General features: G+C 72.0%; 74 protein-coding genes (1 of these 74 cut by a window edge). 38 read left to right on the top strand and 36 right to left on the bottom strand.

Going from position 1 to position 84,470, the window contains the following annotated elements; all coding sequences use genetic code 11:
* Positions 1 to 42: 42 nt before the first annotated feature.
* The 5 genes from murJ (at position 43) to BIV23_RS40675 (ending at position 5,506) form a co-directional block, all read left to right on the top strand.
* Complete coding sequence (gene murJ / locus BIV23_RS40695; protein WP_425443577.1) at positions 43 to 1,725, top strand: murein biosynthesis integral membrane protein MurJ; 1,683 nt, start codon at positions 43 to 45, stop codon at positions 1,723 to 1,725.
* Positions 1,709 to 2,470, top strand: coding sequence for a polysaccharide deacetylase family protein (locus tag BIV23_RS40690; RefSeq protein ID WP_177240216.1), 762 nt, complete (start codon positions 1,709 to 1,711; stop codon positions 2,468 to 2,470). The genes murJ and BIV23_RS40690 overlap by 17 nt, the downstream gene beginning before the upstream one ends.
* Entirely contained in the window at positions 2,467 to 3,684 is a 1,218-nt protein-coding gene (locus BIV23_RS40685) for a glycosyltransferase (protein WP_071386033.1), read from the top strand. The genes BIV23_RS40690 and BIV23_RS40685 overlap by 4 nt, the downstream gene beginning before the upstream one ends.
* Positions 3,681 to 4,334, top strand: coding sequence for a YveK family protein (locus BIV23_RS40680; protein WP_071386032.1), 654 nt, complete (start codon positions 3,681 to 3,683; stop codon positions 4,332 to 4,334). Before BIV23_RS40685 ends, BIV23_RS40680 begins: the two co-directional genes overlap by 4 nt.
* Positions 4,335 to 4,465: 131 nt before the next feature.
* Complete coding sequence (locus BIV23_RS40675; RefSeq protein ID WP_071386044.1) at positions 4,466 to 5,506, top strand: GNAT family N-acetyltransferase; 1,041 nt, start codon at positions 4,466 to 4,468, stop codon at positions 5,504 to 5,506.
* Here BIV23_RS40675 and BIV23_RS40670 read toward each other — a convergent pair.
* Positions 5,503 to 6,831 carry a glycoside hydrolase family 26 protein gene (locus tag BIV23_RS40670; protein WP_071386031.1) on the bottom strand — a complete coding sequence of 443 codons (1,329 nt, stop codon included), beginning with the start codon at positions 6,829 to 6,831 and terminating at the stop codon, positions 5,503 to 5,505. The two genes, BIV23_RS40675 and BIV23_RS40670, sit on opposite strands and share 4 nt — an antisense overlap.
* A gap of 154 nt (positions 6,832 to 6,985) precedes the next feature.
* Between BIV23_RS40670 and BIV23_RS40665 the strand changes: the two genes are divergently transcribed.
* The 3 genes from BIV23_RS40665 (at position 6,986) to BIV23_RS40655 (ending at position 10,512) form a co-directional block, all read left to right on the top strand.
* Entirely contained in the window at positions 6,986 to 8,335 is a 1,350-nt protein-coding gene (locus tag BIV23_RS40665) for a carboxylate--amine ligase (RefSeq protein WP_071386030.1), read from the top strand.
* A complete protein-coding gene (locus BIV23_RS40660; protein ID WP_071386029.1) occupies positions 8,335 to 9,588 on the top strand; it encodes an NAD(P)-binding domain-containing protein in 1,254 nt (417 codons plus the stop codon). The genes BIV23_RS40665 and BIV23_RS40660 overlap by 1 nt, the downstream gene beginning before the upstream one ends.
* Before the next feature lie 387 nt (positions 9,589 to 9,975).
* Positions 9,976 to 10,512 carry a hypothetical protein gene (locus tag BIV23_RS40655; protein WP_143079222.1) on the top strand — a complete coding sequence of 179 codons (537 nt, stop codon included), beginning with the start codon at positions 9,976 to 9,978 and terminating at the stop codon, positions 10,510 to 10,512.
* Between the two features lie 52 nt (positions 10,513 to 10,564).
* Here the strand turns inward: BIV23_RS40655 and BIV23_RS40650 are convergent, their stop codons facing one another.
* Positions 10,565 to 11,437 carry a beta-1,6-N-acetylglucosaminyltransferase gene (locus tag BIV23_RS40650; protein ID WP_079173723.1) on the bottom strand — a complete coding sequence of 291 codons (873 nt, stop codon included), beginning with the start codon at positions 11,435 to 11,437 and terminating at the stop codon, positions 10,565 to 10,567.
* Positions 11,438 to 11,659: 222 nt separating this feature from the next.
* Between BIV23_RS40650 and BIV23_RS40645 the strand changes: the two genes are divergently transcribed.
* The 3 genes from BIV23_RS40645 to BIV23_RS40635 are packed head-to-tail and all read left to right on the top strand — an operon-like array spanning position 11,660 to position 14,894.
* Positions 11,660 to 13,135 (top strand): sugar transferase, encoded by a 1,476-nt coding sequence (locus BIV23_RS40645; RefSeq protein WP_342746411.1) that lies wholly within the window; start codon positions 11,660 to 11,662, stop codon positions 13,133 to 13,135.
* Between the two features lie 50 nt (positions 13,136 to 13,185).
* Complete coding sequence (locus tag BIV23_RS40640) at positions 13,186 to 13,770, top strand: LbetaH domain-containing protein (protein WP_071386026.1); 585 nt, start codon at positions 13,186 to 13,188, stop codon at positions 13,768 to 13,770.
* Positions 13,767 to 14,894, top strand: a complete 1,128-nt coding sequence (locus tag BIV23_RS40635; RefSeq protein ID WP_071386025.1) for a glycosyltransferase — start codon at positions 13,767 to 13,769, stop codon at positions 14,892 to 14,894. The genes BIV23_RS40640 and BIV23_RS40635 overlap by 4 nt, the downstream gene beginning before the upstream one ends.
* A gap of 53 nt (positions 14,895 to 14,947) precedes the next feature.
* Here BIV23_RS40635 and BIV23_RS40630 read toward each other — a convergent pair whose 3' ends face one another.
* Together BIV23_RS40630 and BIV23_RS40625 are read right to left on the bottom strand one after the other, a co-directional pair.
* A complete protein-coding gene (locus BIV23_RS40630; RefSeq protein WP_071386024.1) occupies positions 14,948 to 16,147 on the bottom strand; it encodes a glycosyltransferase family 4 protein in 1,200 nt (399 codons plus the stop codon).
* A 28-nt stretch (positions 16,148 to 16,175) separates the two neighbouring features.
* Positions 16,176 to 17,156: an NAD-dependent epimerase/dehydratase family protein gene (locus BIV23_RS40625; protein ID WP_071386023.1), complete on the bottom strand. Its 981-nt coding sequence runs from the start codon at positions 17,154 to 17,156 to the stop codon at positions 16,176 to 16,178.
* A 188-nt stretch (positions 17,157 to 17,344) separates the two neighbouring features.
* Here BIV23_RS40625 and BIV23_RS40620 point away from each other — a divergent pair, with 188 nt between their 5' ends.
* The 5 genes from BIV23_RS40620 (at position 17,345) to BIV23_RS47760 (ending at position 24,033) form a co-directional block, all read left to right on the top strand.
* The gene (locus BIV23_RS40620) at positions 17,345 to 18,823 is read left to right on the top strand and encodes a hypothetical protein (protein ID WP_107471414.1); all 1,479 of its coding nucleotides are present in this window, start codon (positions 17,345 to 17,347) and stop codon (positions 18,821 to 18,823) included.
* Positions 18,820 to 20,382: a hypothetical protein gene (locus BIV23_RS40615; protein WP_071386021.1), complete on the top strand. Its 1,563-nt coding sequence runs from the start codon at positions 18,820 to 18,822 to the stop codon at positions 20,380 to 20,382. The genes BIV23_RS40620 and BIV23_RS40615 overlap by 4 nt, the downstream gene beginning before the upstream one ends.
* Entirely contained in the window at positions 20,379 to 21,920 is a 1,542-nt protein-coding gene (locus tag BIV23_RS40610; RefSeq protein ID WP_071386020.1) for a lipopolysaccharide biosynthesis protein, read from the top strand. Before BIV23_RS40615 ends, BIV23_RS40610 begins: the two co-directional genes overlap by 4 nt.
* A gap of 61 nt (positions 21,921 to 21,981) precedes the next feature.
* Positions 21,982 to 23,535, top strand: coding sequence for a hypothetical protein (locus tag BIV23_RS40605; protein WP_071386019.1), 1,554 nt, complete (start codon positions 21,982 to 21,984; stop codon positions 23,533 to 23,535).
* A gap of 3 nt (positions 23,536 to 23,538) precedes the next feature.
* Complete coding sequence (locus tag BIV23_RS47760) at positions 23,539 to 24,033, top strand: FAD synthase family protein (protein ID WP_245790887.1); 495 nt, start codon at positions 23,539 to 23,541, stop codon at positions 24,031 to 24,033.
* Here BIV23_RS47760 and BIV23_RS40600 read toward each other — a convergent pair.
* Positions 23,929 to 24,654 carry a CDP-alcohol phosphatidyltransferase family protein gene (locus tag BIV23_RS40600; protein ID WP_071386018.1) on the bottom strand — a complete coding sequence of 242 codons (726 nt, stop codon included), beginning with the start codon at positions 24,652 to 24,654 and terminating at the stop codon, positions 23,929 to 23,931. The genes BIV23_RS47760 and BIV23_RS40600 overlap by 105 nt on opposite strands.
* 43 nt (positions 24,655 to 24,697) lie before the next feature.
* On the opposite strand from BIV23_RS40600, the gene BIV23_RS40595 reads away from it, so the two are divergent.
* Positions 24,698 to 26,044 (top strand): glycosyl hydrolase family 28-related protein, encoded by a 1,347-nt coding sequence (locus BIV23_RS40595; protein WP_245790886.1) that lies wholly within the window; start codon positions 24,698 to 24,700, stop codon positions 26,042 to 26,044.
* Between the two features lie 42 nt (positions 26,045 to 26,086).
* Here BIV23_RS40595 and BIV23_RS40590 read toward each other — a convergent pair whose 3' ends face one another.
* Positions 26,087 to 26,392, bottom strand: a complete 306-nt coding sequence (locus BIV23_RS40590) for a hypothetical protein (RefSeq protein WP_143079221.1) — start codon at positions 26,390 to 26,392, stop codon at positions 26,087 to 26,089.
* Between the two features lie 648 nt (positions 26,393 to 27,040).
* On the opposite strand from BIV23_RS40590, the gene BIV23_RS40585 reads away from it, so the two are divergent.
* Both BIV23_RS40585 and BIV23_RS40580 read left to right on the top strand, forming a co-directional pair.
* Positions 27,041 to 28,417 carry a fibronectin type III domain-containing protein gene (locus tag BIV23_RS40585; protein WP_245790885.1) on the top strand — a complete coding sequence of 459 codons (1,377 nt, stop codon included), beginning with the start codon at positions 27,041 to 27,043 and terminating at the stop codon, positions 28,415 to 28,417.
* 179 nt (positions 28,418 to 28,596) lie between these two features.
* Complete coding sequence (locus tag BIV23_RS40580) at positions 28,597 to 28,902, top strand: hypothetical protein (protein WP_071386015.1); 306 nt, start codon at positions 28,597 to 28,599, stop codon at positions 28,900 to 28,902.
* Between the two features lie 176 nt (positions 28,903 to 29,078).
* Here BIV23_RS40580 and BIV23_RS40575 read toward each other — a convergent pair whose 3' ends face one another.
* The 12 genes from BIV23_RS40575 to iolC all read right to left on the bottom strand — a co-directional run bounded on the left by BIV23_RS40575 (position 29,079) and on the right by iolC (position 42,905).
* The gene (locus BIV23_RS40575) at positions 29,079 to 29,396 is read right to left on the bottom strand and encodes a hypothetical protein (protein ID WP_071386014.1); all 318 of its coding nucleotides are present in this window, start codon (positions 29,394 to 29,396) and stop codon (positions 29,079 to 29,081) included.
* 92 nt (positions 29,397 to 29,488) lie between these two features.
* Positions 29,489 to 29,806, bottom strand: coding sequence for a hypothetical protein (locus tag BIV23_RS40570; protein WP_071372080.1), 318 nt, complete (start codon positions 29,804 to 29,806; stop codon positions 29,489 to 29,491).
* Between the two features lie 65 nt (positions 29,807 to 29,871).
* The gene (locus BIV23_RS40565) at positions 29,872 to 30,189 is read right to left on the bottom strand and encodes a hypothetical protein (RefSeq protein ID WP_071372081.1); all 318 of its coding nucleotides are present in this window, start codon (positions 30,187 to 30,189) and stop codon (positions 29,872 to 29,874) included.
* Between the two features lie 444 nt (positions 30,190 to 30,633).
* Positions 30,634 to 31,053, bottom strand: a complete 420-nt coding sequence (locus BIV23_RS40560; protein WP_245790884.1) for a hypothetical protein — start codon at positions 31,051 to 31,053, stop codon at positions 30,634 to 30,636.
* 231 nt (positions 31,054 to 31,284) lie between these two features.
* Positions 31,285 to 32,136, bottom strand: a complete 852-nt coding sequence (locus BIV23_RS40555; protein ID WP_071386013.1) for an ABC transporter permease — start codon at positions 32,134 to 32,136, stop codon at positions 31,285 to 31,287.
* Positions 32,133 to 34,781 (bottom strand): alpha/beta fold hydrolase, encoded by a 2,649-nt coding sequence (locus tag BIV23_RS40550; RefSeq protein ID WP_071386012.1) that lies wholly within the window; start codon positions 34,779 to 34,781, stop codon positions 32,133 to 32,135. The genes BIV23_RS40555 and BIV23_RS40550 overlap by 4 nt, the downstream gene beginning before the upstream one ends.
* Positions 34,782 to 34,975: 194 nt before the next feature.
* Positions 34,976 to 36,373 carry an APC family permease gene (locus tag BIV23_RS40545; RefSeq protein ID WP_071386011.1) on the bottom strand — a complete coding sequence of 466 codons (1,398 nt, stop codon included), beginning with the start codon at positions 36,371 to 36,373 and terminating at the stop codon, positions 34,976 to 34,978.
* A gap of 290 nt (positions 36,374 to 36,663) precedes the next feature.
* Positions 36,664 to 38,166, bottom strand: coding sequence for a CoA-acylating methylmalonate-semialdehyde dehydrogenase (mmsA, locus tag BIV23_RS40540; protein ID WP_071386010.1), 1,503 nt, complete (start codon positions 38,164 to 38,166; stop codon positions 36,664 to 36,666).
* A 15-nt stretch (positions 38,167 to 38,181) separates the two neighbouring features.
* Positions 38,182 to 40,062, bottom strand: coding sequence for a 3D-(3,5/4)-trihydroxycyclohexane-1,2-dione acylhydrolase (decyclizing) (gene iolD, locus BIV23_RS40535; RefSeq protein ID WP_071386009.1), 1,881 nt, complete (start codon positions 40,060 to 40,062; stop codon positions 38,182 to 38,184).
* Positions 40,059 to 40,898 (bottom strand): 5-deoxy-glucuronate isomerase, encoded by an 840-nt coding sequence (gene iolB / locus BIV23_RS40530; protein ID WP_071386008.1) that lies wholly within the window; start codon positions 40,896 to 40,898, stop codon positions 40,059 to 40,061. Before iolB ends, iolD begins: the two co-directional genes overlap by 4 nt.
* Positions 40,899 to 40,905: 7 nt before the next feature.
* Positions 40,906 to 41,766, bottom strand: a complete 861-nt coding sequence (locus BIV23_RS40525; protein ID WP_071386041.1) for a Cgl0159 family (beta/alpha)8-fold protein — start codon at positions 41,764 to 41,766, stop codon at positions 40,906 to 40,908.
* A 188-nt stretch (positions 41,767 to 41,954) separates the two neighbouring features.
* On the bottom strand, positions 41,955 to 42,905 hold the full coding sequence (gene iolC / locus BIV23_RS40520) for a 5-dehydro-2-deoxygluconokinase (protein ID WP_071386007.1): 951 nt from the start codon (positions 42,903 to 42,905) through the stop codon (positions 41,955 to 41,957).
* Between the two features lie 519 nt (positions 42,906 to 43,424).
* Between iolC and BIV23_RS40515 the strand changes: the two genes are divergently transcribed.
* The gene (locus tag BIV23_RS40515; RefSeq protein WP_071372090.1) at positions 43,425 to 43,625 is read left to right on the top strand and encodes a helix-turn-helix transcriptional regulator; all 201 of its coding nucleotides are present in this window, start codon (positions 43,425 to 43,427) and stop codon (positions 43,623 to 43,625) included.
* Positions 43,626 to 43,742: 117 nt separating this feature from the next.
* Here the strand turns inward: BIV23_RS40515 and BIV23_RS40510 are convergent, their stop codons facing one another.
* Positions 43,743 to 44,786 (bottom strand): zinc-dependent alcohol dehydrogenase family protein, encoded by a 1,044-nt coding sequence (locus tag BIV23_RS40510; protein WP_071386006.1) that lies wholly within the window; start codon positions 44,784 to 44,786, stop codon positions 43,743 to 43,745.
* 48 nt (positions 44,787 to 44,834) lie between these two features.
* Complete coding sequence (locus BIV23_RS40505; protein WP_071386005.1) at positions 44,835 to 47,078, bottom strand: MMPL family transporter; 2,244 nt, start codon at positions 47,076 to 47,078, stop codon at positions 44,835 to 44,837.
* Between the two features lie 161 nt (positions 47,079 to 47,239).
* Here BIV23_RS40505 and BIV23_RS40500 point away from each other — a divergent pair, with 161 nt between their 5' ends.
* From BIV23_RS40500 to BIV23_RS40485, 4 genes are all read left to right on the top strand, one after another.
* On the top strand, positions 47,240 to 47,950 hold the full coding sequence (locus tag BIV23_RS40500; RefSeq protein ID WP_071386004.1) for a TetR/AcrR family transcriptional regulator: 711 nt from the start codon (positions 47,240 to 47,242) through the stop codon (positions 47,948 to 47,950).
* 40 nt (positions 47,951 to 47,990) lie between these two features.
* Positions 47,991 to 48,941, top strand: a complete 951-nt coding sequence (locus BIV23_RS40495) for a PrsW family glutamic-type intramembrane protease (protein ID WP_071386003.1) — start codon at positions 47,991 to 47,993, stop codon at positions 48,939 to 48,941.
* Between the two features lie 93 nt (positions 48,942 to 49,034).
* Complete coding sequence (locus tag BIV23_RS40490) at positions 49,035 to 49,274, top strand: heavy-metal-associated domain-containing protein (RefSeq protein WP_071386002.1); 240 nt, start codon at positions 49,035 to 49,037, stop codon at positions 49,272 to 49,274.
* A gap of 85 nt (positions 49,275 to 49,359) precedes the next feature.
* Positions 49,360 to 51,681, top strand: a complete 2,322-nt coding sequence (locus tag BIV23_RS40485) for a heavy metal translocating P-type ATPase (protein WP_071386001.1) — start codon at positions 49,360 to 49,362, stop codon at positions 51,679 to 51,681.
* 675 nt (positions 51,682 to 52,356) lie between these two features.
* On the opposite strand, the gene BIV23_RS40480 is transcribed toward BIV23_RS40485, so the two are convergent.
* Both BIV23_RS40480 and recD2 read right to left on the bottom strand, forming a co-directional pair.
* Complete coding sequence (locus BIV23_RS40480; protein WP_071386000.1) at positions 52,357 to 53,646, bottom strand: citrate synthase; 1,290 nt, start codon at positions 53,644 to 53,646, stop codon at positions 52,357 to 52,359.
* A gap of 197 nt (positions 53,647 to 53,843) precedes the next feature.
* A complete protein-coding gene (gene recD2, locus BIV23_RS40475; RefSeq protein ID WP_071385999.1) occupies positions 53,844 to 56,114 on the bottom strand; it encodes an SF1B family DNA helicase RecD2 in 2,271 nt (756 codons plus the stop codon).
* A 539-nt stretch (positions 56,115 to 56,653) separates the two neighbouring features.
* Here recD2 and BIV23_RS40470 point away from each other — a divergent pair.
* The 5 genes from BIV23_RS40470 to rbsD are packed head-to-tail and all read left to right on the top strand — an operon-like array spanning position 56,654 to position 62,468.
* Positions 56,654 to 57,682, top strand: coding sequence for a LacI family DNA-binding transcriptional regulator (locus tag BIV23_RS40470; RefSeq protein WP_071385998.1), 1,029 nt, complete (start codon positions 56,654 to 56,656; stop codon positions 57,680 to 57,682).
* Entirely contained in the window at positions 57,679 to 59,211 is a 1,533-nt protein-coding gene (locus BIV23_RS40465; RefSeq protein ID WP_071385997.1) for a sugar ABC transporter ATP-binding protein, read from the top strand. The genes BIV23_RS40470 and BIV23_RS40465 overlap by 4 nt, the downstream gene beginning before the upstream one ends.
* Complete coding sequence (locus BIV23_RS40460) at positions 59,201 to 61,150, top strand: ABC transporter permease/substrate-binding protein (RefSeq protein ID WP_071385996.1); 1,950 nt, start codon at positions 59,201 to 59,203, stop codon at positions 61,148 to 61,150. The genes BIV23_RS40465 and BIV23_RS40460 overlap by 11 nt, the downstream gene beginning before the upstream one ends.
* A 38-nt stretch (positions 61,151 to 61,188) precedes the next feature.
* Positions 61,189 to 62,091 (top strand): ribokinase, encoded by a 903-nt coding sequence (locus tag BIV23_RS40455; protein ID WP_071385995.1) that lies wholly within the window; start codon positions 61,189 to 61,191, stop codon positions 62,089 to 62,091.
* Complete coding sequence (rbsD, locus tag BIV23_RS40450; RefSeq protein ID WP_071385994.1) at positions 62,088 to 62,468, top strand: D-ribose pyranase; 381 nt, start codon at positions 62,088 to 62,090, stop codon at positions 62,466 to 62,468. Before BIV23_RS40455 ends, rbsD begins: the two co-directional genes overlap by 4 nt.
* A 16-nt stretch (positions 62,469 to 62,484) precedes the next feature.
* On the opposite strand, the gene BIV23_RS40445 is transcribed toward rbsD, so the two are convergent.
* From BIV23_RS40445 to BIV23_RS40435, 3 genes are all read right to left on the bottom strand, one after another.
* Positions 62,485 to 62,910, bottom strand: a complete 426-nt coding sequence (locus tag BIV23_RS40445; protein WP_071385993.1) for a nuclear transport factor 2 family protein — start codon at positions 62,908 to 62,910, stop codon at positions 62,485 to 62,487.
* A gap of 52 nt (positions 62,911 to 62,962) precedes the next feature.
* Positions 62,963 to 63,145, bottom strand: coding sequence for a 4-oxalocrotonate tautomerase DmpI (gene dmpI, locus BIV23_RS40440; protein ID WP_071385992.1), 183 nt, complete (start codon positions 63,143 to 63,145; stop codon positions 62,963 to 62,965).
* A gap of 95 nt (positions 63,146 to 63,240) precedes the next feature.
* Positions 63,241 to 64,140, bottom strand: a complete 900-nt coding sequence (locus BIV23_RS40435; protein ID WP_071385991.1) for a LysR family transcriptional regulator — start codon at positions 64,138 to 64,140, stop codon at positions 63,241 to 63,243.
* Between the two features lie 224 nt (positions 64,141 to 64,364).
* Between BIV23_RS40435 and BIV23_RS40430 the strand changes: the two genes are divergently transcribed.
* Positions 64,365 to 64,805, top strand: coding sequence for a GNAT family N-acetyltransferase (locus BIV23_RS40430; RefSeq protein ID WP_071385990.1), 441 nt, complete (start codon positions 64,365 to 64,367; stop codon positions 64,803 to 64,805).
* Between the two features lie 18 nt (positions 64,806 to 64,823).
* On the opposite strand, the gene BIV23_RS40425 is transcribed toward BIV23_RS40430, so the two are convergent.
* From BIV23_RS40425 to BIV23_RS40415, 3 genes are read right to left on the bottom strand one after another with little or no spacing between them, the layout of a single operon-like run.
* Positions 64,824 to 65,621, bottom strand: a complete 798-nt coding sequence (locus tag BIV23_RS40425; protein ID WP_245790883.1) for a sugar phosphate isomerase/epimerase family protein — start codon at positions 65,619 to 65,621, stop codon at positions 64,824 to 64,826.
* A gap of 29 nt (positions 65,622 to 65,650) precedes the next feature.
* Positions 65,651 to 66,802: a dihydrodipicolinate synthase family protein gene (locus BIV23_RS40420; protein WP_071385988.1), complete on the bottom strand. Its 1,152-nt coding sequence runs from the start codon at positions 66,800 to 66,802 to the stop codon at positions 65,651 to 65,653.
* Positions 66,799 to 67,950 carry a Gfo/Idh/MocA family protein gene (locus tag BIV23_RS40415; RefSeq protein WP_071385987.1) on the bottom strand — a complete coding sequence of 384 codons (1,152 nt, stop codon included), beginning with the start codon at positions 67,948 to 67,950 and terminating at the stop codon, positions 66,799 to 66,801. Before BIV23_RS40415 ends, BIV23_RS40420 begins: the two co-directional genes overlap by 4 nt.
* A gap of 223 nt (positions 67,951 to 68,173) precedes the next feature.
* Between BIV23_RS40415 and BIV23_RS40410 the strand changes: the two genes are divergently transcribed.
* A complete protein-coding gene (locus BIV23_RS40410) occupies positions 68,174 to 69,223 on the top strand; it encodes a LacI family DNA-binding transcriptional regulator (protein WP_071385986.1) in 1,050 nt (349 codons plus the stop codon).
* 91 nt (positions 69,224 to 69,314) lie between these two features.
* Here the strand turns inward: BIV23_RS40410 and BIV23_RS40405 are convergent, their stop codons facing one another.
* Positions 69,315 to 70,580, bottom strand: a complete 1,266-nt coding sequence (locus BIV23_RS40405; protein ID WP_071386040.1) for an FAD-dependent monooxygenase — start codon at positions 70,578 to 70,580, stop codon at positions 69,315 to 69,317.
* A gap of 129 nt (positions 70,581 to 70,709) precedes the next feature.
* On the bottom strand, positions 70,710 to 70,991 hold the full coding sequence (locus BIV23_RS40400; protein WP_071385985.1) for a hypothetical protein: 282 nt from the start codon (positions 70,989 to 70,991) through the stop codon (positions 70,710 to 70,712).
* Between the two features lie 300 nt (positions 70,992 to 71,291).
* Here BIV23_RS40400 and BIV23_RS40395 point away from each other — a divergent pair, with 300 nt between their 5' ends.
* Together BIV23_RS40395 and BIV23_RS40390 are read left to right on the top strand one after the other, a co-directional pair.
* On the top strand, positions 71,292 to 72,059 hold the full coding sequence (locus BIV23_RS40395) for a helix-turn-helix domain-containing GNAT family N-acetyltransferase (RefSeq protein WP_071385984.1): 768 nt from the start codon (positions 71,292 to 71,294) through the stop codon (positions 72,057 to 72,059).
* Positions 72,060 to 72,077: 18 nt separating this feature from the next.
* Entirely contained in the window at positions 72,078 to 72,878 is an 801-nt protein-coding gene (locus BIV23_RS40390; RefSeq protein WP_071386039.1) for a sugar phosphate isomerase/epimerase family protein, read from the top strand.
* Positions 72,879 to 72,897: 19 nt separating this feature from the next.
* Here BIV23_RS40390 and aroA read toward each other — a convergent pair whose 3' ends face one another.
* Positions 72,898 to 74,130, bottom strand: coding sequence for a 3-phosphoshikimate 1-carboxyvinyltransferase (gene aroA / locus BIV23_RS40385; protein WP_071386038.1), 1,233 nt, complete (start codon positions 74,128 to 74,130; stop codon positions 72,898 to 72,900).
* Between the two features lie 234 nt (positions 74,131 to 74,364).
* On the opposite strand from aroA, the gene BIV23_RS40380 reads away from it, so the two are divergent.
* Positions 74,365 to 76,188 (top strand): glycoside hydrolase family 3 protein, encoded by a 1,824-nt coding sequence (locus BIV23_RS40380; protein WP_071385983.1) that lies wholly within the window; start codon positions 74,365 to 74,367, stop codon positions 76,186 to 76,188.
* Positions 76,189 to 76,302: 114 nt separating this feature from the next.
* Positions 76,303 to 76,863 carry a hypothetical protein gene (locus BIV23_RS40375; protein WP_071386037.1) on the top strand — a complete coding sequence of 187 codons (561 nt, stop codon included), beginning with the start codon at positions 76,303 to 76,305 and terminating at the stop codon, positions 76,861 to 76,863.
* A gap of 31 nt (positions 76,864 to 76,894) precedes the next feature.
* On the opposite strand, the gene BIV23_RS40370 is transcribed toward BIV23_RS40375, so the two are convergent.
* The 3 genes from BIV23_RS40370 to BIV23_RS40360 all read right to left on the bottom strand — a co-directional run bounded on the left by BIV23_RS40370 (position 76,895) and on the right by BIV23_RS40360 (position 82,228).
* Positions 76,895 to 77,281: a hypothetical protein gene (locus tag BIV23_RS40370; RefSeq protein ID WP_107471413.1), complete on the bottom strand. Its 387-nt coding sequence runs from the start codon at positions 77,279 to 77,281 to the stop codon at positions 76,895 to 76,897.
* Between the two features lie 127 nt (positions 77,282 to 77,408).
* Complete coding sequence (locus BIV23_RS40365) at positions 77,409 to 81,176, bottom strand: ABC transporter ATP-binding protein (RefSeq protein ID WP_071385981.1); 3,768 nt, start codon at positions 81,174 to 81,176, stop codon at positions 77,409 to 77,411.
* Positions 81,177 to 81,304: 128 nt separating this feature from the next.
* Positions 81,305 to 82,228, bottom strand: a complete 924-nt coding sequence (locus BIV23_RS40360) for a serine hydrolase (protein ID WP_071385980.1) — start codon at positions 82,226 to 82,228, stop codon at positions 81,305 to 81,307.
* Positions 82,229 to 82,320: 92 nt separating this feature from the next.
* Between BIV23_RS40360 and BIV23_RS40355 the strand changes: the two genes are divergently transcribed.
* Positions 82,321 to 82,692 (top strand): hypothetical protein, encoded by a 372-nt coding sequence (locus tag BIV23_RS40355; protein WP_071385979.1) that lies wholly within the window; start codon positions 82,321 to 82,323, stop codon positions 82,690 to 82,692.
* A gap of 12 nt (positions 82,693 to 82,704) precedes the next feature.
* On the opposite strand, the gene BIV23_RS40350 is transcribed toward BIV23_RS40355, so the two are convergent.
* The gene (locus tag BIV23_RS40350) at positions 82,705 to 82,992 is read right to left on the bottom strand and encodes a hypothetical protein (RefSeq protein WP_071385978.1); all 288 of its coding nucleotides are present in this window, start codon (positions 82,990 to 82,992) and stop codon (positions 82,705 to 82,707) included.
* The gene (locus tag BIV23_RS49970; RefSeq protein WP_143079220.1) at positions 82,989 to 83,174 is read right to left on the bottom strand and encodes a hypothetical protein; all 186 of its coding nucleotides are present in this window, start codon (positions 83,172 to 83,174) and stop codon (positions 82,989 to 82,991) included. Before BIV23_RS49970 ends, BIV23_RS40350 begins: the two co-directional genes overlap by 4 nt.
* 378 nt (positions 83,175 to 83,552) lie before the next feature.
* Here BIV23_RS49970 and BIV23_RS40340 point away from each other — a divergent pair, with 378 nt between their 5' ends.
* On the top strand, positions 83,553 to 84,365 hold the full coding sequence (locus BIV23_RS40340; RefSeq protein ID WP_245790882.1) for a helix-turn-helix domain-containing protein: 813 nt from the start codon (positions 83,553 to 83,555) through the stop codon (positions 84,363 to 84,365).
* Positions 84,362 to 84,470, top strand: partial view of a DUF397 domain-containing protein gene (locus BIV23_RS40335; RefSeq protein WP_071385975.1) — the 5' portion only. 92 nt of this gene lie beyond the right edge of the window; 109 of the gene's 201 nt are visible here — the first part of the coding sequence; its start codon is at positions 84,362 to 84,364; the stop codon falls past the right edge of the window. Before BIV23_RS40340 ends, BIV23_RS40335 begins: the two co-directional genes overlap by 4 nt.

Below are 84,470 nucleotides of genomic sequence, written 5' to 3'. Positions count from 1 at the left end.
GCGGCGTCCGTCGACTGCGTGACGGCCGCTCCGCCCGACGCCCTGCCACACGAAACCACCGACTGCGCCCCCACGCCCACCACCCCGCCCCCGTCCGCCGCACCCCCCGTGCCCCCGGCCGACGAGGCTCAGCAGGGACCCGGTGACGATCGCACCCCGCCCACCCGGCGGTTTCTCGCGCGGGCCGCGTTGGTCACCGCGTTTCTCTCCGTCGCGGCGGCGTTGCTCGGGCTGGTGCGGGATCAGTCGCTGGCGCGGTTGTTCGGGGCCGGGCAGGACACCGACGCGTTTCTGGTGGCCTGGACCGTGCCGGAGTTCGCGGCCACGCTGCTCATCGAGGACGGGCTGGCGTTCGCGCTGATCCCGGCGTTCAGCAGGGCGCTGGCCCGGCGGGCGCAGGGGGTGCCCGGGGATCCGGTGCGCTCGCTGGTCGCCGGGACGCTGCCGCGGCTGGCGCTGGCGTTCGCGGCGGCCGGCGGTCTGCTCGCGCTGGGCGCCCCGCAGTTCGTGGCGGTGCTCGCGCCGGGCCTGCCCGATCCGGGGATCGCCGTGGACTGCACCCGGCTCACCGCGACCTGCGTGCTCAGCTTCGGCCTCGCCGGGTACGCCAGCGCGGCCCTGCGCGCCCACCGCCGCTTCCTCGCCCCGGCCGCGATCTACATCGCCTACAACCTCGGCATCGTCACGTCGATGTACGCGCTCGGCGGCCACTGGGGTGTGCGCTCGGCCGCGTTCGGGGTCGCGGCGGGCGGCCTGCTGATGGTGCTCCTGCAGCTTCCGTTCCTCGTGAGGGAGTTGCGTCGAAGGACGACCGTGGAGGACGCGGCCGCGCAGGCGGCGGACGGGCCCGGTGTGCTCGCCGCGCCCCTGATGGCGACCGTCCTGCTGTTCGCGCTGTGCCGGCAGTCGCAGGTGCTGATCGAGCGGTACTTCGCCTCCAGCCTGCCCGCCGGAGCGATCTCGCACCTCAACTACGCGCAGAAGGTCGCCCAGATCCCGATGTCGCTGTCGCTGATGCTGTGCACGGTCACCTTCCCGGTGGTCGCGCGGGCGCTGGCCGAGGGCGACACCGAGCGGGCCCGGGCCCGGGTGGAGCGGGATCTCGCGGTGGCCGCGACCCTGGTGCTGCTCGGCGCCGCCACGGTGACCGCCTGCGCGCCGCAGCTGATCCAGCTCCTCTTCCAGCGCGGCGCGTTCACCGCCCAGGACACCACCGCGACCGCGGAGGTGATGCGGGTCTACGCGCTCGGGCTGCTCGGCCAGACGCTCACCGGCGTCCTGGTCCGCTCGTACTTCTCGGCGGGCCGCGCCACCTGGTACCCGCTCGCCGCGATGGGCGCCGGGATCGTCATGACGTCCTGGATCGCCGCCCTGACGGTCGGCACCTGGGGCGTCACCGGGATCGCCGCCGCCAACGCCACCGGCATCACCATCACCGCCGCCCTGCTGCTCGCCGGGATGCGCACCCGTAGCGTGCCCGTCCGGACCCCGGACGTGCTGTGCGAGCTGAGCCGGCCGCTGCGGGCAGCCGGGGTCGCCGCCCTGGCCGGGGCCTTCGTCGCCCGGCTGCCGGGGTCGCCGCTCGCCGGGCTCGCCGCCGGCGGCACCACCGCGACCGTCGTGTTCGTCCTGCTCGGCCGGGCCCTGGACGACCGGGCCTGCGCCACCGCGCTCCGTACCGTACGCACCCAGACCCGGAGGCTCGCCCATGCCCTCCTGCATTGAGACGGCGCCGCCGCTCCACCGCCCCGGACCCGGCCCGGTCCCCTGGATCGCCATGTACCACTCGGTCGGCGACTGCTCCGACGACCCGTACCGCATCACGGTCAGCCCCGCCCGGCTGGAGCGGCAGCTGCGCTGGCTGCGCCGGCAGGGGCTGCGGGGGGTGTCCGTCAGCGAGCTGCTCGCCGCCCGGTCGCGCGGTGAGGGCCGGTATCTGGTGGCCCTCACCTTCGACGACGGGTACGCCGACTTCCTCGACAACGCCCTTCCGGTGCTGGCTCGTTGGGGATGCTCGGCCACCCTTTTCGTGCTGCCCGGCCGGCTCGGCGGCGTCAACACCTGGGACCCGCTCGGCCCGCGCAAGCACCTGCTGACCGCCGCCGGCGTCCGGCGGGCCGCCGACGCGGGTGTGGAGATCGGCTCGCACGGCCTGACCCACCGGGACCTCACCCGTGCCGACGACGCACAGCTGCGGGACGAGACCGCCGAGAGCCGCGCCCTGCTGGCGGACCTGACCGGCACCGAGGTCACCGGCTTCTGCTATCCGTACGGCACGGTCGACCGGCGCGCCGTCGAGGCCGTCCGCGCGGCCGGGTACGGCTACGCCTGCGCCATCGACCCCGGCGGGCTGAGCGGCCCGCACGTCCTGCCGCGCGTGCACGTCGGACAGAACGACAGCGCCGTACGCCTGCTCCTGAAGTACCGGCTGCACCGGCTGCGCCGCCGTCCCGTGGCGGGGCTGCGATGAGGGCCCTGCACATCATCACGGGGCTCGGCGTCGGCGGTGCCGAGCAGCAACTGCGGCTGCTGCTGCGGCATCTGCCGGTCGACTGCGACGTGGTGACGCTGACCAACCCCGGTCCGGTGGCCGCCGGGCTCGCGGCCGACGGGGTGCGGGTGACCCACCTCGGCATGACCGGCAACCGCGATCTGGCCGCGCTGCCGCGGCTGGCCCGGGTCATCCGGCGCGGCCGCTACGACCTCGTGCACACCCACCTCTACCGGGCCTGCCTGTACGGCCGGATCGCCGCCCGGGCCGCCGGGGTCCGCGCGGTCGTCGCCACCGAGCACTCCCTCGGCGACTCCCAGATGGAGGGCAGGCCGCTCACCGCGGCGGTGCGCGGGCTGTATCTGCTGGGCGAGCGGCTCGGCCGGGCCACGGTCGCCGTCTCCCCCACGGTGGCCGAGCGGCTGACCCGCTGGGGCGTGCCCGCGCCGCGCGTCACGATCGTGCCCAACGGCGTCGACCTGGCGCGGTTCGCCTACGACCCGGCGGCCCGGCGGCGCACCCGTGAACGGCTCGGGCTGCCCGCCGACGCGTTCGTCGTCGGCGCCGTCGGCCGTCTCGCCCCCGGCAAACGCTTCGACGTCCTGATCCGGGCGCTGGGCCGACTGCCGGACGACTGCAGGCTGTTGCTCGTCGGCGGCGGTCCGCAGGAGGGTGCGCTGCGACGGGCGGCGCGGGAGGCGGGGGTCGCCGGGCGCGTGCTGTTCGCGGGCGAGCGGCCGTACACGGACGACCTCCTCTCCGGCACGTGCGGCGGCCCGGACCTGCCCGCGCTGGCCTCGGCGATGGACGTGCTCGCCGCGCCGTCGGCCGAGGAGGCGTTCGGGCTCGCGGTCGTGGAGGCGCTCGCGGCCGGGCTGCCGGTGCGCTACACCTCCTGCCCGGCCCTTCAGGACCTGCCGCTCGACGCCGCCCCGGGCGCGCGGCGCGTCCCGTGCGACGCCGGCGCGTACGCCCGGGCCCTCGCCGAGGTCCGCGCGGCCGGTCCCGGCCCGCGCACCGCCCCCGAGGCAGCCCGCCACTACTGCATCACCCGCAGCGCCGCCCGGCTCATGGACGTCTACGCCGCGGCGCTCGCGGCCCCGCACATCCCCCTCCAGGCGCCCCTCCGCAGCCCGGACACCCCCGTCACCCCCGTTCACGTTTCTGTCCAGCAGGGAGCAGACCCCTCATGACCGACACCCAACAACCCGCCCGTCCCTCCCGCCTCCGCAGGCTGCCGTCCTGGTCGCTGGTGGCGGCCGGGATCCTCGCGGGCGGGCTGCTCGGCGGCGCGTACGGCGAGCTGAAGACCCCGACGTACACGGCGACCAGCTATGTCATCGCCGTCCCCACCGACAGGTCCGACACCGCCTCCGCCCTCGGTTTCGCGCAGGCCTACGGCCGGGTCGCCACCCAGGTCGCGGTGCTCGCCGACGCGCAGGTGTGGGCCCGGGTGCCGGTGCGGACCCTGCGCGACAGCGTGCGCACCGAGACCTCGCCGGACGCCCCGATGGTCTCGATCTCGGCGACCTCCGCCCACCCGGCCGTCGCCGCCGACATGGCCAACGCGGTGGCCCGCGCGCTCACGAAACACGCCGACGAGGCCAAGGACGACACGCATGTCGGCCTCCTCCAGTTCTCCCGCGCGATCAAGCCGACCTCGCGGTCCTCGGCCTCGGCCACGGTGACCGGGCTGGTCGGGGCGAGCGCGGGCGGGCTGCTCGGCGCCCTCGCGCTGCTGGTCCGGCCCCGGCGCCGGCCCGAGGAGTCCGAGGAGGAGGCCGCCCGCCCGGCCGCGGTGCCCGGCCCGGCCGTCGCCGCCGACGCGCACGGCGCCCGGTGACGGCCACGGAGCCGGGGCGCACCACCGCACACACCACCGTCGGCGCCGGCGAACCCGCCACCGGGCTCACCACCGGCCTCGTACCCGGCCTCGTCACCGAACTCGTCACCGACCAGGCCGGATTCGCCGCGCTGGCGCCGGCCTGGGAGCGGCTGTACGGGCGGTGCGCCGCCGCGACCCCGTTCCAGAGCCACGCCTGGCTGCACTCGTGGTGGCTGTCGTACGGCCGCCCCGGGCGCCTGCGGCTGCTGCTGGTGCGCTCCGGCGGCGAACTGCTGGCCGCCGCGCCGCTGATGCTGGTCCGCCGGCCGCTGCCCGCGCTGGTGCCGCTCGGCGGGGCGATCTCCGACTACGCGGACGTCCTGCTCGACGACGCCGACGACGGACCCGCGGCGCTCGCGCTCACCAGGGCCCTCGCGGGCGCGGCCCGTACGGCGCTGGTCGACTTCCGCGAGGTGCGCCCGGGCGCGGCGCTGGAGCGGATCCACGACCGCTGGCCCGGACCGCGCCGCACGGTGCCCGACTCCCTGTGCCTGGAGCTGCCCGCCGTACCCATGGAGAGCCTGGTGACCCGGCTGCCGTCGAACAAGGCCCAGCAGCGGGTGCGGGCCAAGCTGCGCAAGCTGGACGCGCTGGGCGTGGAGCGGCGGGTGGTCGGCCCGCAGGAGGTGGCCGCGGCCCTCGGCCGCCTGCTGGAGTTGCACCGGCTCCAGTGGCAGGGGCGCAAGGTGACGTCCGAGCACCTCCAGCCGCGCTTCCGCGCCCATCTGGAGCGTGCGGTCGGCCCGATGGTCCGCTCGGGCAGCGCGGCGGTCACCGAGTTCCGGATCGACGGCGAGGTCCTGGCCGTCGATCTGACCCTGCTCTCGCGCAGCCTCGCCGGCGGCTATCTCTACGGCGCCCATCCGGGCCTGCGCGCCCGCAAGGCGGACCTGGCGGTGATGCTGCTGGACGCCTGCACGGGACAGGCCGCCGGGCGCGGCGCGCTGAGCCTGCTGCGCGGCGACGAGCCGTACAAGCACCACTGGCGGCCCGAACCGGTCGCCAACCGCCGCTTCCTGCTGGCCCGCCGCACCACCGCCCCGCTGCTGACGGCCGCCCTGGGCGAGGCGGCGGCCCGGCAGCGGGGCAAAGAGGTGCTGCACTGGTGGAGGGAACGCCGTCGGTGCTAACGGTCCCCCGACCACCAGTCGAAGCGGACGCAGAGCCTGCCGCCGAGCCAGTGCTCGACCCACTCGCCGAGATCCACCGGCGAGCAGCCGTCCGGGGGCTCGGTGGCGGCGACCGGCTTCGCGCCCAGGGGCACGGTGGCAGCCGGAGTCGCAGTGGCCGCGGGAGTCGTCGCGGGCGTGGCTGTCGCGGGTGCCGGGACCTGCTGGACGGGGAGGTCGTACAGGGCGCTGCGGTAGATCCGCGACGACAGGGGGTTGGTCGAGCACTGCCACACGCCGTGCGGGCAGTAGTCGGTCAGTGTGTTGTAGAGCGGCTTGTGCTCGTCGATCCAGGCGAGCATGCGTTTCATGTACGCGGCGTCGTCGCCGTTGCGGAAGAGTCCCCATTCCGGGTAGGAAATGGGTTTGCCGTGGGATTTCGCGAAATCCACGTGCTGTTGCAGGCCGTACGGCTCTTTCACCTGTTCGTCGAAGGATTCGCCGGTCGGCTGGTCGTAGGAGTCCATCCCGATGATGTCGACCGTCCGGTCCCCCGGGTAGCACTCGGTCCAGGGCACCGCGTCCCGGCCCCGGCTCGGCGTGAAATCGAACCGGAACCTCTGCCCCGGCACGGCCCGCATGGTGGTGACGATCCTGTTCCAGTACGCCTTCCAGCTCGCCGGGTCCGGTCCGCAGCGGTGGGTGTAGGTGGTGCCGTTCATCTCCCAGCCGAGCACGATCACCGTGTCCGGCACCTTCAGCTCCACCAGCCGCTCGGCCAGGGCCCGGAAGTGCTGGTCGAACGCGCCGGCCGCGCCCTGCCGCAGCAGCCAGCCCACTCCGGCGTCGGAGACGTGGTCCTCGTTGTGCTGCTGCATGGGCACGTTGAGGACGAGCGTGCGGTCGGCCTTGGCGCGCCGCCAGTGCGCCCACACGTCCAGGAATCCGGGCGCCCCCTCGATGTCGCTCCAGCGGTCGCCGGGGAGATACGTGTGGGCGACCTTCAGCTCGGTCCCGCCCAGCCAGTGACTCAGCAGGGCCATCCGCGCGACCCCGAGCGGCCCCGAGTCGAGGAACGCCCCGAACGGCGGCACGGCGGCCTTGGTGGGCGTGGGAGACGGCGTGGCCGGTGTCGCCGGTACCGCCGGTGTCGTCGGTACAGCCGGTGTCGTCGGTACAGCCGGTGTCGTCGGTACAGCCGGTGTCGTCGGCGCCGGGGGGTCCGGGGGCGGTGCGGCCGGAGTCACGGCGAAACCGGGGCCGACCGCCAGGGCGACCGACGCGACGGCCGCCACCGCGATCACTGCCGACCGCCGGGTCCTGGCACCGCTGCGCTGTGCGCCCATACCCGCTCCTTTCCCCACTCGGTTGCTTTCCCGTCCGGCTGCATTCCCTGTTACTGACACACAGTCATATCGGTACGAGTTCCGCCAGTGCGGTTACGGCTTTCAGGTTGCCCGGGCCCCCGCACGGGCGAATCGAGGAGAAGGAACAGAACCCGTGTCACTCCTGGACGTCCAGGTCCCCGCGGTACTGCTGCGGATCGACCGGAATCCCTTTCATCACGGCACCCTGGGCGCCGTGCGCTCGCTCGGCAGGGCCGGCGTGGAGGTGCATGTCGTCGCCGATGCCACCCGGAGCCCCGTCCGCGCCTCGCGTTTCGTACGCCGGCTGCATCCCCCGCCGCGGCCCGGCGCCTCCCCCGGCGACATCGCCGCCGCCCTGCTCCGGGTCTCGGCCCGCGTGGGGCGCCCGGCGGTGCTGATCCCGCTGGACGACGCGAGCGCCATCGCGGCCGGCCGGCTGCGCGAGGAGCTGGCGCCCGCCTATCTGCTGCCGCAGCAGCCCGGCGCACTGCCCGAACGCGTCGCCGACAAGGCGGAGCTGGCCGGACTGTGCGCCGCCGCGGACGTCCCGCACCCGGTGACCCTGGTCCCGGACAGCGCCGAGGACGCGGCGGCGGCAGCGTGGCGGCTGGGGCTGCCGCTGGTGGCCAAGTGGAGCCGGCCCTGGCTGGTGCCGGCCGGCAGCGGGCTGCGCTCGACCGTGCTGGTGCGCTCGGCGCGCGAGGCCCGGGAGCTCTTCCTGCGCAGCGCCGAGGCGGGCAGCACGCTGCTGCTCCAGACGTTCCTGCCGCCGGGCCCGGACCGCGACTGGTTCTGCCACGGGTACGCCGACCGCACCGGCGCCGTCCGGGCGGGCGGCCCCGGCCGCAAGCACCTGGCCTGGCCGCGCGGCGCGGGTCTGACCGCGGTCGGCCAGTGGACGCCCAACCCGCAGATCACGGCGCTGGCCGAGCGGCTCACCCGCGAACTGGGCTACCGGGGCATCTTCGACCTGGACTTCCGCCGCTGCGGCAGCACCGGCCGCTACCACCTGCTGGACTTCAACCCGCGCCCCGGCGCCCAGTTCCGGCTGTTCACCGACAGCGCCGGCCTGGACGTCGTACGCGCCCTGCACCTGGACCTGACCCACCGTCCGCTGCCGGCGGGCATGCCGCTCGCCGGGCGGCGCTTCGTGGTGGAGAACTACGCCCCGCTGACCGCGCTGCGGCCCGCGCCGGCGGGCCGGGAGCTGGCCTGGCACGCGGCGGACGACCCGGCGCCGGGCCGGGCGATGTGGACGCTGTGGAGCCGGCGCGCCGCCGGCCGCCTCGCGAGCCCGGTCACCGACCGCCTGCGCCACCTCACACCCTCCCCGCGGGCAGGCGCACCGGCGACCGCATCGACCACCGCACCGCGCCTCGTGTACCAGGCGGGTGCCCCTGGCATCACCGACCTCACCGGCATCACCCGGATCACCGACCTCACCGACGACGTCCGTGAGGACGAGAAAGCGAGCAGTTGCTGATGTACGACCTGCTGGTGGTGGGCGCCGGCCCGTACGGGCTGTCCATCGCCTCCCACGCCGCGGCGGCCGGGCTGAACGTCCGTGTGCTCGGCCGGCCCATGGCGTCCTGGCGCGACCACATGCCCCGCGGCATGTTCCTCAAGTCGGAGCCCTGGGCCTCCAACCTCTCCGATCCGGAAGGGCGTTGGCGGCTCGACGTCTTCTGCGCCTTCCGGGGCCTCGCCGCCCGGCACGCCGAGCCGCTCCCGCTGGACGTGTTCGCCGAGTACGGACTGTGGTTCGCGCGCAACGCCGTACCCCCCGTCGACGAGCGGACCGTGACCCGGCTGGCGCCGTGCGCGGGCGGCTTCGAGGCCGGCACCGAGGACGGCGGGACGCTCACCGCGCGGACCGTCGCGCTGGCCGTGGGCGTGCTGCCGTTCACCGAGATCCCGGAGCCGCTGCGCCACCTGCCCCCGGCGCTGGTCTCGCACAGCAGCCACCACGCCGGCCTCGACGGCTTCCGCGGCCGGGACGTCACCGTCGTCGGCGGCGGCCAGGCCGCCCTGGAGACCGCCGCGCTCCTCGCCGAACAGGGCACCCGGGTACGGGTCCTGGCCCGCGCGGACCGGCTGTGCTGGAACGACGTACCGCCGCCCTGGGAGCGCCCCTGGTGGCGCTCGGCGCGCGCCCCGCACAGCGGCCTCGGCCCCGGCTGGCGCAACTGGTTCTACGCCGAGCGGCCCGGCCTGTACCGGCGGCTGCCGGAGCGGACCCGGACCCGGATCGCCGCGGACGCGCTCGGCCCGGCGGGCGCCTGGTGGGTGCGCGAGCGGGTGGAGCGCCGGGTGGAGGTGCTGCTCGGCCGGGAGATCGTGACGGCCCGTGAGGTGCCGGACGGGCTGCGTCTGGAACTCGCGGGCCCCGGCGCCGGGGCACAGTCCCTGCACACCGGGCATGTGATCGCGGCGACCGGGTTCCGGGCCACCCGGGACCGGCTGAAGCTGCTCACCCCCGAGCTGCGCGCGCTGCTGGTGACGGGCGCGGACGGGGCGCCGGAGGTGGGGCCGGAGTTCGAGTCGTCGTACCCAGGGCTGTTCCTGGCCGGTCTGATCACGGCCGCGGGCTTCGGCCCGTCGATGCGCTTCGTGCACGGCGCGACCTTCACGGCGGGCACGCTGGTACGCGGGGTACGACGCCGACTGCGGGGCGCTGCGCCGCGGGTGCCGTCGCCGGCGGCGCCCGCACTGCCGCTGGAGGCGCCGTTGCCGTGACGGGCAATCGGGTGAATTCCCCGGCGTTTCACGCATCCGAGTTTCTTCTCCCTCCGTATTTCGTTCACAGTCTGCACGTCGTGGCACGTGTGAACGGGCGGCATATCCGATTGACATACGCCCCCGCGACGACCGCGCGGAAATCCTTCCGAGAGAAAAGACAAAAGAGTGCGACAGACCCTGAGCAAGGGATTGATCGTGGCGGCCGCCGCGACAAGCACCCTGACTCTGTGCGGCTCATGGGCATTCGCGGACTCCGGTCCGTCGGTGCCAGGGGCCGACTCGTTCGCTTCGGCCGGAAACACGAATGCGTGGGACTTCCCGGGTGGGGCGAGCGCCATGCGGGCCATCGAGCGCGCGGAAGGCGCGACACAGATGGCGCGCAGGATGACGGGGGAGCTTTCGGCTCCGGCCCACACCACCGACGATTCCCCCAGCCGCGTCTCCGCCACCCACAAGGCGGAGTCGAGTCACCGGTTCTCCTCCGGAGGCCACGGCGACGACGACCCGGGCAACGCGCCTGCCCGCGGAGGCCACGGCGACGACGACCCGGGCAACGGGCCTTCCCGCGGAGGCCACGGCGACGACGACCCGGGCAACGCGCCTGCCCAGGGAAGCTACGGCGACGACGACCCGAACCAGCAGCCCTCCCAGGGAAGCTACGGCGAGGACGAACCGACCCCCGAGCCCTCCCACGGAAGCTACGGCGACGACGAGCCCACGCCGACGCCGCCCGAGCCACCGCAGCCCCAGCCCACCCAGCCGGTGCATCACGACGACACCCCGCCGCCGGCGCACGAACCTCCCGAGATGGCTCACACCGGAACGGACGGGACCCTCGCAGCCCTGGCCGCCAGCGGGACCCTGCTGGCCGCCGGAACCGCCCTGTACCGGCGGGGCCGCCGGGCCGCTTCCCAGAAGTAGTCAACCGGGTGCCGGACGCCTCGCGTCCGGCACCCGCCGCTTCCCCTTCGGGTCACGTCCGCCCGTCGAGAGCGTCGAGCAGTTCCGCCGACCGCGGTGAGGCGACCTTGCGGACGAAGTACATCCGGGAGGCTTCGATCGCCGGGAGATCGGCAAGTGTCCTGGTGCCCCTGAGCATGCGGTCCACGTAGTGGAAGTTGGTGAGGTCGGAGGTGATACGGCCGGCCCTCGGCCGGAGTACCGGATCCTCCACCTCGGCCCGCCAGCCGCTGTTCCACAGAAGCGTGTGAAAGAACATCTCGTCCGGTGCGAGCGTCGTACGGAACAGGCCCTCCCAGCGGGGGTCCTCGGCCTTGCCGAGAAGGTCCGCGACACAGTCGGCGGTCAGCGCCGTCCACTGGCTCCCCGACACCGGCTCGATGTCACCGAACACCGAGGGGCTGCGCCTGGGGGTCAACTCCGAGATCCCCCTCCGCAGCATGGCGCGGGCAAGGTAGGCCGGGCCCGGTCCGATGGGAAGAGCGTCGAAGTACCACCGCTTGAGGACCCGGCCCTCGGCAGCGGCACCGTCGAGCAGCGGTGCCGTCCGGCAGTGCTGCCGGAACGGGGCCGTAGCGAGATAGTCGGCGAATTCGGCCACCGGCCGGGCGGGATAGCACTGCCCGGACAGCAGCACGATGTGATCGGACGGTTGCGCGAACTCCAGCGCCGTGCGGTACAGAGCCAGCATCGCGCGGACGACCGAGAAACCTCCCCACCGGACAGCGACCCGCTCGTGGACGCACGTGGTGCGAGGCGCCCCCGCGAAGTCGTCACCTCGCGACCGGGCGTCCACATGGACGACCACGGGGTGGGGCGCCAGCCTCTCGACCAGCCGGGCGAACAGCCCGGGCTCGGTGTGGGCGAGCACGGCAAATACCGGCATCCTTCTCTCCTCCCGGGTTTCGCTGCGATCGCCAGCGCACTGTTCCCGACCGTGCCCGCACTATACGCATTCCATCTGTTCATTACGCTTTTGCGACCTATGCCCGCTACGTGTCATCGCAGGCGGCCACAAAGCGGATCAGTGTACGGAAAGACATAGTTTTATGTAGTTTGACTGATATAAGTAGTGGCCGATGAGCGACTGAGGCTGCTAAGGAGAGCCATGGGGCGGTCCACCAACGCGATGTCCGGGCAGGCGTCCTTCTCCCCGCCCCGCAGAACTGTTCACCGCGAGCGCACGCGGGCCGGCTGGTACCGCCCGCTCTCCGTCTGCGTGGATCTGGCCGGCGCGGCACTGCCGTTGGCGGCGGCGATCGCCCACGTCAGGGAGCCGCACCCGCTGCGTCTGGCGGCTGCCGCCGCGGTGTTGTGGCCGCTGATCGGGCTGGCGGGAAAGCGCTACGCGTCCGGGGTGTGGACCGACGGGGTCGGTCTGCGGGACGTTCTGAGGGACTGGCTGGTGCTGGTCGGCGCCCTGGCCACGCTCCGCGTGCTGTGCGGACTGGACAGCGTCCCCGTCGAGGCCTTCACCGCACTCCTGCCCGCACTGGTCCTCACCGCGTCCTGTCAGGCGGTGATCCGCCGTCATCTGCGGTCCGCCTGGCGGGACGCCCGCGCACTGCGCCGTGTCCTCGTCGTCGGTGAGGGCCCTCTGGTCGACGCCGTGGTCGCGCAGCTCGCCCAGCGCACCGACCACGGTTACGTCGTCGTCGGCGCCTGCGCGGTGGGCGAGGACCCGGTCTCCTCGGGCGTCGCCGTATGCGTACGGCTGGCCGGTGCAGCGCCCGGGACACCGGAGACGGACGCGGCGGCCGTACTGGGCGCCGTGGACGAACTGGCCGCCGATCTGACCTTCGTGGCGGTGAGCCGTCCCATGTCCGGCGAGCGACTGCGCCGGCTGTCCTGGGCGCTGCACGACCGGGGCTGCCCGCTCGTCGTGCTGCCCGGCATCGTCGACGTCGCCCGACGTCGTCTCCGGGCCACCTCCGCCGCCGGGCTGACGATGCTGCAGATCGGGGCGCCGCCCTTGCGCCACGACGTTCCGGCGCTGTTCAAGGCCGTCGTGGACCGTGTGGGTGCGCTGCTGCTGATCGTCCTTCTCTCCCCCCTGCTTCTCCTCGTGGGGCTGTCGGTGCGGCTCGGCTCACCCGGCCCCGCCCTCTACCGGCAGACCCGTGTGGGCCGGCACAACCGGCACTTCTCCATGGTGAAGTTCCGCACGATGGTGGTGGGTGCCGACCGGCTCAGGAGCCAGCTGGAAGAGGCGAACGAGAACGACGGGCACATGTTCAAGATGCGCCGTGACCCACGGGTCACGCCCGTCGGGCGGTTCCTGCGCCGCTACTCGCTCGACGAGCTGCCCCAGCTGCTCAACGTCCTGCTCGGCCACATGTCACTGGTCGGACCGCGTCCCCCGCTGCCCGAAGAGGTCGACAAGTACAACCTGGTGGAGAGGCGCCGGCTCACCGTCAAACCGGGTCTGACGGGACTGTGGCAGGTGAGCGGACGAGCGAACCTCTCCTGGAACGAGACGGTCGCGCTCGATCTGCGCTACATCGACAACTGGTCCCTGGCAGGAGACGTCACCGTGATGGCCCGCACCGTGCGCGCGGTGCTGAACGGCCAGGGCGCCTACTGATCACACCGCTCGCTCCGGCCGTCGTGGCCCTCCGGGAAAGGCACAGCGTCATGCCGCAACGCACAGTCCGAGCCACGTGGTCGCTGCGCGGCTTCACCGGCGCCGGATACGACAAGGGGCGGCCCCTGCTCGTCCAGGCCGCCTGGTTCGCGGTCCTCCACCTCGTCTTCGTCAAGTGGTGGTTCCCGGCCCGCTGGCGTCCGGTGCTGCTGCGCGCCTTCGGCGCCCGCATCGGGAAGCGGGTGCTCATCCGGCACGGAGTGCGGGTGCACTGGCCGTGGAAGCTGGACGTCGGCGACGACGTGTGGATCGGCGAGTGCGCCTGGATCCTCAACCTCGAACCCGTCACGATCGGCAGCGACTGCTGCGTCTCGCAGAGCGCGCTGCTGTGCACGGGCAGCCATCTCCGCCGTTCCGCCACGTTCGAGTTCGACAACGGCCCCGTCCGTCTGGAGCCGGGCAGTTGGGTCGCGGCCCGGGCGGTCGTACTGCGAGGCGTCACCATCGGGCAGGGCGCCGTGGTGGGCGCCGGCGCCGTGGCACACCAGGACCTCGCCCCGGGCCTGGTCCTCACGCCCGGCGGTACTCCGAGGGGGACGTCTCCGTCCGAATCCATGAGAGGAATCAGGCCATGAGAGTGGTCCAGGTCGTCACGCTCGTCAGCGAAGGCGCGGCCTTCGGAGGCCCACCGAGCGTTGCGGTCACCCAGCTCCAGGAGATGGCCGCACGGGGTCACGACGTGGAGCTGGTGGCGTTGTGGCGAGGCCGGACGCCGGCTCCTCGACGCATCGGCGCCATCCCGTTCGTCTCCCGCCCGGCGCGGACCGTCATCCCGGGCCAGGGATATCTCGGCCTCATGCACCCCTTGCTGCTGCGGGATCTCTGGCATGCCATGGGACGCGCCGACGCCGTTCACCTGCACGCGGGCAGGGACCTCGTGTCCCTGGCCGCACTCGCCGTCGCCCGGATGCGGCGCACTGACTTCGTCGTCCAGACACACGGCATGGTGGAGCCCCGTACCGGCATCGCCGCGCGTGTCTTCGACCGCGTCTACGTCCCCTTGCTCCGGCGGGCACGCTGCTGCCTCGTGCTCACCGAGGAGGAGCGGCGGGCCCTGACCGCGGTACTGAGCCCCAAGGCTCCGCCTCTGGTGATGCTGGGCAACGGTATGCCTCCGCCCCGTGAGGTGACGGACGAGCGGCCGCGCGGCGGCCACCACGTGCTCTTCCTCGCCCGGCTCCACCCGCGCAAACGACCCGAGGCGTTCGTGGAGATGGCCGCCCTCGTCCACAAGGAGTTCCCGGAGGCGCGCTTCACCCTGCACGGAACGGACGAGGGATCGTTGCGGCAGGTGAATCAGCTCATCGCCGACCGCGGGCTGACCGACGTGGTCCACTACGGCGGCGCGCTGGAACACTCCGCGGCGCTGGAGGCCTACCGCCACGCCACCGTCTACGTCCTGCCCAGCGTGAACGAGCCCTTCGGCATGACGGTTCTGGAAGCACTGGCCGAAGGAACACCCGTGGTGTGCACGGACAGCTGCGGCATCGCGGAGGAACTGGCGAACAGACAGGCGGCGCTGATCACCGACGACAGCCCGGAGGCCCTGGCCGAGGCGGTGAGCCGGCTGCTCGGCGACGAGGCTCTGCGCGGTCGGCTGGCCGACGCCGGGCGCCGGGCGATCAGGGAGGTCTTCTCCATCCGCGCGGTGGTGGACCGGCTGGAGGGCCTCTACCGAGCGCGCGCGCGACAGAGGTGAGAGTGCCCCCGCCGGGCGCTCAGTGTGGCGCCCGGCGGGGAGTCAGCCGGTGCTCAGGGCGCCGGGGCGCCGGTCACCGACGTGAGGATCTCCTCGAAGCGGGAGGCGGAGCCCTCCAGGGCGAACTCCCGCTCGGCCAGGACGCGGCTCCGCTTGCCCAGCGACGCGGCGTGTTCCGGGTCGGACAGGACCTCCTGGACCCAGCCGGCGGCGTCCTCCAGCGACGACTGCGCCGGCGGGAAGACCGCCGAGCCGGCCTGGTGAAGCAGCTGAGCGGCCAGGTTCTCGGCAGGCATCAGACCGAGCACCGGGCGCCCGGCGCACAGGTACGACAGGGTCTTCGACGGGACCGAGAACATCCCGGCGTCGCCCTCGAGGAGAACGACCAGTACGTCACCGGTGCCCAGTACCTCGGGCAGCCGCCGGTAGGGCTGGAAGGGCAGCAGCGTGACCTCGACCCCGTGGGCGGCGGCGGCCCGTTCGAGGACGGGCACGGCCGGGCCCTCGTTGACCACCACGAGACGCACGCGCTCGCCCCGCTGCCGCAGCCGCTCCACCAGCTGCACCAACAGCACGGGACTGTGCTTCAGGCCCAGCGTGCCGGCGTACAGGAGGGTCTTCACGCCGCTCAGGTCCTGCTCGTCCGACCAGGCGTTGGCCCGGGCCACGGGAAAGATCTCGTCCAGCGGTGCCCAGTTGGGGATGACGGTCACCTTGTCGGCGGTGCCCCACTGCCGGTGCACCTCGACGAAGGAGTCGGCGATGACCACGACGGCCGAGGCCTGCTGTGCCGCCCACTTCTCGCCGGCACCGAAGACCTTCGCGGCGATGCCCATCGCGTCGGCGACGTCCGCCGCGGCGAAGCTCTTGAGCGCGACGGCGGTGACGTCCTGGTGCCACAGCACCCAGGGGATGCGGAGCCGCTTCAGCACGGCAGCGGTCACGACGAGCGTGGGAATCGGCATGTTGGACAGCAGCGCCACGTCGGGCTTCGCACGCCGCACCTGCCGGGTGAGCTCGATGCCCAGCCGGCTCTCCTGGAAGAGCCGGCGCACATAGGCCTGCTTCTTCAGCACCACGCGGTCTCCGATGGTGACGAAGCGCAGGCCGGGTACGTCTGACTCGAGATCACCCTTGCCGCTGCGGTAGGCCGTACAGGTCGAGTGGACCACCGCGTGACCGCGGCGGGCCAGCTCCCGGCTGAGCTGGGCCTGGAAGGGGTGGCCGCTGTAGTCGTGAACGAAGATCCGCATCGGCTCGTGGCGTCCTCGCACCGGGGCCTCAGCCCTGCGAACGCTTCACCTGGTCGTAGACCCAGGCGTAGGTCTTCTCCAGGCCGTCCACCAGCGGGATCGACGGCTCCCAGCCGTAGATCTCGCGGATCAGGGTGTTGTCGGAGTTGCGGCCGCGTACGCCCTGGGGAGCGTCGTACCGGTAGCTGCGTTCGCAGCGGATGCCCGCGATCCGCTCGACCAGGTCGACCAGCTGATTGATCGTCACCAGCTCGGAGGAGCCGAGGTTGACCGGTACGCCGCTGTCCCCCTCCGTGATCATCTGCGTGCCCTTGAGGCAGTCGTCGATGTACATGAAGGAACGCGTCTGCAGGCCGTCGCCCCAGATCTCGATCCGGTGGTTCCCGGAGAGCACGGCCTCGGCCACCTTGCGGCACACCGCGGCCGGGGCCTTCTCCCGGCCGCCGAACCACGTACCGTGCGGGCCGTAGACGTTGTGGTAGCGGGCGACGCGGGTGGTGAACCCGTAGTCCTCCGCGTAGTGACGGCACATGCGCTCGGAGAAGAGCTTCTCCCAGCCGTAGCCGTCCTCCGGCTGCGCCGGATAGGCGTCCTGCTCCTTGAGGGCGGTGACCTTCGGGTCGGTCTGCTTGCCGGCGGCGTAGACGCAGGCGGAGGAGGAGTAGAAGTACCGCTCCACGCCGGCCTCGCGCGCGGCCTGCACCATGTGGGTGCTGGTGAGGACCGACATCATGCACGCGGCCTTGTTGTTCTCGATGAAGCCCATGCCGCCCATGTCCGCGGCCAGCATGTACACGCACCGGGCGCCCCGGACGCCGTCGCGCGCGCTGTCCAGGAGCGAGAGGTCCGCGGTCAGGTTCTCGGCGTCCTCGTGGACCTGGTACCACTCGCGCCGGGGCTTGACGTCGATGGAGCGGACCGTCAGCCCCTGGGCCAGCAGGGCGCCCACAAGGTGCCCGCCGATGAATCCCCCGCCACCGGCAACGACGGCGTCGACCTGCTTGTTCATGGACAGCTCCTCGGGCGAAGGGGAATGTGAGATGCCCAGAGTATTAAGGTTTGTCTGATTTGCTCTGTATTGGCGCGCCTGATGCCGTACACGGGACAGAGGCCGCTATACATCTGCCGGTGAGGTTTCCGCCGAAGCACTCGCCGTACTCGCCGCCCCCGCCGACCGCGGGAAATCCCGATGTCCCGGTGCGGGACGCTCGCGCCCGCAGTGTGCCCGGAGTCTGCGTCTGGGCCGTGGTGCTGGTCGTCGTGCTGCCGGTGCTGGTGCTGCGGCCGCACCACGGGCCTGTGCCGACGGCCCTGCTGCTGCAGGGCGTGGTCGTGGCGCACACCGGGGGCGCCCTCACCCGCGTGCTGACCGCACCCAGGGTCCGGCTCGTCGCTTTCGGCTTCTGGATGTTCTCCTACATCTGGTTCGGTCTGGCCCCCCTGGCGCAGCTCACCTCGGACACCTACCCCTGGCCCTACCGGGCCGGCGAGGAGACCTCCTTCGCGGCCGTGGCGGTCGTCGAACTGGGGCTGCTCGCCTACAGCGCCGGAACGGCCCTCGCCGTCCGAGGCGCGACCACCCGTGCCGCCCGGCCCGGCGCGCTGGACCGGCTGCTCGCCCGCCGCCTCGCGCCCTGGCGCGTCCTGGTGCTGTGCGGACTCGCGCTGGCGCTCGCGGTGCTGCTGATTCCCGGCCAACCGGGCGGAGCCGTCGCCTACTTCACCAGCCGCCAGGCCATCAACGAAACGGGCGCCCTGAACGATTCGTCGGACTCCTTCCTGCAGCCCATGCGAAGCTGGTCGCTGTCCGTGCCCGCCTTCTGGGGCCTGTTGGGCCTGCTGCGCCTCCCGCGCCTGCCGGACGGCGACCTCCTGCTGCGCGGCCTGAGACGGCTGCTGCTGCCCCTGCTCGTCGCCGTGAACATCGTCGTCAACAACCCCATCAGCAAACCGAGGTTCTGGGCCGGCACGGTCCTGCTCACGCTGCTGTTCAACGCGGACCGGTTGTGCCGGCCCCGGGCCTCGCGTGCGGTCGCCGGTGCCGTTCTCGCCACGGTGCTCGTCGTCTTTCCCTACAGCGACTACTTCCGCTACGACGACCGGCAGCCTGTCGCCGTCGTGTCGATGGCCGAGCAGTTCACCGCCAAGGGCGACTACGACGCCTTCCAGCAGGTGCAGACCGGCCTCGACTACGCGCGGGAGAAGGGGGTCTCCCCCCGGTCCGCACTCGGTCCGCTCCTCTTCATGGTGCCGCGCTCGGTGTGGCCGGACAAACCCCATGACACCGGTATCACGCTGGCACAGTACGCGGGTTACGACTTCCTCAACCTGTCGGCGCCCCTGTGGATCGAGAGCTTTCTGTGGGCCGGTCCGGCCGCCGTGGCCCTGGTGTTCTGCCTGCTGGGCGCGGCGGGACGCCGTATGGACGAGGCACGGGACCGCCTGCTGGGCCGGCCCGGCACGCTGGCGGTCCTGCTGGTCCCCGCCTTCGCCTTCTACCAGTTGATCTTCCTGCGCGGCAGCCTGCTCGGCATCGCGGGCCCGATGCTGCTCATGGTGACCGTTCCGCTGCTCATCAGCAGGCCGGCGCGCCAGGTGTCCGAACTCACCGCACCGGCGGCCCTGTCCGCTCCCGTCCCGCACGCCTCACTTCCTCACCCAGGAGGCCACCTGTGACCGGTCCCGTCCCCTTCGACGACCGTTTCGGCGAACCGGACCAGCTCCGTGACCAACTGCGCCTGCTCCTTCGCCACCGGGTGGCGATGGCACTGGGGGTCGCCCTGGGGCTGCTCGGCGGGCTGGCCATGGCGCTGTACGACGCGGGCACCTACAGCTCCACCAGTGAGGTTCTGGTCCGCGCCGGGGCCGACCCCTTCGACACGGTCAACGTGCCCGTCGACAACCAGATCAGCATGAGCACGGAGCAGCAGATCGCCGCCGGCGCGACCGTCGCCGTCCGGGCGGCGCGGACCCTGGGACAGCCCGACAGCCGGGCCACCGCCCTGCAGGACCACCTCCGGGTCACCAATCCGGTCAAGTCCCAGGTGCTGCGCTTCGAGTTCACCGCGAGTGCCCCCCAGCGCGCGGCGCGCGGCGCCGACGCCTTCGCCGAGGCCTATCTCGCCGACCGCAGGAGCCGCAACGACGCGGCGGTGCACCGGGCCGTCGACGGCATGAGAACGCAGATCGCCGCGCTGGCCCGGCGGACGAAGGACGCGGACAACAGCGCGGACGCCTCCGCCGTGCAGAGCGAGATCGGCAGCCTGCGCAAGCGCGTGTCCGAGATCAACTCCCGTGACACCAGCGGTGGCGACATCGTCCGCAGCGGCGCGGCGCCCGCCCTGCCCTCGGGCCCCGGGACGAGCGCGCTGGTCGTCCTCGGTCTGGCCGGCGGTGCCGTCCTGGGCGTCCTGCTGGCCTGGCTGTGCTCGGCCCTCGACAGCCGGGTGCGGTCGGCCCGCGAGGTCCAGGCCACCCTGGGCGCGCCCGTGCTGGGCAGCCTGCCCCCCGGCCCCGGCGCGGACGACCCGCTGCTGACCGTCGGCCACACGGACGGCGCCCGGGTCCAGGCCTACCGGTCTCTGGCCTTCCGTACCGGTCTCTCCGGCGGCGGCTGCCTCCTCGTGGTGGCGCCACGGGCCGACGACAGCGCCGGGGAGGTCGCCGCGAACCTGGCCGCGGCCTTCGCGGAGTGCGGACGGCAGGTCGTGCTCGTGGACGCCGACCCCGACGCGCCCGGTCTCGCCGCCCGCCTGCCGCTGGTGCCGGCGGAAGAGCGCACCGAGCCGGAGACCTCCCTGCCCGAGGGCGGCGTCCTCGTCGACGCGGGCTCCGCGGGTCGGTTCGCCCTCTGCCCCGGTGGCGGAACCGGCAAGTCGCCGCACACCGACGTGTCCTGGGCGACGGACCAGGTGGCGTCCGGCACCTGCTCGCCCGTCACGGTCGTCGCCGGCAGGCCCCTGTTGGAACACCCGCACACGCTGGTGGCGGCCCGGCACTTCGACGGTGTCGTGGTGGTCACCGGACGTGACACCCGGCGGGACGACCTCGGGCAGACGGGCGAGCTGATCGGCTGCTCCGGCGTACGGCTGCTGGGCGCCGTGGTCGACGCCGGACGCGCGCGGCACGGTGCCGCCGTGCTCCGCCGTGTGAAGCCGGGTCCCCGCACCGAGAGCGTTCTGCCGGGCACACAGCCCGCGGGGCAGCACGACACACTCACGGTCTCCAGGGGATGACGGCGACCGGGGCGGCCACTCCCACCACCGGGGCCACTGCCCGCAGCACGGTCGCCGCCGCGGCACGAGGTGGTCTGTGGGGCGCGGCGGGTTCCGCCACGAACGCCGTGTTCGCCTTCCTCCTGGTCGGCCTGATCACCCGGGCGGCCGGAGCCCAGGGAGCCGGAGCGATCTTCACGGGCGTCGCCGTGTTCACCATCGCCAGCAACGTCTGCAAGCTCGGCGCCGACACCGGGCTCGTCCGCTTCATCCCCGGGGATCTCGCTCTCAACGGCGGCCGCTCGGTGCGCTCTTTGCTGCGCATGGCGGTGCTCCCGGCGGCGGCAGCCGCCACCGCGACCGGCGCGGTGCTGCTGCTGTGCCCCGCGGTGGCCACGACGCTCCTGCCGCACCTGCCCCGCGCCGACGCGGTCGCCCTGATCCGGTTCTTCGGCCTGGTCCTGCCCGCCGCCACCGTCAGCCTGCTCCTGCTCGGCGCCACCCAGGGATACGGCACCGTCGTGCCGTTCGTCTCCGTGGAGCAGATCGGCAAGCCCGTGCTCCGGGTGCTGATCGCGGTGCCGGTGGCCTACTGGGCTCCCCGGATGATGTCCCTGGCGGCGGCCTGGCTGCTGCCGGCGCTGGCCGGTCTCGCAGCCGCGTGGCTGGGCCTGCGCCGCTGCCGGACCCAGCACCGCACCACGGCGGCCCCAAGGGGTGCGGAGCCCGTCTCCTGGCGGGCGTTCTGGGCCTTCTCCGCACCCCGCGCGGTCTCCTCCGTCTTCGACATCAGCGCGGTCTGGGTGGGGGTCATCCTGCTGTCGGCGCTGGCCACCGACGCCGAGGCGGGTATCTACACCGCCATCGGCCGCGTCGTCACCGCGGGCACCCTCGTCCAGCTCGCCGTCCGCCTGTCCGTCGCGCCCCAGTTCAGCCGGCTGCTCGCCGTCGGCGACGTCGCCGAAGCCCGCCACCTGCACCGCACCTCGACCTGCTGGATCGTCCTCTTCTCCTGGCCACCGTTCGCTCTCATCGCCGGCTTTCCCCGCACCGTCCTCGCCGTCTTCGGGCCGGAGTTCACCGCGGGGGCACCCGCCCTGGTCATCCTGTGTGCGGCTGCCGTGGTCAATGTCGCGGTCGGCAACGCGCAGACCGTGCTGCTCATGGCCGGCAAGAGCTCCTGGCATCTGGCCTGCACGGCTGCGGCGTTCGCGGTGCAGCTCACGGTGGGCCTGCTCGCCGTGCCCCGATGGGGCATCCTCGGCGCGGCCCTCTCCTGGGGCGCCGCCATCGTCGTGGAGAACCTCTCGGCCGCTCTGCTGGTCCGGCTGCGGCTCGGCTTCACCACCGTGGCCGCCGGGTACACGAACGCCCTCGGTATCGGCCTGGCCGTCTCCGTGGTGCCGGCAGCCGTGCGCGTCCTGTCGGGTGACACTCCGTCAGGACTCGCACTCAGTCTGACTTTCGGAATGTCGGCATTTGGTACCTTTTTGTGGCGATATCGCACGCCTCTGGGTGTGAGCGAGCTGGTCCAGGTGCTGCGCCGTCGCACCGCGTGAGCCGGCACCGTCCGCATCGGCGCCCTCGTCCAGCCCGCCCCCTTTTCCTTTGAGGTGTCCCTTGCGTCAGCTCCGTAAGAAGGCGGTCACGAGCCCGGCTGCCGCCGCCCTCATCTGCGCAGGCGCTCTGCTCGGCGCTCCCGCCGCCGCGGTCGCGGGCCATGGACCGGCGACGTTCACCGCGGATCCGTCGGCCACCTGGCAGACGGACGGCATCGTCTGGTCCCTCGCCTACGCCCGCGGTGTCGTCTACGCCGCAGGCTCCTTCGACACGGTCCGCCCGCCCGGTGCCGCGGCGGGCACCCGGCAGGTCCCGCGGCACAACTTCGCCGCGTTCGACGCCGTGACCGGAAAACTGCTGCCCTGCGCCCTGTCCTTCACCTCCGGCGCCGGCTCCTACGCGGCCGGCACGGTACGGGCCATGAAGCCCTCCCCCGACGGGCGGGTGCTGTACGTGGGCGGCTCCTTCGGGCGCGTCGGGTCCACGGGCGTGGCGAACGCCGTGGCCGTCAACACGGCGGACTGCACCCTGCGCAGGGACTTCCGGCCCGCGGTGAACGCGACCGTGCGGGCCATCGAGACGACCGACCGCGGGGTGTACCTGGGCGGTGACTTCGACATGGTGGGCGGCCAGAGCAGGAAGCGCGTCGCCGCCCTCGGCCACAGCGGTTCGTTGCTGCCCTTCAAGGCCGACGTCGACCTGCCGGTCCGGGCCCTGTCGGCCGTGCCCGCGCAACGCGAGATCCTGGTCGGAGGTGACTTCGACGCGGTCAACGGCCGCCCGGCCCACGCCCTGGCCGCGCTGGACATCACCTCCGGGGCGACGCTCCACACCTATCCCGACTGGCTGCCGGCCGCCTCGGTGGTCAAGTCGATCGCACAGGACGGCTCCCACTTCTACATCGGCGCGGAGGGAACCGGAGGCGGCGTCTTCGACGGACGTATCTCGGCCCGGCTCAAGGACGGCGCGATGGCGTGGAAGGACACCTGCCTCGGCGCCACCCAGGCCGTCCTGCCCTACAACGGCGTCCTCTACAGCGCCTCCCACGCGCACGACTGCTCGCAGACCCCCGGCGGGTTTCCCGAACTGGGCGTTCGCCACACACTCCTGGCCCAGTCGGTCACGGACCGGCACATCCTGCACTGGTTCCCCGACACCGACGGCGGGCTCGGAGAGGGGGTCGGCCCGCGTGCCCTCACCATGGCCCGGGGCACCCTCTGGGTGGGCGGCGAGTTCACCCGGGTCAACGACCGGCCGCAGCAGGGACTCACCCGCTTCGGCACCGCAGCCCCCACGAGCCTGCCTCGGACTCCCGCCCTGACGCTGCTGGCCGCGAACCCGGGAAAGGTCACCATCGGCTGGCGCGCCACGTGGGACCGTGACACCGCCGTCCTGACCTACCGGCTCTACCGGGACGGAAAGCTCGTCTCCCGGCAGGCCGTCTCCTCCACGTCCTGGAACCTTCCGCAGATGAGCTACACCGACTCCGTGCCCGCCGGTACGCGCCACCGGTACGCCATCGAGGTGACCGCCACCGGCGCCCGCACCTCCCACAGATCGCCCTCCCTGTCCGTGACGGTGCCCGCACACGCCGGCCCGACGACCGGAGGCTGACCCGTGGAAGCGACAGTCATCGGATACGCGCCCGGCGTCTGGGACCTGTTCCACATCGGGCACCTCAACATCCTGCGTCAGGCGCGCCGACACTGTGACCGCCTGGTGGCCGGGGTGGTGTCCGACGAACTGGCCGGGCGCCTCAAGGGCAGGCGGCCGGTGATCCCGCTGGCCGAGCGCCTGGAGATCGTCCGCAGCATGCGCCACGTCGACGATGCCGTGGTGGAGACGCACGAGGACAAACTGCGGACCTGGCGGCAGGTAGGTTTTCACGTCGTTTTCAAGGGAGACGACTGGAAGGGCACACCCACATGGGAGACCCTCGAACGCCGCTTCGCGGACGTGGGTGTCGAGGTCGTCTACTTCCCCTATACGGTCCACACCTCCAGCACACTATTGCGCGGGGCGCTGGAACTGATGCAGTTCCCGGTACCACTTCACCAAGAAGGCGACGAGGAACAGGACATGAGCCAGCAGCAGCCCGCAGTACAGAACTAGGAACATGGCCGGACTGCCGAGGAACAGAAAGCTGATACAGGTCGTGCCGTAGTCGACCGGCAGGAGCAGCACGGGCCCCAGCACCGAGGCAGAGCCGCTGTCCGTTCCCGCCGCCGCTCCTCCCCCCTTGAGCTTCTGCGTGAGAATGCCGCCGAAATAGATCACCACCGCTGCGGACTGGAACACCATGGGGGCCAGCAGAAGGAGCGGACTGGACAGGACGAAGAAACGGTAGAACGCCACCAGGACGACCGAGTGCAGCGTGACGATCCTGACGCAGTCCAGCACATGGTCCAGCCATTCGCCCGACAGGCTCGCAGAGCACTGGATCCGCGCGAGCTGACCGTCCGCCGCGTCCAGGGCGAAGCCCAGGACAAGGGCCACGCCGACACAGACCGACATCACCGGCGCGGGCCGCAGCAGGGCCACCGCCGCCAGGGCCGGAAAAGTGAACAAGGCACCGAGGAGCGTCAGCTGATTGGGAGTCGCGCCTAAACGGAAGGCCAGCGCGGCCATGACACGGCCGGCCGGGCGATTGACGAACCGGCTGTAGACCGACACCCCCTTCGCCGGCTTCTGTGCCGTCGAGAGTTGCCTCAGCGTCTCCGCGAACTCGGCCATCACCCTCCTTGGTGACACAACCACTTGAGGAAAGAAGGCAACCATGTCAGAACTGGGTGGCGAGATCTCGCGCAACCGTCGGCATATTCTGCGCGGCGGAACGTCGCTGCTGTTCGCAGCGGCCCTGCCCGCAGGCAGCGCGTCCGCCAAAAGTGTGTCCCCGGGGCGGATGTCCGGGATCAATGTAGCCGATCTCGGTGCCGTGGGCGATGGATACACCGACGACACAGAGGCATTCGAAACCGCCTATGCGCTCGCCGCCGCCCGTGTCCGGGACGGGGTGGGCCGCCTGGTCATCGAGATTCCCGCCGGGGACTTCCTCATCACCCGGCCGCATGCGCTGCTGAACGGTGTGGCCCCGCCCCGGCCCGCCAACGGTCTGCGCTTCGCCGGGGTCGGCAAGAACATGACCACCCTGGTCTTCCGTCCGGCCACCGGCCCGGGCTCCTATCTGTGCCGCAATGAGGACAGCTGGTCGAACCTGTCCTTCGAACGCATGCAGTTCCGGTCGGCCACACCGGGCGCGTCCTTCTTCAGTTCCTATTCCACCGGCCAGGCCCAGGACTACCGGTTCTCGGAATGCGAGTGGCTCGGGGAATGGGAGTACGGGCTGGCCCTCGACGGCACGGACACCAACTCGGAAATGCGCTGGGAAGCCTGCACGGTCGCCGGCAGCTACCGGAAAGCGTTTCTGTACTCGGGGCTCTCGGGCCGTAAACAGGCCAGCCCCAACGCCCAGGACCAGTTCCTGAACTACTGGTTCACCGACATGAAGGTCGAGTACGAGTGGGGCAACTTCCTGGAGTTCCCCTACGGCGGATCCATCGACTGCCGCGGCGGCTCGTACATCATCACCGGAAAGCGCCCCAAAAGTACCCCGGAGTACGGCACCACCAGCACCTTCTTCCGCTTCCCGGTCAGTCAGCACCACGACTCGGTGCAGCGTTTCCACGCCCAGGACATCCGGTTCGAAGTACGTGACCCGGACGTCAGGATCATCGACTGCGTGTGGAGCAGCGGAACGGTCCACTTCAACGACTGCGACGACACCGGGATCGCCTTCAAGGACTTCTCCGCCGAAGTCCGCCCGCACCGCTACACGGTGGGCCCACGGGGACCCCTGATCCGCTACGACTCCTGTCAGCTCGTGGGCCGCCACGAGTACCGGACGGTCCACAAGGAGGAGACGCTGCCGACCGTGGTCCGCTACGACATGTGCCTGCTGCGGAACCACTCCCGGACCGACTTCGCCGTCACCGACGCCACCGGTCCCGCCCGCTTCGTGCAGTTCGTCGACTGCATCGACACCGAGCCCACCGGCGGCACGACCCCCCGGGCGACGCCCGGCGCCCCGGTGGTGACCCCCGGCCCGACCCCTTCTCGGCCCTGAGGGGGCCCGGGCTGGTCCCGGGCCCCCTCACCTGCGTGTTCCTCAGCTGTACTTGGTGGGCTTGACACAGAAGTCGATGCGGGTGAGGTTCGCGTACTTGCCGGTCGAGTTGACCGGGGCGTGCAGCGAACCGGCGGCGGCGACGCCGTCGGGGAATCCCGTCGTGCTGTCGTAGTTGACCACGGTGGAGCCCGCGGTGCCGCCCGTGGCGGTGACCCTCACGACGGAGCGGTGAGCGGTTCCGGGGATGTTGAAGCTGAACACCTGTCCCTGGGTGGCGCTGGAGACGGTGAGCTGGAAGCTTCCGTCGCCGGGGATCGCCACGGACTCGGTCATGGGATTGGTCACGCTGACCGCGATCGAGCCCGAGGGGCAGACCGGCGGCGGAGGAGGCGGCGTCGTCTGGCACCCGCACCCGGTCGTGGGCGGCTTCGACTGGCACGCCGAACACCCGGACGTGGGGGCGGGCGTCGCCTTGCACGACGTGCACGCCTGCGTCGCGCTTGGGGCGGCGTGGGCCGACACGGAGCCGACAGCGATACCGAATGCCGCGGTCGCGGTCAGGCCGGCGCCGACGAGCCCCGCTCCCCAACCCAACCGCCGTGACTGCGTCCCTGTTCGGGCAGCTACTCGCATGACGAGCACTCCTCCTCATTGCCGGGGTACCAGAACTCGGGTACCTGATCTCGCCCGACGTTCCCACGAACAGCATGCCGTCGTGGGTTACGACTCCTTTTCCTAGGCCATTCGAGCTTCCGCGAAGGCCTGAAGGGCGGAGTGCGCCGTCGCGGCGTCGCGATATCCGGGGCAGGGTGTCTACTTTCGAATTCCATGCGACCAAGTAAAAAAACGGCCAGGACCGCCACCACGGCCTCCGCGGTGGTCCTCCTCGCGGCCGCTTCGCTCACATCCGCTTTCGGCGCGCAGGCGCACGACGTAAGAACCCGGAGTGGCGAGAAGGCCCTGCGTGGTGAAACACCCCTGACTGCGGCGCCGTTGGCGACCTGGCAGACGGACGGCATCGTCTGGTCGGTCGAGTACGCACGCGGTGTCGTGTACGTCGGCGGCACCTTCGACAGCGTCCGCCCGCCCGGCGCGAAGCCCGGCCAGAAGCGGGTCGCCCGGAAGAACTTCGCCGCCTTCGACGCGGTGACCGGCAAACTGCTGCCGTGTGCCCACTCCTTCACGGAAGGCGCCGGGACAGTACGGGCGCTGAAGGCCTCGCGCGACGGCAAAGTGCTGTACGTCGGCGGATCGTTCGGCAAGGTCGACGGCGCCGGAGTGGCCAGCGCGGTCGCGCTCAACACGGCCGACTGCTCGCTGCGCAGGGACTTCCGCCCCGCGGTGGCGGCGCCCGTGCGGACCATCGAGACCACCGGCACGACCGTGTACCTGGGTGGTGACTTCACGGTCGTCGACGGCCAGGAGAGGAAGCGCGTCGCGGCGTTCAGCCCCAGCGGCACGCTGCTGCCGTTCAAGGCGGACATCGACGAGCCGGTCCGGGCCGTCCTGGCGGCACCCGACCGGGGTCAGGTGCTCGTCGGCGGAGCGTTCCACAACGTCAACGGCAAGCCGGAGCAGGCGCTGGTCTCCCTGAACCCCGCGACCGGTTCGACGGTGCGTTCCTTCCCCGACTGGCTGCCGGAACGATCCGCGGTGACGTCGCTGACCCGCAACGGCGACCGCTTCTACCTGGGAGCCGAGGGCGAGGGGACCGGCATCTTCGACGGCCGTATCGCGGGCCGGCTCGCCGACGGCAAGATGGTCTGGAAGGACACCTGCCTGGGCGCCACCCAGGATGTCGTCGTGTACAGGAACGTCCTGTACAGCGCGTCCCACGCCCACTACTGCGGCCTCACCCCCGGGGGCTTCCCCGACGGACCCCGACGGCATTTCCTGGCTCAGTCGATCGGTGACAGGAGCATCCTGCACTGGTTCCCCGACACCGATGACGGTATCGGTGAGGGAGTCGGCCCCCGGACGCTGGTGATGGCCGGCGACATCCTCTGGGCGGGCGGCGAGTTCACCACGGTCAACGGCAAACCGCAGCAGGGTCTGACGCGCTTCGGGGCCGGTCCCGGCGACACGGCCCCGGAGGCGGTGCCCGGGCTCACGGGCGGGCGTACGCGCGCCGGAAAGGTCACGCTCTCCTGGCGTGCCGCATGGGACCGGGACGACGCGGAGCTGACGTACCGGATCTACCGCGACGGTGTCCTCGTGGCCTCGCCGAAGCGGCGGTCGACCGAATGGGACCGCCCGGACATGACGTACACGGATTCCGTCCCTCACGGCTCACATCACCGCTACACGATCGCCGTCACCGACGGAAAGCACACGACGCCCCGCTCGCAACCGCTCGACGTGACCGCCTGAGAGGACCGGTCATGGAGTGACCTCGCGCGCGGATCATCCGATGACATGACGCGCGGGGTCATTCGGGATGTATGAGTTCCAGGAACTTGCAGTCAGTGGAGTTTCCCGCGGCGCATCTCTCTCGTTTAGCCCAGCAGAAGTGCGACCCGAGCTCCCGAGTTGCGGACGAGAGGAACACAATGAAGAAGCTGAAGGCTGCGGCCCTCATGGTCGGCACCCTGGCCATCGCAGGCGCTGCGACGCCCGCTGTCGCCGCGGACGTGCCGGCACAGGGCATTCTGGAGGACGGGAAGACGGTCACCCGCGCTCTTCCCAACGCAGCCGAGATGCCGACGGGCGCCGTCGCCAACAACGTCAGGACCGCGGCGGAGGGTGTGAAGCAGTCGGGCATCGTCAAGACACCCGTCTTCGGCGGCACCCTGCCGAACCCTCTCGACGGCAAGCCGCCCGCCCAGCTTCCGGCCAAGCTTCCCGTCGTCAAGTAACCGCGGCCCGGGGGCAACTCGGCGGTGAACCCGTCGAGTTGCCCCCGCAAGGTGCCAGGCCGGCTCCGTTTCCCGGAGCCGGCCTTCGGCGTTTTCGGGACGCACTTCCGGGCGCCCGCAGAAAACAGCTGGCGGCCCGCCGGAATCCGGCGGGCCGCCACGTGCTTGAGGACTGCTCAGAACAACAGGCCCCCGGTGTAGGGCGCCCACTGCGACTGGTCGACCGGGGCCGTGTTGCACGCGGCGTAGTGCGAGTTCGGCGCGACCACGCCACCGAGAACGGCACCGTTGGACCACGGCGCGATGCAGCGACCGTCGATCAGCGCGCCGTTGGAAACGACAAGCCCCTGCTGAGGGGAGTTCACGACGACCGGGGACTCCGAGAAGCCGTTGCCGCCGGTGACGGTCGTGTTGCTGTCGGCAGCAGCAGTACCGGCGGCGGCCAGGACGATGCCCGCGGCGAGCGCGGAAAGGGCCGTAACCTTGTTACGCATGAGATGCGCCTTTCGGTTGTGGGAGGGGGATGGGTTGGGCGGGAACGTCTGCTGACGTCCCCGCCCCGCTCAGGGGTCGGAGCGCGAAGGGGTCAGAACAGCAGGCCGCCGGCGTACGGCGCGTGCTGCGCCTGGTTGACGTTGGCCGTGTTGCACGCGGCGTAGTGAGAGTTCGGCGCGGCGACGCCGCCGAGAACGGCACCGTTGGACCACGGGGCGACGCAGCGGAGGTCGACAAGCGTGCCGTTGGAGACGATGGCGCCCTGCTGGGGGGCGTTCACGACGACCGGGGACGACGAGAAGCCGTTGCCGCCGGTGACGGTCGTGCAGTTGTCGGCTGCGGCGGTGCCCGCGGCCGCCAGGACGACACCTGCGGCGAGGGCGGAGATGGCCGTAACCTTGTTACGCATGAGATGTCCTTTCCGGACTGCGTTCTGGGAGGGTTCGCCTGCCCCGAATTACTCGGAGCGGGGGATCAGAAGAGCAGGCCGCCCGCGTACGGAGCGTTCTGCGACTGGTTGACAGCAGCGGTGTCACAGGCGGCGTAGTGCGAGTTCGGCGGAACGACTCCACCGAGAACGGCGCCGTTGGACCACGGTGCGATGCAGCGGCCGTCGACGAGGGCGCCGTTGACGACGACCACACCCTGCTGGGGGGCGTTCACGACGACCGGGGACTCCGAAAAGCCGTCACCGCCAGTGACGTTGGTCGTGTTCGAGGCGGAGGCAACGCCCGCGCTGCCGCAGAGAGCGCTGAGGGCCAGTGCAGTGACGACCGCGAACTTCCTGGTCAACTCGGTTCCTTCCTGGATTCACGGTAACCCGCGCTTACATGGCAAGAAACCGAAATATGTGGCGGAAAGTCACGCGGACACCGGCCATACCGGACGGATTCCATCGGATGGCGGAACGATGCCGTGTCCCGCTTCCCGAGTGCCGCACAAAAGCTGGAGCGGATGCCGACATGCGTCCGGCCCACTGGATATGAGAATTCCAGTGGGCCGGAGGGGCTTGAGGCGTTTCCCGGGCGCGACATCGGGCACCGGGCGAACGCGGGGTGCTGGTCCGGCTCCAGACTCTGTGCCACGCCGCGAGGCGCCGGACGTGAATCGTGCCGGGGCGGCCACCGGGCCGATCCGTCCGCGGCACTGCGATGTCGGTCTCCGGCTGACGAGAACCGGATCAGAGTGTCAGAATTCCGGCGGATTCCACTGCGCCGACTCCTGACGGTTTACGTGTCACCCCTGGCTGAGCAGGCTACCGATCCCGGCGCTGGTCGGCGCATTCAGCGGATGGAGCTGGACAGATCCGGTTCCGACCGGGTTCTTCACCGGAATTGCGGGCTTCTTGCTGCTGTCGCGCCCCATCCCGTCCAGGTATACGCCGGAAACCCTCGCCGCCTTGTTCGTGCCGGTGACCGTCGCTGACTGGTTCTCGTCGAACGCACTGCCCTTGGTGAGGTTGCCCTGCTTGGCCACCCGCATCACGGTGTCGGCCGCGGGCACGATCGCCGGAGCCACCTCGGTCTGGGACATGAGACCGAGCGGGCCGGCTTCCTGGGCAGGCGCCTTGGCGGTGCCCGATGCCGCGACGGCCGAGCCGCCCACGAGACTTGCGCCGATGGCCAACGCCGCAGTTGTGAAAACTGCCTTCTTCATGATCACCTCACTTGGAGTTACCTCTGATCCGACAGACGCAGAACATAGCAGTCCACAGGCCATCAAAAGCGATGCGCTACTCCATACGCATGAAGATTTCTGCAGCGCGGGAGCGCGAATTATCCGGACCCCCGGAGCGATTCACGTCCGGTCAGCGGATCGATTGATCGTATGGTGTGCCAAGCGCCCGGCAGTCGATATGCGGACGGAAACAGAGATACGAAAAGGGAATTATGAAACCACGTCCTTGCGGGCGAAGCCTCTGAAGGCCAGGGCGAAGAGCACCAGGGCGTAGGAGACGGAGACCGCGGCGCCCTGGATCATGCCGGACCACTCGGCGTGCGGCTGGACGGCGTCGGCCCAGGCGAACTGCCAGTGCGCGGGCAGGAAGTCGCGCCAGTGGCCGAGGGCGGTGACGGCGTCCAGGACGTTGCCGACGATCGTCAGACCGACCGCGCCGCCGACCGCGCCGAGCGGGGCGTCCGTCTTGGTCGACAGCCAGAACGCGAGCCCGGCGGTGACCAGTTGGGAGACGAAGACGTATGCCACGACCACCAGGAGCCGCTGGGCCGCCGTGCCGCTGTCCAGGGCTCCGCCGGTCGGTATCTGCAGCGGGCCCCAGCCGTAGGCCGCCGTGCCGACGGCGAGCGCGACGACCGGGAGCAGCACCATCGCGGCGAGGCTCATCCCGAGCGCGACGACGAGCTTGGACCACAGCAGCCGGGCCCGGGGCACCGGCGCGGCCAGCAGATAGCGCAGCGAGGACCAGCCGGCCTCCGAGGCGACCGTGTCCCCGCAGAACAGGGCGACCGGGATCACCAGCAGGAAGCCCACCGAGACGAACAGGTTGACCGCGGCGAAGTTGGCGCCCGACGCGGTGGCCGTGTCCATCAGGGTGACCTGGCCGTTCCGGTCGTGCGGGGTGCCGATCGCGAAGGCGATCAGCAGCACGAACGGCAGCAGGGCGAGGATCGCGCCCATGACCAGGGTGCGCCGCCGCTTGAGCTGGCGGACCAGCTCGACCCGCAGGGGCAGGGTGTGCCGGGTCCGATAGCCGGAGGCGACCTCGGTGAGCGTGCTCATGCGGAACCTCCTATCAGGGTCAGGAAGGCGTCTTCGAGGCGGCGGTGCGGGCCGACCGAGGCCACGGGCACGTCGAGGCGCACCAGTTCCACGACCAGCCGCTCGGCCGTGCCGCCCGGCTCCAGCCGGACCAGCAGTCCGTCGTCGGTGCGCACGGCGGAGGCGACGCCGGGCAGCGCGCCGACCTTCTCCACGACCGGCTCCTGCACCGGCGCGGCCGTGCCGACCAGCAGGGTGTCGCCGGAGCCGACGATCTCGTGCACGGGGCCCGTCTGGACGAGCCGGCCGCGGTCCATCACCACCAGGTGGGTGCAGGACTGCTCGACCTCGGCGAGGAGATGGCTGGAGACGATGACCGTACGGCCGCCGGCCGCGTAGCGGATCATCACCTCGCGCATCTCGCGGATCTGCGGCGGGTCGAGGCCGTTGGTGGGCTCGTCCAGGATGAGCAGGTCGGGCAGGCCGAGCATGGCCTGGGCGATGGCGAGGCGCTGGCGCATGCCCTGGGAGTACGTGCGCACCGCGCGGGCGAGCGCGTCGCCGAGCCCGGCGATCTGAAGCGCCTCGTCCAGGTGGGCGTCCGCGGGCGGGCGGCCGGTGGCCCGCCAGTACAGCTCCAGGTTCTCCCGGCCGGACAGGTGCGGCAGGAAGCCCGCGCCCTCCACGAAGGCGCCGACCCTGGACAGCACGGGCGCACCGGGGCGGATGGCGTGCCCGAAGACCCTTATCTCCCCGTCGTCCGGGGTGATCAGGCCCATCAGCATGCGCAGGGTGGTGGTCTTGCCCGCACCGTTGGGGCCGAGCAGGCCGAGCACCTGGCCGCGTTCCACCCGGAAGGACAGCTCGCGCACCGCGTACCGGTCGGTGGACTTGGCGTACCGCTTGCTCAAGTCCTTGATGACGAGCGGGACTTCGGCCAGTTCGGGGTCGGGTGCGGGGGCGGTCGTGCGGCGGCGGGCGGTGAGCAGCAGGGCGAGCGCGACGGCCGCACCGGCCGCGGGCAGCCACCACACCCAGGCGGGCAGCGGCGCGGCCGCGGTGCTGACGGCGGGGGCCGTCGGCACGCTCAGGGCGCTCTTGAGGGAGACGGTGTAGGTGGCGGGGGCGGCCGGGGAGGCGTAGCCGAGGTCGGTGGAGGCGAGGACCAGGCGGAGGCGGTGGCCCTGCTGCACCGTGTGGTCGATCGCCGGGAGCGTGATCGTCACGTCCTTGCCCGCCGTGGCGCCGGTCACCCGGAAGGGCGCGACGAGCTGGCCGGGCAGCACCTGCTGGGTGCCGCCGGGGCCGACGTCGTAGACCTTGCCGAACAGGACGGCGTCGTCGCCGGTGGAGGTGAGGTGGACGGTGGCGGTCGGGGTGCCGGTGATCCGCAGGTCGCGGGTGAGCGGGGCGGAGTCGAACTTCGCGTACTGGCCGGGGAAGTCGAGGGAGATGCCGACGCCGAGCGCGGAGAGCTGGGACAGGCCGCCGGCGCCGCCGAGGCCGGGCAGGGCGGAGACGCCGGGCGGGCTGGCGCCGGCCGGGTTGGCGATCCGCTGGGTACCGCCGGCCAGGGAGACGGCCCGGAGGTGGTCGCGCAGGCCCGGGTAGGCGGACGCGCTCGCGCCGCGCAGCTGGGCCGTGCCGTCGTTGGAGTTCACGCCTCCGGTGCGGGTGATGCGGAAGGCCGGGCCGGTGTCGGTGTTGCTGTCGCCCTTCAGATACCGGTCGAACCACGCACGCACGCGTGCCTGGACCCGGCCGGTCTCCATGTCGCCGCCGTCGTGGCCGCCCGCGATCCAGTCGACGTCGACGGGGGCGCCGTTGGCGCGGATCGCCTTCTCGGCCGCGTCGGCCTGGCCGAGGGGGAACAGGGAGTCCGTCTGGCCCTGCAGCAGCAGCGTGGGCACCTTGATGCGGGCGGCGACGGCGGAGGGGGAGCGCTCCTCCAGCAGGGTGCGGGCGGCCTGGTCGGGGGTGCCGGACTCGGCGACCCTGTCGTACATCCGGCACAGCTCGGTCTCGAAGTGGGCGCAGCCGCCGCCGCTGTTGAAGAAGATGCCGGCCCACAGCTTCTTGAACACGCCGTTCGGGAAGAGCGCGTCGGCGAGGTTCCAGTACGTGATGGCCGGGGCGATGGCGTCCACGCGGTGGTCGAATCCGGCGGCGAGCAGGGAGATCGCGCCGCCGTAGGAGCCGCCGGCGATGCCCACGCGCGGGTCGCCCGGTTTGTCGAGCTGGACCTCGGGCCGGCGCGCGAGCCAGTCGATGAGCCGGGAGACGTCGGCGACCTCGGCCTTGGGGTCGTTGAGGCCGATCTTCCCCGTCGACCTGCCGAAGCCGCGCGCGGACCAGGTCAGGACCGCGTACCCGGCCCGGGCGAGGTCCTCGGCCTGGCCGCGCATGTCGTCCTTGCTGCCGCCGAAGCCGTGCCCCAGCAGGACGGCCGGGTGGCGGCCGGCGCCGGCCGGGGCGAAGAACGAGGTGTCCAGGCGGGCGCCGTCGACCGCCGTCATCCGGTCGGTGCGCTGCACCGGGGGCGGGCCGCCGGAGGCGGCGGCCGTCCAGGTGCCGACGCCGGCCAGCACCACGACAGCGGCCGCGGCGGCCACCAGCCGCCGCGGCCCCTTGAGCAGCCCTCGCAGCGAGGGCACCCGAAGATCCATGCCTCAACGGTACGGGCCCGCACCGACAAGCGACGGCTCCCCCGGGCTGAACCCCGGCCCCTCCCAGGGGAGTACGGGTCTGCCCGGCGTACTTCGGGCGTGGTACGCGGAGCCCCCGGTCGTGGTACCGCGGGGCCACGGAGCGCCGCTGGGCCCCACGGCCGGCTCCGTCGGCGCGGTCCTCCGGCCGGCCGTCAGGCCTCGGCGTCCTCCGGGATCGAGACCAGCCAGCGGGTGTCGCGGCGCGGGCGGAGGTAGAGCGCCCAGTAGAGGGTGGCGACGGCGGTGATGGCGCCGGTCCACAGCAGGTACGAGGGGTCCTGCTCGACGAGGATGTAGACGAGGACCGCGATGAGCAGTACCGGCATCGCGGGCCACAGCGGCATCCGCCAGGCCGTGCGGCTGCCGTGCCCGCCGCGCCGGGCGAGCAGCGCGGCGATCGCGACCAGCAGGTACAGGCCCGTGACGGCGACGCCGGTGACGCCGTACAGCGTGTCCAGGTTCACGAAGCAGAGGAAGGCGCCCGGCACGCCGACGACGAGGGTGGCGACCCACGGGGAGCCGAACCGGCCGAGCCTGGCGAGGGCGTTGTTGACCGGCGTGGGCCAGGCCTTGTCGCGGGCGGAGGCGAACAGCACACGGGAGTTCTGGATGACCATGACGATGCCCGCGTTGATGATCGCGAGGGCGACGCAGAGGCTGACGAAGGTGCCGACCGCCGAGTTGCTCCAGGCGATGACCATGCTGCTGATGTCGCCACCGGTCAGGGACTTGAGGTCACCGGCGCCCAGGGTGATCGCCACGACCGGCACCAGGATGACCACGCTGGAGATGGCGAGCGTGGCGAGGACGGTGCGGGCGACGTTGCGGCGCGGGTGCTCCAGTTCCTCGGAGAGGTAGATCGCGGTGGAGAAGCCCTGGGTGGCGAACAGGGCGATGGCGAGCCCGGACAGGACCATCATGGCGGTCACGGGGTTCACGTGCGCGTGCTCGCCGGCGACCTGCATCGAGCCGAGGCTGCCGAGGCCGCGGTGGGCGTGGGTGAAGCCGAGGAGGGCGACGACGCCGGCCGCGACGACCTCCAGGACCAGGAAGATGCCGGTGATCCAGGCGTTGGCGCGCAGGTCCAGCAGGCCGGCGAGGGTGGCGGCGAGCATCACCCCGGCGCCCGTGAGGGACGGGTCGAGGTGGACGACCGGGGCGAGGTAGTCGGCGGTGCCCATCGCGATGACCGGAGGGACGATCATCACGACGAGCAGGGACATCACGAAGGCCAGCCAGCCCAGCAGCCGCCCGGCCAGCGTGGAGACGATGGCGTACTCGCCGCCGGCGCTGGGGATGAGGGTGCCGAGCTCGGAGTAGCAGAAGGCCACGGGGATGCAGAGCAGTGCGCCGATGGCGATACAGAGGGCCGTCGCGGTGCCGAGGCTGGAGAACAGGTCGGGCACGATGACGAAGAGCGTGGAGGCGGGCGTGACGCACGAGAGCGTGAGCAGGGTGCCGCCGACGACGCCGATGGACCGCTTGAGTTTCTGAGGGCTGTCAGAAGCGGCTATGACGGCTGGGTCGACAGAGCGGAGCGTGTCGGTCATACGGCGGTTCCGATCGACTCGTGCGAGTGAGGGTGAGGTCGGGAGCGCTATCGCCTCCGGCGGGCCTGGTCGTACATGCTCTGGTCCGCTCCCGGCGGCTGAATGGAACCCCGACGAAAACCGCCTCGTCAATGGGTGTTCACCTACGGAATCCGTAGCGAAATGGCGATCTGAAGCCGGTTCTCGCAGTAACGGTCCCTATAGGCGGGCACTTGCACCGGTACGAGAATCGCAGTGTCCGGGCACAAAAAAACAGGGCCGTCCGCTATACGGACGGCCCTGTCGGGCGCTCAGTGGTTGCGCGGGAAGCCCAGATCCACGCCCGCCGGGGCGTCGGCCGGGTCGGGCCAGCGGGTGGTGACGACCTTGCCTCGGGTGTAGAAGTGCGTGCCGTCGTTGCCGTAGATGTGGTGGTCGCCGAAGAGGGAGTCCTTCCAGCCGCCGAAGGAGTGATAACCGACGGGGACCGGGATCGGGACGTTCACGCCGACCATGCCGGCCTCGACCTCCAGCTGGAAGCGGCGGGCCGCGCCGCCGTCCCGGGTGAAGATCGCCGTGCCGTTGCCGAACGGCGAGGCGTTGATGAGGGCCAGGCCCTCCTCGTACGTCTCGGCGCGCAGCACGCACAGCACCGGGCCGAAGATCTCGTCCTGGTAGGCCTTCGCCGACGTCGGCACCCGGTCCAGCAGCGAGAGGCCGATCCAGTGGCCGTCCTCGAAGCCCTCGACGGTGTAGCCGCTGCCGTCCAGGACCACCTCGGCGCCCTCAGCGGCCGCACCCGAGACGTAGGAGGCCACCTTGTCGCGGTGGGCGGCGGTGATCAGCGGGCCCATCTCGGACGTCGGGTCGTTGCCCGGGCCGATCTTGATCTTCTCGGCGCGCTCACGGATCTTCTCCACCAGCGTGTCACCGATCGCGCCGACCGCGACGACGGCCGAGATCGCCATGCAGCGCTCGCCCGCCGATCCGTAGGCGGCCGAGACGGCGGCGTCGGCGGCGGCGTCGAGGTCGGCGTCCGGCAGGACCAGCATGTGGTTCTTCGCGCCGCCCAGCGCCTGTACGCGCTTGCCGTTGGCCGAGGCGGTGGTGTGGATGTAACGGGCGATCGGGGTCGAGCCGACGAAGGACACCGCCTTGACGTCCGGGTGCTCCAGCAGGCGGTCCACGGCCACCTTGTCACCGTGCACGACGTTGAAGACGCCGTCGGGCAGGCCGGCCTCGGCCAGCAGCTCGGCGAGCTTGACCGAGGCCGACGGGTCCTTCTCGCTCGGCTTCAGCACGAAGGTGTTGCCGCACGCGATGGCGATCGGGAACATCCACATCGGGACCATCGCCGGGAAGTTGAACGGCGTGATGCCCGCGACCACGCCCAGCGGCTGCCGGATCGAGGAGACGTCCACCCGGCTGGCGACCTGCGTCGACAGCTCGCCCTTCAGCTGCACGTTGATCCCGCAGGCCAGGTCCACGATCTCCAGACCGCGCGCGACCTCGCCGAGCGCGTCGGAGTGCACCTTGCCGTGCTCGGCGGTGATCAGCTCCGCGATCGCGTCCCGGTTGGCGTCCAGCAGCGCGCGGAAGCGGAACAGGATCTCCGTGCGCCTGGCCAGCGAGGACTGGCCCCACGTCGTGAAGGCTTCCTTCGCAGCCGCTACGGCGGCGTCCACCTCGTCGACCGACGCGAACGCGACCTTCGTGGTGACCGCGCCGGTCGCGGGGTCGGTGACCGGCCCGTACGTGCCCGACGCGCCTTCGGCGGTCTTGCCGCCGATCCAGTGGTTGACGATCTTCGTCATGCCCAGAAACTCCTTTTACAGATGGCGGCGTCGGGTCGAGACGTGCCGGTCGTACAGCTCACGGGCCTTGACCGCCGACGGTCGGGTCGCGGTCTCGGCCACAGGAACATCCCACCAGGCCTGCGCCGGAGGCGCGCCCGACACAGTGTCGGCCGTTTCGGTCTCGACGTAGACACATGTGGGAGTGTCGGCGGCCCGCGCCTCGGCGAGCGCCGCGCGCAGGTCCTCGACGGTCTTCGCGCGCAGCACCCGCATGCCCAGGCTGGCCGCGTTGGCGGCGAGATCGACGGGCAGCGGGGCGCCCGCGAACGTCCCCTCCTCGGTCGGGAACCGGTAGGCGGTGCCGAACCGCTCGCCGCCCACCGACTCCGACAGCCCGCCGATGGAGGCGTACCCGTGGTTCTGCACCAGCAGGATCTTGATCGCGATGCCCTCCTGCACGGCGGTCACGATCTCCGTCGGCATCATCAGGTACGTGCCGTCGCCGACCAGCGCCCACACGGTGCGCTCCGGCGCCGCGAGCTTCACGCCGATCGCGGCCGGGATCTCGTAGCCCATGCAGGAGTAGCCGTACTCCAGGTGGTACTGGTCGTACGAGCGTGCCCGCCACAGCTTGTGCAGGTCGCCCGGGAGCGAGCCGGCCGCGTTGATGATCACGTCCGACTCGTCCACCAAGGCGTCCAGCGCCCCGATGACCTGCGGCTGCGTCGGCCGTACGTCGATCTCGTCGGCCTCGAAGCAGGCGTCGACGCGCTGCTCCCAGCGCTCCTTGTCCTCGGTGTACTCGGTGACGTAGGAGTCCTGGACGCGGTAGCCGTGCACCTGGAGGGCCTCGGTCAGCTCGCCCAGGCCGCTGCGGGCGTCCGCGATCAGCGGCAGCGCGGCGAGCTTGTGGCCGTCGTAGGGCGCGATGTTGAGGTTCAGGAAACGGACGTCCGGGTGCGCGAAGAGGGTGCCGGAGGCGGTGGTGAAGTCGGTGTACCGGGTGCCGACGCCGATCACCAGGTCGGCGGTGCGGGCCAGTTCGTCGGCGGTCGCGGTGCCGGTGTGGCCGACCCCGCCCACGTCCTGCGGGTGGTCGTGGCGCAGCGACCCCTTGCCGGCCTGGGTGGAGGCGACCGGTATACCGGTGGCCGACGCGAACTCCGCGAGGGCCTCCTCGGCGCGGCTGTGGTGGACGCCGCCGCCCGCGACGACGAGGGGCCGGCGCGCCGCGCGGATCGCCTGGACGGCCTCGGTCAGTTCGACCGGGTCCGCGCCCGGCCGGCGTACGGTCCACACGCGCTCGGCGAAGAACTCCTCGGGCCAGTCGTAGCCCTCGGCCTGCACGTCCTGCGGCAGGGCGAGGGTGACCGCGCCGGTGTCCACCGGGTCGGTGAGCACCCGCATGGCCTGCAGCGCGGACGGGATCAGGGCTTCCGGACGGGTGATGCGGTCGAAGTACTTCGACACCGGGCGCAGCGTGTCGTTGACCGATACGTCGCCCGCGTACGGCACCTCCAGCTGCTGGAGGACCGGGTCGGCGGGGCGGGTGGCGAAGACGTCGCCGGGCAGCAGGAGGACCGGCAGGTGGTTGACGGTGGCGAGGGCGGCGCCGGTGACCAGGTTGGTGGCACCGGGGCCGATCGACGTCGTCACCGCGTGCGCGGACAGCCGGTTCGACTGACGGGCGTAACCGACCGCCGCGTGCACCATGGACTGCTCGTTGCGGCCCTGGTGGTAGGGCATGACGTCGCGGTACTCGATCAGCGCCTGGCCGATCCCGGCGACGTTGCCGTGCCCGAAGATGCCCCAGGTCGCGCCGATCAGCCGGCGCCGCTCGCCGTCGCGCTCGGTGTACTGCGCGGCGAGGAAGCGGACCAGCGCCTGGGCGACGGTCAGCCGGGTCGTGCTCATCGGTACCCCCCTGTGCTCTCTACGTGATCGGGGTGGAAGCAGATCCGCCACTCCCGCGTCGCGCCCGGGCCCGCCATGACGTTCAGGTAGTACATGTCATGGCCGGGCTGGGCGATCGACGGGCCGTGCCAGCCGTCGGGGACGAGGACGGCGTCGCCGGAACGGACCTCGGCGAGGACGTCGGAGCCGCCCTCACGCGAGGGGAACACGCGCTGGTAGCCCAGGCCGTTCGGGCCGTCGATCTCGAAGTAGTAGATCTCCTCCAGCGCGGACTCCTCGCCCGGCCGGTGCTCGTCGTGCTTGTGCGGCGGGTACGAGGACCAGTTGCCGCCCGGCGTGATCACCTCGACGGCGATCAGCCTGTCGCAGTCGAAGGAGTCGGCTGCGGCGAAGCCCCGCACCTGACGGGCGCAGTTGCCGCTGCCGCGCTGCTCGACGGGGACCTCCGGCGCGGGGCCGTAGCGGGCGGGGAGTCGTCGCTCGCACTTCGCTCCTGCCAGGGCGAAGCGGCCTCCCGCGCCGGAGGCGATCTGGACCCGGGCGTCCCGGGGAACGTACGCGAAGTCGGAAGCCTTCGCGAACACGCTGTCCCGGCCCAGGAGTTGGAACTCGTACTGCTCGCTTGACGCAGTCTCAATTTGTACGGTACATCCGCCTTGCAGCGGAAGCACGATCCACTCGCTGTCCCCGGCGGTGAACACATGCGTACCGCCCGGCGACAGCGCGACCACCCGCAGACTGCTGTGCGTCCAGCCGGCCGACGCGGGGTCGATGTCGACCACGTACCGGTCGTTCGCGGTCGCACCCTCGGGCAGATGCAGGTCGGTGCTGGTCATGCGGTCCTCACAGCAGTCCTACGGCGGTGTCCACGGCGGCGGCCACGTCGCCGTCCGCCGGGTACAGCAGTGAGCGGCCGACCACCAGGCCGCGCACGGTGGGGAGTTGCAGCGCGCCGCGCCACTTCTCGTAGGCGGCGGTCTGGCTCTCGGGCGAGTCGCCGATGTCGCCGCCGAGAAGGACGGCGGGCAGGGTCGAGGTCTCCATGACCCGGGCCATGTCGTCGGGGTCGTCGGTGACCGGCACCTTCAGCCAGGTGTAGGCGGAGGAGCCGCCGAGGCCGGAGGCGATGGCGATGGACCGGGTGACGGCCTCGGCGGACAGGTCGTTCCTCAGCTTCCCCTCGGGGGTGCGGCGGCTGATGAACGGCTCCACGAAGACGGGCAGTCGGCGCGCGGCCATGTCGTCGATGACCCTGGCCGTGGACTCCAGGGTGGTGAGCGAACCGGGATCGTCGTAGTCGATGCGCAGCAGCAGCTTGCCCGCGTCGAAGCCGAGCCGCTGGATGTCCTCGGGACGGTGCCCGGTGAAGCGGTCGTCCAGCTCGAATCGGGCCCCCTGCAGACCGCCCCGGTTCATCGAGCCCATGACCACCTTGTGGTCGAGGACGCCGAGCAGCAGCAGGTCGTCCAGGATGTCGGCGGTGGCGAGGACGCCGTCGACGCCGGGCCGGCTCAGCGCCAGGCACAGCCGCTCCAGCAGGTCGGCGCGGTTGGCCATGGCGAGCTTGCGGTCCCCGACCCCGAGCGCGCCCCGGGCGGGGTGGTCGGCGGCGACGATCATCAGCCGGCCGTCCTCGTTCAGCAACGGCCTGCGGGCCCGGCGGACAGCCGCCTCGGCGATCGCCTCGGGGTGGTGGGTACGGATCCGGACGAGTTCGGCGAGGTCGACACGGGAGCGTCGGAAGCCGCCGGCGCCTTCGGGACGGGAGGCGGCGGCGCCCTCGACCCCCGCGCCCGCGGGGGCCTCGGGGGCGGCGGTGTGCGCGGTCGGGGTGGCCTCGGGGGCGGTGCCGGATCCGCCCTCGGTGTGGGTGCCCGCGACGCGGCCGGCCCTCACAGCACCGCTCCGGCGTCGAGCGCGGCGGCCACCTCGTCCGGGGTGGGCATCGCGGAGGAGCACTCCAGCCGGGAGGCGACGATGGCACCGGCCGCGTTGGCGTGCCGCATGATCGTCTCCAGGTCCCGGCCCGCGAGGAGCCCGTGGCAGAGGGAACCGCCGAACGCGTCCCCGGCGCCGAGTCCGTTGAGGACGGTGACCGGAAGCGGCGGCACCTCGGCCGAGTCGCCGTTCGCGCCGACCGCGAGGACACCCTTGGGTCCCTGCTTGACGACGGCGATCTCGACCCCGGCCGCGAGGAGCGCGCGGGCGGCCGCATGCGGCTCGCGCACGCCCGTCGCGACCTCCACCTCGTCCAGGTTGCCGACGGCGACGGTCGTGTGTCTCAGCGCCTCGGCGTAGAAGGAGCGGGCCTCGTCGGGGTGGCTCCAGAACATCGGGCGCCAGTCGAGGTCGAACACCGTCGTGCCGGACTTCGCCCGGTGGGCGAGCGCCGCGAGGGTCGCCGTACGGCTCGGTTCCTCGCTCAGGCCGGTACCGGTGACCCAGAAGATCCGGGCGTCGCGGATGGCGTCGAGGTCCAGGTCGTGGGCGTCGATCTCCAGGTCGGGCGCCTTGGGCTGCCGGTAGAAGTAGAGCGGGAAGTCGTCCGGCGGGAAGACCTCGCAGAAGGTGACCGGGGTCGGCAGGTGCGGAACCGGGGTGACCCAGCGGTCGTCGACGCCGAAACCGCGCAGCGCCTCGTGCAGATAGGCGCCGAACGGGTCGTCACCGGTACGGGTGATCACGGCGGTGCTCCGGCCGAGCCGGGCCGCGGCGACCGCGACGTTCGTCGCCGAGCCGCCGAGGAACTTGCCGAAGGACGACACCTGGGCGAGCGGGACACCGGTCTGGAGCGGGTAGAGGTCCACTCCGATCCGCCCCATGGTGATCAGGTCGTACGCCATCGACTTCCCTTCGTCACAGCTCATCCCCGGCTCTTTCCCGGCGCGTCGCGGCTCTTCCCGGATTTCTAGCCTCCTGGGCCCATCCTGTCAATGTTTTGTCCAGACATACGGACCAGCTCTTGACACCGCTTTCTATCCGCCTGCACGCTGACGCCCATGACGTCGCTGTCACCCTGCCCCTCACTGTCCCGCATCCGGATCGGATCGGCGCCCGATTCCTGGGGCGTGCGGTCCTGACGGCACTTGCTCGACGGCACCGACTCCGACACGGTGTCGCTGTGCCCGGAGACAGGGCACCACGCGAAGGACCCCCTTGCGGCGGTTCTGTCACAAACACCCGTCTTGTGTCACATGTGTCGCGTGCAGGTCGGCTGTGCGTCACACCGTGACGACAGGCACTGTCCGCTCCTCACCCCGTGTCGTTCACCGGACGCAGGCTTGGTGATCGCCAGCGCAGCGCCCGGCTCCCCCGACGGCCTTCCCGGCCGCCGCCGCGGTGTGCGCAGGGAGGTGCAACTCATGACCGACCGAAGGCTCTGGTCCTACAAGGAGATCGCGGCGCACATCAGTGTGCAGCCCGACACCGTCCGGTCCTACCGCAAGCACGGGCTGCTGCCCCCGCCCGACCACGTGGAGCGCGGTAAGCCCTACTGGTACGCGGACACGGTCCGCGCCTGGGTCGCCTCCCGCCCCCGCAACCGCGGCCGCCGGTTCGACTGACCCGGCCCACGACCGTCAGCCGCGGCCCCGGACAACCGGGGCCGCGCCGTGGTCAGTTGGAGGTGCGCGCGGCGGGCGAGACGGGCACGGTGGCCTTGGGCCGGGAGGGGGCGGCCGTCAGCGCCACGGCTCGATGACCGTCACGCCCGCGCCCGGCGCCGTACCCATCTCGGCCAGGGCCTGTGGAGCCGCGTCGAGCAGGATGGTGCGCGTCACCAGCAGGTCCGGGCGCAGCACCCCGGATCCGACCAGCTCCAGCATCGCGGGATAGGCGTGGGCGGCCATGCCGTGACTGCCCAGCAGTTCGAGCTCCAGGGCCACGGCGCGGGCCAGCGGGACGGGCGTGGTGCCGTCGGCCGAGGGCAGCAGGCCGACCTGGACGTGACGGCCGCGCCGGCGCAGGCCGTTCACGGACGCCGCACAGGTGGCCGGGGAGCCGAGGGCGTCGAGGGAGAGGTGGGCGCCGCCGCCGGTCAGGTCGCGGATCGCCGCGGCCGTCTCCGGGGTGCGCGAGGCGTCCACGCACACCGCAGCACCGAACTTCCGCGCCAGGTCCAGTGCCTGCGGCGACACGTCCACGGCGACCACCCGCGCCCCCGAGGCCGCCGCGATCATCACGGCGGACAGCCCGACCCCGCCGCAGCCGTGCACCGCAACCCACTCCCCCGCCGCCACCCGGCCCTGCTGCACCACCGCGCGGAACGCGGTGGCGAAGCGGCAGCCGAGGGCGGCGGCGGTGGCGTACGCCATGTCGTCCGGGATCGCGACCAGGTTGACGTCGGCGTGGTCCAGCGCCACGTACTGAGCGAAGGAGCCCCAGTGGTGGAAGCCTGGCTGGGTCTGCCGCTCGCACACCTGCTGGTCGCCCGCCGCGCAGGCCGGGCAGGTGCCGCAGGCGCAGACGAACGGCACGGTGACCCGGTCACCGGGCCGCCGGCGGGTCACCCGGGAACCGACGGCCTCGACGACACCGGCGAGTTCGTGCCCGGGCACGTGCGGCAGCTCGATGTCGGGGTCGTGGCCCATCCAGCCGTGCCAGTCGCTGCGGCACAGCCCGGTGGCCTCGACCCGGACGACCACGCCGTCGGGGGCCGGGCGGGGGTCGGGCAGCTCGCGCACCTCGGCGGGGGCGCCATGGCGTTCGAAGACGACGGCTCGCATGGGCAGTCCTTTCGGGAACCTCCGTGAAGAGTAGACAGCCCGGTCGTCTCAACCGGTGACGATGCGTCGGGGCCGGTCGTGCTCCGCGGCGGCGCCGCCGGCCGGTACCGCCCCGGGCCCCGGGAGGGGCGCCTTCGGCTCGCCCTCGCTCAGTCCGAACCGTTCGTGCAGTCGCCGCAGCCACGCCGGCGCCCACCATGTCGCCCTGCCGGTCAGCCGCATGATCGCCGGGACCAGCAGGCTGCGCACCACCATCGCGTCCATCAGGACGGCCAGGGCGATGCCCAGGCCGAGCATCTTGGTGTTCGTCACCCGGGAGGTGCCGATGGCGACCATCACCACGGCGAGGATGACCGCCGCGGCGGTGATCAGCCCACCGGTGCGCCGGAGTCCGTGCCGTACGGCCGCGTCGTGGTCGCCCGTGCGGTCGTACTCCTCCTTGATGCGGGACAGCAGGAACACGCCGTAGTCCATGGAGAGACCGAAGGCCACGCAGAACATCAGCACGGGCAGGGTGGTCTCGATGGAGCCGGTGCTCGTGAAGCCGAGAGGGCCGGAGAGATGGCCGTCCTGGAAGACCCAGACCACGGCGCCGAACATCGCCGTCAGGCTGAGCGCGTTCAGGACGACCGCCTGGATCGGTATCAGCACGCTGCCCGTCAGCAGGAAGACCAGGAGCAGGGTGACGACGGCGATGAACCCGGCCGCCCAGGGCAGACGCTCGGCTATCGCGTGCTTGGTGTCGACCAGGACGGCCGCCGTACCGGTCACCTTCGTGACGAAGGGGGCGTGCAGGGCCCGTATGTCGCCCACCAGACGCTGGGCCGGGTCGTCCACGGCCTCGCCCCGGGGCTGCACCGTGAAGTAGGCGGCGTCGCCCTTGACCAGCGGGCCGTCGACGCGGGCCACCTCGGGCAGGGCGGCCACCCGCTGTTCGTAGGCGGCGTACTGGTCCGGGGCCGCCCTGCCCTCGGCGAGGATCTCCACACCGCCGCCGGGGCTGCCCGGGAAGCTCTCGCGGAGGTGCTGCTGCACCACATGGGACTCGGCGGCCGCGGGCAGCTGGCGGTCGTCGGCGGTGCCGAACTTCACGCCCAGGAAGGGGAGTCCGAGGACGACCAGCAGGACGGTCGTGCCCAGTGCGAAGAGCGGGGCGCGGCGCATCACCAGGGTTGCCGTCCGCGCCCAGGCCGCGCCCTGGGCGGCCTTCGGCTCGCGGTCGCGGCGCCACAGGCGGCGCAGGTCCAGGGAGTTGACCCGGTGGCCGAGCAGGACCAGCGCCGCCGGGAGCAGGATCAGGGCGGCGCCGGCGGCGAGCAGGACCACGGCGATGCCGGCGTAGGCGAAGGAGCGCAGGAAGTACTGCGGGAAGACCATCATGGCGGCGAGGGAGACCGCGACGGTGAGGGCGGAGAAGAGCACCGTGCGCCCGGCCGTGCGCAGCGTCGTGCCGACCGCGGCCGACGGGTCGGCGCCCGTGGACAGTTCCTCGCGGTAGCGGCGGACGATGAAGAGGGCGTAGTCGATGGCCAAGCCGAGGCCGAGGGCCGTCGTCAGGTTGAGCGCGAAGACCGATACGTCGGTGAACGTCGTCAGACCGCGCAGGACGGCGTTGGTGCCGAGGATGGCGACGATGCCGATGCCGAGCGGCAGCAGGGCGGCGACCGCGCTGCCGAAGACCATGACCAGCAGCACCAGCGTGATCGGCAGGGCGATCAGCTCGGCGCGGGTCAGGTCCGCCTTGATGGTGGTCTGCATCTCCTGGCGGACCGCGACGATGCCGCCGAGCTTCACCCGCACCGGTCCGTGCGTGCCCCGGTAGTGCGGGGCTATCCGGTCCAGGGTCTTGGCCGTCGCGTTCTCGTCGCCGGTGATGCGGGCGGCGATCAGCGCCTCGTGGCCGTCCTCGGCGCGCAGGGCCGGGGCCTGCGCGGGAGCAGCCTGCCAGTAGGAGCCGACGCCGGTCACCCCCTTCTCCGCAGCGAGCCGGCGCGTCAGGTCACGGGCCTGGGCGGCGACGGCCGGGGCGTCGACGGAGGCGTGGCCCGCGTCGACCAGCAGGAGCAGGTTCGGCTGCGAGTCGGGGAACGCGCGCTCCAGGGCCTTGGTCGCGTACGACGACTCGGCGGCCGGGTCCTCCCAGCCGCCGCTGCCGAGGCGGTCCGCGACCCCGCCGCCGGCCACCACCGCGAGCGCGGTGAGCACCAGGGCCACGAGCAGCGACAGACGGGGGCGGGCGGTGACGAACCGGGTCCAGCCGCCGGGCCGGGGTGGGCTGTTGACTTCGGTCATCGTGCGGTGTCCCCTTCACCTTGGCTCATGGGCGCGCAGGCAGGCAGCATGAGTCGGTCATTGCCCGTAAACTGGCAAACACGAGAGATCGCTCGCGTTTCACAAGAATGCGAGTGGCCGCTCGCGTTTGTCAATCGCGTTCGGAGATCTGGGGATAACGCGTGCCCGACAACCCGCAGACGCAGAAGGAGCAGCCGCGCCGCCGGCAGGCTCGTGGCGAGCGCCGTATCGCCCAGCTTCTCGAAGCCGCCGCCCAGGTCTTCTGCACCACCGGCTACACCGCCGCCAGCACCAACGCGATCGCACGCGAGGCCGGGGTCTCACCGGGCACGCTCTACCAGTTCTTCCCGAACAAGGAGGCCATCGCGATCGAGCTGGGCGACCGGCTCATGCACGAGATGCGCGACGCCTACGGCGAGGCGCTGGCGCCGGTCGACCCCGCCACCCCGCTGGAGGAGGCCGTCGGGGCCGCCGTCGACCGGTTCATCGCGTTCAACACCGACCACCCGGTCTTCTTCGCGCTGATGCACGGCCCGGACATGCCCGGCGGGATCACCGACGCGCACGACCAGTTGCACACCTCGCTGATCGGCCGCGTCGAAGGCCTGCTCGCCTCCCTCGTGCCGGACGCGTCCCCGGCGGACGTCACCCGCACGGCGCACGTCTGCCTCGGCATCTACAAAGCGGGCCTGGAGCTGGTCCTCACCCATGAGGGCCCCGAGCGCGCGGCCTACGTCCAGGAGATCAAGAACGTCCTCACCCGCTACCTGGAACCGCTGGTCGGCGACCGGATCGGGCAGGGCCGCGCCGGGTCCGCCGCCCGGGTGACGCCGGGAATCACCCGGACTGCGCCGCCCGGCACATCTGCCTAGAGTGCGGAGAGATCGCCCAGCAGCAGTCGAGGGGACTCCCGTGACCCACTCCCCGCCGCCCGGCACCCCCAGGGCCCGCATCCCCGGCCCGCAGCAGCCCCCGCCGCCGTACCCCCGCATCCGTGCGGGTCTGTGGCGGCGCTGTCTGGGCGGTGGGCTCGCCCTGTGGGCGCTGACGGCGTGGGTGACGTACGAGGCCCGGGACAGCACGCCGCTGCCGACGCTGATCCTGCTCGGCAGCTTTCTGGTGCCGGTCGTCTTCGTGCTGTGGGCGTACGAGCGGCACGGCCGCGACCTGGGTGTCAGCGCGATCCTCGGCTGCTTCCTGGCCGGCGGCGCGCTCGGGGTACTCGGCGCCTCGCTGACGGTGTCGTACCTGCTGCACCCCTCCTTCGGGCTGTCCCTCGGCGTCGCCCTGATCGAGGAGGCCGCCAAGCTCGGGGCGCTGGCGTTCGCGCTGCGCGGCCAGCCCGGTATCCGCGGCACGCGCGCGGGGCTGGTGCTCGGCGCGGCAGTCGGCTTCGGCTTCGCGGCACTGGAGAGCGCCGGGTACGCGTTCGCCGCGGCCGCCTCCGCCGAGGGCGTGACCCTGCGCACGCTGCTGGAGACGGAGATGCTGCGCGGGGTGCTCACGCCTCTCGGGCACGGCCTGTGGACCGCCATCGCGGGCGCCGCCCTGCTGTCCTGGCGCCGCCCGGACGGGCGCTTCCGCCGCACCGCGCCGGCCGTCGGCGCCTGCCTCGGCACCTCCCTGCTGCACATCCTGTGGGACTCGACGCACGGCATCGCGATCCGGGCGACGGCCCGGCTGACCGGTGCCGATCCGAACCGCCCGCTCTTCACGCACGCGTACCTCACCCGTCCGAACGCCGCACAGGAGCACCTGTTCACCCTGTTCTCGGTCGGCGGGCTGGCCCTGGTGGCACTGGCCGGGGTCGGCTGGGTGCGCTCGCTGGCGCGTCGGGACACCTCTTGGAGAAATACCCCCTAGGGGTATAGTCTGAGGAGCATGGGGGTTCCCCCGCGGCCCCGGTGGCCCTCGCGGACCCCACTGGCCCCCTACGCCTCGACGAGGAGTAACGACATGACCACCCACACCGACACCCCGGGTTCCGTCACCACCGTCTACAAGGTGACGGGCATGAGCTGCGGCCACTGCGAAGGCGCCATCTCCGCCGAGGTCTCCGAGATCCCCGGTGTCACCTCGGTGAAGGCCGTGGCGTCGACCGGCGAGGTGACCGTCGTCTCCACGTCCGAGCCGGACGACGAGGCCGTGCGCGCGGCCGTGGACGAAGCCGGCTTCGAGCTGGCCGGCCGCGCCTGAGCGACACCCTCAATTCCCCGACCGGGCCGTACCGACCAGCTGATACTGGCTCCGCGCGGTCCGGTCCGATGTCTGGAGTCCGGGCATGACCAGCACCACCAGTGCAGACAAGGCCCCGGCGATAGCCGGGGTCCCCTCCGAGCCCGCCGAGGTCGAACTGCTCATCGGCGGAATGACCTGCGCCTCCTGCGCCGCGCGCGTGGAGAAGAATCTCAACCGGATGGACGGCGTCAGCGCCACCGTCAACTACGCCACCGAGAAGGCGAGGATCTCCTTCGGCGAGGGCGTCGCGATCGCCGACCTGATCGCCACCGTGGAGAAGACCGGCTACACCGCCGAGGAACCCGCCCCGCCGCAGCCCGAGACGACGGCGGAGCAGCCTCCCGCGCACGACGCCGAACTCGGCGCGCTCCGGCAGCGGCTGCTGGTCTCCGCGCTGCTCGCGCTGCCCGTCGTCCTGCTCGCGATGGTCCCGGCCCTCCAGTTCGACAACTGGCAGTGGCTCTCGCTCACGCTCGCCGCGCCCGTCGTCGTCTGGGGCGGCCTGCCCTTCCACCGGGCCGCCTGGACCAACCTCCGGCACGGCGCCGCCACCATGGACACCCTGGTCTCGGTCGGCACGCTGGCGGCCTTCGGCTGGTCGCTGTGGGCACTGTTCTTCGGCGACGCGGGCATGCCCGGCATGCACGACGAGTTCCGCCTCACGGTCTCGCGCATGGACGGCGCCTCGGCCATCTACCTGGAGGTCGCCTCCGGCGTCGTCGCGCTGATCCTGCTCGGCCGCTATCTGGAGGCCCGCTCCAAGCGCCGGGCGGGCGCGGCCCTGCACGCGCTGATGGAGCTGGGCGCCAAGGACGTGGCGGTACTCCGATACGAGGAGGGCGAGCCCGAAGGGCTCTCGGTCGAGGGCGGTGGTGGGAGACGGGCGGGCGGACGTGAGGTCCGGATCCCCGTGGCGTCCCTGGCCGTCGGCGACCGGTTCGTCGTACGGCCCGGTGAGAAGATCGCGACCGACGGCACCGTGATCGAGGGCGTCTCCGCGGTGGACGCGTCCATGCTGACCGGCGAGTCGGCGCCGGTGGACGTGGGACCGGGCGACCGGGTCGCCGGGGCCACGGTCAACGCGGGCGGGCGGCTGGTCGTCGAGGCCGCCCGGGTCGGCGCGGACACCCAGCTCGCGCGCATGGCGAAGCTGGTGGAGGACGCGCAGAACGGCAAGGCCGAGGTGCAGCGGCTCGCCGACCGGGTCTCCGCCGTCTTCGTGCCCGTCGTCATCGGCATCGCGCTCGCCACGTTCGGCGTCTGGCTGGGCCTGACCGGGGACCCGGTCGCCGCGTTCACCGCGGCCGTCGCCGTCCTGATCATCGCCTGCCCGTGCGCGCTGGGCCTCGCCACGCCGACCGCGCTGATGGTCGGCACCGGCCGCGGCGCCCAGCTCGGCATCCTGATCAAGGGCCCCGAGGTGCTGGAGTCCACCCGGCGCGTCGACACGGTCGTCCTCGACAAGACGGGCACGGTCACCACCGGCCGGATGACGCTCCAGGCGGTCCACGTCGCCGACGGCGAGGACGAGAAGGAGCTGCTGCGGCTGGCCGGCGCCCTGGAGCACGCCTCCGAGCACCCGGTCGCCCGCGCCGTCGCCGCGGGGGCCGAGGAGCGAGTCGGAGCCCTGCCGGAGGTCGAGCACTTCGAGAACGCCCCCGGGCGAGGCGTACGCGGGCGCGTGGACGGCCGCGAGGTGGCCGTGGGGCGCCTGTACGACGTCCTTCCGCACGCGTTGGTCCAGGCGGCCCGCGAGGCCGAGGAGCAGGGCCGTACGGCGGTCGTGGCCGGCTGGGACGGTCGGGCCCGCGGGGTCCTCGCCGTCGCCGACACGGTCAAGGAGACCAGCGCCGAGGCGGTCCGCGAGCTGCGCGCCCTCGGACTCACGCCGGTGCTGCTCACCGGCGACAACCGGACGGTCGCCGAGGCGGTCGCGCGGACGGTCGGCATCGACCCGGCACACGTGTACGCCGAGGTGCTGCCCGAGGACAAGGTGGACGTCGTGCGGCGGCTGCGGGACGAGGGTCGCGCGGTGGCGATGGTCGGCGACGGCGTCAACGACGCGGCCGCGCTGGCCACCGCCGATCTGGGGCTGGCGATGGGCACCGGCACGGACGCGGCGATCGAGGCGAGCGATCTGACGCTGGTGCGCGGGGATCTGCGCGTGGCGGCGGACGCGATACGGCTGTCCCGGCGGACGCTGGCCACGATCAAGGGGAACCTGGTGTGGGCCTTCGGCTACAACGTGGCCGCGCTGCCGCTGGCCGCCGCCGGACTGCTGAACCCGATGATCGCGGGCGCGGCGATGGCCTTCTCCTCGGTGTTCGTGGTGACCAACAGCCTGCGGCTGCGCCGATTCCGCTGAGACCGAAGTGGAAGACCCTCTGGAGTCGGACGCGCGCACCACATAAGCTCTTCACAAGGCTCGCGCATCTTCCTTACGCTTGGGTCCCGATCGTCGTATCGGGGCTCTTGCGTACCTAAGGGACATATGCAAGAGACGCAGATCACAGTGATGCGAACGTAACCATCGAAGGGGTTCGAAGGTCTAAGTTGGCGATGTCGGTTCGGCGTCTTGGGGGGCGTCAGTCGGCATCTGGGGTTGTCTTGGGGGACTGCCTCAGAGATGCGTTGCCGGGGCACGTACACCGGGAAGCTTTGAGCGGCCCTCCCTGCGTGCGTTGTCCCGGCAGATCGCACCGCATCACCGGAGTGGGGCGAGTTTTGCTCGTTCTGCTCACCAGACAGCGATTCAGGCGCTGTCCTCTCCGAGCGCCCGGCCGGATCCCGTGGGGGGAATCCGCACCGGGATATGGGAAGGCGCCCTGATCGTCGGCCCGTGGGGGGACCGGCGCAGGGCGCCTTCCGCTTATTCGTCTGTACGGCCGCCGTACGGCCGTCTCAGGGCCGGCCCGCGAAGCAGACCCTGACACTCAGTGCCTCAGCACTCCCCGACCGCGTCAGCCGCCGTCGGCCGACACCCTGAAGAGAAGCGGCCAACCAGGGGCGCCACCCGAACGACGCCCCTCACCGGCAGGTGTCAGCGGGCCTCGACCGGCACGAAGTCGCGCTCGACCACGCCCGTGTAGATCTGGCGCGGGCGGCCGATGCGGGAGCCCGGCTCCTTGATCATTTCGGTCCACTGGGCGATCCAGCCCGGCAGGCGGCCGAGGGCGAACAGGACCGTGAACATCTCGGTCGGGAAGCCCATGGCCCGGTAGATCAGACCGGTGTAGAAGTCGACGTTCGGGTAGAGGTTGCGCGAGACGAAGTAGTCGTCGGAGAGCGCGTGCTCCTCCAGCTTCAGCGCGATGTCCAGCAGCTCGTCGGACTTGCCGAGGGCGGAGAGGACGTCGTGCGCGGCGGCCTTGATGATCTTGGCGCGCGGGTCGAAGCTCTTGTAGACCCGGTGGCCGAAGCCCATCAGCCGGACGCCGTCCTCCTTGTTCTTCACCTTGCGGATGAAGGCGTCGACGTCGCCGCCGCCCGCCTGGATGTCCTCCAGCATCTCCAGCACGGACTGGTTGGCACCGCCGTGCAGCGGGCCCCACAGGGCGCTGATGCCGGCCGAGATCGACGCGAACATGTTGGCCTGCGAGGAGCCGACCAGGCGGACCGTGGAGGTCGAGCAGTTCTGCTCGTGGTCGGCGTGCAGGATCAGCAGCTTGTCCAGCGCGGCGACGACGACCGGGTCGAGGTCGTACTCCTGCGCGGGGACCGAGAAGGTCATGCGCAGGAAGTTCTCGACGTAGCTGAGGTCGTTGCGCGGGTAGACGAACGGGTGGCCGATCGACTTCTTGTACGCGTACGCCGCGATCGTCGGCAGCTTGGCGAGCAGCCGGATCGTGGAGAGGTTGCGCTGCTTCTCGTCGAACGGGTTGTGGCTGTCCTGGTAGAAGGTGGACAGCGCCGAGACGACCGACGACAGCATGGCCATCGGGTGGGCGTCCCGCGGGAAGCCCTTGTAGAAGTTCTTGACGTCCTCGTGCAGCAGCGTGTGCCGCGTGATCTCGTTCTGGAACGACGTCAGCTCGTCGACGGTCGGCAGCTCGCCGTTGATCAGCAGGTACGCCACCTCGAGGAAGGTGGAGCGCTCGGCCAGCTGCTCGATGGGGTAGCCGCGGTAGCGGAGGATGCCCGCCTCACCGTCGAGGTAGGTGACAGCGGATTTGTAGGCGGCCGTGTTGCCGTATCCGCTGTCCAGAGTCACCAGACCGGTCTGGGCGCGGAGCTTCCCGATGTCGAAGCCCTTGTCGCCGACGGTGCTGTCGACCACCGGGTAGGTGTACTCGCCGTCGCCGTACCGCAGTACTACAGAGTTGTCGCTCACGTCTTCCCTCACCGACGTAGTGCCTCATCTTCGAGGTGCCCTGACTGTCTCTACCATCCCCCATTTGGCTCAGGAGAGTGCACTCGGGGTCGACCATTGGGCCCATCGGCGGCACTCAGTGCCGCCAACTTGCCCATCCTGCCCCCTTTGAACGGCATCTGGAAGTGCTCTGTGACCTTCGTGACTCATTTGATCGATCATTTTTCCTGATGACCCGCGCCGAGCCTGAAGTCCAGGGCCGTACACCGCCGTCCGGCCGAGACCGTGCGCACCGCCTGCCCGATCGCCTTGCGTGAACCGACGAGGACGACGAGGCGTTTGGCCCGTGTCACCGCCGTGTACAGGAGGTTCCGCTGGAGCATCATCCACGCTCCGGTCGTGACCGGAATCACCACCGCGGGATATTCACTCCCCTGCGAGCGGTGAATGGTCACCGCGTACGCATGTGCCAGTTCGTCCAGTTCGTCGAATTCGTACGGCACCTCCTCGTCCTCGTCGGTCAGCACCGTGAGCTTCTGGTCGACCGGATCGAGCGAGGTGACGACGCCCACGGTGCCGTTGAAGACACCGTTCTCCCCCTTCTCGTAATTGTTCCTGATCTGGGTGACCTTGTCCCCGACGCGGAAGACCCGGCCGCCGAAGCGCTTCTCGGCCAGGTCGGGCCGTCCGGGCGTGATGGCCTGCTGGAGCAGTCCGTTGAGGGCCCCGGCGCCGGCCGGCCCCCGGTGCATCGGCGCGAGCACCTGCACGTCCCGCCGCGGGTCGAGCCCGAACTTGGCCGGAATCCGTCGCGCCGCCACGTCCACGGTGAGCCGGCCGGCCTCCTCGGTGTCGTCCTCGACGAAGAGGAAGAAGTCCTTCAGCCCGTCGGTGAGCGGATGCTGCCCGGCGTTGATCCGGTGCGCGTTGGTGACGACACCGGACTGCTGGGCCTGCCGGAAGACCCGGGTGAGGCGGACGGCCGGGATCGGGCTGCCGTCGGCGAGCAGGTCGCGCAGCACCTCGCCGGCGCCGACGCTCGGCAGCTGGTCGACGTCCCCGACGAAGAGGAGGTGTGCGCCCGGGGGCACGGCCTTGACCAGCTTGTTGGCGAGCAACAGGTCCAGCATGGACGCCTCGTCGACCACCACGAGGTCGGCGTCCAGCGGCCGGTCGCGGTCGTAGGCGGCGTCCCCGCCGGGCTTGAGCTCCAGCAGCCGGTGCACGGTGGAGGCCTCGGCGCCGGTCAGTTCGGCGAGTCGCTTGGCGGCCCGCCCGGTCGGCGCGGCGAGCAGCACCTTGGCCCGCCTGGCCCGGGCCAGCTCCACGATCGAGCGCACGGTGAAGGACTTGCCGCAGCCGGGCCCGCCGGTGAGCACGGCGACCTTCTCGCTGAGCGCGAGCTTGACGGCGGCCTCCTGCTCGGGCGCGAGGTCGGCGCCGGTGCGCGCCTTCAGCCAGCCGAGGGCCTTGGCCCAGTCGACGTCCTGGAAGCCCGGCATGCGGTCCTGCCCGGTGCGCAGCAGGCGCAGGAGCTGGGCGGCGAGGGACAGTTCGGCGCGGTGGAAGGGGACCAGGTAGACGGCCGTGACGGGTTCGGCCGCGTCCCCCTCGGGCCCCGGGACCTTCTCCCGTACGACGCCCGGCTCCTCGCCCTCCTCCCCCGGCTCGGCCAGCTCGGCGAGGCACTCGATGACCAGCCCGGTGTCGACCTGGAGCAGCTTGACCGCGTCGGCGATCAGCCGCTCCTCCGGCAGGAAGCAGTGGCCCTGGTCGGCGGACTGGGACAGCGCGTACTGCAAGCCGGCCTTGACCCGCTCCGGGCTGTCGTGCGGGATGCCGACGGACTGGGCGATCTTGTCGGCGGTCAGGAAGCCGATGCCCCAGACGTCGGCGGCGAGCCGGTAGGGGTGGTTCCTGACGACGGAGATGGACGCGTCGCCGTACTTCTTGTAGATCCGCACGGCGATGGAGGTGGACACCTCGACGGTCTGGAGGAAGAGCATGACCTCCTTGATCGCCTTCTGCTCCTCCCAGGCGTCGGCGATCTTCTTGGTCCGCTTGGGACCGAGCCCGGGGACCTCGATGAGCCGTTTCGGCTCCTCCTCGATGATCTGGAGCGTGTCGAGTCCGAAGTGCTGGGTGATGCGGTCGGCGAAGACGGGTCCGATCCCCTTGACGAGGCCGGACCCGAGGTAGCGCCGGATGCCCTGGACGGTGGCGGGCAGGACCGTCGTGTAGTTCTCGACGTGGAACTGTTTGCCGTACTGGGGGTGCGAACCCCAGCGGCCCTCCATCCGCAGCGACTCCCCGACCTGGGCGCCGAGCAGCGCGCCGACGACCGTGAGGAGGTCGCCGCCGCCTCTGCCGGTGTCGACCCGGGCGACCGTGTAGCCGTTCTCCTCGTTGGCGTACGTGATCCGCTCCAGGACGCCTTCGAGCACGGCGAGCCGCCGCTCGGTCGTCTGATTCCCCGCCTGGTGAGCCATGGTCCGACGGTACCGGTGACCGCTGACAGCCGAGGCGGCTCCCGGCCGGGGGGCGGCGGCGCGCGGCCACCGCCCCCGGCCGGGCCGTCAGGCGTCGGAGACGACCCGGCCGGTCCCCCGGATCTCCTCGCCCAGGAAGTGGTTGATCCGGTCGAACAGGCCGTCGTACGTGAGGCGTTCGCCGCCCCGGGACCGGGCGCCGTCGAGGCTCAGCGAGGCGCGGTACCGCGCCGGGCCCGCGGGCCGGCCGGCCGGTGCTCCCCGGTGGCTGCAGGACTCGGCGTGGTAGTCGGAGGCGAGGGGCCTGGAACCAGGGCCGGTTCCCTTCCGGGGACCGCCCAGAGCTGCCGGTCACTGCCGTCGAGGGTGACCACGGGCTCCGGCCGGGCGTCGGTCGGGCCTCGGTCACGATTGGGTTTCGGTCAACCTTCAACCTCTTGCCTCGCCCCGTGTAATCGTTTCCAATCCTTCCTGCGGCACGACGTGGAAACGATTACACGTCGGCCGTTCCACGAGTCTCACGAGGAGGTGAGCCGGCGTTGGCGAGCATCAAGGATGTCGCCGCCTCGGCCGGGGTGTCCGTGGCCACGGTGTCGCGTGTCCTGAACGAGCACCCGTCGGTCAGTGCGGACGCACGCACGCGCGTGCTGGCCGCCGTCGAGGCGCTGGGGTATCGGCCGAACGCCGTCGCCCGCTCCCTGCGGACCGACCAGACCCACACCCTCGGGCTCGTCATCAGCGACGTGCTGAACCCCTACTTCACCGAGCTGGCCCGCTCCGTCGAGGAGGAGGCTCGGGCGCTCGGGTACAGCGTGATCATCGGGAACGCCGACGAACGGCCCGAGATCCAGGACCACCATGTCCGGAACCTGCTCGACCGGCGGATCGACGGACTGCTCATCTCCCCCACCGACGGCGGGTCCCCGCTCATGCTGGACGCCGTCCGGGCCGGGACGCCCATGGTGTTCGTGGACCGGTGGATCCCCGGTGTGGACGTGCCCGTCGTACGGGCCGACGGGCGGGACGCCGTACGGGATCTCGTGGCGCATCTGCACGCGCTCGGGCACCGGCGGCTCGCCATCATCGCCGGGCCCGCCGCCACCACGACCGGCAGTGAGCGGGTCGAGGCATTCCGCGCCGCCCTCGCCGCGCACGGGCTTCCGCTTCCCGACGCCTACATAGGCCAGGGCGACTTCCAGGCCGAGAGCGGGCGGCGGGTCACCGAGGGGTTCCTGGACCTGCCCGAGCCGCCGGAGGTCGTCTTCGCGGCCGACAACCTCATGGCGCTCGGTGCGCTCGATGCCGTACGCGCGCGTGGGCTGCGCGTGCCGGACGACATCGCGCTGGCCGCGTTCGACGACATCCCCTGGTTCGTGCACACCGATCCGCCCGTGACCGCGATCGCCCAGCCGACCGGTGAGCTGGGACGGGCCGCCGTACGGGCCCTCGTCGACCGTATCGAGGGGCGGACCGCCGCGTCCGTCGCCCTCTCCGCCCGGCTCGTCGTACGCCGCTCGTGCGGTGAGCCCCCCGCAGAGAATCCCGTGACGAACAGGAGCACGTCGTGAGCGACCCGGACGAGTTGCTGCGCATCGAGGGCATACGCAAGACCTTCCCCGGCGTGGTCGCGCTGGACGGCGTCGACTTCGACCTGCGCCGGGGCGAGGTCCATGTGCTGCTCGGTGAGAACGGCGCCGGCAAGAGCACGCTGATCAAGATGCTCTCCGGGGCGTACACGCCCGACGGCGGACGGATTCTCGTCGACGGCCGGGAGACGCGTATCCACGGTGCGCAGGACGCCGAGCGGCTCGGCATCGCCACCATCTACCAGGAGTTCAACCTGGTGCCCGACCTCACCGTCGCCGAGAACATCTTCCTCGGGCGCCAGCCCCGGCGCTTCGGGATGATCGACCGGAAGACGATGGAGGCGGACGCCGACGCCCTCCTCGCGCGCGTGGGGGTCGATGTCTCGCCACGCGCGCGTGTGCGTGAACTCGGCATCGCCCGGCTCCAGATGGTCGAGATCGCCAAGGCGCTCAGTCTGGACGCGCGCGTGCTCATCATGGACGAGCCGACGGCCGTGCTCACCTCGGAGGAGGTCGAGAAGCTCTTCGGCATCGTGCGCTCGCTGCGCGAGGACGGCGTCGGGATCGTCTTCATCACCCATCACCTGGAGGAGATCGCCGCCCTGGGCGACCGGGTCACCGTCATCCGGGACGGCAGGAGCGTCGGGGAGGTGCCCGCCGCCACGCCGGAGGACGAGCTGGTACGGCTCATGGTCGGGCGGTCGATCGAGCAGCAGTACCCGCGGCAGCGGGCCGAGCGCGGCGCGCCGTTGCTCTCCGTCGAGGGGCTCACCCGGGACGGGGTGTTCCACGACGTCGGCTTCGAGGTGCACGCCGGTGAGGTCGTCGGGATCGCCGGGCTCGTCGGGGCCGGGCGGACCGAGGTGGTACGGGCCGTGTTCGGGGCCGATCCGTACGACGACGGGACCGTGAAGGTCTGCGGCGACCGGCTCAGGCGACACGACGTGAACGCGGCCATGGCGGCCGGGATCGGGCTCGTGCCCGAGGACCGCAAGGGGCAGGGGCTCGTGCTGGACGCCTCGGTCGAGGAGAACCTCGGGCTCGTCACCATGCGGGCCGCCACCCGGGGCGGATTCGTCGACCGCAAGGGCCAGCACGACGCCGCCGGGCGGATCGCCGGGCAGCTGGGCGTGCGGATGGCGGGCCTCGGGCAGCACGTGCGGACCCTGTCCGGCGGCAACCAGCAGAAGGTCGTCATCGGCAAGTGGCTGCTGGCCGACACCAAGGTGCTGATCCTCGACGAGCCGACGCGCGGTATCGACGTCGGCGCCAAGGTCGAGATCTACCAGCTCATCAACGAACTGACCGCGGCCGGGGCCGCCGTACTGATGATCTCCAGCGATCTGCCGGAGGTGCTCGGCATGAGCGACCGGGTGCTGGTCATGGCCCAGGGCCGGATCGCGGGCGAGCTGCGGGCCACCGACGCCACGCAGGACGCCGTCATGGCGCTCGCCGTCTCCCTTCCCACCGCTGACAAGGACACCGACAAGGAGGCCAGCCGTGGCCACTGACACGCTCAAGAGCACGACGGGCGCGGGTGGCGCCACCGGCGGCCTGCGCCGGCTGCTCCTCGACAACGGCGCGCTCACCGCGCTGATCGTCCTGGTCATCGCCCTGTCGGCGCTGTCCGGGGACTTCCTGACGACGGACAACCTGCTCAACATCGGTGTGCAGGCGGCCGTGACGGCGGTCCTCGCCTTCGGTGTGACGTTCGTGATCGTCTCGGCCGGCATCGACCTGTCGGTCGGCTCCGTGGCCGCGCTGTCGGCGACCGTGCTGGCCTGGAGCGCGACGCAGCACGGGGTGCCCGTGGCGCTCGCCGTCGTCCTCGGGCTCGGCACGGGTGTCGTGGCCGGGCTGGTGAACGGTTTCCTCATCGCCTACGGGAAGCTGCCGCCGTTCATCGCGACGCTGGCGATGCTCTCGGTGGGTCGTGGCCTCGCCCTCGTCATCTCGCAGGGCTCGCCGATCGCCTTCCCCGCCTCGGTCTCGCACCTCGGCGACACGCTCGGCGGCTGGCTGCCGGTGCCCGTGCTGGTCATGGTCGTGATGGGGCTGATCGCGGCCCTGGTCCTCGGGCGGACGTACATCGGCCGCTCCATGTACGCCATCGGCGGCAACGAGGAGGCGGCCCGGCTCTCCGGTCTGCGGGTGCCGCAGCAGAAGCTCGCGATCTACGCGCTGTCCGGTCTGTTCGCGGCCGTCGCCGGTGTCGTACTGGCCTCCCGGCTCTCCTCGGCCCAGCCGCAGGCCGCCGACGGCTACGAGCTGGACGCGATCGCCGCGGTCGTCATCGGCGGTGCCTCGCTCGCGGGTGGCACCGGCAAGGCGTCCGGCACGCTGATCGGCGCGCTGATCCTCGCGGTGCTGCGCAACGGCCTCAACCTGCTGTCCGTGTCGGCGTTCTGGCAGCAGGTCGTGATCGGTGTCGTCATCGCGCTGGCGGTGCTGCTGGACACCGTGCGCCGCAAGGCCGGGGCGAGCCCGGTGGCGGGCGGCCCCGGCGGCGGGAAGGGCAGGCAGGCGGCGACGTACGCGCTCGCGGTCGTCGTCACCGTGGCGATCGTCGGCGCGACCTCCTTCCTGCACACGGGTTCGTCCGACGCCCGGAACCCGCGCATGGGGCTGTCGCTGTCCACCCTCAACAACCCCTTCTTCGTCCAGATCCGGGCCGGTGCCCAGGCCGAGGCGAAGAAGCTGGGCGTGGACCTGACCGTCACCGACGCCCAGAACGACGCCTCCCAGCAGGCCAACCAGCTGCAGAACTTCACCAGTTCGGGCCTCGGCGCGATCATCGTCAACCCGGTGGACTCGGACGCGGCGGGCAACTCGGTGAAGGCCGCCGACAAGGCGGGGATCCCCGTCGTCGCCGTGGACCGCGGCGTCAACAAGGCCGACGTGAACGCCCTGGTCGCCTCCGACAACGTGGCCGGCGGCGAACTGGCCGCGCGGACGATCGCCGAGAAGCTCGGCGGCAAGGGGAAGATCGTCATCCTCCAGGGCCAGGCGGGTACGTCCGCGGCCCGCGAGCGCGCGGCCGGTTTCGCCCAGGGTCTGAAGGCCTACCCCGGCATCCAGGTGCTGGCCCAGCAGCCCGCCGACTTCGACCGCACCAAGGGCCTCGACGTGATGTCGAACCTGCTCCAGGCCCACCCGGACGTGCAGGGCGTCATCGCCGCCAACGACGAGATGGCGCTCGGCGCCGTCAAGGCCCTCGGCGCCAAGGCCGGGAAGTCGGTCCAGGTGGTCGGCTTCGACGGCACCCCGGACGGGCTGACGGCGGTGCGGAACGGCACGCTGTACGCCTCGGTCGCCCAGCAGCCGAGCCAGTTGGGAAGGATCGCCGTCGACAACGCGCTGAAGGCCGTGCAGGGCAAGAAGGTGGAGCCGACGGTGAAGGTGCCGGTGAAGGTGGTCACGAAGGACAACGTGGCCGGGTTCAGCGGCTGACGGCGGACGCCCGGATCATCTCTCAGGGGAGTCAACTGATGTACGACTACGACCTGTTGGTCGTCGGATCGGCCAACGCCGACCTGGTGATCGACGTCGAACGGCGGCCCGCCGCCGGGGAGACGGTGCTCGGCGGCGACCTGGCCGTGCACCCGGGCGGCAAGGGCGCCAACCAGGCGGTGGCCGCCGCCCGGCTCGGCGCGGACACGGCCCTGCTGGCGCGGGTCGGCGACGACGGCCACGGCCGGCTGCTGCTCGACTCCCTGCGCGCGGCGGACGTCGACACGGTCGGCGTGCTGGTGGGCGGGGCGCCGACCGGCGTGGCGCTGATCACCGTCGACCCGTCCGGGGACAACAGCATCGTGGTGTCACCGGGCGCCAACGCCCGGCTCACCCCGGGGGACGTCCGGGCGGCGGGCAGCCTCTTCCACGCCTCGCGGGTGGTGTCGGCACAGCTGGAGGTCCCGCTGGAGACGGTCACGGAGGTGGTACGGCAACTGCCCCCGGACGCCCGCTTCGTACTGAACCCGTCGCCACCCCGCCCGCTTCCCGCGGAGGTGCTGGCGGCCTGCGACCCGCTGATCGTCAACGAGCACGAGGCCCGGGTGCTCCTCGGCGACGCGTGCGTGAGCGAGGAGCCCGCGGACTGGGCGAGGCTGCTGCTGGCCAGGGGCCCGCGCTCGGTGGTGGTGACGCTGGGCGCGCAGGGGGCGCTGGTGTGCGACTCCTCCGGGGTGACGCGCGTGCCGTCGGTGAAGGTGGACGCGGTGGACACCACGGGGGCGGGCGACGCCTTCACCGCCGCACTGGCCTGGCGGTTGGGGTCGGGGGCCGCGCTGGCCGAGGCGGCGGGCTACGCGGCCCGGGTCGGCGCGGCCGCCGTGACGAGGCGGGGCGCGCAGGAGTCGTACCCGACGGCGCGGGAGGTCGAGTCCCTGTGAAGAAGGCGGGGATCCTGAACCGCCATCTCGCCGGGGCGCTCGCGGAGCTGGGCCACGGGGACGGGGTGCTGGTGTGCGACGCCGGTATGCCGATCCCGGCCGGGCCGCGCGTGGTGGACCTGGCGTTCCGGGCCGGGGTGCCGTCGTTCGCGGAGGTACTGGGCGGTCTGCTGGCCGAGCTGGTGGTGGAGGGCGCGACAGCCGCGCGCGAGCTGCGCGGCCCCAACCGGGCGCTGCTGGAGGGCCACTTCCGCGACCTGGACCTGGTGCCGCACGAGCGGCTGAAGGAACTCTCGGCGGGCGCCCGGCTGGTGGTCCGCACCGGGGAGGCGCGGCCGTACGCGAACGTGCTGCTGCGGTGCGGGGTGTTCTTCTAGGCCCTGTCGTACTCGCCTACGGGGCGACGAGCGCCCGCTCCCAGTGCTGGGTGTCGGCGTACTCGCGCATGGTGACGATCTTTCCGGCGCGGACGGTGAAGACGCCGATGTTGTGCTCGTGGTAGGCCCTGCCGGTCCTGCCGGTCGCCCAGGAGTCCCACTCGACGAGCACCTGCTCGCCCTCGCCGAAGACGTTGGTGACCTTCAGGCCGATCTCGCGGTCGGGGTCCAGGTGGGCGAAGGCGGTCGCCAGGAAGCCGTCGATCACCTGGTCCCGGCCCTGCCAGGTGCCGGAGATGGGCAGGTCGCCGCCGTACCAGCAACTGCCGTCCTCGGCCCAGCTGTTCCGGACGGTCTCCTGGTCCCCGGCGGCGAGCGCCTCGAAGTAGCGCAGCACCACGCCCCTGGGCGCGTCGGGCTCGGTGCGGTCGGTGGTGGTCATGACGGCGTGGGTTCCTCTCGTGGCAGGGGCGGTGGTGCGGCCGGGCGGGTGGCTACTTGTCGGCGGTGAGGGTGCCGGCCGAGCCCCAGCTGTCGGCCGGGGTCTCGTTGATCCACACCTGGACGGTGTCGGCGGGGATCTTGTAGGCGTCCACGAAGGCGTCCGTGATGCGGGCGACGAGTTCGCGCTTGAGCTCGACGCTGCGGGGGCCCTGCTGGACGGTGACGATGGGCATGATCAGCTCCTGGAGTCGATGGCCGGTGCTTGCTTCGGCTCCCAGTCCACCCGATCCGGGGCGCGGCACCCAGGGCCACTCCGCGCACGCAGCGTTCACGTTTCGCGATCGCTCGCGCCGATCGCCCGGCAGGCCTCCAGGAGGGAGACGACCCGGGCCTCAGGTGCGGTGCGGGGCACGGCGAGCGCGGTCGGCAGGACGAGGGGGTCGCTCGCCGACAAAAAGGCGACCCGCCCGGTGGCCAGCTGCGCGGCGTGCGAGGCGTACACCACGCTCCAGCCGGGGCTGCCCGCGCCCAGCGCGGCCAGGGTGTCCTGCAACGAGCTCGCCGCCGGCCCGGACACGGGCTCGAAGCCGGCGTCCCGGCACGCGCCCACGACGAGGTCGACGAGCGGCGGATTGTTGCGCCGCGCGGTCAGATACAACGGCAGACCGGCCAACTCGCCCAGCTCCACCCGCGATCGGCGGGCGAGGGCGTGTCGCGCGCCGAGGACCACCAGGAGCCGGTCCTGCCACACCGGGACCAGCCGGACCCCGTCGGGACCCTCCTCCACCCCCCGCACGAAGGCGGCGTCCAGCTCCCCGCGGGCCACCTGCTCCAGCCGTACGGCGGTGGGGGCGGAGGCCAGCTCCACCCGCAGCTCGGGGACGAGCCCGGCCAGCGCCTCCAGCACCTGGTCCAGCCGGTCCCCCATCCCCGTGCTGGTGCCCACCCGCAGCCGTTCGACCCGCGCCGCGGTGTAGTCGGCCACCGCGGCTCGCGCCCGCTGCTCGGCGGCCAGCACCTCGCGCGCCGCCGGCAGAAACCGCTGCCCGGCCTCGGTCAGCCGCACCCGGCGCGGCGACCGGTCGAAGAGGTCGGTCCCCAGCTCCCGCTCCAGCCGCCGCACCTGCTGGCTGACGGCCGACTGGGCGATCAGCAGCCGTTCGGCGGCACGGGCGAAGTGCAGCTCCTCGGCGACCGCCACGAAATAGCGAAGTTGGCGCAGTTCCATGTGCCCAGCTAAGCAACGGCCTCCCGGCCGACCGCACCGGGGAGGGCCTCGGCGGCGGTCCGGGGCGCGAGGACGTACCAGAGGCGTCCGCGCCGGTCACACTTCCCCTGAGCGATGGTGCCGAGGTGTCCCCCGTCCGCGCGGCAAGGTCATACCCGGACGCGCCCGTCAGGCGTCGGGAAAGGCGGTTGACGTCCGAGGCGCGCCCGGGGTCTTCTGCTGCGATGTCCGACCTTCGCATCCAGCGGCCGCACGACGACGCCACGTTCACGGACTGGCAGTACGTCCACAACGCGATCATCCCCACGCACCTCCTGTCCGTCGAGGAGATACGGGAACGCGCGCAGCGCAACCACCTGGAGGTCGCGTACCTCGGCGACGTCCTCGTGGGCTGCAGCACGGTGCGTCCTCCCTCGGACGACACGTCGACGGCCACGGTGATCGCCCGCGTGCTCGCTCCTCACCGTGGCCAGGGGTTCGGTGAGGAGCTGTACGCGCGCGGCCTCGCGCGGGCGCGGGAGTGGGGCGCCGAAGTGATCGAAACGGTCGTCCTGTCGTCCAACGAGGACGGCCTGCGGTTCGCCCGCAGGCACGGATTCGTCGAGATCGAGCGGTATCTGCTGCCGGGGGACACGATTCCCTGGATCGATCTGCGCCTTGCCTGACCCGGGCGGACGCCGCCCTCAGCGCCGAAGGGCCCGGAACCGCTCCACCGTCTCCGCCAGCACCTCCCGCCCGTCCCGGGCCCACAGTGCGTCGTTGAAGAGCTCGACCTCGATCGGTCCGGTGTAGCCGGCCGCCTCCACATGACCCCGCCACTCGCGCATGTCGATCGCGCCGTCGCCGATCTGGCCCCTGCCGTTGAGGACGCCCTCCGGCAACGGGGTGACCCAGTCGGCGAGTTGGAACGTGTGGATACGGCCGCCCGCCCCCGCCCGCGCGATCTGCGCGGGCGCCTGGTCGTCCCACCAGATGTGGTACGTGTCCACGGCCACCCCGACCTGGTGCGCGGGGAAGCGCTCGGCCAGGTCCAGGGCCTGGGCCAGGGTCGAGACGACACAGCGGTCGGAGGCGTACATCGGGTGCAGGGGCTCGACGGCCAGGCGTACGCCGTGCTGCTCGGCGTAGGGGGCCAGTTCGGTCAACGCGTCGGCGATGCGCTCCCGGGCCCCGTTCAGGTCCTTCGAACCGGTGGGCAGGCCGCCCGAGACCAGGACCAGGGTGTCCGTTCCGAGGGTGGCCGCTTCCTCGATCGCGCGGCGGTTGTCGGCCAGGGCCGACGCACGTGCCTCCGGGGCGATCGCCGTGAAGAATCCGCCCCGGCAGAGCGTCGTCACCGTCAGGCCGGCGTCGCGGATCAGCTCTGCCGTCGCCTCGACGCCGTACGACTGGACCGGCTCCCGCCACAGGCCCACCTGCCCGATACCGAACTCCCCGCAGGCGGAGACCAGTTCCGGCAGTGACAGTTGTTTCACTGTCATCTGGTTGATGCTGAAGCGTGCGAGATCGGTCACTGGTTCACCCCGTACAGGGACAGCAGGTTCTTCATCCGCTCCTCGGCGAGCTTCGGGTCCGGGAACAGGCCGAGGCCGTCGGCGAGTTCGTAGGCGCGGGCGAGGTGCGGGAGGGAGCGGGCCGACTGGAGGCCGCCGACCATCGTGAAGTGCGCCTGGTGGCCCGCGAGCCAGGCCAGCAGGACCACACCGGCCTTGTAGAAGCGGGTGGGGGCCTGGAAGAGGTGGCGGGACAGGGCGACCGTGGGGTCCAGCAGCGCCCGGAAACCGGCCGTGTCCCCGGTGTCCAGCACCCGGACCGCCTGTGCCGCCAGCGGGCCCAGCGGGTCGAAGACGCCGAGCAGGGCATGGCTGAAGCCCTGCTCGTCGCCCGCGATCAGCTCGGGGTAGTGGAAGTCGTCGCCGGTGTAGCAGCGGACCCCGCGCGGGAGGCGGCGGCGCAGGTCGGTCTCGCGCCGCGCGTCCAGGAGCGACACCTTGATGCCGTCGACCTTGTCCGGGTGCGCGGCGATGACCTCCAGGAAGGTGTCGGTCGCCGCGTCCAGGCCGGCCGAGCCCCAGTAGCCCTCCAGCGCCGGGTCGAACATCGGGCCCAGCCAGTGCAGGATCACCGGCTCGGCGCACTGGCGCAGCAGGTGGCCGTAGATCTCCAGGTAGTCGTCCGGGCCGGTGGCCGCGGCGGCCAGGGCGCGCGAGGCCATCAGGATCGCCTGGGCGCCCGACTCCTCCGCGACCGCGAGCTGCTCCTCGTAGGCCGCGCGGATCTCCACGAGTGACCCGCCGGCGATCTGGTCGGTGCCGACCCCGCAGGCGATCCGGCCGCCCACCGCCCTCGCCTCGGCCGCGCTGCGCCGGATCAGCTCGGCCGCGCCCGCCCAGTCCAGGCCCATGCCGCGCTGGGCCGTGTCCATCGCCTCGGCCACCCCGAGTCCGTGCGACCACAGGTGCCGGCGGAAGGCGAGGGTGGCGTCCCAGTCGACGGCGGCCGGCGAGTCGGGCGAGACGTCGGCGTACGGGTCGGCGACGACGTGCGCCGCCGAGAAGACCGTACGGGAGGTGAAGGGTGCGCCCGGGGACACGGCAAGCGGTTCGCTGCGGGGCTCGTACGTCCGCAACACGCCGTCTGCGGAAGGGAGTCGGATGGTCACAGGGCGATCTCCGGCACGTCGAGGCGGCGGCCCTCGGCGGAGGACCTCAGGCCCAGTTCGGCGAGCTGTACGCCCCGGGCGCCGGCCAGCAGGTCCCAGTGGTACGGCGCGTCGGCGTGGACGTGCCTGAGGAACAGCTCCCACTGGGCCTTGAAGCCGTTGTCGAAGTCCCCGTTGTCCGGCACCTCCTGCCACTGGTCGCGGAAGACCTCGGTGGCGGGGAGGTCGGGGTTCCAGACCGGCTTGGGAGTCGAACCGCGGTGCTGGACACGGCAGTTGCGCAGGCCCGCGACCGCCGAGCCCTCGGTGCCGTCGACCTGGAACTCGACGAGTTCGTCGCGGTTGACCCGGACCGCCCAGGAGGAGTTGATCTGGGCGATCGCGCCGCCGTCGAGTTCGAAGACGCCGTAGGCCGCGTCGTCCGCCGTCGCGTCGTAGGGCTTGCCGTTCTCGTCCCAGCGCTGCGGGATGTGGGTGGTGGCGAGGGCCTGGACGGAGGTCACCCGGCCGAACAGCTCGTGCAGGACGTACTCCCAGTGCGGGAACATGTCGACGACGATGCCGCCGCCGTCCTCGGCACGGTAGTTCCAGGACGGGCGCTGGGCCGGCTGCCAGTCGCCCTCGAAGACCCAGTAGCCGAACTCGCCTCGCACGGACAGGATCCGGCCGAAGAAGCCGCCGTCGACCAGGCGCTTCAGCTTGAGCAGGCCCGGCAGGAAGATCTTGTCCTGGACGACGCCGTGCTTGATGCCCTTGTCGTGGGCGAGCCGGGCGAGTTCGAGGGCGCCCGCCAGGCCGGTGGCGGTCGGCTTCTCGGTGTAGACGTGCTTCCCGGCGGCGATCGCCTTCTTGACGGACTCCTCCCGGGCGGAGGTGACCTGGGCGTCGAAGTAGATGTCCACCGACGGATCCGCCAGCACCGCGTCGACGTCCGTCGAGATCTCGTCCAGCCCGTGACGCCCGGCGATCTCCCGGAGCGCGTGTTCACGGCGGCCGAGCAGGATCGGCTCCGGCCACAGCACGGTGCCGTCGCCCAGGTCGAGGCCGCCCTGCTCGCGCAGGGCGAGGATCGACCGGACGAGGTGCTGGCGGTAGCCCATGCGTCCGGTCACGCCGTTCATGGCGATGCGCACCGTCTTGCGTGTCACGTGAGTCCCCTCTACAACACTCGCAGCAAGCGCTTTCTATCCACTGAGAAGCTAGCCTCTGAACAGTGGTCTGTACAAGACCGTTGCCCCTTCGAGTTGTTCGAGGGGGCGAACATCCGGGGTCGATGGCTTTAAGGTCTGCTGGACGTCCGCTCGGAACCACGAGCATGACCTGGCTGTCTACGAGGGCGTACGACACGACGCACGACCGGAGGACGACGACATGACGGTGACCCTGGCGGATGTGGCGGCCCGCGCCCAGGTCTCCCCCGCGACGGTGTCGCGCGTACTGAACGGCAACTACCCGGTGGCCGCCTCCACACGCGAGCGGGTGCTCCGGGCGGTGGACGAGCTGGACTACGTCCTCAACGGCCCGGCGAGCTCGCTGGCCGCCGCCACCTCCGACCTGGTCGGGATCCTGGTGAACGACATCGCCGACCCCTTCTTCGGGATCATGGCGTCCGCCATCCAGGCCGAGATCGGGGGCACGGGCGGGGGCCGGGCGGGCGGTGAGCGGCTGGCGGTCGTGTGCAACACGGGCGGGTCGCCCGAGCGTGAACTGACGTATCTGACCCTGCTGCAGCGCCAGCGGGCGGCGGCCGTGGTGCTGACCGGCGGCGCCGTGGAGGACGCGCCGCACGCGGCGGCGGTCGCGGCGAAGCTGCGCAAGCTGACGGAGGCCGGGACGCGCGTGGTGCTGTGCGGGCGGCCGCAGGCAGCGGGCACCGGGGCGGTGGCCCTGACGTTCGACAACCGCGGGGGTGCGCGCCGGCTGACCGAGCACCTGCTCGGGCTCGGGCATCGCCGGCTCGGTTACATCGCCGGCCCCGAGGAGCGGACCACGACGCGGCACCGGCTGGAGGGTCACCGGGAGGCGCTGGCGGCGGCGGGGGTCGAGGAGGATCCGCGCTGGACGGTGTACGGCCATTACGACCGCCGGTCCGGGTACGAGGCCACGCTGGAGCTGCTGCGGCGGGAACCGGGGCTGACGGGGATCGTCGCCGCGAACGACTCCGTCGCGCTCGGCGCGTGCGCGGCGCTGCGGGAGTCCGGGCTGCGGATTCCGGAGGACGTGTCGGTGGCCGGCTTCGACGACCTGCCGTTCAGCATCGACGCGGTGCCGTCGCTGACGACGGTGCGACTGCCGCTGGCGGACGCGGGCGCCCGGGCCGGCCGGATCGCCATGGGACGCGAGGAACCGCCGCCCGGCGACATCGCCACCGTCCGCGGGGAGCTGATGGTCAGGGGGTCCTCGGGAACACCCCGGGCGTGAGGGAGCCGGGCGACGGCAGCGGTGCCGTCGCCCTTGCCGAAAGCGCGGCCAGGGGCGCGAGTGGCCGCCCCCGGCGGCATCGCGGAAAGGGTCAGGGGGTCTTCGGGGGTGCCCCGGACGGGAGGGAGCGGCCCAGCAGGGGCAGCGGTGTTCCGCCCCTTCTGCGGTCCCGGTACCAGCGGCGGCCCGTGTCGTAGGCCAGGCGGGCCTTGCGCAGGGCGGGGATCTGGTTGGCCAGGTGGGCCTGGTAGCGCCAGGGGGACTGACGGCCGGTGCGGACGGCCATGGCGTAGGCGAAGGAGACCGGGTCGCGCTCCAGGTAGTCGTCGAGGCGCTCGAACCAGGCCATGCTCGAGCGCGCGCCGGCCTGCACGGGGTGCAGTTCCGCGCGGCGGTGCTCGTCGTACGCCCGCAGCGCCGCCCGGAGGTCCGCGTGGTGCGCGAGGCTGTGGGCCAGCACGATCCCGTCGATCATCGCCAGCCGGGTGCCGGAGCCGAGCGTGAAGTGGGTGGTGTGCGCGGCGTCGCCGGCCAGGACGACGGGGCGCCGGGGCTCGGTGCCGTCGACCCAGGTCTCGTTGCGCAGGTGCGTGAAGCGCTGCCACAGCGCCGGGGCGCCGCGCGACCGGCTGATCAGGGAGTGGCCGTCGAGCGCCCGGTGGAAGATCTTCTCCAGCAGCGGTACGGCCTCCTCCGGCTCCATGGAGTCCAGGCCGAGGCCCTGCCAGGTCTCCGGGGAGCACTCCACGATGCAGGTGCTGATGCCCCGGATCGACGGATAGGCGTGGAACCAGATCCAGCCGGCCCCGGTCTTCTCGAAGCAGAACACGAAGCTGTCGAACTGCCGGTCCGTGCCGAGCCAGATGTAGGGGTTGCGGCCGGTCTCCGTCTTCGTGCCGAAGCGTTCCGCGCGGCTCTGCCGGATCCGGCTGCCCGCCCCGTCGGCGGCCAGGATCAGATCGGCCTCGGGCAGGTCGGCGGGGTCGGCGAGGCGCTCCCCGTGCCGTACGTCCACACCGAGGGAGCGTGCGCGCCGGGCCAGTATCTCCAGCAGCGCGGCGCGGCCCATGCTGTAGCCGTAGCCCCCGAAGTACGCCGTACCGTCGTGCCCGCCGCCGTGCACCTGGATCTCCTGCGCCTGCCAGAGCACCGAGCCGGCGCTGATCGCGCGGGCGCTCTCGGGGTCGTTGGCGTGCAGGATGTCCAGCAGGTCGTCCCAGTACACGACGCCCCAGCCGTAGGTGGCCTCGGGCGGGTCGCGCTCGATCACGGTGATCTCGTGCCCGGCGTCCCGCAGCTTCGCCGAGATCGAGAAGTACAGCCCGGCCGGGCCTCCGCCCACGCAGACGATCCTCATCCGGTCACCGCCTCCACGGCCGCCGGCCCCGTGGAACCGGCTGGTCACAGGGATCCGGGTGCCCATGGGTCGGGCACCCGGATCCACCTTTCACTGTCGGGGGTGTCAGGTCAGTTCGCTGTGGGTGGGTCAGCAGCCCCAGCCGCCGCCGTCGCCCCAGCCACCGCCGTCGCCCCAGCCGCCGCCGTGGTCTCCCCAACCCCAGCCGCCGCCGTCGCCCCAGCCCCAGCCGCCGCCGTGGTCGTCGCCCCAGCCCCAGCCGCCACCGCCACCGTGGTCGTACGCGACGGCCGCGGTCGGTGCGGAGCTGGTGGCTGCGCTGGCGACTCCGGCTCCGGCCGCGAGGGCCAGGATCGGTGCCGAGCAGACCACAAGGGCCACTCTCTTGATACGGGTGGTGTGCGCGCGCATGATGAGCCCCTCTCCGAGGGTGTGGTTTTTCTGCCGACGGCCCCGGTGGGCCGTCCTCCTGACGCTCCGGAGCCTGCGCGCAGCTCCGGGCGGGGTCCGCCGCCCGCAAAGGCGATCCGCGGCGGATCCGTCACTCTCGATGCCAAACGGACATAAGTGACGTTCGTGATTAAACCTACGATGAGAGGGCGGGGAAGTCAAAGGCGGGCCGCACGGGGAAAGAGGGGAACCAGCAAGGGAAATCAACGTACTTGAATCGTTCAACCACTGGGAACCATCGCCAACCACCGGGGGCCGGCCATGACCGTCCAGGACATCCGCGCCGTCGACCGGGTGCTGTCCGCACTCGCGCACGCCGACGGCACCGACGAGGCCGGGCTGCGCGCCCGACTGGGGCTCGCGGACGGGCACTTGGCCCTGACCCGGATCCTCGACGCGGTCGAGCGGGCCGGACTGGCCGAGCGCGACCCCTCCGGCACGCGGGTGGCCCTCACCGCGAGCGGCCGGGGCGCCGCCGAGGCCCTGAACGCCCTTCGTACGGCCCTCGGCGACACGGCCCCGCGGGGACCTGCCGAGGTCGCGCTGCGCGAGCCCCGGCCCGGCGACCTCGGCTGGATGGTGCAGCGCAACGCCGCGCTGTACGCCGCCGAGTACGGCTGGAACGCCGACTACGAGGGGCTGGTGGCCCGGATCGTGGCCGACTTCGCCGAGGACCACGATCCGCATCTGGAGCGGGTGTGGATCGCCGAGCTGGGCGGGCGGCCCGTGGGCTGCGTGATGTGCGTACGGGACGACGCCCCGGGCACCGCGCGGCTGCGGCTGCTGCTGGTCGAGCCCGAGGCGCGGGGGCACGGCATCGGGGACCTGCTGGTCGGCGCGGTCGTGGACTTCGCGCGCGGGGTCGGCTACCGCGACCTGGTGCTGTGGACCAACGACGTGCTCGACGCCGCCCGGCGCCTGTACCGGCGCCACGGCTTCGTGCTCACCGCCGAGCAGCCGCACCGCTCCTTCGGAAAGGACCTGACCGGTCAGGACTGGCGCCTGGATCTGCACCGGTCGGGCGAGTGACGAGTAGGGTCCGTGACCATGAAGCTAGCCTTCTCCACCCTCGGGGTTCCCGGTCTTCCGCTGCCGGACGTGCTGGCGCTCGCCACCACGCACGGCTACCACGGCATCGAGCTGCGCGCCCATCCCGAGGAGCCGGTGCACCCCGGCCTCACGGCGGCCCAACGGGCGGACGTGGCCGCCGCGTTCAAGGCGGCCGGCGTCGAGATCCTGGGCGTCGCCGGGTACGCGCGCGTGGCCGCGCCCGGCGAGGACGGCCCGGTCGTCGAGGCCGTGCGCGCCCTGGTGCGGCTCGCCCACGACATCGGCGCCCCCTTCGTCCGGGTCTTCCCCGGCGCCGACCCGGACCTGCCCGCCGCCGAGTCCGACGCGGTCGCCGCGCGGCGGCTCGGCACCGTGGCCGAGGACGCCGCCGCGCTCGGGGTGCGCGTCCTGCTGGAGACCCATGACTCCCACCGCACCGGCGCCGCCGCGATCCGCGTGCTGGGGCCCGTCGGACACCGCCACGTCGGCGCGCTGTGGGACGTCATGCACACCTGGCTGGGCGGCGAGCAGCCCTCGCAGTCGTACGCCGCCCTCGCCCCGCACCTGGGATACGTGCAGGTCAAGGACATCGCGTCGGCCGACGACACGACGCCGCTGCCGCTGGGCGCGGGGGTGCTTCCGCTCACCGAGTGCGTGGACGTGCTCTGCCGGCACGGCTGGGACGGGTGGCTGTGCTGGGAGTACGAGAAGCGGTGGTACGAGTCGGCGGCGCCGCTTCAGGAGATTCTCGCCGGCGGACGGGAGCACCTGCTGAGGTTGCTCGACGAGGCGGCTTAGGCGGCTGCCGGCGCGGGAGTCACTGCCGGCGGAACTTCCCGAAGGCCTCGTGGAAGCCCGGGAACGTCTTGCGGACGCAGCCGGGGTCGTCGTACGTCAGGCCGGGTGTGCGCAGGCCGGTCACCGCGAAGGACATGACGATGCGGTGGTCGCCGAAGGTCTTGATCCGCACGTCCGGCCGCGGGGTGCCGGGGTGGATCTCGATCCGGTCGGGGCCGGTCGACACCGGCACGCCGAGCCGGCGGAGGTTGTCCGCGCAGGCCTCCAGGCGGTCGCACTCCTTCACCCGGGTGTTCGCCACGTCCTCGATGCGGACGGGTCCGTCGGCGAACGGCGCGATCGCGGCCAGGGTCGGCATGGTGTCGGAGACGTCCCGCATGTTCACGGTGAGCCCGCGCAGAACTCCCGTACCGCGTACCGTCGTCCGGTCCCTGCCGACCTCCACCTCGGCGCCCATCCGGCGCAGTACCTCCACGAAGCCGAGGTCGCCCTGGAGCGCGCCCGTGCCGAGGCCGGGCACGGTCACCTCGCGGCCCGGGGTGACGGCGGCCGCCGCGAAGAAGTAGCTCGCGGTGGAGGCGTCCGGCTCGATCGGGTAGGTGGTGGCCCGGTAGCCGCCCGGCGCGACGTCGTAGACGTCGCCGTCCCGGGCGACCCGCGCGCCGAACGCCCGCATCATCGCCAGCGTGATCTCCACGTACGGCGCCGAGACCAGTCCGGTGACGCGGATCCGCAGGCCGGTGCGGGTCAGCGGGCCGAGCAGGAGCAGCGCGGTCAGGTACTGGGAGGACTGGCCGGCGTCCAGCACGACCTCGCCGCCCTCGACGCCGGCCGCCCGGACGGTGAGCGGATGGTGCCCCTCCGCCTCCTCGTGCCGCAGGTCGACGCCCAGGTCGCGCAGGGCGCGGGTGAGCGGGCCGAGGGGGCGGCGGCGCATCTGCGGGGAGGCGTCGAAGCGGTAGGTGCCGCGGCCGGCGGCGGCCAGGACGGGCAGGAAGCGGGCGGTGGTGGCGCCGTCGCGGCAGTAGACGTCGGCCTCGGCGTGCGCCGGGCCCTGCGGGCGGCCGTCCACCTGCCAGGTGTCGGGGGTGCTGCCGACCCGGTAGCCGAGCCGGGTCAGGCCCTCGGCGAAGCCCTCGGTGTCGTCGGAGCGCAGGGGCCGCACGAGGGTGCTCACGCCGTCGGCGGCGGCCGCGAGGAAGAGCGCGCGGGCGGTGATGGACTTGGAACCGGGGATGTCGACTGCGGGCATGGCCGCCATGATGGCCGCACCGCGGCCCGCCGGGACGCGACGTCCATGAACTGGGACGCCGGCGCGGCGGGGACCGGCCCGGACCCCGCCCCCGGCCGTCGGCGCGCCCCGGCCAATGCGCCGGTGGCGGCCCCTCTTCCGGTTACTGTGCAGTCCCTTGACGGAAAGAAACTTCCCGGATAGTGGTGCCCTTCGGAAGTTTCCTTCAGCGGTTCTCCTCCGGAAGGAGCGCACGTGTCCGACACCGGCAGACCGTCCCGACGCGCCGTCCTCGCCGCCACGGCGGGCCTCACCGCCGCGCTGACCGCACCGACCGCCAACGCCCGCGCCGCCGCCCCCGGCACCCCGCCCGACGACCGCCGGCTGCGCGCCCTGATCTCCCGGATGTCGCTGGAGGAGAAGGTCGGCCAGCTCTTCGTGATGCGGGTCTACGGCCACTCCGCCACCGCCCCGGACCAGGCCGACATCGATGCCAACCTCAGGGAGCTGGGGGTCCGCACGGCCGCCGAGCTGATCGCGGCGTACCGCGTCGGCGGCATCATCTACTTCACCTGGGCGCACAACACCCGTGATCCGCAGCAGATCGCGGAGCTGTCCGACGGCATCCAGAAGGCCTCCCTGGACCAGGCGCGCGGGCTGCCGGTGCTCATCGCCACCGACCAGGAGCACGGCGCGGTGTGCCGGGTCGGCAGGCCCGCCACGCTCTTCCCGGGCGCGATGGCCCTCGGTGCGGGGGGCTCCCGGTCCGACGCGCGGACCCTCGGCCGGATCTCCGGCGCCGAGCTGCGCGCGATGGGCATCAACCAGGACTACTCCCCGGACGCCGACGTCAACGTCAACCCGGCCAACCCGATCATCGGCGTCCGTTCCTTCGGCGCCGCCCCGGACAAGGTGGCCGAGCTGGTGGCCGCCGAGGTGACGGGCTATCAGCAGTCCCGGGTCGCGGCGACCGCCAAGCACTTCCCGGGGCACGGCGACACGGCCACCGACAGCCACACCGGCTTCCCGGTCATCACCCACAGCCGGGCCCGGTGGGAGACGCTGGACGCCGTGCCGTTCCGGGCCGCGATCGCCGCCGGCATCGACTCGATCATGACCGCGCACATCCAGTTCCCGGCCCTGGACGACTCCGGCGACCCGGCCACCCTCTCCCACCCGGTCCTCACCGGCATCCTGCGCGGCGAACTCGGCTACGACGGCGTCGTGATCACCGACTCCCTCGGCATGCAGGGCGTGCGCACCAAGTACGGCGACGACCGGGTGCCGGTGCTCGCCCTGAAGGCCGGGGTGGACCAGTTGCTCAACCCGCCCTCGATCGACGTGGCCTGGCACGCCGTGCTGAAGGCCGTACAGGACGGCGAGCTGACCGAGTCCCGCCTGGACGAATCGATCCTGCGCATCCTGCGCCTGAAGTCGCGGCTCGGCCTCTTCGACGCGCCGTACAGCTCCCGGGCGGGCGTGGAGCGCACGGTGGGCACGAAGGCGCACCTGGCGGCGGCCGACCGGATCGCCGAGCGCACCACGACCCTGCTCGTCAACGAGGACCGTACCCTCCCCTTCGCGCCCCGCACCGCACGCCGGATCCTGGTCGTCGGCGCCGACCCCGACTCCCCCACCGGCACCACCGGCCCGCCCACCGGCGTCCTGGCCGCCGCCCTCACCGAACTGGGCTTCACCGCCACGGCCCTGTCCACCGGCACCTCGCCCTCCGCCGCCGCCGTCGCCCGGGCGGTCACGGCGGCCCACGACGCGGACGCGGTGGTGGTGGCGACGTACGACGTGACGGCGGACAGCTCCCAGCGCACGCTGGTGGAGCGCCTGCTGGCCACGGGCCGCCCGGTGGCCGCCCTCGCCGTCCGCAACCCCTACGACGTGGCCCAACTCCCCGCCGTTAAGGCCTGTTTGACGTCGTACGGCTGGACCGACGTCGAGGTGCGCGCGGCCGCGCGGGTCATCGCCGGGCGGGTGGCCCCGCGCGGGAAGCTGCCGGTGCCGGTGCAACGGGCGGACGATCCGGCGCAGGTGCTGTACCCGATCGGGCACGGGCTGACGTACTAGGCGTACGCCCACGGTTCGGGCGTACCACCGCAGGCGGGCGGAAACCCTCCCACGCCGTCTGGCGTGGCACCGGCGTCCCGGGCCACGCTGGGCGGGGACGCCGGGGGGATGACGATGCGCGGGAAAGGTGCCTCGAAGCTGGCGTGCCTGCTGCTGGCCGCCCTGCTGACCGGCTGCCGGGGCGGGGCGGGCGCGCCGGTGGGCGACGCCCGCCCGACCGCGAGCGGCGGCTACGGCACCGGGTTCCTCGCGGTCGGCGCGTGCAGCTCCTTCGGCACGACCGACGTCACCGAGGTGCCCTGCACCGGCGAGCGGGCGGCGGCCCGGGTCGTCGCCCGCTACGAGGGCGCTGCGGACGGCGGCCCGCTGTGCCCGCCGACCACCGACTTCGTCCTGCACATCGGCACCGAGGGCTACGCCTGCATGCGCGCTCTGGAGCCCCCGCACCCCGGTGACCCCGGCGGCGGAGGCGGCCCGCGCACGATCCCCGGCGACTGCGTCTACACCTCCGGCACCGGCCAGGTCCGCGAGACGCGGTGCGACGGCGCGGGCGCGCACCCGCCGCAGTACCGGATCACCGTGGCGGCGCGGACCCGGGCCGGGTGCCCGCCGTCGACGGTGCTGTACGTGCAGCTGGGCGGGGACCGGCCGGTGGGCTGTGCCCGCCGGCTGTGAGCCCTCGGCTACGGCCGTCCGCGGGACCCGCTCAGCACAGGATCCAGCCCGAGTCGACCGAGCCCGAGCCCACCGAGCCCCTGATCCACACGCAGCGGTGGCCGGCGTGCACGGTGACCGGGCCCGCCTCGTACCGGTAGCCGCCGGTGTCGGTCACCGGGCGGTTGCCGCGGGCCTGCACGCTCACGGACATCGTCTGGACGGCGCCGGTGCGTCTGGCGACCGTCATGGCGCAGATGTAGCCGTCGCGTTTGTAGACGTGCGTGACGCCCGTGCTGAACGACAGGGTCCGCACCTCCCGCCCGGCGCAGGTGTCCGCCGGGGCCGCCTCGGCGACGCCGGACGCCAGCAGGGCGAGCGTCCCGGACCCCACCAGCACGGCCGCCCCGAGCGCCAGGCGCCGGCGTACTCCACCCATGTCCACAGTTGTTCCTCCCCGTATCACCCGTAACACCCCCTGGCACGGTCACCCTCCCCCGACGGCCGTACTGATGTACGGGACGCGTGAGTGTGTCGGACGGTTGCACGACCGTCAGCGGCGCGCGTCAGGCGGTCGCGGCGACCGGCTCCTCCGGCTCGGCCCCGCCGACGAAGGTCCGCCACAGCTCGGCGTACCGGCCGCCGCGGGCGAGCAGCTCGTCGTGCGTACCGTCCTCGGCGATCCGGCCGTGGGCCATCACCACCACCCGGTCCGCGCGGGCCGCCGTGGTCAGGCGGTGGGCGACAATCAAGGTGGTGCGCGCGTACGCGCTCGTTGAGGGGTGGTGGTCGGGCGACGGGCGGGCCGTACGACGGCCCGCCAGCCGGTCGGTGGCCTGGTTGACCTGTGCCTCCGTGGCCAGGTCCAGCGCGGCCGTGGCCTCGTCCAGGAGCAGGATGTCGGGGTCGACCAGTTCGGCGCGGGCGAGGGCGATCAGCTGGCGCTGGCCGGCCGACAGGTTGCGGCCGCGCTCGGCGACCTCGTGCAGGTAGCCGCCCTCCAGACCGGCGATCATCTCGTGCGCGCCGACCGCCCGCGCCGCCGCCTCCACCTCGGCGTCGCTCGCGTCGGGGCGGCCGTAGGCGATCGCGTCGCGGATCGTGCCCGGGAAGAGGTACGCCTCCTGCGGGACCACCCCGAGCCGGTGCCGGTACGAGGTCAGGTCGAGGGCGCGCAGATCCGTGCCGTCGGCGGTGACCCGGCCGCCGGTCGGGTCGTAGAACCGCGCGACCAGCTTGACCAGGGTGGACTTGCCCGCGCCCGTCTCGCCGACGAAGGCGACGGTCTGTCCGGCGGGGATCGTCAGGTCGATGCCGGTCAGCGCCTCCTCCTCACCGCCGTACGCGAAGTGCACGTCCTCGAAGGCGATCTCGCCGCGCAGGGAGAGGACCTCCAGCGGCTCGTCGGCCGACCTGGTGGACGTCGGCTCGCGCAGCAGCTCCTGGATGCGGCCGAGCGAGACCGTGGCCTGTTGGTAGCCGTCGAAGACCTGGGACAGCTGCTGGACGGGCGCGAAGAACAGGTCGATGTAGAGCAGGTAGGCGACCAGGGCGCCCGTCGTCAGCGTGGCCGCCTCCACCCGGTGCGCGCCCGCGATCAGCACGGACGCCGAGGCGACCGAGGACAGCAGCTGCACGAACGGGAAGTAGACCGATATCAGCCACTGGCCGCGGATCCGGGCGCGGCGGTAGTCGTCGCTGCGCCCGGCGAACCGCGCCCCGCCGTCGCGCTCGCGTCGGAAGGCCTGCACGATCCGCAGCCCTGCGACCGACTCCTGGAGGTCGGCGTTGACCACCGACACGCGCTCGCGGGCGAGTTCGTACGCCTTCACGCTCGCCCGGCGGAAGAAGACCGTCGCGACGATCAGCGGGGGCAGGGTCGCGAAGACGACGAGCGCGAGCTGCACGTCGATCAGCAGCAGGACGAGCATGATGCCGAAGAAGGTGACGACCGAGACGAACGCCGTGACCAGGCCGGTCTGCAGGAACGTCGACAGCGCGTCGACGTCGGTCGTCATACGCGTCATGATCCGGCCGGTCAGCTCGCGCTCGTAGTAGTCGAGCCCGAGCCGCTGGAGCTGGGCGAAGATCTTCAGCCGCAGCGTGTAAAGGACGCGCTCGCCGGTGCGGCCGGTCATCCGGGTCTCGCCGATCTGCGCGGCCCACTGGACGAGGACGGTCGCGAGGCCGAGCAGCGAGGCCGCCCAGACCGCGCCGAGGGCCGTCTTCGTCACGCCCGCGTCGATGCCGTGCCGGATCAGCACCGGCAGCAGCAGGCCCGCGCCCGCGTCCACGGCGACCAGACCCAGGCTGACCAGCAGGGGCGCGCCGAAGCCGCGCAGCAGCCGGCGCAGCCCGTAGGAGTCCTCACGGCGCACCGCCCGGGCCTCGTCGACGTCCGGGGTGTCGGTGGCCGGGGGCAGCGCCTCGACCTGGGCGAGCAGCTCGGGCGTGGCGGGTGTGCCGGACAGCGCCGGATCCCTGGGCGCCCGGTCGCCGGTCCACAGCCGGGGGGTCACGCCCCGCTCGGCGTCGAACTCGGCGTCCAGTTCGTCACGCACGGTCGTGTCCTGTGCCGGACCGGCCGGCGGGGCGTGGCCAGGGGATACGCCGCCCAGCTCGTCGGGGTCGGTCAGCAGCCTGCGGTACAGCGGCGACCGCTCCTGGAGCTCCTCGTGCGTGCCGAGGTCGGCGAGCCGGCCGCCGTCGAGGACGGCGATGCGGTCGGCGAGGTTCAGGGTGGAGCGGCGGTGCGCGATGAGGAGCGTGGTGCGCCCCCGCATGACGTGCGCCAGGGCCTCGTGGATCTCGTGCTCGACGCGGGCGTCCACGGCCGAGGTGGCGTCGTCCAGGACGAGCAGGCGCGGGTCGGTGAGCAGGGCTCGGGCGAGCGCGACGCGCTGGCGCTGGCCGCCGGACAGGGTCAGGCCCTGCTCGCCGACCGTGGTGTCGTAGCCCTCGGGGAGCTCGGCGATGAAACGGTCCGCCTGGGCGGCGCGGGCGGCGGCCTCGATCTCCTCCTGGGTGGCGTCCGGGCGGCCGTAGGCGATGTTGGCGCGGACGGTGTCGGAGAAGAGGAAGGAGTCCTCGGGGACGAGTCCGATCGCGGCCCGCAGCGAGTCGAGGGTCAGCTCGCGCACGTCGTGGCCGCCGATCAGGACGGCGCCCCGGGTGACGTCGTAGAAGCGCGGCAGCAGCAGCGAGAGGGTGGACTTGCCGGAGCCGGAGGAGCCGACGACGGCGAGGGTCTCGCCGGAACGTATCTCGAAGCTGAGCCCGTCGAGGACCGGGGAGCCGCCGTACCCGAAGGACACGTCGTCGAACTCGACGGTCGCGGGCGCGTCGGCCGGGAGGGTCTTGCCGCCGTCCCGCATCGTCGGCTCGGTGTCGATCAGCTCCAGGACGCGCTCGGTGCCGGCGCGGGCCTGCTGGCCGACGGTGAGGACCATGGCGAGCATGCGAACCGGGCCGACGAGCTGGGCGAGGTAGCTGGAGAAGGCGACGAACGTGCCGAGCGTGATGTGCCCGCGCACCGCCAGCCAGCCGCCGAGGGCCAGCATGGCGACCTGGCCGAGGGCCGGTACGGCCTGGAGGGCGGGGGTGAACCTGCTGTTCAGCCGTATGGTGCGCAGCCGCCCGGCGAAGAGCCGGCGGCCGACCTCCCGCAGTTTCCCGGTCTCCTGCTCCTCCTGCCCGAAGCCCTTCACCACGCGTACGCCGCTCACGGCACCGTCGACCACGCCCGCGACGGCGGCGGCCTGGGCCTGGGCGTACCAGGTGGCGGGGTGCAGCTTGCTGCGGCTGCGCCGGGCGATCCAGCCGAGGGCGGGCGCGACGGCGAGGGCGACCAGGGTCAGCGGCAGCGACAGCCACGCCATGATCACCAGGGATATCAGGAAGAGCAGGACGTTCCCGATGGTCATGGGGAGCATGAAGAGCAGGCCCTGGATCAGCTGGAGGTCGCTGGTCGCGCGCCCGACCACCTGCCCGGTGGACAGCTCGTCCTGCCGCCGCCCGTCGAGCCGGGTGATCGTCTCGTACATCTCCGTGCGCAGGTCGTGCTGGACGTCGAGGGCGAGGCGGCCGCCGTAGTAGCGGCGGACGTAGGTGGAGGCGTAGACGAGCAGGGCCGCGCCGATCAGGGCGCCGGTCCAGGGGGCCATGGCGCGGGAGTGGTTCCCGATCACGTCGTCGATGATCACCTTGGTGATCAGCGGGACGACGGCCATGACGGCCATGCCGGCCAGGGACGAGCCGAGGGCCAGGACGACGTCCTTCGGATACCGCCAGGCGTACGCCGCCAGGCGCCTCGCCCATCCCCGTTGCGCTGCCACGCCGGTGCCTTCCGTTCGCCTGACCTGCTCTGCCGGAAGGCACCAACGCCGACGGGGGCGGATTTCATCCCGCTGCAACAAAACGCTCCGCGGGGTCCGGCCGTATGCCGTATGCCGTGTGCCGTGCCTCAGCCCTGCGGCGGTACGGCGACGAAGGCCTCGCTCGGCCTGCTCGTCGGGACGTAGACCTTGGTGGCCGTCGTGGTCGGCACGAGGTCCTTGTGGATGACCTTGGCGACGTTCTGGATGGTGGTCACGCCGTAGTCCATGGTGGCGTTGTCCTGGGTCAGCACCGACATCATGTAGTCGTGGCCCGCGCCGTCGAAGGTGCCGAGGCTGTGCACCCGCCAGCCGTGCGTCGCGCGCTGCAGCCAGCCGTTCTTGACGTGCACCGCGACCGTGGCGGGGGCACCGGCCGGGGTGCCCCAGCGCTGTGCGGAGATGACCTCGCCCATCAGCTTCAGGATGTAGGCGCGGGAGTTGTCGCTCAGCACGCTGTTCTTGGCGGTGACGAGCTTCAGCAGCTTCTGCTCGTCGGTGACGTTCTCCTGGGTCAGCCCCCAGTAACCGCCCGTGCCCGGCACGGTCTTCGTCATCCCGGCGGCGGACAGGAAGCCCTTGATCTTCGTCAGGCCCAGCTGCTTCCACAGCGTGCTGGTCGCGGCGTTGTCCGACTTCGTGATCATGGCCGTGGCGAGCTTCGTCTCGGTGCTCGTCAGATAGCGGTTGTGCTTCTTGGCGTCCCACAGCAGCGTCGCGAGCACGGTGACCTTCACGGTGCTGGCCGAGTCGTAGGAACTGGTGGCGCGCAGGGTGCAGGTGGTGTTCGTGCCGCGGTCGTACACGCCGAGGGCGACGGTGCCCTTGCGGTTCGCGAGGGCGGCGGTGATGTCCTTCTGGAGCTTCACGGCGAGGCCCGCCTTGGCGGACGTGCAGCTGACGGCGGGCGTGGCCGCGGCGGCCGGGACGGCGGCGACCGCGGTGGGCACGAGCAGGGCGGCGCCGAGGGCGGCGGCGAGCACGCCGGTACGCCTGGGTATTCGGGAGTCCATGCCCCAGTTGACTCGCCGGGACGGCCGGATGGTTGCACACCTGGCCGCATCGAGGAAGTTCGAAGAGTTCGGAAGGTGGTAATGATCCGCCCATGCCGACGGTGAATGAGAGTCACGTCAGACGGTGGGGGCGGCTGTTCGCGACGGTGGCGGTGCTGCGCTCGCTCGCGGATCCGGGTGAGCCCCTGCCCGACGCGGACGCCTTCACGGGCAAGTTCGTCCCGGCACAGCGCATCGACGACCTGAAGTCGAATCCGTACGACGCCCTGCTGCGGGCCCGCACGCGCGATGACGCGCGCTGGAAGGCGGCAACGGCGGTGTTCCGTTCACTGCCCGACCTCCTGGAGCGGGGCCCGCTCCCTCCCACGGGCACCCTCGGCGACGACCGCCGCCCGGATTTCGTCGCGGGGTACGAGGCCCAGCTGGCCGAGTTCAAAGAGGACTTCGCCGACCTGCTGCCCTGATGCCGGAGGGCTTCAGTTCCGCTCCGCGAGGCGGGCACCCCGGCTGGCGGCGATCCGGTGCACGTCGGTCAACGCCTCGCGCATCCTGGCGAGCAGGAACCGTAGCTGGGCGGATGTCGCCCGGTGGTCGGCCATCAAGTCGGCGGCGTGGCCGAGCAGATCGGCCGCCATGCCGAGCTGCACGCTCTCGATGGTGTCGGCCACCTCGGAGAGAGGCCCGGTGCCGTCGGTCACGAGATAGCAGGGCTTGCCCTCCGCCCCCGCCCAGGGCAGCAGGCGCGCGGTGGTGCCGCCGCTCACCGGGCCACCTCCCCGGCGGGCGGCATCCCGCACGACCCCATGCCGATGCCGGGCACGCGGGCGGGGAGCGGCGGCTGCGGGGGCCGTTGCGGCCGCGGGGGCCGGAGTCCGGTTCCGTGGCCGGTCGGCCTGTGCCGCCGTAGCAGCGGCGACTTGAGGAAGCGGGTGATACGGAGACTCATGTCGTCAACTCCCTTGCGCTGGTTGATCCGGGCGGCGACGCTCCCCTCCGTAGCGCTTCGACCAGTCGAGCCGCGTTGGTCATGTTGCAGCGGCCGAGGTCGAAGAGAGGGATCCCGTCCCCGTCGCCGAAGGACGCCGGGTCGAGGCGGAGGCCGGGAAGGGAGACACCGGCGCCGGCCAAGGCTTCCCGTAACTCCACGAGCGACCCGTGGCACTTGGGGAAGGCTTCTACCTGATTCCGGGCAAATTCCGACATGGGAACTCCTCTCCGTAGCGGTATGACTACCAAGCGAGTTCAGCGTGGCCTATAGTCGGGGTGTCTTCAACTTGCGGGGCTTGCACGGGGAGTTGGAAGGTAGCCGTTGAACCGAAAAGAGTTGAACCCCGAAAAGTCACCCCTCGACGCGTTCGGGGAACGGTTGCGCAGGCTGCGGGACGAACGCGGCTGGACCCAGGACGAGCTGGGCTTGCGGATGGGGTACTCGGGCACGCACATCTCGGCCGTAGAAGTTGGCCGCCGCTCTCCAACTCGTCGCTTCGCGAAGAAGGCTGACGACGCGCTGGGCACGGGCAGCCTGCTCGCCCGCCAGGAGAAGGCCGTACGGGAGACGGCGCTGCTGGACGGGTTCCCGGACTTCGTGGAGAAGGAGGTCCAGGCGACCGAGATCCGCCTCTTCGAGCTGACCATCGTTCCCGGGCTGCTCCAGACCCCGGAGTACGCCGCCGCCGTCACCACGGGTGAAGTACGGCGAGGTGCCATCTCGGAATTCCAGGCAGAGGAACGGCTGTCGAAGCTCGCGGAGCGCCAGGCGGCCCTGGAACGCACACCGACGCCCATGGTCTACGCGGTCCTGGACGAGGGCTGCCTCCGGCGAGTCGTGGGCGGTCCCGAGGTCATGACGGCCCAACTGGACCGGCTGATCGCGTTCGCCGAACTGCCTTCCACAGTCCTCCAGGTGGCGCCGTACGATCTCGGTGAGCGCCGGGCGTTCGATCTCCCCGTCCACTTGTTGACGCTGCCCGACCGGTCCAATGTCGCGTACGCCGAGTCCGTGCTGCAGGGCCGACTGGAGCGGGATATCGGGTTCGTTCAGCCCCTACTGCGGGCCTACCATCAGTTGCAGGCCGAATCGCTCTCACAAGCGGCCTCTGTGGCCATGATCAGCCAGTTACGAAAGGGCAATCCGTGACGACCGAAGCCCCGCAGTGGTTCACGTCCTCGTACAGCAGCAACGGCGGCGCCTGCATCGAGGTCGCCACCAACCTCGCCGCCACCCGCGGCCTGGTCCCCGTCC

It is taken from the genome of Streptomyces monashensis (assembly GCF_001866665.1).
GTDB classification, from domain to species: domain Bacteria; phylum Actinomycetota; class Actinomycetes; order Streptomycetales; family Streptomycetaceae; genus Streptomyces; species Streptomyces monashensis.
The sequence above is the reverse complement of the archived record's forward strand: the minus strand, read 5'-3'. Positions and strand labels throughout refer to the sequence as shown.

Excerpts from the sequence above, each read along its gene's own strand:
- BIV23_RS40400 (WP_071385985.1), bottom strand. The coding sequence starts at position 70,991 with ATGCGCGCGCACACCACCCGTATCAAGAGAGTGGCCCTTGTGGTCTGC.
- BIV23_RS40370 (WP_107471413.1), bottom strand. The coding sequence starts at position 77,281 with ATGGGTGGAGTACGCCGGCGCCTGGCGCTCGGGGCGGCCGTGCTGGTG.
- BIV23_RS40680 (WP_071386032.1), top strand. The coding sequence starts at position 3,681 with ATGACCGACACCCAACAACCCGCCCGTCCCTCCCGCCTCCGCAGGCTG.
- aroA (WP_071386038.1), bottom strand. The coding sequence starts at position 74,130 with ATGCCCGCAGTCGACATCCCCGGTTCCAAGTCCATCACCGCCCGCGCG.
- BIV23_RS40425 (WP_245790883.1), bottom strand. The coding sequence starts at position 65,621 with ATGACAGTGAAACAACTGTCACTGCCGGAACTGGTCTCCGCCTGCGGG.
- dmpI (WP_071385992.1), bottom strand. The coding sequence starts at position 63,145 with ATGCCCATCGTCACCGTCCAGCAGGGCCCCCGCAGCGTCGAGCTCAAG.
- BIV23_RS40515 (WP_071372090.1), top strand. The coding sequence starts at position 43,425 with ATGACCGACCGAAGGCTCTGGTCCTACAAGGAGATCGCGGCGCACATC.
- BIV23_RS40510 (WP_071386006.1), bottom strand. The coding sequence starts at position 44,786 with ATGCGAGCCGTCGTCTTCGAACGCCATGGCGCCCCCGCCGAGGTGCGC.
- BIV23_RS40575 (WP_071386014.1), bottom strand. The coding sequence starts at position 29,396 with ATGCGTAACAAGGTTACGGCCCTTTCCGCGCTCGCCGCGGGCATCGTC.
- BIV23_RS49970 (WP_143079220.1), bottom strand. The coding sequence starts at position 83,174 with ATGAGTCTCCGTATCACCCGCTTCCTCAAGTCGCCGCTGCTACGGCGG.
- BIV23_RS40445 (WP_071385993.1), bottom strand. The coding sequence starts at position 62,910 with ATGACCACCACCGACCGCACCGAGCCCGACGCGCCCAGGGGCGTGGTG.
- BIV23_RS40625 (WP_071386023.1), bottom strand. The coding sequence starts at position 17,156 with ATGAACAAGCAGGTCGACGCCGTCGTTGCCGGTGGCGGGGGATTCATC.
- BIV23_RS40395 (WP_071385984.1), top strand. The coding sequence starts at position 71,292 with ATGACCGTCCAGGACATCCGCGCCGTCGACCGGGTGCTGTCCGCACTC.
- iolD (WP_071386009.1), bottom strand. The coding sequence starts at position 40,062 with ATGAGCACGACCCGGCTGACCGTCGCCCAGGCGCTGGTCCGCTTCCTC.
- BIV23_RS40355 (WP_071385979.1), top strand. The coding sequence starts at position 82,321 with ATGCCGACGGTGAATGAGAGTCACGTCAGACGGTGGGGGCGGCTGTTC.
- BIV23_RS40570 (WP_071372080.1), bottom strand. The coding sequence starts at position 29,806 with ATGCGTAACAAGGTTACGGCCATCTCCGCCCTCGCCGCAGGTGTCGTC.
- BIV23_RS40505 (WP_071386005.1), bottom strand. The coding sequence starts at position 47,078 with ATGACCGAAGTCAACAGCCCACCCCGGCCCGGCGGCTGGACCCGGTTC.
- BIV23_RS40410 (WP_071385986.1), top strand. The coding sequence starts at position 68,174 with ATGACGGTGACCCTGGCGGATGTGGCGGCCCGCGCCCAGGTCTCCCCC.
- mmsA (WP_071386010.1), bottom strand. The coding sequence starts at position 38,166 with ATGACGAAGATCGTCAACCACTGGATCGGCGGCAAGACCGCCGAAGGC.
- BIV23_RS40390 (WP_071386039.1), top strand. The coding sequence starts at position 72,078 with ATGAAGCTAGCCTTCTCCACCCTCGGGGTTCCCGGTCTTCCGCTGCCG.
- BIV23_RS40660 (WP_071386029.1), top strand. The coding sequence starts at position 8,335 with ATGTACGACCTGCTGGTGGTGGGCGCCGGCCCGTACGGGCTGTCCATC.
- BIV23_RS40650 (WP_079173723.1), bottom strand. The coding sequence starts at position 11,437 with ATGCCGGTATTTGCCGTGCTCGCCCACACCGAGCCCGGGCTGTTCGCC.
- BIV23_RS40560 (WP_245790884.1), bottom strand. The coding sequence starts at position 31,053 with ATGAAGAAGGCAGTTTTCACAACTGCGGCGTTGGCCATCGGCGCAAGT.
- BIV23_RS40435 (WP_071385991.1), bottom strand. The coding sequence starts at position 64,140 with ATGGAACTGCGCCAACTTCGCTATTTCGTGGCGGTCGCCGAGGAGCTG.
- recD2 (WP_071385999.1), bottom strand. The coding sequence starts at position 56,114 with ATGGCTCACCAGGCGGGGAATCAGACGACCGAGCGGCGGCTCGCCGTG.
- BIV23_RS40545 (WP_071386011.1), bottom strand. The coding sequence starts at position 36,373 with ATGACCGACACGCTCCGCTCTGTCGACCCAGCCGTCATAGCCGCTTCT.
- BIV23_RS40640 (WP_071386026.1), top strand. The coding sequence starts at position 13,186 with ATGCCGCAACGCACAGTCCGAGCCACGTGGTCGCTGCGCGGCTTCACC.
- iolC (WP_071386007.1), bottom strand. The coding sequence starts at position 42,905 with ATGGCGTACGACCTGATCACCATGGGGCGGATCGGAGTGGACCTCTAC.
- BIV23_RS40610 (WP_071386020.1), top strand. The coding sequence starts at position 20,379 with ATGACGGCGACCGGGGCGGCCACTCCCACCACCGGGGCCACTGCCCGC.
- BIV23_RS40550 (WP_071386012.1), bottom strand. The coding sequence starts at position 34,781 with ATGGATCTTCGGGTGCCCTCGCTGCGAGGGCTGCTCAAGGGGCCGCGG.
- BIV23_RS40490 (WP_071386002.1), top strand. The coding sequence starts at position 49,035 with ATGACCACCCACACCGACACCCCGGGTTCCGTCACCACCGTCTACAAG.
- BIV23_RS40375 (WP_071386037.1), top strand. The coding sequence starts at position 76,303 with ATGCGCGGGAAAGGTGCCTCGAAGCTGGCGTGCCTGCTGCTGGCCGCC.
- BIV23_RS40360 (WP_071385980.1), bottom strand. The coding sequence starts at position 82,228 with ATGGACTCCCGAATACCCAGGCGTACCGGCGTGCTCGCCGCCGCCCTC.
- BIV23_RS40655 (WP_143079222.1), top strand. The coding sequence starts at position 9,976 with ATGACGGGGGAGCTTTCGGCTCCGGCCCACACCACCGACGATTCCCCC.
- BIV23_RS40635 (WP_071386025.1), top strand. The coding sequence starts at position 13,767 with ATGAGAGTGGTCCAGGTCGTCACGCTCGTCAGCGAAGGCGCGGCCTTC.
- BIV23_RS40600 (WP_071386018.1), bottom strand. The coding sequence starts at position 24,654 with ATGGCCGAGTTCGCGGAGACGCTGAGGCAACTCTCGACGGCACAGAAG.
- BIV23_RS40595 (WP_245790886.1), top strand. The coding sequence starts at position 24,698 with ATGTCAGAACTGGGTGGCGAGATCTCGCGCAACCGTCGGCATATTCTG.
- BIV23_RS40645 (WP_342746411.1), top strand. The coding sequence starts at position 11,660 with ATGGGGCGGTCCACCAACGCGATGTCCGGGCAGGCGTCCTTCTCCCCG.
- BIV23_RS40685 (WP_071386033.1), top strand. The coding sequence starts at position 2,467 with ATGAGGGCCCTGCACATCATCACGGGGCTCGGCGTCGGCGGTGCCGAG.
- BIV23_RS40455 (WP_071385995.1), top strand. The coding sequence starts at position 61,189 with ATGTACGACTACGACCTGTTGGTCGTCGGATCGGCCAACGCCGACCTG.
- BIV23_RS40630 (WP_071386024.1), bottom strand. The coding sequence starts at position 16,147 with ATGCGGATCTTCGTTCACGACTACAGCGGCCACCCCTTCCAGGCCCAG.
- BIV23_RS40690 (WP_177240216.1), top strand. The coding sequence starts at position 1,709 with ATGCCCTCCTGCATTGAGACGGCGCCGCCGCTCCACCGCCCCGGACCC.
- iolB (WP_071386008.1), bottom strand. The coding sequence starts at position 40,898 with ATGACCAGCACCGACCTGCATCTGCCCGAGGGTGCGACCGCGAACGAC.
- BIV23_RS40485 (WP_071386001.1), top strand. The coding sequence starts at position 49,360 with ATGACCAGCACCACCAGTGCAGACAAGGCCCCGGCGATAGCCGGGGTC.
- BIV23_RS40555 (WP_071386013.1), bottom strand. The coding sequence starts at position 32,136 with ATGAGCACGCTCACCGAGGTCGCCTCCGGCTATCGGACCCGGCACACC.
- BIV23_RS40405 (WP_071386040.1), bottom strand. The coding sequence starts at position 70,580 with ATGAGGATCGTCTGCGTGGGCGGAGGCCCGGCCGGGCTGTACTTCTCG.
- BIV23_RS40670 (WP_071386031.1), bottom strand. The coding sequence starts at position 6,831 with ATGGGCGCACAGCGCAGCGGTGCCAGGACCCGGCGGTCGGCAGTGATC.
- BIV23_RS40580 (WP_071386015.1), top strand. The coding sequence starts at position 28,597 with ATGAAGAAGCTGAAGGCTGCGGCCCTCATGGTCGGCACCCTGGCCATC.
- BIV23_RS40430 (WP_071385990.1), top strand. The coding sequence starts at position 64,365 with ATGTCCGACCTTCGCATCCAGCGGCCGCACGACGACGCCACGTTCACG.